The sequence below is a fragment of the Actinoallomurus bryophytorum genome (genome assembly GCF_006716425.1).
Lineage (GTDB): Bacteria > Actinomycetota > Actinomycetes > Streptosporangiales > Streptosporangiaceae > Actinoallomurus > Actinoallomurus bryophytorum.
Genome location: NZ_VFOZ01000001.1, coordinates 1,366,326 through 1,481,668, shown reverse-complemented (window position 1 = coordinate 1,481,668; position 115,343 = coordinate 1,366,326). Strand labels below are relative to the sequence as shown.

General features: G+C 69.6%; 104 protein-coding genes, 1 tRNA gene and 1 pseudogene. 62 read left to right on the top strand and 44 right to left on the bottom strand.

The window, feature by feature from the left end:
• Positions 1-123 precede the first annotated feature (123 nt).
• Both FB559_RS07000 and FB559_RS06995 read right to left on the bottom strand, forming a co-directional pair.
• On the bottom strand, positions 124-1,332 hold the full coding sequence (locus FB559_RS07000; protein WP_141954506.1) for a hypothetical protein: 1,209 nt from the start codon (positions 1,330-1,332) through the stop codon (positions 124-126).
• Positions 1,329-1,832, bottom strand: a complete 504-nt coding sequence (locus FB559_RS06995) for a SigE family RNA polymerase sigma factor (RefSeq protein WP_342780919.1) — start codon at positions 1,830-1,832, stop codon at positions 1,329-1,331. Before FB559_RS06995 ends, FB559_RS07000 begins: the two co-directional genes overlap by 4 nt.
• A 66-nt stretch (positions 1,833-1,898) precedes the next feature.
• On the opposite strand from FB559_RS06995, the gene rsmA reads away from it, so the two are divergent.
• The 3 genes from rsmA to FB559_RS06980 all read left to right on the top strand — a co-directional run bounded on the left by rsmA (position 1,899) and on the right by FB559_RS06980 (position 4,333).
• Complete coding sequence (gene rsmA, locus FB559_RS06990) at positions 1,899-2,759, top strand: 16S rRNA (adenine(1518)-N(6)/adenine(1519)-N(6))-dimethyltransferase RsmA (RefSeq protein ID WP_185792074.1); 861 nt, start codon at positions 1,899-1,901, stop codon at positions 2,757-2,759.
• 2 nt (positions 2,760-2,761) lie between these two features.
• The gene (locus FB559_RS06985) at positions 2,762-3,646 is read left to right on the top strand and encodes a 4-(cytidine 5'-diphospho)-2-C-methyl-D-erythritol kinase (protein ID WP_425455052.1); all 885 of its coding nucleotides are present in this window, start codon (positions 2,762-2,764) and stop codon (positions 3,644-3,646) included.
• 222 nt (positions 3,647-3,868) lie between these two features.
• Complete coding sequence (locus FB559_RS06980; protein ID WP_141954500.1) at positions 3,869-4,333, top strand: WXG100 family type VII secretion target; 465 nt, start codon at positions 3,869-3,871, stop codon at positions 4,331-4,333.
• A gap of 12 nt (positions 4,334-4,345) precedes the next feature.
• On the opposite strand, the gene FB559_RS43695 is transcribed toward FB559_RS06980, so the two are convergent.
• On the bottom strand, positions 4,346-4,522 hold the full coding sequence (locus tag FB559_RS43695; RefSeq protein ID WP_185792073.1) for a hypothetical protein: 177 nt from the start codon (positions 4,520-4,522) through the stop codon (positions 4,346-4,348).
• On the opposite strand from FB559_RS43695, the gene FB559_RS06975 reads away from it, so the two are divergent.
• The 9 genes from FB559_RS06975 (at position 4,521) to FB559_RS06935 (ending at position 12,450) form a co-directional block, all read left to right on the top strand.
• Complete coding sequence (locus tag FB559_RS06975; protein WP_141954498.1) at positions 4,521-5,642, top strand: hypothetical protein; 1,122 nt, start codon at positions 4,521-4,523, stop codon at positions 5,640-5,642. The genes FB559_RS43695 and FB559_RS06975 overlap by 2 nt on opposite strands.
• Positions 5,639-6,874: a S8 family serine peptidase gene (locus FB559_RS06970; RefSeq protein WP_141954495.1), complete on the top strand. Its 1,236-nt coding sequence runs from the start codon at positions 5,639-5,641 to the stop codon at positions 6,872-6,874. Before FB559_RS06975 ends, FB559_RS06970 begins: the two co-directional genes overlap by 4 nt.
• Before the next feature lie 18 nt (positions 6,875-6,892).
• On the top strand, positions 6,893-7,303 hold the full coding sequence (locus FB559_RS06965) for an SAV_915 family protein (RefSeq protein WP_141954493.1): 411 nt from the start codon (positions 6,893-6,895) through the stop codon (positions 7,301-7,303).
• On the top strand, positions 7,300-7,596 hold the full coding sequence (locus tag FB559_RS06960) for a DUF6317 family protein (protein WP_141954491.1): 297 nt from the start codon (positions 7,300-7,302) through the stop codon (positions 7,594-7,596). Before FB559_RS06965 ends, FB559_RS06960 begins: the two co-directional genes overlap by 4 nt.
• A gap of 12 nt (positions 7,597-7,608) precedes the next feature.
• A complete protein-coding gene (locus tag FB559_RS06955) occupies positions 7,609-8,460 on the top strand; it encodes a hypothetical protein (RefSeq protein WP_141954489.1) in 852 nt (283 codons plus the stop codon).
• 6 nt (positions 8,461-8,466) lie between these two features.
• Positions 8,467-8,736: a hypothetical protein gene (locus tag FB559_RS06950; protein ID WP_141954486.1), complete on the top strand. Its 270-nt coding sequence runs from the start codon at positions 8,467-8,469 to the stop codon at positions 8,734-8,736.
• A 229-nt stretch (positions 8,737-8,965) separates the two neighbouring features.
• Positions 8,966-10,705, top strand: coding sequence for an ABC-F family ATP-binding cassette domain-containing protein (locus tag FB559_RS06945; RefSeq protein WP_141954484.1), 1,740 nt, complete (start codon positions 8,966-8,968; stop codon positions 10,703-10,705).
• 96 nt (positions 10,706-10,801) lie between these two features.
• A complete protein-coding gene (locus FB559_RS06940; protein WP_141954481.1) occupies positions 10,802-11,917 on the top strand; it encodes an amidase in 1,116 nt (371 codons plus the stop codon).
• On the top strand, positions 11,917-12,450 hold the full coding sequence (locus tag FB559_RS06935; protein WP_141954479.1) for a DUF488 domain-containing protein: 534 nt from the start codon (positions 11,917-11,919) through the stop codon (positions 12,448-12,450). Before FB559_RS06940 ends, FB559_RS06935 begins: the two co-directional genes overlap by 1 nt.
• Positions 12,451-13,124: 674 nt before the next feature.
• On the opposite strand, the gene FB559_RS06930 is transcribed toward FB559_RS06935, so the two are convergent.
• A complete protein-coding gene (locus FB559_RS06930; RefSeq protein ID WP_141954477.1) occupies positions 13,125-13,625 on the bottom strand; it encodes a MarR family winged helix-turn-helix transcriptional regulator in 501 nt (166 codons plus the stop codon).
• A gap of 57 nt (positions 13,626-13,682) precedes the next feature.
• Between FB559_RS06930 and FB559_RS06925 the strand changes: the two genes are divergently transcribed.
• From FB559_RS06925 to FB559_RS45285, 3 genes and pseudogenes are all read left to right on the top strand, one after another.
• Complete coding sequence (locus FB559_RS06925; RefSeq protein ID WP_141954475.1) at positions 13,683-14,828, top strand: methyltransferase domain-containing protein; 1,146 nt, start codon at positions 13,683-13,685, stop codon at positions 14,826-14,828.
• A gap of 1,009 nt (positions 14,829-15,837) precedes the next feature.
• Positions 15,838-16,059 (top strand): annotated as a pseudogene (locus tag FB559_RS46610) (pentapeptide repeat-containing protein); the annotation flags it as partial.
• Between the two features lie 84 nt (positions 16,060-16,143).
• Entirely contained in the window at positions 16,144-16,512 is a 369-nt protein-coding gene (locus FB559_RS45285) for a VOC family protein (RefSeq protein WP_246121393.1), read from the top strand.
• Between the two features lie 142 nt (positions 16,513-16,654).
• Here FB559_RS45285 and FB559_RS06910 read toward each other — a convergent pair whose 3' ends face one another.
• The 3 genes from FB559_RS06910 to FB559_RS06900 all read right to left on the bottom strand — a co-directional run bounded on the left by FB559_RS06910 (position 16,655) and on the right by FB559_RS06900 (position 18,919).
• Positions 16,655-16,960 carry a hypothetical protein gene (locus tag FB559_RS06910; protein ID WP_141954473.1) on the bottom strand — a complete coding sequence of 102 codons (306 nt, stop codon included), beginning with the start codon at positions 16,958-16,960 and terminating at the stop codon, positions 16,655-16,657.
• A gap of 70 nt (positions 16,961-17,030) precedes the next feature.
• On the bottom strand, positions 17,031-17,774 hold the full coding sequence (locus FB559_RS06905; RefSeq protein WP_141961538.1) for a TetR/AcrR family transcriptional regulator: 744 nt from the start codon (positions 17,772-17,774) through the stop codon (positions 17,031-17,033).
• Between the two features lie 191 nt (positions 17,775-17,965).
• Positions 17,966-18,919, bottom strand: coding sequence for an acyl-CoA desaturase (locus tag FB559_RS06900; RefSeq protein WP_141954471.1), 954 nt, complete (start codon positions 18,917-18,919; stop codon positions 17,966-17,968).
• Between the two features lie 660 nt (positions 18,920-19,579).
• Between FB559_RS06900 and FB559_RS06895 the strand changes: the two genes are divergently transcribed.
• The 9 genes from FB559_RS06895 (at position 19,580) to cysN (ending at position 28,686) form a co-directional block, all read left to right on the top strand.
• Positions 19,580-19,762: a hypothetical protein gene (locus tag FB559_RS06895; RefSeq protein ID WP_141954469.1), complete on the top strand. Its 183-nt coding sequence runs from the start codon at positions 19,580-19,582 to the stop codon at positions 19,760-19,762.
• Between the two features lie 56 nt (positions 19,763-19,818).
• Positions 19,819-21,267: a bifunctional UDP-N-acetylglucosamine diphosphorylase/glucosamine-1-phosphate N-acetyltransferase GlmU gene (gene glmU, locus FB559_RS06890; RefSeq protein WP_141954467.1), complete on the top strand. Its 1,449-nt coding sequence runs from the start codon at positions 19,819-19,821 to the stop codon at positions 21,265-21,267.
• Positions 21,268-21,270: 3 nt separating this feature from the next.
• Positions 21,271-22,251 carry a ribose-phosphate diphosphokinase gene (locus FB559_RS06885; protein ID WP_141954465.1) on the top strand — a complete coding sequence of 327 codons (981 nt, stop codon included), beginning with the start codon at positions 21,271-21,273 and terminating at the stop codon, positions 22,249-22,251.
• 181 nt (positions 22,252-22,432) lie between these two features.
• Positions 22,433-23,083, top strand: a complete 651-nt coding sequence (locus tag FB559_RS06880) for a 50S ribosomal protein L25/general stress protein Ctc (protein WP_141954462.1) — start codon at positions 22,433-22,435, stop codon at positions 23,081-23,083.
• A 128-nt stretch (positions 23,084-23,211) separates the two neighbouring features.
• On the top strand, positions 23,212-23,793 hold the full coding sequence (pth, locus tag FB559_RS06875) for an aminoacyl-tRNA hydrolase (RefSeq protein ID WP_141954460.1): 582 nt from the start codon (positions 23,212-23,214) through the stop codon (positions 23,791-23,793).
• 242 nt (positions 23,794-24,035) lie between these two features.
• Entirely contained in the window at positions 24,036-25,514 is a 1,479-nt protein-coding gene (locus FB559_RS06870) for a sugar transferase (RefSeq protein ID WP_141954458.1), read from the top strand.
• 15 nt (positions 25,515-25,529) lie between these two features.
• Entirely contained in the window at positions 25,530-26,282 is a 753-nt protein-coding gene (locus FB559_RS06865) for a 3'(2'),5'-bisphosphate nucleotidase CysQ (protein WP_141954456.1), read from the top strand.
• Between the two features lie 24 nt (positions 26,283-26,306).
• The gene (cysD, locus tag FB559_RS06860; RefSeq protein ID WP_141954454.1) at positions 26,307-27,236 is read left to right on the top strand and encodes a sulfate adenylyltransferase subunit CysD; all 930 of its coding nucleotides are present in this window, start codon (positions 26,307-26,309) and stop codon (positions 27,234-27,236) included.
• 181 nt (positions 27,237-27,417) lie between these two features.
• Complete coding sequence (cysN, locus tag FB559_RS06855; protein WP_141954453.1) at positions 27,418-28,686, top strand: sulfate adenylyltransferase subunit CysN; 1,269 nt, start codon at positions 27,418-27,420, stop codon at positions 28,684-28,686.
• Between the two features lie 97 nt (positions 28,687-28,783).
• Here the strand turns inward: cysN and FB559_RS06850 are convergent, their stop codons facing one another.
• Entirely contained in the window at positions 28,784-29,248 is a 465-nt protein-coding gene (locus tag FB559_RS06850; protein WP_141954452.1) for a PPOX class F420-dependent oxidoreductase, read from the bottom strand.
• Between the two features lie 100 nt (positions 29,249-29,348).
• Positions 29,349-29,789 carry a nuclear transport factor 2 family protein gene (locus tag FB559_RS06845; protein ID WP_141954451.1) on the bottom strand — a complete coding sequence of 147 codons (441 nt, stop codon included), beginning with the start codon at positions 29,787-29,789 and terminating at the stop codon, positions 29,349-29,351.
• Positions 29,790-29,896: 107 nt separating this feature from the next.
• On the opposite strand from FB559_RS06845, the gene FB559_RS06840 reads away from it, so the two are divergent.
• The gene (locus FB559_RS06840; RefSeq protein ID WP_141954450.1) at positions 29,897-30,454 is read left to right on the top strand and encodes a TetR/AcrR family transcriptional regulator; all 558 of its coding nucleotides are present in this window, start codon (positions 29,897-29,899) and stop codon (positions 30,452-30,454) included.
• A gap of 51 nt (positions 30,455-30,505) precedes the next feature.
• Here FB559_RS06840 and FB559_RS06835 read toward each other — a convergent pair whose 3' ends face one another.
• The 6 genes from FB559_RS06835 to FB559_RS06810 form a co-directional block, all read right to left on the bottom strand.
• Positions 30,506-31,633 carry an epoxide hydrolase family protein gene (locus FB559_RS06835; protein ID WP_141954449.1) on the bottom strand — a complete coding sequence of 376 codons (1,128 nt, stop codon included), beginning with the start codon at positions 31,631-31,633 and terminating at the stop codon, positions 30,506-30,508.
• A gap of 220 nt (positions 31,634-31,853) precedes the next feature.
• Positions 31,854-32,657, bottom strand: a complete 804-nt coding sequence (locus tag FB559_RS06830; RefSeq protein WP_141954448.1) for a hypothetical protein — start codon at positions 32,655-32,657, stop codon at positions 31,854-31,856.
• A gap of 84 nt (positions 32,658-32,741) precedes the next feature.
• Complete coding sequence (locus FB559_RS06825; RefSeq protein ID WP_141954447.1) at positions 32,742-33,848, bottom strand: glycoside hydrolase family 26 protein; 1,107 nt, start codon at positions 33,846-33,848, stop codon at positions 32,742-32,744.
• Positions 33,845-35,155, bottom strand: coding sequence for a methyltransferase domain-containing protein (locus FB559_RS06820; protein ID WP_141954446.1), 1,311 nt, complete (start codon positions 35,153-35,155; stop codon positions 33,845-33,847). The genes FB559_RS06825 and FB559_RS06820 overlap by 4 nt, the downstream gene beginning before the upstream one ends.
• Complete coding sequence (locus FB559_RS06815) at positions 35,148-36,656, bottom strand: oligosaccharide flippase family protein (protein WP_141954445.1); 1,509 nt, start codon at positions 36,654-36,656, stop codon at positions 35,148-35,150. Before FB559_RS06815 ends, FB559_RS06820 begins: the two co-directional genes overlap by 8 nt.
• The gene (locus FB559_RS06810) at positions 36,653-38,398 is read right to left on the bottom strand and encodes a polysaccharide biosynthesis tyrosine autokinase (RefSeq protein ID WP_185792071.1); all 1,746 of its coding nucleotides are present in this window, start codon (positions 38,396-38,398) and stop codon (positions 36,653-36,655) included. The genes FB559_RS06815 and FB559_RS06810 overlap by 4 nt, the downstream gene beginning before the upstream one ends.
• Positions 38,399-38,511: 113 nt before the next feature.
• On the opposite strand from FB559_RS06810, the gene pssD reads away from it, so the two are divergent.
• From pssD to FB559_RS06795, 3 genes are all read left to right on the top strand, one after another.
• Complete coding sequence (gene pssD, locus FB559_RS06805) at positions 38,512-38,976, top strand: PssD/Cps14F family polysaccharide biosynthesis glycosyltransferase (protein ID WP_141954442.1); 465 nt, start codon at positions 38,512-38,514, stop codon at positions 38,974-38,976.
• Complete coding sequence (locus FB559_RS06800) at positions 38,973-39,476, top strand: glycosyltransferase (RefSeq protein WP_185792070.1); 504 nt, start codon at positions 38,973-38,975, stop codon at positions 39,474-39,476. Before pssD ends, FB559_RS06800 begins: the two co-directional genes overlap by 4 nt.
• Positions 39,477-39,546: 70 nt before the next feature.
• Positions 39,547-40,248, top strand: coding sequence for a hypothetical protein (locus FB559_RS06795; RefSeq protein ID WP_141954438.1), 702 nt, complete (start codon positions 39,547-39,549; stop codon positions 40,246-40,248).
• A gap of 80 nt (positions 40,249-40,328) precedes the next feature.
• Here the strand turns inward: FB559_RS06795 and FB559_RS06790 are convergent, their stop codons facing one another.
• From FB559_RS06790 to FB559_RS06765, 6 genes are all read right to left on the bottom strand, one after another.
• Positions 40,329-41,246 carry a glycosyltransferase family 2 protein gene (locus FB559_RS06790; RefSeq protein WP_221639902.1) on the bottom strand — a complete coding sequence of 306 codons (918 nt, stop codon included), beginning with the start codon at positions 41,244-41,246 and terminating at the stop codon, positions 40,329-40,331.
• Entirely contained in the window at positions 41,243-42,661 is a 1,419-nt protein-coding gene (locus tag FB559_RS06785; RefSeq protein ID WP_141954436.1) for a Wzz/FepE/Etk N-terminal domain-containing protein, read from the bottom strand. Before FB559_RS06785 ends, FB559_RS06790 begins: the two co-directional genes overlap by 4 nt.
• The gene (locus FB559_RS06780; RefSeq protein WP_141954431.1) at positions 42,649-43,491 is read right to left on the bottom strand and encodes a sulfotransferase domain-containing protein; all 843 of its coding nucleotides are present in this window, start codon (positions 43,489-43,491) and stop codon (positions 42,649-42,651) included. Before FB559_RS06780 ends, FB559_RS06785 begins: the two co-directional genes overlap by 13 nt.
• Complete coding sequence (locus FB559_RS06775) at positions 43,488-44,645, bottom strand: phosphotransferase (RefSeq protein WP_141954429.1); 1,158 nt, start codon at positions 44,643-44,645, stop codon at positions 43,488-43,490. Before FB559_RS06775 ends, FB559_RS06780 begins: the two co-directional genes overlap by 4 nt.
• Entirely contained in the window at positions 44,642-45,985 is a 1,344-nt protein-coding gene (locus FB559_RS06770; protein WP_246121392.1) for a DUF2852 domain-containing protein, read from the bottom strand. Before FB559_RS06770 ends, FB559_RS06775 begins: the two co-directional genes overlap by 4 nt.
• Before the next feature lie 61 nt (positions 45,986-46,046).
• Positions 46,047-47,123 (bottom strand): glycosyl hydrolase, encoded by a 1,077-nt coding sequence (locus tag FB559_RS06765; RefSeq protein ID WP_141954427.1) that lies wholly within the window; start codon positions 47,121-47,123, stop codon positions 46,047-46,049.
• A gap of 182 nt (positions 47,124-47,305) precedes the next feature.
• On the opposite strand from FB559_RS06765, the gene FB559_RS46090 reads away from it, so the two are divergent.
• On the top strand, positions 47,306-50,098 hold the full coding sequence (locus tag FB559_RS46090) for a PKD domain-containing protein (protein WP_141954425.1): 2,793 nt from the start codon (positions 47,306-47,308) through the stop codon (positions 50,096-50,098).
• 265 nt (positions 50,099-50,363) lie between these two features.
• On the opposite strand, the gene FB559_RS06755 is transcribed toward FB559_RS46090, so the two are convergent.
• The 4 genes from FB559_RS06755 to FB559_RS06740 all read right to left on the bottom strand — a co-directional run bounded on the left by FB559_RS06755 (position 50,364) and on the right by FB559_RS06740 (position 55,167).
• Positions 50,364-51,635 (bottom strand): hypothetical protein, encoded by a 1,272-nt coding sequence (locus FB559_RS06755; protein WP_141954422.1) that lies wholly within the window; start codon positions 51,633-51,635, stop codon positions 50,364-50,366.
• A gap of 162 nt (positions 51,636-51,797) precedes the next feature.
• On the bottom strand, positions 51,798-52,781 hold the full coding sequence (locus FB559_RS06750) for a sulfite exporter TauE/SafE family protein (RefSeq protein ID WP_141954420.1): 984 nt from the start codon (positions 52,779-52,781) through the stop codon (positions 51,798-51,800).
• Between the two features lie 90 nt (positions 52,782-52,871).
• Complete coding sequence (cysC, locus tag FB559_RS06745; protein ID WP_141954418.1) at positions 52,872-54,389, bottom strand: adenylyl-sulfate kinase; 1,518 nt, start codon at positions 54,387-54,389, stop codon at positions 52,872-52,874.
• Positions 54,390-54,450: 61 nt separating this feature from the next.
• Positions 54,451-55,167 carry a class I SAM-dependent methyltransferase gene (locus tag FB559_RS06740; RefSeq protein WP_141954416.1) on the bottom strand — a complete coding sequence of 239 codons (717 nt, stop codon included), beginning with the start codon at positions 55,165-55,167 and terminating at the stop codon, positions 54,451-54,453.
• 183 nt (positions 55,168-55,350) lie between these two features.
• Between FB559_RS06740 and mfd the strand changes: the two genes are divergently transcribed.
• The 18 genes from mfd to FB559_RS46605 all read left to right on the top strand — a co-directional run bounded on the left by mfd (position 55,351) and on the right by FB559_RS46605 (position 78,121).
• Complete coding sequence (mfd, locus tag FB559_RS06735; protein ID WP_141954413.1) at positions 55,351-58,932, top strand: transcription-repair coupling factor; 3,582 nt, start codon at positions 55,351-55,353, stop codon at positions 58,930-58,932.
• Positions 58,933-58,954: 22 nt separating this feature from the next.
• A complete protein-coding gene (locus tag FB559_RS06730) occupies positions 58,955-59,680 on the top strand; it encodes a hypothetical protein (RefSeq protein WP_141954410.1) in 726 nt (241 codons plus the stop codon).
• Positions 59,668-60,603: a nucleoside triphosphate pyrophosphohydrolase gene (locus FB559_RS06725; protein ID WP_141954408.1), complete on the top strand. Its 936-nt coding sequence runs from the start codon at positions 59,668-59,670 to the stop codon at positions 60,601-60,603. The genes FB559_RS06730 and FB559_RS06725 overlap by 13 nt, the downstream gene beginning before the upstream one ends.
• Before the next feature lie 90 nt (positions 60,604-60,693).
• The gene (locus FB559_RS06720; RefSeq protein WP_246121391.1) at positions 60,694-62,880 is read left to right on the top strand and encodes a transglycosylase domain-containing protein; all 2,187 of its coding nucleotides are present in this window, start codon (positions 60,694-60,696) and stop codon (positions 62,878-62,880) included.
• Between the two features lie 407 nt (positions 62,881-63,287).
• Complete coding sequence (locus FB559_RS06715) at positions 63,288-65,579, top strand: penicillin-binding protein (RefSeq protein WP_141954406.1); 2,292 nt, start codon at positions 63,288-63,290, stop codon at positions 65,577-65,579.
• 141 nt (positions 65,580-65,720) lie between these two features.
• Positions 65,721-66,743 carry a sulfate ABC transporter substrate-binding protein gene (locus FB559_RS06710; RefSeq protein WP_141954403.1) on the top strand — a complete coding sequence of 341 codons (1,023 nt, stop codon included), beginning with the start codon at positions 65,721-65,723 and terminating at the stop codon, positions 66,741-66,743.
• A 4-nt stretch (positions 66,744-66,747) separates the two neighbouring features.
• A complete protein-coding gene (gene cysT, locus FB559_RS06705) occupies positions 66,748-67,611 on the top strand; it encodes a sulfate ABC transporter permease subunit CysT (RefSeq protein WP_141954401.1) in 864 nt (287 codons plus the stop codon).
• Positions 67,604-68,428, top strand: a complete 825-nt coding sequence (locus FB559_RS06700; RefSeq protein WP_221639901.1) for a sulfate ABC transporter permease subunit — start codon at positions 67,604-67,606, stop codon at positions 68,426-68,428. The genes cysT and FB559_RS06700 overlap by 8 nt, the downstream gene beginning before the upstream one ends.
• On the top strand, positions 68,428-69,387 hold the full coding sequence (locus FB559_RS06695; protein WP_141954397.1) for a sulfate/molybdate ABC transporter ATP-binding protein: 960 nt from the start codon (positions 68,428-68,430) through the stop codon (positions 69,385-69,387). The genes FB559_RS06700 and FB559_RS06695 overlap by 1 nt, the downstream gene beginning before the upstream one ends.
• Positions 69,388-69,391: 4 nt before the next feature.
• Positions 69,392-69,823 carry an RrF2 family transcriptional regulator gene (locus FB559_RS06690; RefSeq protein ID WP_185792069.1) on the top strand — a complete coding sequence of 144 codons (432 nt, stop codon included), beginning with the start codon at positions 69,392-69,394 and terminating at the stop codon, positions 69,821-69,823.
• A gap of 173 nt (positions 69,824-69,996) precedes the next feature.
• Positions 69,997-71,277, top strand: a complete 1,281-nt coding sequence (gene eno, locus FB559_RS06685; protein ID WP_141954393.1) for a phosphopyruvate hydratase — start codon at positions 69,997-69,999, stop codon at positions 71,275-71,277.
• Positions 71,278-71,301: 24 nt separating this feature from the next.
• Positions 71,302-71,724 carry an FtsB family cell division protein gene (locus FB559_RS06680; RefSeq protein WP_141954391.1) on the top strand — a complete coding sequence of 141 codons (423 nt, stop codon included), beginning with the start codon at positions 71,302-71,304 and terminating at the stop codon, positions 71,722-71,724.
• Positions 71,725-71,812: 88 nt separating this feature from the next.
• Positions 71,813-72,463 carry a DUF501 domain-containing protein gene (locus FB559_RS06675; RefSeq protein WP_141954389.1) on the top strand — a complete coding sequence of 217 codons (651 nt, stop codon included), beginning with the start codon at positions 71,813-71,815 and terminating at the stop codon, positions 72,461-72,463.
• Positions 72,460-73,500, top strand: a complete 1,041-nt coding sequence (locus FB559_RS06670) for a Ppx/GppA phosphatase family protein (protein ID WP_141954388.1) — start codon at positions 72,460-72,462, stop codon at positions 73,498-73,500. The genes FB559_RS06675 and FB559_RS06670 overlap by 4 nt, the downstream gene beginning before the upstream one ends.
• Before the next feature lie 4 nt (positions 73,501-73,504).
• Complete coding sequence (locus tag FB559_RS06665) at positions 73,505-74,329, top strand: uracil-DNA glycosylase (RefSeq protein ID WP_141954385.1); 825 nt, start codon at positions 73,505-73,507, stop codon at positions 74,327-74,329.
• A gap of 271 nt (positions 74,330-74,600) precedes the next feature.
• Positions 74,601-75,947, top strand: a complete 1,347-nt coding sequence (locus FB559_RS06660) for an NAD(P)/FAD-dependent oxidoreductase (protein ID WP_246121389.1) — start codon at positions 74,601-74,603, stop codon at positions 75,945-75,947.
• A gap of 99 nt (positions 75,948-76,046) precedes the next feature.
• Positions 76,047-76,121, top strand: a tRNA-Leu gene (locus tag FB559_RS06655).
• Between the two features lie 1,223 nt (positions 76,122-77,344).
• Positions 77,345-78,121, top strand: coding sequence for a Bax inhibitor-1/YccA family membrane protein (locus tag FB559_RS46605; protein WP_425455107.1), 777 nt, complete (start codon positions 77,345-77,347; stop codon positions 78,119-78,121).
• A 113-nt stretch (positions 78,122-78,234) separates the two neighbouring features.
• Here the strand turns inward: FB559_RS46605 and FB559_RS06645 are convergent, their stop codons facing one another.
• From FB559_RS06645 to FB559_RS06630, 4 genes are all read right to left on the bottom strand, one after another.
• The gene (locus FB559_RS06645; protein WP_141954377.1) at positions 78,235-78,645 is read right to left on the bottom strand and encodes a PPOX class F420-dependent oxidoreductase; all 411 of its coding nucleotides are present in this window, start codon (positions 78,643-78,645) and stop codon (positions 78,235-78,237) included.
• A gap of 9 nt (positions 78,646-78,654) precedes the next feature.
• Complete coding sequence (locus FB559_RS06640) at positions 78,655-78,882, bottom strand: DUF4287 domain-containing protein (RefSeq protein ID WP_141954375.1); 228 nt, start codon at positions 78,880-78,882, stop codon at positions 78,655-78,657.
• A gap of 230 nt (positions 78,883-79,112) precedes the next feature.
• Positions 79,113-80,333 carry an acetyl-CoA C-acetyltransferase gene (locus FB559_RS06635; RefSeq protein ID WP_141954371.1) on the bottom strand — a complete coding sequence of 407 codons (1,221 nt, stop codon included), beginning with the start codon at positions 80,331-80,333 and terminating at the stop codon, positions 79,113-79,115.
• Positions 80,334-80,434: 101 nt separating this feature from the next.
• Positions 80,435-81,787, bottom strand: coding sequence for an outer membrane protein assembly factor BamB family protein (locus tag FB559_RS06630; RefSeq protein ID WP_141954369.1), 1,353 nt, complete (start codon positions 81,785-81,787; stop codon positions 80,435-80,437).
• A gap of 135 nt (positions 81,788-81,922) precedes the next feature.
• On the opposite strand from FB559_RS06630, the gene FB559_RS06625 reads away from it, so the two are divergent.
• Positions 81,923-83,293, top strand: a complete 1,371-nt coding sequence (locus FB559_RS06625; protein ID WP_141961534.1) for a cystathionine beta-synthase — start codon at positions 81,923-81,925, stop codon at positions 83,291-83,293.
• Positions 83,294-83,364: 71 nt separating this feature from the next.
• Here the strand turns inward: FB559_RS06625 and FB559_RS06620 are convergent, their stop codons facing one another.
• Positions 83,365-85,530, bottom strand: coding sequence for an MMPL family transporter (locus tag FB559_RS06620; RefSeq protein ID WP_141954367.1), 2,166 nt, complete (start codon positions 85,528-85,530; stop codon positions 83,365-83,367).
• Positions 85,531-85,707: 177 nt separating this feature from the next.
• Between FB559_RS06620 and FB559_RS06615 the strand changes: the two genes are divergently transcribed.
• Positions 85,708-86,862: a cystathionine gamma-synthase gene (locus tag FB559_RS06615; RefSeq protein WP_141954365.1), complete on the top strand. Its 1,155-nt coding sequence runs from the start codon at positions 85,708-85,710 to the stop codon at positions 86,860-86,862.
• A 13-nt stretch (positions 86,863-86,875) separates the two neighbouring features.
• On the opposite strand, the gene FB559_RS43680 is transcribed toward FB559_RS06615, so the two are convergent.
• The 3 genes from FB559_RS43680 to FB559_RS06595 all read right to left on the bottom strand — a co-directional run bounded on the left by FB559_RS43680 (position 86,876) and on the right by FB559_RS06595 (position 88,430).
• Positions 86,876-87,481, bottom strand: coding sequence for a hypothetical protein (locus tag FB559_RS43680; protein WP_185792067.1), 606 nt, complete (start codon positions 87,479-87,481; stop codon positions 86,876-86,878).
• A 140-nt stretch (positions 87,482-87,621) separates the two neighbouring features.
• Positions 87,622-87,705: a DUF397 domain-containing protein gene (locus FB559_RS46600; RefSeq protein ID WP_425455106.1), complete on the bottom strand. Its 84-nt coding sequence runs from the start codon at positions 87,703-87,705 to the stop codon at positions 87,622-87,624.
• Positions 87,696-88,430 (bottom strand): helix-turn-helix domain-containing protein, encoded by a 735-nt coding sequence (locus tag FB559_RS06595; protein ID WP_185792066.1) that lies wholly within the window; start codon positions 88,428-88,430, stop codon positions 87,696-87,698. The genes FB559_RS46600 and FB559_RS06595 overlap by 10 nt, the downstream gene beginning before the upstream one ends.
• A 256-nt stretch (positions 88,431-88,686) precedes the next feature.
• On the opposite strand from FB559_RS06595, the gene FB559_RS06590 reads away from it, so the two are divergent.
• Positions 88,687-90,096 carry a hypothetical protein gene (locus FB559_RS06590; RefSeq protein ID WP_246121388.1) on the top strand — a complete coding sequence of 470 codons (1,410 nt, stop codon included), beginning with the start codon at positions 88,687-88,689 and terminating at the stop codon, positions 90,094-90,096.
• Positions 90,097-90,130: 34 nt separating this feature from the next.
• Here the strand turns inward: FB559_RS06590 and FB559_RS06585 are convergent, their stop codons facing one another.
• Both FB559_RS06585 and FB559_RS06580 read right to left on the bottom strand, forming a co-directional pair.
• Positions 90,131-92,098 (bottom strand): vWA domain-containing protein, encoded by a 1,968-nt coding sequence (locus FB559_RS06585; RefSeq protein WP_141954359.1) that lies wholly within the window; start codon positions 92,096-92,098, stop codon positions 90,131-90,133.
• Between the two features lie 22 nt (positions 92,099-92,120).
• Positions 92,121-93,503: a sigma 54-interacting transcriptional regulator gene (locus FB559_RS06580; protein WP_185792065.1), complete on the bottom strand. Its 1,383-nt coding sequence runs from the start codon at positions 93,501-93,503 to the stop codon at positions 92,121-92,123.
• A 329-nt stretch (positions 93,504-93,832) separates the two neighbouring features.
• On the opposite strand from FB559_RS06580, the gene FB559_RS06575 reads away from it, so the two are divergent.
• The 5 genes from FB559_RS06575 to FB559_RS06555 all read left to right on the top strand — a co-directional run bounded on the left by FB559_RS06575 (position 93,833) and on the right by FB559_RS06555 (position 99,295).
• A complete protein-coding gene (locus FB559_RS06575) occupies positions 93,833-95,026 on the top strand; it encodes an FIST signal transduction protein (protein WP_141954357.1) in 1,194 nt (397 codons plus the stop codon).
• 87 nt (positions 95,027-95,113) lie between these two features.
• Positions 95,114-96,037: an ROK family protein gene (locus FB559_RS06570; RefSeq protein WP_246121387.1), complete on the top strand. Its 924-nt coding sequence runs from the start codon at positions 95,114-95,116 to the stop codon at positions 96,035-96,037.
• A gap of 164 nt (positions 96,038-96,201) precedes the next feature.
• Entirely contained in the window at positions 96,202-97,413 is a 1,212-nt protein-coding gene (gene ilvA, locus FB559_RS06565) for a threonine ammonia-lyase (protein WP_141954353.1), read from the top strand.
• Between the two features lie 161 nt (positions 97,414-97,574).
• Positions 97,575-98,525, top strand: coding sequence for an ATP-binding cassette domain-containing protein (locus FB559_RS06560; RefSeq protein WP_141954351.1), 951 nt, complete (start codon positions 97,575-97,577; stop codon positions 98,523-98,525).
• Entirely contained in the window at positions 98,522-99,295 is a 774-nt protein-coding gene (locus tag FB559_RS06555; RefSeq protein WP_141954349.1) for an ABC transporter permease, read from the top strand. The genes FB559_RS06560 and FB559_RS06555 overlap by 4 nt, the downstream gene beginning before the upstream one ends.
• 14 nt (positions 99,296-99,309) lie before the next feature.
• On the opposite strand, the gene FB559_RS06550 is transcribed toward FB559_RS06555, so the two are convergent.
• Positions 99,310-99,801, bottom strand: coding sequence for an Lrp/AsnC family transcriptional regulator (locus FB559_RS06550; RefSeq protein ID WP_141954347.1), 492 nt, complete (start codon positions 99,799-99,801; stop codon positions 99,310-99,312).
• A 104-nt stretch (positions 99,802-99,905) separates the two neighbouring features.
• Here FB559_RS06550 and FB559_RS06545 point away from each other — a divergent pair, with 104 nt between their 5' ends.
• The gene (locus FB559_RS06545; RefSeq protein WP_141954345.1) at positions 99,906-101,438 is read left to right on the top strand and encodes an MFS transporter; all 1,533 of its coding nucleotides are present in this window, start codon (positions 99,906-99,908) and stop codon (positions 101,436-101,438) included.
• Positions 101,439-101,747: 309 nt separating this feature from the next.
• Here FB559_RS06545 and FB559_RS06540 read toward each other — a convergent pair whose 3' ends face one another.
• The 5 genes from FB559_RS06540 to hppD form a co-directional block, all read right to left on the bottom strand.
• On the bottom strand, positions 101,748-101,981 hold the full coding sequence (locus FB559_RS06540; RefSeq protein WP_141961531.1) for a hypothetical protein: 234 nt from the start codon (positions 101,979-101,981) through the stop codon (positions 101,748-101,750).
• A gap of 144 nt (positions 101,982-102,125) precedes the next feature.
• Positions 102,126-103,550 carry a M1 family metallopeptidase gene (locus tag FB559_RS06535; RefSeq protein ID WP_141954342.1) on the bottom strand — a complete coding sequence of 475 codons (1,425 nt, stop codon included), beginning with the start codon at positions 103,548-103,550 and terminating at the stop codon, positions 102,126-102,128.
• Positions 103,551-103,657: 107 nt separating this feature from the next.
• Entirely contained in the window at positions 103,658-105,085 is a 1,428-nt protein-coding gene (locus FB559_RS06530) for a M1 family metallopeptidase (protein ID WP_141954340.1), read from the bottom strand.
• Positions 105,086-105,142: 57 nt separating this feature from the next.
• Positions 105,143-105,784 carry an RDD family protein gene (locus FB559_RS06525; protein WP_141954338.1) on the bottom strand — a complete coding sequence of 214 codons (642 nt, stop codon included), beginning with the start codon at positions 105,782-105,784 and terminating at the stop codon, positions 105,143-105,145.
• A 121-nt stretch (positions 105,785-105,905) separates the two neighbouring features.
• The gene (gene hppD / locus FB559_RS06520; RefSeq protein ID WP_141954336.1) at positions 105,906-107,051 is read right to left on the bottom strand and encodes a 4-hydroxyphenylpyruvate dioxygenase; all 1,146 of its coding nucleotides are present in this window, start codon (positions 107,049-107,051) and stop codon (positions 105,906-105,908) included.
• 156 nt (positions 107,052-107,207) lie between these two features.
• On the opposite strand from hppD, the gene FB559_RS06515 reads away from it, so the two are divergent.
• Positions 107,208-107,675 (top strand): Lrp/AsnC family transcriptional regulator, encoded by a 468-nt coding sequence (locus FB559_RS06515; protein ID WP_141954334.1) that lies wholly within the window; start codon positions 107,208-107,210, stop codon positions 107,673-107,675.
• A 9-nt stretch (positions 107,676-107,684) separates the two neighbouring features.
• Here FB559_RS06515 and greA read toward each other — a convergent pair whose 3' ends face one another.
• Both greA and FB559_RS06505 read right to left on the bottom strand, forming a co-directional pair.
• On the bottom strand, positions 107,685-108,185 hold the full coding sequence (gene greA / locus FB559_RS06510) for a transcription elongation factor GreA (protein WP_141954331.1): 501 nt from the start codon (positions 108,183-108,185) through the stop codon (positions 107,685-107,687).
• 133 nt (positions 108,186-108,318) lie between these two features.
• Positions 108,319-108,684 carry a DUF4307 domain-containing protein gene (locus FB559_RS06505; protein WP_141954329.1) on the bottom strand — a complete coding sequence of 122 codons (366 nt, stop codon included), beginning with the start codon at positions 108,682-108,684 and terminating at the stop codon, positions 108,319-108,321.
• Between the two features lie 157 nt (positions 108,685-108,841).
• On the opposite strand from FB559_RS06505, the gene mca reads away from it, so the two are divergent.
• Both mca and FB559_RS06495 read left to right on the top strand, forming a co-directional pair.
• Positions 108,842-109,708 carry a mycothiol conjugate amidase Mca gene (gene mca / locus FB559_RS06500; protein WP_141961530.1) on the top strand — a complete coding sequence of 289 codons (867 nt, stop codon included), beginning with the start codon at positions 108,842-108,844 and terminating at the stop codon, positions 109,706-109,708.
• Positions 109,696-109,968 (top strand): hypothetical protein, encoded by a 273-nt coding sequence (locus tag FB559_RS06495; protein ID WP_141954327.1) that lies wholly within the window; start codon positions 109,696-109,698, stop codon positions 109,966-109,968. Before mca ends, FB559_RS06495 begins: the two co-directional genes overlap by 13 nt.
• Here the strand turns inward: FB559_RS06495 and FB559_RS06490 are convergent.
• Positions 109,944-110,723, bottom strand: a complete 780-nt coding sequence (locus FB559_RS06490) for a phosphatase PAP2 family protein (RefSeq protein WP_141954324.1) — start codon at positions 110,721-110,723, stop codon at positions 109,944-109,946. The genes FB559_RS06495 and FB559_RS06490 overlap by 25 nt on opposite strands.
• 254 nt (positions 110,724-110,977) lie before the next feature.
• Here FB559_RS06490 and FB559_RS06485 point away from each other — a divergent pair, with 254 nt between their 5' ends.
• The 3 genes from FB559_RS06485 (at position 110,978) to FB559_RS06475 (ending at position 114,820) form a co-directional block, all read left to right on the top strand.
• Positions 110,978-111,673 carry a response regulator transcription factor gene (locus FB559_RS06485; protein WP_141954322.1) on the top strand — a complete coding sequence of 232 codons (696 nt, stop codon included), beginning with the start codon at positions 110,978-110,980 and terminating at the stop codon, positions 111,671-111,673.
• Positions 111,673-113,163: a sensor histidine kinase gene (locus tag FB559_RS06480; protein WP_141954320.1), complete on the top strand. Its 1,491-nt coding sequence runs from the start codon at positions 111,673-111,675 to the stop codon at positions 113,161-113,163. The genes FB559_RS06485 and FB559_RS06480 overlap by 1 nt, the downstream gene beginning before the upstream one ends.
• A 169-nt stretch (positions 113,164-113,332) precedes the next feature.
• Entirely contained in the window at positions 113,333-114,820 is a 1,488-nt protein-coding gene (locus FB559_RS06475) for a S1C family serine protease (protein WP_141954318.1), read from the top strand.
• The last annotated feature ends 523 nt before the right edge of the window (positions 114,821-115,343 follow it).

Here is a 115,343-nt window from a genome sequence, read left to right as displayed (position 1 = left end):
ACGCCGCACCGTTCCCCCCTGGTCCCCTGCCTGCACTGGTCGAGTTAACGCGTAATTACCCAGTTGAGGGCGCCGGTACTGATCGTGACGGCCCCGATTCACAGCGCCACGAGCGACGACCGGTCAGATCGCACCAAGATCGACGACCACGTATCCGCCGGCCGTAAACGCGGTGTAGAGCCGGTTCGCCGGGTCCTGCGGCACGAGGTACGCGTTGTTCTTGCGTGGACTGGTCCGCAGGTCGCCGATCCGCCCGGTCCGCAGGTCGTAGACCGCGATGGTCCCGCCGGACGGGAACGTGATGACGAACCTGTCCAGGATGGGGGGGATCGCCGAGGTCGAGTCCCCCGAGGGGATCGCCTGGCGTCCGCTGCCGTCACGTCGCTGCACCTCGGTGACGAAGTTCGGCCCCTCCCCGGTGCACCATGTCAGACCACACTTCCAGGACGCCTGGTCGGTGAGCGTGGCCGATCTGGTCTCGCCGGTCAGCACGTTCTTGATCTTCGCGAACACGACACCTTTCTTCGGCGAAGCCACCTGGCCGGGCGGGGAGCCGATCCACGGCCAGGCGAGGATGTACATCGAACGGCTGCCGGGCACCTCATGTGCCGCGCCACCACCGATGGGAGCCTGATAGACGCCGCCGGTGACGTGGGCCGACCAGATCGCCTTTCCGCCGGAGATCGTCAGCTGAGAGGGCGGACGGGTGTTCGTCCTGGTGACGAGATGCGCCTGTCCCCCGGTGAGGGGGGCGGCCCAGATCTCGGTGCCGTAGTCGCCGGCCAGAGCCCAGCCGGCGTACCCGTCACCGACGGTGATGTTCGAGGCGAACATCTTCGTCTTCGGCGGGGTGACGACCTGCGTGATCAGCCTGGTGTGGTGGGTTCGCAGGTCGTAGGCGTACAGGGCGTTGGACTTCTCGAAACTCGACTCGGTGGAGACGAGAAGCGTGTGGTCGTCGACGAAAGCCTCCGGGCGGAAGGCGTGGCCGTTCGGAAGGGTGTCCGGTATCTGGTGAGCCGCCTTCGGCCACACCTGCTGGATCGGCGGCACCTTGGCCTTCTTCGGGCGGTGCAGCGCGGGCGATGCCGCCGCCGACGGGTGCCTGGCGGTCGTACCGGACGAGTGTGCGCCGGACAGCAGCGTACGGCCGCCGAGGGTGGCGCCACCGACGGCCACGGCGACGGCGGCGGCGGTCAGTGCCATCCGGGAGTACCCCCGGGGCGCGCGCCGGGTGCGCGGCTCCAGCCCGATGCCCAGCGGTGCCTTCGGGGCGCGTTCGGCCGCGTTCTTGAACGTCCGGGCGAGGGCGGTCTCCAGTTCTTCGGTCATCGCACACTTCCATTCGTCACGGACGGGCGCCAGGTCGTGCGCAGCTTCTCGAGCGCGCGCGAGGCCTGACTGCGGACCGTGCCGCGTGAGATGCCGAGCACGTCGGCGATCTCCGCGTCGGTCAGCGATTCGTAGTAGCGAAGGACCAGTACGGCACGCTGCTTGCGGGGCAGCCCGACGAGGGCGAGCCACAGGCCGTCGTCCCCGTCCGCGCGTGCGAACGCCTCGTCCTGATAACCGCGTTCGGGTGGCTCGGGAACCAGGCGCTCGCGACGCCTGCTCCGCCAGACGCTGATGTGCAGCCGGGCCATGGTCGTCCGGACATAACCCTCCGGCTCGCGCTTGTTGATGACCCCGTGCCACGCGCCCCGCACCCGTACCAGCGACTCCTGCAGCAGGTCGGCCGCGTCATCCGGGTTGCCGGTCAGCACATAGGCATAGCGCATCAGCGCGTCGGCCCGTGCACCGACGAACTCTTCGAAGCTCATTACTTCACTCAAGGCACCCTCCTCGGTACGGGGACGGGCGCGGCTCCGGAACCGTTGCACGTACGGGACACTAAGTATGTGGCGATCAGACTTCTCGGACCGGCGGACATCCGCACGCTCGCCGCGGACCTGGGCCTGCGCCCGACCAAGACGCTCGGCCAGAACTTCGTCATCGACGCGAACACGGTCCGCCGCATCGTCCGCGACGCCGACGTCGAGGCCGGCGACGTGGTCCTGGAGGTCGGGCCGGGCCTCGGCTCGCTGACCCTTGGGCTGCTGCCCGCCGCGAGCCGGGTCGTCGCGGTGGAGGTGGACGAAGTGCTGGCGCGACGGCTGCCGGCGACCGTCGCCGAGCACGCCCCGGACCTCGCCGACCGGCTCGAGATCGTACGGGCCGACGCGCTGCGCGTGACCGAACTCCCCGGCCCGCCACCGACCGCGCTGGTCGCGAACCTGCCCTACAACGTCGCCGTACCCGTCGTACTCCACCTGCTCAGCACGTTCCCGTCGCTGCGGCACGGACTGGTCATGGTGCAGGCCGAGGTCGCCGACCGGCTCACCGCCGGCCCCGGCGGCAAGGTGTACGGCGTGCCGTCGGTGAAGATGGCCTGGTACGCGCAGACGCGACGCGTGGGCAACGTCGGCCGCGCCGTGTTCTGGCCGGCCCCGAACGTCGACTCCGGCCTGGTCTCCTTCACCCGGCGCGACTCACCGTCGGGCGTCCCGCGTACAGAGGTGTTCGCGGTGATCGACGCCGCCTTCGCACAGCGACGCAAGACCCTGCGCGCGGCGCTGTCGGGCTGGGCGGGATCGCCCGCGGCGGCCGAGGAGACACTCCGAGCCGCGGACGTCGACCCGAGCGCCCGCGGCGAGTCCCTGGACGTCGCGGCGTTCACCCGGATCGCGCGGCAACGGCACGGATCCCCTAGCATCCGGTGATCGTGACCACTGTTCGCGTACCCGCCAAGGTCAATCTCGAGCTGAGCGTCGGTCCCGTGCGAGATGACGGCTACCACGACCTCGTCAACGTCTTCCACGCCGTCTCACTGTTCGACGAGGTGACCGCGACGCCGGCCGACGCGCTGAGCGTCTCGGTCGACGGCCCGGCGACCGTACCGACCGGCCTGGACAACCTCGCGGCCCGCGCGGCGACCCTGCTGGCAGCGCACGTGGGGATCGAGCCGCGGGTGGCGTTGCACATCCGCAAGGACATCCCGGTGGCCGGCGGAATGGCCGGCGGCAGCGCGGACGCGGCGGCGGCGCTGGTCGCCTGTGACCTGCTGTGGGACACGCGACTCGACCGGGAGACGCTGCTGGAGCTCGCCGCCCGGCTGGGCAGCGACGTGCCGTTCGCGCTGCTCGGCGGCACGGCCGTGGGACTGGGCCGGGGCGAGCGGCTCACCGCGGTCGAGGCCGTGGGGGAGTTCCACTGGGTGTTCGGCTACGCCGACGGCGGCCTGTCGACCCCGGCCGTGTACGGCGAATGCGACCGGCTCCGGGCGGACTCACCGGTCCCTTGGCCGGTCGTCTCCGATGACCTGATGGCCTCCCTGAAGACCGGTAACCCTCCAGCGCTGGGGAAGGCTTTGCGGAACGACCTGCAGGCCGCGGCCATCAGTTTGCGGCCGTCCCTGGCGGAGGCCCTCACGGCGGGCCGGAAGCTGGGAGCCCTGGGTGCGCTCGTGTCGGGCTCCGGCCCGACGTGCGCGTTCCTCACCTCGTCGGCCTCGCACGCCGCTGAGCTTGCGGCCGGGCTCGCCCGTACGCCCCACTTCGCCGACGTCCGTCAGGCCTTGGGGCCCGTACCGGGCGCCAGCCCAGTGTGAAACGGCCGGGCCGATACTCGCTCTCCGCACATCGTTCGCCACCTGACGTCACGGCTGGGTAAAGTACATGACGATGACCTGGACGGGGTAAGTCAAGCTTTGTAAAGTTTTAACGGCTTTTACGGGGATCGGCGGGGACTGAGCCGAGCATGCGGGGGACCGGTTCCGGTCGGCGGCACCTCGTGTGTCCGAACGTCCGGGAAGGGGATGACGATGCCGCCTGTGGACCCAGGGCCCGTTCCACTGGTCGCGTACCGGGACTGGCCAGGACTTGATCCCTCCGGCCACATCAAGGTCGACCACGCCCAGGTGCGCGCCATCGCCGCCCGCCTGACGGCGCACCTGGAAGATCTGCTGTCGGCGGATGAGGACCTGAAACCGGCGAGCAGCACGGCGTACGGCGCATGGGACGCGGCACAGCGCTTCTATCCGAGCGTCCAGGACGGTCACGCGACCCTGGTCGACCAGCACAGCCGGTTCCTGCACGCCATGCTGGACATGATCAAAAAACTCCACCGCACGGCGCAGACATACGACGCGACCGAAGCCGAACTCGAACGCCGCATCGCCGCGGTCGACAAACGTCTCCAAGTCGTGCCGACCACCGACCTGCTCCAGCACGACTCCTCCTCGGCCCCGCCCGGTGCCGCGGTCCCGAACTCACTGAACCCGGAAGGCAGGGACTGACATGGCGGACTCCTACTCCGCACCCATGCGGTCCACCGCCCCCACAGGCTCACCGGCGCAGTACACCGACCCAAAGAGCATCGACGCCCTGCTCAAGTCCTCCGACCCGGAGGCGGTCACGGCGTCAGGCCGTTCGTACCAGAAGTTCGCGGCGGCGTACGAGAAGATCGCCGGCGAACTGCTGAGCATGCGCACGGACCTGCATGACGCGTGGACCGGCAAGGACGCGGCAGCCGCCCAGTCACAACTGCGCGAGGTCTGGTCGGCGGCGGCCACCGTCCACCAGACCGCCAACACCTTCGGCGTCACGATCGAGCGGCACGGCTCGGAGCACCTGGCCTGGTACAAGTACAACAAACCACCGTCCAAGGACCTGCCGGAAGCCCAGAGCTGGATGACCGGCGCGAACGAACGCGTCACCCAGGCCTGGAGTTCCCTTCCGCAAGACCTCTCGACGTCTTTGCCGCCTGGAGCGGGGACGCTGGAGCACGGTCCCGCGAGTAACGGCCCGGCGCACGCCGGTCAGGGGCCGGCGGGAGGCGGCTCCCACAGTCTCGGCAGTAAGGGTTCGGCGTACCACTCCTCGGCCACTGATGCGGTCGACCGGGGATCGTCCAGAGACGGTGGGGCGGGCACGGAGCTCGCGGGAATGTCACCGTCGGGCCTGGTCGGCGGCGGATTCGGTCCCGTTCCCCCTGTGGGCAACTACGGTGGCGGCAGCGGTTTCGGCGGGCCGGGCTTGCCGCCTCCGATCGCTGGTCCCAACATGTCGGCCCCTGGCCTGATCACGCCCGGGGGAATCCTCGGCGCACAGGCGGCGAGGCCAGGCGTTGCCGGAACAGGCCGCGGAGGCAAGCCTTCAGGTATGGCAGGCGAAGCCGAATCGGCCGGCGCAGGCGCGGAGACCCGGCCGGGGACCGCTGCCCCGATGACCGGAGCCGGCTCGACCGAGAAACGAGAGCGCACCAGGCAGACGTGGCTGACCGAAGACGAGGAAGTGTGGACGGGAGGCATCGAGGCCGCCCCGCAGCTGATCGAGAACGAGCAGCCCGCTGTCGAAGCGCCGGAACCGGTCGATCCCCCGATCGAGATCGACCTATCCGCCGATGGCGACGCTCTCTCGGCGATCCTCGCCGACCTTGACATCGAAAGTCCGCATGACGATGTTCCGGACGTTTCCGCCCGGATCGGCGAGCTTCAGGCGCAGTTGGCCGACCTCGAACGGCAACGTGATGCCAAGAGTGGCCTTCCCCGAGCGGACGAAGATGTCGACGCCGCTCGCGACTGGCTTACCGGAGAAGACGCTTGAAGCGCGGCGGCCACCTTCTCGCGGCCGCACTGACGCTGTTGTCAGTGGTCATGCCCGTGCGAGCGGAGGCTACGACGCCGCACCCAAGGTCAACCGAGTGGTGGTTTTCGGTCTGGGGCATCGAGAGTGACGTCTGGCCGGTGACCAAGGGCGCAGGCGTCACGGTCGCGGTTCTCGACACGGGTGTGAACGCGGCCCTGCCGGAGCTCTCTGGTGTCGTGTTGAAAGGTGAGGACAGCACTGGAGGAAAGACCGACGGCCGTAGGGACCTTGATGACCGGGAAGGGGGTCACGGCACCGCGATGGCGGCCATGATCGCCGGACAGGGTGGGGGGACCACGGACTTCGTCGGGATAGCACCAGAAGCAAAGATTCTGCCGATACATGATGCCGGGCGGCTGGGTGACAAGAACGGGTTGTTCGAGTCCTATGCCGAGGGCATTCATTTCGCCACCGACCATGGCGCCAAGGTCATCAACTTTTCTCAGGGCGTGACCTCGGCGACGATGGATGGGCATTGCGAGCCAGGTATCCAGAGCGCGATCGCCTATGCGGTCGATCACGACGTGGTCGTGGTCGCGAGCGCGGGCAACACCGGAAACACGACGAACTGGCCGGAACTGCCGGGGTCGTGCGCCGGAGTCCTGACCGTCGGGGCGATCGATCCGGCGTTGCGCCCGTGGAAAGGTACACAGCGGCAGCCCTACGTCGCCGTCGCCGCGCCAGGCGACAGGATTCCCTCGATCGGCAAGAAGGGCGAACTCTACCGAGACGGTCGGGGCACGAGTGCTTCGGCGGCGCTGACGTCCGGCGCTGTCGCGCTGATCCGATCGAGCAATCCCCATATGCCGGCTCGCACGGTGGTACAACGCCTCATCGCGACCGCAAGGCCGTCGGGGGGATCACGGTGGAACGACCAGACCGGATACGGCGCAATCCAGATCACCAGTGCGATGAACCCGAAGCGATACCCGGTGTCGGCGGACGCTCCGAACCCGGTCTACGCCGCATTGGACAAATGGCGGGCCGCCCAGCGTGGATCCGTGGTGCGGCCGCAGCCTTCGCCCCAGGCGCAAAAACGAGACACGTCGGGCTCGAGTTTTCCGCTCGCCCTTGGTGGAGCGGTGCTCATCGCTCTCACGGCACTGGTCGTGGTCTATCGCCGGCGGTCCCGCAGATCCCCTCCGGCGATGGCGGATGAGCCGATGAACGAATACCGCGGCGGTCACTAGACGAAAGGGGCGACAGCGATGTCCTCTCCGTATCAGTACCCATCGTCCGGCGCCGACCAGACCGGGCCGGGCCCGGATACAGACCGTTCGCTCGCCGAGGCGGTTGAGGCCCGGCGGAGACTGACCGAGGGGGTCGCCTATGTCTACGTTCCGACCCAGCCGGCCACGGAAACGACCGGACCGCGACAGGTGAATTTCGAGCTGCGACGGCTCGAGGACGGCACCGCAGGCCTTCCGGTCTTCACCGAGCTTGAGCTACTGGTCGCCCAGCTCGGAGAGTTCCAGCCTTGGGAGAGGATCGCGGTCCTGGAACTTCTCATTCAGATCTCGGCAGCAAGGATTCCTGTTGTCGTGAACCCCGTCGTACAGGATGGCGCGGACCGTTGGACGGCGGCCGGAATCGATGCCTGGAGTAGGAGCGATCGGTGAGTGGTTACGACGTCATCTTCGACGATCTGGTAAAAGCATCTGCTGAATTCTCGAAACAGGGTGAGGCATACGCGAACTTGATGCCGCACAAGCCGGCCTGCCCGGCGGGCGGTGATGATGCGATCGATAAGATGCTCAATGTGACGCTTCAAGCCCTGTATGAGATGCATACAGTGCTCGCTCAGTCGATAAGCGCGCATGCCTATAAGTTGGACTATGCTCATCGCCACTACTCGAAGGTCGAACGAGACGTGTTCGACCACATTGTAGAAGCGCCGCGGCCGGAATACTGAGATGGGGCGGTAATGTCGAAGGGTGCGTCTTCTCTGCCGGCCTTCTCCTTTAATTGGGTCGGAGGAGATATCCATGGCATATCGAATCTGGCTGGAGTTCTCTACGGGTTCGCGGGCAAGAGCGAAGAGCCGGCCTTGGCTCTCGGGCGTGTCGTCGACCGTCTGGTGGGGGAGAGCGGTGAAGTCGTTTACCGGGGATCGGCGGCCGACCGCTTCAAGAGCAGTGTCGAACCGAACATTGTGGACCTCGGCTGGTTGTCTTCGCGCACGACCTCAATGGGCGACATCGTCGACGAGCTCGCCTTGCGATTGGCCAAGATCGAATCATGGCTTGAGAGTCGGGCGGAGCAGGGCGTCAAGGCGAAGTACATCACGATTGACGGAGCTGGGAAGCTCGGCCTGCCTGCTGGCTCTTCGGATCCGCAAGTGCAGAAGTTCCTGCAACAGTTCAGCCAGGAACGAGCCGAGGCCCTGAAGGCGGCTAAATCGGCCAGAGCGGTAGCCGCACGTAAGCTTGGCTCCGAGTACAAGGCACTGTCGGCGGGACTCCGTAATTATCGAGACAATCACAAGAACCTGCTGTCGGACAATGAGTTGAAAGCCATCGACTCTTCGATGCGAGGGCTCAAGTCCAGCTTTGACGCTGCGGATAAAATCGTCACGGACAATGGTGTGAAGCTGCACTGGGGGGCCGCCGTCGGTGGTGCATGGAAGGGGGCGGCAGAAGTCGGCGGAACGATAGGGGTGTTTGGAATCGAGACAGGTCCGTTCGATATTCCTATGACGGCGGTGGGTGCTACCATCGGCGGAGTCGGGGGTTTCTTCAAAGGGTTGGTAACGGGACATGCGCTATTTGAGAAGTAGTTCATCATGTTGATATTCGGCCTCATTATTGGAATCGCCCTCTGTTTGCAAGGGGTCAGCGCCCTTGCGAGTTTCTTTCGCTGGCGCCGGCTGCCGATCAAATCGACCACTCGCCAGCTTGCGGGTGTGGCGTACCTCTGCTTGGGGGGTATGTTTATACTCAGCGCTTTTTGGCATCAGTTCTACATTGGTGTTTTCGTTGCGCTGGTCGCCTTGATCGTGATCCAGCGAAAGATCATCATTCAGCGCAGGGTTGCATCGAACTCGGATCGTTGACAGCTGCCGGCGTCGTCTCGTAAGAGCTGTCCGCGTTGATGAGTACTGGGAGTCCGACATGTAGATCGACATCGGACAGGCGGTGTCTCCGATGCTGCAGGCGGTCAGGATGTCGCCGCCGTCGACTGGTCCTCGGGCGTTACGTGAGCAGTTCGACCGGCGCCGTTTTCCACAAGCCCTGACGGCGTTGCCCGAGGTGTGCCCCAGGGCGGATAGCCTTGCTGACGTTGTGAATCTGATCAATGTTGAAGGTCTCAGCAAGACATACGGGCCGGTTCCGCTGCTCGAGGGCGTGTCCCTCGGGGTCGCGGCCGCGGACCGTGTCGGCATCGTGGGCCGTAACGGTGACGGTAAGTCCACCCTGGTGTCTCTGCTCGCCGGGCGGATCGAGCCCGACTCCGGGCGTGTCACCCGCACGCGGGAGACACGCATCGGTTATCTCACCCAGCGCGACGAGTTCCCCGCCGACGCGACGGTGCGCTCGCTGGTGTTCGGTGATCGTGCGGAGCACGACTGGGCGGGCGACGCTCGTGCCAGGGACATCCTCGCCGGGCTGTTGCCCAGTGTGTCCCTCGACGCCCCGGTGGCCGGCATGTCCGGTGGCGAGCGGCGGCGGGTGGCGCTGGCCCGGCAGTTGGTTCCCGAGACCGACCTGCTGATGCTGGACGAGCCGACCAACCACCTCGACATCGAGGCGATCGCCTGGCTCGCCGGGCATCTGAAGGACCGCACGCTCATCGTCGTCACGCACGACCGGTGGTTTCTCGACGAGGTGACCGACCGGACGTGGGAGGTGGCCGACGGGCAGGTCCATCGTTACGAGGGTGGCTACTCCGCGTACGTCCTGGCCAAGGCCGAGCGTGCGCGCATCGCCGCGTCCACCGAGGAAAAGCGGCAGAACCTCCTCCGTAAGGAGCTGGCGTGGTTGCGGCGCGGGCCGCAGGCGCGTTCGACCAAGCCCAAGTTCCGGGTCGACGCGGCCAACGCCCTGATCGCCGACGAGCCGCCGGTGCGCGACAGCGTGGAGCTCATCCGGTTCGCCACCGCACGGCTCGGTAAGACGGTGTACGACGTCGAGGACGTGACCGTCCAGCTCGGCGACCGCACTCTCTTCGAGCACCTGACCTGGCAGCTCGGCCCCGGTGACCGGGTCGGCCTCGTCGGCGTCAACGGCAGCGGGAAGACCACCCTGCTGCGGCTGCTCGAAGGCGCCGTACGGCCGCGGGCGGGCCGGGTGATCACGGGCAAGACCGTACGGCTCGCACATCTGTCCCAGGAGCTCGCCGAGCTCGATCCGGCCCGGCGTGTGCTGGAGACGGTCGAAGAGGTCAAGCAGCGCATCACCCTGGGCAAGAGGGAGTTCACCGCAGGCCAGATGCTGGAACGCTTCGGCTTCCGTGGCGACGCGCAGTGGACTCCGGTCGGTGACCTGTCGGGCGGCGAGCGGCGGCGACTGCAACTGCTGCGCCTGCTGATGGCCGAGCCCAACGTCCTGCTGCTCGACGAGCCGACCAACGACCTGGACATCGAGACCCTCACCGAGCTGGAGGACCTGCTCGACGGCTGGCCGGGCTCGCTGGTGCTGGTCAGCCACGACCGCTACTTCCTCGAACGCGTCAGCGACCACGTCGTCGCGCTGCTCGGCGACGGCGGCCTGCGGATGCTGCCCGGGGGAGTCGAGGAATACCTCCAGCGGCGTCGCCGTACTCCCGAGCCGGCGCCCGTATCCGCCGCCGCTGCCCAGCCGAAGGTCGCCAAGAACGCCTGGCAGGCCAAGAAGGACCTCGACCGCCTCGAACGCCGGATCGAACGCCTCGGCGAGCGTGAGGCGGAGCTGCACGACCTGATGACCTCGCATGCCACCGACCACGAAAAGCTGCTCGCTCTCGACGCCGAGCTGAGGACCGTACGCACCGAACGCGAGGAGATCGAGGAGCAGTGGCTCCTGCTCGCCGACGACGACGCGTGACCCGGCCGACCACGAGCCGACGCGTGGGCCCGGTGGCTCGCGTGGGGTGCCTGAGGACGCCTATCCGACCTGACGCCGGCACGCCATGATGGCGTCGTGACGATCTGGCTGGAGAGGTTCACCACGCACGGCGACGGGCCCCGGCTCGCCGTCAAGGACGCCATCGACGTCGCCGGGTCTCCGACGACGCTGGCCTGCCCGGTCATCAGTGACCAGGCCACGCCCGCCGAACACGACGCCCCCGTGGTCGCCGCCGCCCGCGCGGCCGGCGCCCGTATCGTCGGCAAGACCAACCTGACCGAGCTGTGCCGCGCCGCCGACGGCGTCAACCCCTGGACCGGCACGCCGGAGAACCCCCTCGACGCGGAGCGGGTGCCGGGAGGTTCGTCCAGCGGCTCCGCGGTGGCGGTCGCGCTGGACGAGGCGGATGTCGCACTCGGCACCGATACGGGCGGATCCGTACGCGTCCCGGCGGCGTGCTGCGGGATCGTGGGTCTCAAGACCACGCATGGACGTGTGCCCCTCCAGGGGGTCTTTCCGCTGGCGCCGTCACTGGACACGATCGGGCCGCTCGGTCGAGACATCGCCGCCGTGACGCTCGGCATGTCGCTGATCGAGGCCGGCTTCACCCTGGACCCGTACGACTCCGGCGTGATGATCGGCCGGCTGCGGCCGGTGGGAACGATCGTCGCGCCCGAACTGGACGCCGCCGTCGACGCCGCACTCGATGCCGCGGGCCTGATCTTCTCCGACGAACCGGCCGACTGCTGGCCGGCGGCGCTCGTGGCGGGCAACACCCTGATCCTCGGCGAGGGCTACCGGGAGCACCGGAGCCTGCTCGCGTACCCCGACCGCATGAGCGACCGGATCCGCCGCCGCATCGAGCGCGGTGAGCGGGTCACCGACGGGACACTCGACGAGGCGTACGCGACCCGCACGGCGCTGCGGGAGTACCTCGCCAAGCTCTTCGAGCGGTACCCGCTGCTGGCCCTGCCAACGATCTCGCAACCGCCGCCACGTCTCGGCGTCGAACGCGACGTGGACCTCACCGCGCTGACCTTGCCGTTCAACGTGTCGGGCGACCCGGCGCTGGCCCTGCCGATTCCGGTGGAGGGGTGGGACCTGCCGGGCTCACTGCAACTCGTCGCGCCGGCGAACGAAGAGGGCCGGTTGCTGGCCGCCGGAGCGCTGATCGAGGCGGCACTGCGCTGATGGGCCCGGTCCGGACGTTCGGCCACGGTACGGCGTCAGAGGAGGAGATCGTCGGCCTGCTGCGGGACGGCGGGGTGGAGCTGGTGGTCGACGTGCGTACGGCGCCGGGCAGCCGCCGCAACCCGCACGTGTCGCGGGCGTCGCTGGAAAACTGGCTGCCGTCGCGTGGGTTCGCCTATCGCTGGGACAAGCGCCTCGGCGGGTTCCGGCGACCGCAGCCGGACTCGCCGGACGTCTTCTGGCGGCAGGAGATGTTCCGTGGTTACGCCGCTCACATGCGTACCTCCTCGTTCGCCGAGGCGATCGACGAACTGCTCGCCTTCGCCGGTGAGCAGACGGTGATGTGCAGCGAGTCGGTCTGGTGGCGATGCCATCGCCGGATGATCGCGGACTTCCTCGTCCTCGTCCGCAAGCTCCCGGTCGAACATCTGATGCACGACGGGCGCCCGGTACGCCATGAGCCGACACCAGGCGCGCGGCTGCGCGATGACGGGTTGCTCGTGTACGACGCCGGCCAGGAGCCACTGCTGTGATCACGCAGCCGCTATGTCGGTCTGCGGTGCAGGTGCAGCGTTCCTGCGGTCGCGGCTCGGGCGTTTAGGTCGCATTCGTCCTCGACCAGGTCGTCGCGGGGTCTTGCGGCGATTGCCGTCTGGTCAGCCGAAGCGAAGTCGTCCACGTCTCGCCGTCGGGGGTGAGGGCGCCGTCCATCTCGACCGCTTGTACCCGGCCGGTGGTGGTGAAGCCAGTCGAACTCCACCTGGAGATTTCACGGCCTGCAGGCTTGACCAATGGATGGTCGCTTCCCGGTTGCCGCTTGGCCAGCCGGTGGAGTCGGCGTCTTGGGGAGCGGAGTGGCCCGAGGAGTGTCCGGCGGTGGGCGGGGGTTTGTGAACCGAACGGGGTGCGTTTCGTTTCCGGTCGAGGTCGTGTGGGTCGGGTCGATGGGGGGGTGCTTGTGCGGCGGGTTGTCGTGGAGCCCGATCGGCGATGGTCAGCCGATGAGGTCGGCGTCGAAGGGGACGAGCGGAGGAGTCCAGGGTTCCATGGTCGGCGGAGGTGAGCGCGCCGCCCGTGAGTGCTCGATCTCGACGGACTGTGCGCGAACGGTGGTGCTGGGATCACCTCAGCTGAACCCCGCCTGGAGATCCACGGCGAGTCGGTCCCATTCGGTGCCGGTTTGTCGCTTCGCCTGGTTGGCGTCTGGTCAGCCGGTGGGGTCGGCGTCGAAGGGGACGAGTAGGGAGCGGAGGAGTCCGGCGAGTGTTCGGCGGTCGTCGGGGGTGAGGGAGCCGAGCAGATCGCGTTCGCGTTCGACCAGGTCGTCGAAGGCGGCGTCGACGCGCGTACGCCCGGCGTCGGTCAGCCGTACGAGCACGCCGCGTTTGTCCAGCGGGTCGGGGCTGCGCCGGACCAGTCCGGCGGTCTCCAGACGGTCGATGCGGTTGGTCATGGTGCCGGAGGTGACCAGCGTGGCGCGGAGGAGTCTTCCGGGGCTGAGCTCGTAGGGTGGTCCGGCACGCCGTAGCGCGGTCAGGACGTCGAACTCCCAGGACTCCATGTCGTGCGCCGTGAACGCCGCGCGCCGCGCGCGGTCGAGGTGCCGGGCCAGCCGCGAGACGCGGCTGAGGACATGCAGGGGCTCAGTGTCGAGATCTGGCCGCTCCGTGCGCCAGGCCGCGACCAGGCGATCGACCTCGTCCTCCACAACGGATCACCCTACCTGTCTTGACATCGAGATATCTAGCCAGGATCATCTGTCTTGATGTCAAGAGATATTTGGAACCCGCAACAGTACCGCGCGTACGCCTCCCATCGCGCCCGCCCGTTCTTCGAACTGCTCAGCCGGGTCGACGTGAACGCCCCCACGTACGTGGTCGACCTGGGCTGCGGCCCGGGCGAACGAACCGCCGACCTGGCCGCCCGCTGGCCGGGAGCCGTCATCGAGGGAGTCGACAACTCCACCCAGATGATCACGGAGGCCCGGCGAATGCTCCTTGAGCGCTCTGAGTCTCGCCTGGGCACGGCGGATGCCGGTGTTGTCGAGTCGGACGCGGACAATGCCGGGGTGGAGCGGGCAGAAGAAGCGGAGAGCCCGGTCGGTGCGCGCGATGTCGGCCGGCGTCCTCGGGATGGTGGCTCTGGTCGAGGCGCGACGCCTGATCCGGCCGGGGCGGAAGCTGGGGTGTTGTCGGGTTCACCGGTGGGCGGGCTTGCAGATGCCGGAGTAGGTACGGGGCCCGATGTCGAGACGTCACCTGGGTCCGGTCACCAGGATGGTGGCCTCGGTGGCCTCGGTGGCCTCGGTGACCTCGGTGGCCTCGGGGATGCAGGGGGTGGACTGCGGTTCTCGGTTAGCGATCTTGCCGAGTGGCTGCCGGAGCGGCCGGTCGACGTGATCTTTTCCAATGCCGCCCTGCAGTGGGTACCCGGCCACCAGAAGCTACTGCCGCGGTGGGTGGAGGCTCTTTCCCCGGAAGGCCGGCTGGCGTTCAGCATGCCTGGGAATTTCGACGCCCCGAGCCACCGCATACTCCGGGAACTGTGCGATTCCGCGCGCTGGCGGGACCGGCTCGGCAAGGTGAACCGTCACAACATCGTCGGGGACCCCGCCGACTACTTCGAGCTGCTGAGCGACCTGGGGTGTGACGTCGACGCCTGGGAGACGACCTACCTTCAGGTGCTGCACGGCACCGACCCGGTACTCGAATGGATGAAGGGCACCGCGCTGCGCCCCGCCCTGGACGCCCTGCCCGAGGAGGGGGAACGCGAGGAGTTCCTCGCCGAACTGACACTCCTGCTCAGAGATGCCTATCCACCCGGCCCGCACGGCACGCTCTTCCCGTTCCGCCGCATCTTCGTCGTCGCGGGCCGGCCGGGCACCACGCCCACCGCCGCCCGATCCTCATAGCGGCCGGCCGGCATGCATCCCCAGTCACTGCGAGCGCCACGCCCCCGCCGACGCCCGTTACAGGAGTCGGGACCACACCGATCCACACCGCACGACTCGGCCCCGCTCGCAGTGGCAGGCAGCGCGCCACCGCCGACACGGGAGCGAGTGCCGCTGTGGCGCGGGTGGGGACGTGAATGTGGTGCGCGTGCCGGCGTGGCGGAGGCCGAGTACCAGTGTGATGGGGGAGGGGTGCGGATGGCCTGGCCGCACGGCATGTTCTGGTTTGGCAGGGCAGATCCGGCTCCGGCCATGCCGGTCAGCCGGCCGAACTGCGTGGGGGAGCTGCGGGCCGGAACGGCCGCAAGGCGTTCCGGCTTGGCCGGGATCGACCTGATTCATTCCCGTACGGGCCGACGGGTAGCGGGGTGCAGGTGTGGGTGGCGGTGTGGCATGGCGCGAGACATGTTCCTGCGTCGCAGGGCAGAACCCGGCTCAGCCCAGCGTGCCGCGGTGGACCCGGGGACCGATCTGCGGCGGGCGCTTCGGACGAGACGGCCGCAAGGTGTGGTCGACCTGGTCGAGCCAAGCCGGTTCGGCGGGGCGAGGGGCGGGACGCTCGCGAGTGGTCTGGTCTGGGAGATCTGGTCCCGGTACGACTCAGCCAGGGGTTGGGGCGGTCGGTGCGGAAGAGGAACTGGCGCGACGCGAGGTGTGGGCGAGTTCGGCTCGGCTTGGTCAGGTCGGCGCGACTCAGGTCGATACGACTCAGCAGGCCGGGCAGCAATGGTAGAGAGACGGTCGCGAGCCATGGCCGGATCAGGCTTCGGCCCGACTTCGCCGACCCCGACTTGCCCAGGTCCAACGTGGTCAAGCCCGACTTGCCCAGGCCCAACGTGGTCAGGCCCCGGTTTGGTCAGGCCCGGTTTGGTCAGGCCCCACGCGGTCAGGCCCCGCTTGCCCAGGCCAGGTTTGGCCGGGAGCTACCTGGTCAGGAGCGATCTGGTCAGGTCGGCACGACGAGCACGGTGTGCGCCGGTGTACGGACGGGCGGGTCTTGGTCAGGGCGGCCTCGTTCAGGCGGCAATGTTTATGGCTCCGTTCAAGGCAGGCCGTGTTCAGGCAGGCCTGGTTCACGTCTGCGCGGCTCAAACAGGCGCGGCTCAAGCGGACGCGGCTCGAGCGGACACGGCTCGAGCGGACACGGCTCGAGCGGACGCGGCTCAAACGGGCTCGGCTCGAGTGGCTGTGGCTCAGGTGGGTGCGACGCAGTTCAGGTCCTGGTACGGCCTGGGTGGTTTACCACCGATCCCTTTCCCCCGAAGGAGTGGATGCGATGACTCTGCTGGCCGGTATTCATCACGTGCAGCTTGCCGCGCCCCATGGCGCCGAGGCGCGGATGCGTGACTTCTACGTTGGGATCCTCGGGCTCGCCGAGGTGCCCAAGCCTCCCGTGCTCGCCGCGCGGGGAGGTATCTGGTTCGCGGCGCAGGGGATCCAGATCCACATCGGTGTCGAGGACGGCTTTCGGCCGGCGCGTAAGGCGCATCCCGGCATTCTTGTTCGCGATCTCGGGGCCATGGCGCAGCGGCTCCGGGCGGCAGGTCATGAGATACGGCCCGACGACCTGCTGCCCGGATTTCGGCGCTTCTACGTTGATGACCCCGTCGGCAACCGGCTGGAGCTACTCGAGCCGGTCGCCTGACCCCGCCCCTACGACGTGTCCGACAGATCGCGTTCGTAGCGGGCGGTGTCCAGGTGGCGCTTCGCACGGCCGAGGAGGGCGCCGACCGGCGACGCGTCGGTCTGGACACCGCGCAGCCGGACAGGGCCTTGTCAGACACGTCCTAGCCCGAGCGCGACCGCTCGGCGACCAGCTCCCAGTCGGCCAGGATGTCGAGAAGAATTCCGAGCACCCGGCGTAGCTCCTCGACGTGGTCGGCCTTGCGGGTGGCGCGTTCGAAGCCGTTTTCGCCGAGCTCCAGGTCCAGCACAGCCTCTTCGAGGCTTTCGGCGAACCTGCGAGCCGAGGAGTCCGCGTCGTTGTCGTCCGCCTGGCGGGCGTGCTGCTCGTCGACGAAGCGGTCCATCTCCGCCCGTAGCCGTGCCCAGTTGACGTGTCGTCGTCCGTGGCCGGGATCGCTGTGCCGCATGAGTCGTCCTTTCGCTGGAGTTCATGCCCTGAACGATAGGACGAGGGTGTGACAACGCGACCACGGTGAGTCAGACGGGTTCGGGTTCGATCCCCGATCGGCGGGCGGCGCGGGCCGTCTCCTTGGCCTCTTTCGCCGCCTCCTTGGCCTTGGCCTTGAGGTCCTTCTGGCGGGCCTTGTAATCGGTGGTGAGGTACGGCTTCGGCTCCAGCCCGGACAGGCCGTTCCACGCGAGGTTCACCAGATGTGCGGCGACCTCCTCGCGCTTGGGCTTGCGGACGTCCAGCCAGTACGTGCCGGTCAGGGCGACCATGCCGATGAGGGCCTGGGCGTACAGCGGGGCGCTCTTGGGGTCGAAACCCTTGTCGCGGAACTCATCGCCGAGAAGGTGCTCGACCTGGCCGGCGATGTCGCTCAGCAGGCTGGCGAACGTGCCGGTCGCCGAGGCGGCGTGGGAGTCACGTACGAGGATGCGGAATCCCTGGCTGCTGTCCTCGATGTACTCCAGCAGGGCCAGGGCCGCGCGTTCGATCTTCTGCCGGGGATGCCCGCCGACCAGCGACTTCGTCACGGTCTCCAGCAGGTGTTCCATCTCGCGGTCGACCACGACCGCGTACAGGCCCTCCTTGCCCCCGAAGTGTTCGTACACCACGGGCTTGGAGACCCCGGCCACGGTGGCGATCTCCTCGATGGAGGTGCCGTCGAAGCCACGTTCGGCGAACAGGGTCCGGCCGATGTCGAGTAGTTGCTCCCGTCGTTCTTTGCCGGTCATGCGCTTGCGACGGGACCGGGGGGGTTCACTCACATCATCAATTGTGACGGTCACACTTTCTCCTGGCTCGGCGGCTCTACGACGAGAGACCGCCGGCGGTGCCGTGCCGAGGTGGGCTGATTCGGGGGAGTCCAGCTCACGGAGGTGACAAGGACCTCCGTGAGCGTCAGGACCGCGCGCGCCGGGCGGCCGGTATCGGCCGCCGGCGGCGTCAGTGAACTGGTTAGTTCTGCTTACGATATCTGCTTCGAGGCCAGCCGGTCGGCGTTCGGCCACCGTACGTCCCACGCCCAGCCGAGCTTCTCGAAGGCCCAGATCGTACGGGCGCTGCTGTCGAGCTGGCCCTTGAGCACGCCGTGCCGGGCGCAGGTCGGGTCGGCGTGGTGCAGGTTGTGCCAGGACTCGCCGAAGGACGGGATCGCAAGCCACCACACGTTGCGGGACTTGTCCCGTGCCTCGAACTCCTCCTCGCCCATGACGTGGCAGATCGAGTTGATGGACCACGTGACGTGGTGGAGGAGGCTGATCCGTACGAGCGAGCCCCAGAAGAAGCCGGTGAGGACGCCCCACCACGACATGGTGATCAGGCCGTCGAGCGCGGCGGGGAGCAGCAGCGAGATGGCCACCAGGCCGGGGAAGAAGCGGCTGATCTTCTTCATGTCCTTGTCGGCGACCAGGTCGGGGCAGAACTTGTCCGGGGAGGTACGCGCGCTGTCGAACAGCCAGCCCATGTGGGCCCAGTAAAGGCCCTTGGTGAGCGCACGCCAGTCGGTGCCGAAGCGCCAGGGCGAGTGCGGGTCGTTCTCCTGGTCGGAGTACTTGTGGTGGCGCCGGTGTACGGCCACCCAGTCGATGACGCTCATCTCGATCGACAGGCCGCCGGCGATGGCCATCGCGATGCGCAGCGGGCGCTTTGCCTTGAACGAGCCGTGCGTGAAGTGCCGGTGGTATCCGACGGTGACCCCGAGGCCGGAGATGGCGTAGAAGACGAACATGATCGCCAGGTCGGTCCAGCCCAGGCCCCAGCCCCACGCGAAAGGTACGGCCGCCACCACGGCGAGGAGCGGAACCGCGATGAAGATGCCCATCAGGACCTTCTCGAAGTTGCCCTTGGGCGTGAGTTCGATCTCGGGCCTGGCTTGTGGCCTGGGAGGGGCGGACGATGTTCCTACCGGGGCTACGGTCATACGGTCCTCCTGTTGGGCGCGAAACTTACGGCTACGCAACCGTAACCTACGGAGGCGTAGGTTATGCAAGATGCCCCCCTGGATTAGGCTAAACCTGTCGCGTTAGTCACACAGGGGTTACCAAGTCGCAAGCCGGTCATTTGTGACGTAAGCCCCGCACGAGGCGGCATGGATCCGGCGTCCCGCCGGCCCCGGGAAACCGGGGCATCCAGCGATCAATCCGGGGCCTCCGTAGGCGGGGGCAGCCGCTATCGTTGGGTGGTGCCAGAGCGGCGATGATGTCCGCCTTGCAATCCGGCGTGGTGAAATAGGCATCACGGAGGGTTTTGGTCCCTCTATTTCTGGTTCGAGCCCAGACGCCGGAGCCCAGACGTCCGGAGTCCAGGCGCCGGGGGATGGGAAACCCGCGGATCGACCGCGCCGAACCAGTACTCCGCGCCGCGCGTACAGACGGCCCCCTGAACGGTATCCTTCGGGTGTCGGGCGGGTAACGATCCTGCGGCCCCGATGTCTCCGCAGGTCCGAGCCCAGCGGAGGGGTCTCTCCGCACCCGGCTGGCCCTATCAGCGACGCCGAGGAGTCTCCTCCAGTGACCGGAGTGAGCGACCAGGCGCACCCATGTCGTGACCACATCGCCGAGCCCTCGGGCAAGGTTGTCGCATGAGCGAGCACAGCGTGCCCGGCCATGCCTCCGGTGAGCGAGGGCTCGTGAGTGTGCGGGGCGAGCGGGTGGGTGAGGGCAGGGCTCCTGGCCGTACCTCCGGTGAGGGAGGGCTCGCGAGCGAGCGGCGCGTCGGTGAGCACAACGCCTCCGGCCACGCTCCGGCGAAAGAGGGCTTATGAGTGAGCGAATCGGTGAACACAGCGCCCCTGGCCACACCTCCGACGAAGGAGGGCTCATGAGCCCAAGCCGCCCTGCTGCCGTAATCGTCCTCGCCGCCGGCGAGGGCACCCGGATGAAGTCCCGCAAGGTCCCGAAGGTCCTGCACGAACTCTGCGGCCGCAGCATGGTGGGGCACGTCCTCGCCGCGGCGCGTGATCTCAAGCCCCAGCGGCTCATCGCGGTCGTCGGCCACGACCGCGACAAGGTGATCGCGCATCTCGCCGAGGTCGAGCCGGACGCGCTGCCGGTCACCCAGGCCGAGCAGAACGGCACCGGGCACGCCGTACGAATGGTCCTGGAGGCCGTCGGCGCGATCGAGGGCACCGTCCTGGTGCTCAACGGGGACGCACCCCTGCTGCGCGGCGACGTCCTCCACGAGCTGCTCGCGACGCACGAGCGTGAAGGCAACGCCGCGACGATCCTGACCGCCGACGTGCCCGACCCGACGGGCTACGGCCGCATGATCCGTGCGGGTGACGGCTCGGTGAGCGCGATCGTCGAGGAGAAGGACGCCTCCGCGGACGAGCGCGCGATCACCGAGATCAACATCGGGATGTACGCCTTCGACGGCGGCCTCCTGGGCGCCGCCCTCGGCAAGGTGACCACGGACAACGTGAAGGGTGAGGAATACCTCACCGACGTCGTCACCATCCTTCGCGACTCCGGCCACCGCGTGGGCGGAGCGCTGGACCGGCGGTGGACCGGCCCGCTGGGGGTCAACGACCGGGTACAGCTCGCCGAGGCCCGGCGCCTGATGAACGATCGCGTCCTCGAGACCCACATGCGCGCCGGGGTCACGATCGTGGACCCGGGATCCACCTGGATCGACGTCCAGGTGACGCTGGAGGCGGACGCCCTCATCAAGCCGGGCACCCAGCTGCACGGCACCACGCACATCGCCGCCGGTGCCGAGGTCGGCCCCGGCTGCACGCTCACCGACACCGCGGTCGGCGAGGACGCGGTCGTCGTGAACGCCGTCTGCGACGGGGCCGAGATCGGCCCCGAGGTCAGCGTCGGCCCCTACGCCTACCTGCGGCCGGGTACGAAACTGGGCCGCAAGGCCAAGGCCGGCACGTACGTCGAGATGAAGAACGCCGTGGTCGGCGCCGGCAGCAAGGTCCCGCACCTCAGCTACGTCGGCGACGCGGAGATCGGCGAGGGCTCCAACATCGGTGCCGCCTGCGTCTTCGTCAACTACGACGGCGTCGAGAAGCGCAAGAGCGTGGTCGGTGACCACGTGAAGGTCGGCAGCGACAACATGCTCGTCGCCCCGGTGAACATCGGCGACGGTGCCTACACGGCCGCCGGCTCGGTGATCACCAATGATGTGCCGCCGGGGGCGATGGCGGTGGCCCGTTCCCGTCAGCGTAACGTCGAGGGCTGGGTCGAGCGCAGGCGTGCTGGTACGCCCTCCGCCGAGGCGGCGCGCCGTGCCCAAGAACAGCAGAGCGAGCGGGGGGACTGACGCGTGACCGGGATCAAGACCACGGGTGAGAAGAAGCTGATGCTCTTCTCGGGCCGTGCCTACCCCGAACTGGCCGAAGAGGTGGCCGAGGCGCTCGGCGTCGAGCCGACGCCCACCTCGGCGTACGACTTCGCGAACGGTGAGACCTTCGTACGCTTCAACGAGTCGGTACGCGGCTCCGATGCGTTCGTACTACAGAGTCACACCGCGCCGATCAATCAGTGGATCATGGAACAGCTGATCATGGTGGACGCGCTCAAGCGCGCGTCGGCCAAGCGGATCACCGTGGTCGCACCGTTCTTCGGCTATGCGCGGCAGGACAAGAAGCACCGGGGCCGTGAGCCGATCTCGGCCCGGCTGATGGCCGACCTCTTCAAGACCGCGGGTGCCGACCGGCTGATGGTCGTCGACCTGCACACCGCGCAGATCCAGGGCTTCTTCGACGGCCCGGTGGACCATCTGTTCGCGCTGCCGATCCTTACCGACTACATCAAGGAAAAGCTCGACACCGACAGCGTCTCCGTGGTCGCGCCCGACGCGGGACGCGTACGCGTGGCGGAGCGCTGGAGCGACGAGCTCGGCGGCGCCCCGATGGCGATCATCCACAAGCGGCGCAGTCCCGACGTCGCCAACGAGGTCAAGGTCTTCGACGTCGTCGGTGAGGTCAAGGACCGCACGTGCGTCGTGGTCGACGACATGATCGACACCGGTGGCACGATCGTGAAGGCGGCCGAGGCGCTGTTCGAGGTGGGCGCGGCCAAGGTGGTCGTCGCCGCCACACACGGTGTGCTGTCGGGCCCCGCGGTCGACCGGCTGAAGAACTCCCGTATCTCCGAGGTGGTTCTCACCAACACCCTCCCGATACCGGACAACAAGCGTTTCGACAAGCTGACGGTGCAGTCCATCGCCCCGCTGCTCGCCCGAGCGATCAGTGAGGTGTTCAGCGACGGCTCCGTGACCAGCCTGTTCGGCGGTCACAGCTGAGATCGGCGCCCTCTCGGCACGAAACGGAATGGCGATCGGCTAGACTTCCTAGACCGTGTGCGTCCGACGCTGTGCCGAAGGACTTTGATGACCCGAGTCCGTGCGCCGCGAGGAGCACCGATATTTCGACTGATCCCGTCGACGTTGTACTGACAAGCATTATCCAGCGAGGAGTTTTGCCGTGTCCGAGGTAAGCATCGCCGCCGAGCCCCGCACCGAGTTCGGCAAGGGCCCTGCGCGGCGCACTCGCAGGGCCGGCAGGGTGCCCGCCGTTCTGTACGGCCATGGCACCGACCCCCGTCACATCTCGCTGCCGGGCCATGAGCTGATGCTCGCGCTGAAGTCCGCCAACGTGCTGCTGCGTCTGCAGGGGCTCGACGGCGGCGAGGAGCTGGCACTGCCCAAGGACGTCCAGCGTGACCCCCTCAAGGGCTTTCTCGAGCATGTCGACCTGATCGTCGTGACCAGCGGCGAGAAGGTCACCGTTGAGGTCCCGATCCAGCTGACCGGAGACATCGCGCCGGACGGCATGCTCGACCAGCAGCTCATCCAGGTCTCGCTCGAGGTCGAGGCGACCCACATCCCTCAGTCCGTCGAGGTGAGTGTCGAGGGCATGGTCGTGGGCGACGCCATCCACGCCAAGGACCTCAAGCTGCCCACCGGTGCGACGCTCGACGCGGAGGACGACACACTCGTCCTGCACGTCATCGCGGCACCGACGGCCGAGCAGATGGAGGCCGAGCTCGGTGAGGGCGAGGCAACCGAGGCCGGTGCCGAGACCGACGGTGAAGGCGCCGCCGGCGAGGCCAAGTCCGAGGGTGACGAGGAGTAAGGCTCGCGAGTGCGATGGGCGCCCCTTCGGGGGCGCCTTTCGTGTTGAGGGCGTGTCCGGCGGATCGCGTTCGTAGCGGGCGGTAGGACAGGATCTGGCGGACATGCCATCTACTGGAGGATCGATCGATGCCCTCGGATGACCCGTGGCTCGTGGTCGGCCTTGGCAATCCCGGCCCCGACTACGCCGGTAACCGGCACAACGCCGGGTTCATGGTGCTCGACGTCCTGGCCGCCACGGCCGGCGGCCGCTTCAAGTCCCACCGGGCACGGGCCGACGTCGTCGAGGGGCGCCTCGCCGGCCATCGGGTGGTGCTCGCCAAGCCGAAGTCGTACATGAACGAGTCCGGCGGGCCGGTCAGGGCCCTTTGTGACTTCTACAAGGTGCCGCTCGACCGGGTCATCGTCGTCCACGACGAGCTGGACATCCCGTACGGCACGCTGCGGCTGAAGCGCGGTGGCGGCGACAACGGGCACAACGGCCTGCGCTCGATTACCAAATCTCTGGGCGGGCGTGACTACCTCCGTGTACGGTTCGGCATCGGGCGGCCTCCTGGGCGGATGGACGCGGCGGCGTTCGTGCTCCGGGATTTCTCGGCCACCGAACGCAAGGAGCTGGACCTGAACACCGACCGCGCCGCCGACGCGGTCGAGGCGCTCCTCACCGAGGGGCTCGACCGGGCACAGAACACCTTTCACACCGAGCCGTAAGTACACCAGGCGTCACGGAGCGTCAGGTAACACGCGCAACCGGGTTATAGGCGCCGATGGGGACATATGGGCCCTGATGGGTTTGACCTGCGCCAATGGGACCGATGATGCTGATGCGTCCCCGTATGAGCGAAGTGAACTCTAGGATGTGTGTCACACGTAGTACGGACACGTGAACCTCAGATGGCTAATGGGCGTCATGGTCTTAGATGGACAAATGTGACGTCTCGGCAAGGGGTGAGATGGCGCTCGTCGATGAGGCGCGCCCGAGGGTTCGGACCGCCGCAGGCAGCAGAGAACAGGTCGAGGCCTGGACATCCCGCTATGCCCGGCAGGCGTTCACCCTCGACTTCGTGGCCGCGCTGCTCGGCGGTCTCATGGCGTTCGGCATCCGCTTCCGCTATCCCTCGATCAGCAACCCCTGGAGCACCCCGTACATCGTGCTCAGCCTCGGGCTGCCCTTTCTGTGGACCGGTGCACTCGGGCTGGGGCGCGGGTACGAACGACGGCTGTTCGGCGTGGGGCCCGAAGAGTTCCGCCGCGTCCTGCAGGCCGGCTTCGCACTGACGGCGCTGGTCGCGATCCTCGCGTACGCCACGAAGACCGAGGTCGCGCGTGGTTACGTCGTCGGCGCCCTGCCTCTCACGACCGCCTTCGGTCTGTACGGCCGCTACGCGCTGCGCCAGCGGCTGCATCGGCGGAGAAAGAACGGCGACTACATGCGGCGCGTCGTGGCCGTCGGGCACCGCGCCGCCGTGGCCGACCTGATCCGCCAGCTGCGCCGCGAGCACTATCACGGCATGCAGATCGTCGCGGCCTGCCTGCCGATGATGCTCGCCAGAGGCGAGGACGCGGTGCGCGAGATCGAGGGCGTACCGGTCGTCGGCGACTTCGACGGCGTCGGTGACGTCGTCGAGGAGACCGGTGCCGGCACGGTCGCCGTGCTGGCCTGCCCAGAGCTCGACGGCGTCGCACTCCGGCGCCTCGCGTGGCAGCTGGAGAAGGACAATGTGGACCTCGTGGTCGCGCCGGCGCTGATGGAGGTCGCCGGCCCCCGCATCTCGATCCGGCCGGTCGCGGGCCTGCCGCTTCTGCACGTCGAGCACCCGGAGCTGTCCGGCGGACGCCGGCTCGCCAAGACGATCTTCGACCGCACCGTCGCGAGCGCCGCCCTGATCTTCCTGTCGCCCCTGCTGGCGTCCATCGCGATCGCGATCCGCATGGGCAGCAACGGCCCGGCGCTGTTCCGGCAGGTTCGCGTCGGCCGCGACGGCCGCGAGTTCACCGTGCTCAAGTTCCGTACGATGATCGCCGACGCCGAGCGACGTAAGGCCGCGCTGGTGCAGTACAACGACCACGACGGCGTCCTGTTCAAGATCAGGAATGATCCGCGCGTCACTCGCGCGGGTGCCTGGCTACGCCGCTACTCCCTCGACGAGCTGCCGCAGCTGATCAACGTGCTGCGCGGCGACATGTCGCTGGTCGGGCCGCGCCCGCCGCTGCCCGACGAGGTCGCCAAGTACGGCGACGACGTACGCCGCCGCCTCGTCGTACGGCCGGGCATGACCGGTCTGTGGCAGGTCAGCGGCCGGGCCGACCTCTCCTGGGAGGAATCCGTCCGCCTCGATCTGCGTTATGTGGAAAATTGGTCTCTGACTCTGGATCTTCAGATCCTGTGGAAGACCTGGTCCGCGGTCTCCCGCGGCTCCGGCGCCTACTGACGTAGAGAGAAGTCCGTGACGCAAGACGACCATGCCCTCGCCCGGGATCTGGCCACCGAGGCGGGTGCGCTTCTGCTGCGGCTGCGCGCCGACCGCGGTTTCGCCGACACGAAGGCTCTGCGGGACGCGGGTGACCGCGAGTCCCACCTCTATCTGATGGACGCGTTCAAACGACTGCGCCCCGATGACTCCGTCCTCAGCGAGGAGGGCAGGGACGAGCTGTCCCGCCTCGACGCCGAGCGCGTGTGGATCGTCGACCCGCTCGACGGCACGCGGGAGTACGCCGAAGAGGGGCGGGGAGACTGGGCCGTCCACGTCGCCCTCTGGGAGCGGTCCGCCCTGACCGCGGGCGCGGTGGCACTGCCCGCCCAGGGCCGTACGCTCTCCACCGCCGAGCCCGTCGCCCTGCCGGACGTCGACACCGCGCATATCCGTGTGACGATGAGCCGGACCCGGCCGCCGGAGTTCATCGACCGGCTCGCCGAGCATCTCGACGCCGACGTGGAGTTCGTGCCGATCGGATCGGCCGGCGCCAAGGTGGCCGCGGTGCTGCTCGGCGAGGTCGACGCGTACGTCCACGCAGGCGGCCAGTACGAATGGGACTCCGCCGCACCGGTCGCCGTGGCCCACGCGGTCGGTGCCCATGCCTCTCGGATCGACGGGTCGCCACTGGCCTACAACCAAGAGGACACCAAACTGCCCGATATCCTGGTGTGCCACCCGGAACTGGCGCCGTCGCTGCTCGCCGGCATCCGGGCGGTCCTGTAAGAACCGACCCGGGAGCGTTTCTCGATGCAGCGCAGCACAGCGGACGCGCGTGACTACCGGACGTCCCAGCTCGACGTCCTCGAAGCAGAGTCGATCCACATCATCAGAGAGGTCGCGGCCGAGTTCGAACGGCCGGTCCTGCTCTTCTCCGGCGGCAAGGACAGCATCGTGATGCTGCGCCTGGCGGAAAAGGCCTTCTGGCCTGCGCGGATCCCCTTCCCGGTGATGCACGTCGACACCGGCCACAACTTCCCCGAGGTCATCGAGTACCGCGACCGGCGGGTCGCCGAGCTCGGCATCCGCCTGGTCATCGCCTCGGTCCAGGAGTCCATCGACAAGGGCCGGGTGGTCGAGGAGACCGGGCGGCGGGCCAGCCGCAACCGCCTGCAGACCACGACCCTGCTCGACGCCATCGAAGAACACCGCTACGACGCCGCGTTCGGCGGCGCGCGGCGTGACGAGGAGAAGGCGCGCGCCAAGGAGCGGGTCTTCTCCTTCCGGGACGACTTCGGCCAGTGGGACCCCAAGAGCCAGCGTCCCGAGCTGTGGAACCTCTTCAACACCCGGATCCGCCAGGGTGAGCACATCCGGGTGTTCCCGCTGTCCAACTGGACCGAGCTGGACATCTGGGCCTACCTCAAGCGGGAAAAGCTGGAGATCCCCTCCATCTACTTCGCCCACAGCCGCGTGGTCTTCGAGCGCGACGGCATGCTGCTCGCCGACAGTCCGTACTCCAACCGGGGCGACGACGAGCCGGCCTTCGAGACCATGGTCCGTTACCGCACGGTCGGCGACATGAGCTGCACCGGCGCCGTCGAGTCGAGCGCCACCGGCCTCGACGAGGTGATCGGCGAGATCGCCGCCACCCGGATCACCGAGCGCGGCCAGACCCGCGCCGACGACCGTACGAGCGAGGCCGCCATGGAAGACCGCAAGCGCGAGGGGTACTTCTAGTGAGCGGGGACCGACTCCGACGAGCGAGCGGAGTGTTCGGCGCCGCGGAGCAAGCCGGACGCGGAGTGAGTGAGGAGCGGTGAGGGACCAGTGAGCGGGGACCGACCCCGACGAGCGAGCGGAGTGTTCGGCGCCGCGGAGCAAGCCGGACGCGGAGTGAGTGAGGAGCGGTGAGGGACCAGTGAGCATGGACATCCTGAGGCTTGCCACCGCGGGATCGGTGGACGACGGGAAGTCGACGCTGATCGGGCGGTTGCTGTACGACTCCAAGTCGATCTTCGAGGACCAGATGGAGGCCGTCGAGCGCACCAGTCGCGACCGCGGCGAGGAGTACACCAACCTGGCCCTGCTGACCGACGGCCTGCGCGCCGAGCGCGAGCAGGGCATCACGATCGACGTCGCGTACCGCTACTTCGCCACGCCCAAGCGCAAGTTCATCATCGCCGACACCCCCGGGCACATCCAGTACACCCGCAACATGGTGACCGGGGCGTCAACGGCCGACCTGGCGATCATCCTGATCGACGCGCGCAAGGGGCTGCTGGAGCAGTCGCGGCGGCACGCGTTCCTGACCACGCTGCTGCGGGTGCCGCACCTCGTGCTCGCGGTGAACAAGATGGACCTGGTCGACTACGACCAGGAGAGGTTCGAGGCGATCAAGGACGAGTTCACCTCCTTCGCCGCCAAACTGGCGGTCGGTGACCTCACCTTCATCCCGCTCTCGGCGTTGCACGGCGACAACGTCGTGGACCGGTCGGCGAACATGCCCTGGTACGACGGGCCGTCGCTGCTCCACCACCTGGAAAACCTCCACATCGCCTCGGACCGCAACCTCATCGACGTGCGGTTCCCGGTGCAGTACGTCATCCGCCCCCAGGCGTCGACCGACCCCGAGCTCCACGACTACCGCGGCTACGCGGGGCAGGTCGCGGGCGGCGTGCTCAAGCCGGGCGACGAGGTCATGCACCTGCCGTCCGGGCTGACCACCCGGATCAAGCGGATCGACACCGCCGACGGGCCGATCGACGAGGCGTATCCGCCGATGTCGGTGACGCTCCTCCTCGAGGACGACATCGACATCTCCCGCGGCGACATGATCTGCCGCCCGAACAACCGGCCACAGGTCACCCAGGACATCGAAGCGATGATCTGCTGGATGTCCGACGAACGTGCCCTCACCCCGCGGACCAAGCTGGTGATCAAGCACACCACGCGTACCGCCCGCACGATGGTCCGTGACCTGCACTACCGGCTCGACGTCAACACTCTGCACCGTCACGAGGACGCCGAGCGGCTGGAGCTCAACGAGATCGGCCGGGTCAACCTGCGGGTCACCCAGCCGCTGTTCGCCGATGACTACGGCCGCAACCGCTACACCGGCGGCTTCATCCTCATCGACGAGTCGACGAACGCCACCGTCGCGGCCGGCATGATCATGGACAACCGCTGACCGTCCTCGGCGCCGGGCCCAGGGGAAATACTGTCGGCAAAGCCGGGCTGTGGCTTCGCCTGGGTGCCGATCTCGACGGCGCCCCTGCGGCGTGGCGTTACGGGGTGTGGCCCGGAGGGAAGCCGCCGGTGGCGATCGGGCCCCAGGTATCGATGGTGATGCGGATCAGCGACTTGTTCTGCCGGTGCATGGCCTGGCGGTATTCGTCCCAGTCGGGGTGCTCGCCGGCGATGCAGCGGTAGTACTCGACGAAGTCGTCCTCGGCCTCCGGCATGTCGAGCACCTCGGCGTGGCCGTCGACCTGGACGTACGGGCCGTCCCAGGCGTCGGAGACCACGCAGATCGAGACGCGCTCGTCGCGGCGGGCGTTGCGGGTCTTGGCGCGCTCGGGATAGGTGGCCACCAGGATCCGGCCCTCGCCGTCCACGCCGCAGCTGACCGGGGACAGCTGCGGGCGCCCGTTGGATCGGGTGGTCGACAGCAGGCCGTGGTGGCGCGGGCGGAGGAAGTCGAGCAGCGCGTCGCGGTCGACCTTGTCGGCGGTCGCGATCTTCGGAGACATTCGCATTCGCCTTCCGGTCCGGGGCCCCGTTGTCCGAAGAGCCGGGTCGATGGGTCAGCTTCGATCTTGTCATGTCGCGGAGACGGCCCCGCCGCAGACCCTAGGGCTGGAGAGTGGCGAGGAGCTCAGGGAGCCTGCCGAGGGCCTTCGCGCCCTGGATGGGGTCGGTGTAGTCGCGGCTGTGGACGATCTGGCCGTCCCGGACCGTGATGACCATGAGGAACGACAGGACGAACGGCTCACCCGTCTCCACGAGCCGGCCGTGCAGGTCGTACTCCGTGATGATCACCTCCGGGTCGGTGGTCTCGTGGATCACGACGTTGGCCAGTCGCTGGTACGTGCGGACCGCGGACCCGGCCTTGAAACGCGCCCGCAGCTCCTCGCGGGTCGTCTCGATCCGTGCCGGATAGAGGGCGGCGGCGGAGAACGGCATCTCGATGACGACGTCAGAGCCGTAGCAGTCGGCCATGTCCTCCGGACGCCCGCTCGCGGCGGCGCGCAGGAACCGGTCGACGGTCTGACGTGGGCTGATCGCGGGCATGGCGATGCTCCTTCCGTGAGGCCGGGCGCGGATACAATCGGAGAGCGCGCCCCGGTTAATACCGTACCGGAGACTGCGCCCCGTTTGCGAGACAGCAGAGGAGAAGCGTGGAAGAGGGCAGGACGCTCCGGGCCGACGCACGCCGCAACCGGGAACGGCTCCTCGAGACCGCCAAGACCGCGTTCGCCGAGGACGGGCTCTCCGTGCCCCTCGACGAGATCGCGCGCCGGGCCGGAGTCGGGCCGGGCACGCTCTACCGTCACTTCCCGACCAAGGAGGAGCTGTTCGAGGCCGTCGTCCACGAACGGCTGCGCGGGCTCGTGGACGACGCGCGCGCCCTCCCCGGCACCGGGACCGCTCTGTTCGGGTTCATCGAGCGGCTGGTCCTCGACGCCGCGGCGAAACGGGACCTCGTCGACGCCCTGGCCGGCGCGGGCGTCGACGTGAGGACGACGGTGGCGGCGACCGCCGCCGAGCTGCGCGGCGAGATCGGCCGGCTGTTCCGTGGTGCCCAGGAATCCGGTGAGGTCCGCGCGGACATCGAGATCGCGGATCTGATGGCCCTGCTGTCGGGCCTGTTCTTCGCCCTGCGCTCCCGTACGAACGCGCAGGCGGACCCCGGGCGCGCCCTCGCCGTACTGTGCGACGGACTGCGCACGCACTGAACGCCGGGCCAGGCCGGCCGCGGCCCGGCAGGGCCCCGGCCGGCCCCGCCGTCAGCTCAGCGAGCCGAAGAAGGTCCGCAGGTCCGTGGCGAGGAGCTTGGGCTCCTCCGTCGCCATGAAGTGGCCGCCCACGGTGGGGCCGCGCCACTGGCGGAGATCGGGAAAGGTGCGTTCCGCGAACGACCTGGGCAGGTCGCGCATGAGCGGTTCGGCGCTCAGCGTTACCCCGGCCGGGACGGTGATGGGCGGGCGCGGAGGGTTTTGTTCCCAGTCGTAGTACTGACGGAACGACGAGCCGATCGTGCCGGTCGCCCAGTACAACGTGATCACGGTGAGCAGCTGGTCGCGGTCGAAGCGGCTCTCCAGGTCACCGCCGCAGTCGCTCCACGCGCGGTACTTGTCCACGATCCAGGCCGCCAGCCCGACGGGGGAGTCCATCAGGGCCGCCGCGATCGTGTCCGGGCGGGTGGCCATGATCTCGCTGTACCCGCGGTCCTTCTCGTCGAAGGCGTCGACGGCGTCCATGAAAGCGCGTTCGGCCGTGGAGAGGTCCTCCAGGTCGGTCGGCGCGCTCGGATGGATGACGTGGACCCCGGCCACGCTCTCGGGATGCAGGGCGCCCAGCCAGCCCGACACCGCGGCGCCGATGTCACCGCCGAAGGCGCCGTACCGGGGATAGCCCAGCACCTCGGTCATCAGCGTGTGCCAGGTCCGCGCGATGGCCTCCCGGGTCATCGGCCCGTCCGGCGGCAGCTCGGAGAACAAGAAGCCGGGAAGCGACGGGATGACCAGGTCGAACGCGGCGCCGGATCGCGCCTGGCCGGTCAGCAGGGGGATGAGCGGCAGCATCTCCACGAAGCTGCTCGGCCAGCCATGGGTGAGGATGAGCGGCAGGGGACCGCGCCCCGCACCACGGGCCGCCCGGATGTGCAGGAAGTGGATGCGCTGCCCGGCCACGTCGGCCGTGCGGTGCGGCAGCAGGTTGAGCGCGTTCTCGGTCTTGCGCCAGTCGAACCCGTCGGCCCAGTAGGCCAGCAGGGACCGCAGGTAGCCGGGGTCGGTGCCCGCCTCCCACGGCTCGGCGGCGGAGGCCGGGGTGAAGCGCGTACGTGCGATGCGTTCGCGCAGATCGGCCAGTACGTCATCGGGAACGTCGATGCGAAAGTCTGAGACAGACATGAGTCCTCCGGTAGGAGGGCGAGTCCCCCGGCGGCGGTCAGCGCGTGCGGGCCGCGAGGAGATACGCCCGGATGTCACGTTCGGCGATCATCGGGGCCACCTCCTCTCACAACGGGTGCTGACGTCGAGCATCCTGGCACGCCATCACCGGGTCACGCGACCGAATTGTCGCGGACCGAGCCGGGCCGCGGGTACGAGGCGTACCTGCGGCCCGGAGCGGTCAGAACGCCGATGGAGCGTCCGGCCCGGGGCCGCCACCAAAGGCGGTGCCGCTGGAGCCAGGGCCACCGGATCCAGGGCCGCCGAAGCCGGGCCCGCCAGAGCCGGGGCCATCAGAGCCGGGGCCGTCAGAGGTGTCCTGCCGCCGGCGCCACAGGAAGAAGCCGCCGCCGGCCAGCACGAGCACGATCACCACGCCGACGATGGCGTAGAGCAGGCCGTTGCCGCCTGAGTCCTTCTTCGCCGAGGCCACCGGGGCGGCGCTCGCGCCTGCCGTCTCGTCGCCCCCGGCCGACGCCTCCACGCTGGGCACGCCACTGGCCTTGTGCGTCGGCCCGGTCGAGGCCGCGTGCTTGGGGCTCAGCAGGTTGAGGAAGGACAGCACCTCCGCCTCGGGGGTGCCCGCCCTCATCGCCTGGGTGACCAGCCCGTTGACGCGGGAGCCGGAGATGTTGTTGGAGACGGCCTGCATCCGGCTGCCGCTCAGGACGACGTAGGTGGCCTTGCGGTTCGGCTCGTGCAGCAGCCTGCTGATGACCGGTGCCGTCGCGGTGCCGGCCGGCAGGACGACGACGCCCGCGCGGCCCGCGTCCTCGATGGCCTCACGCAGCTTGTCGAGGTCGGCGTCGGACTTGAGGTACGACGCGCTCGAGTCGACGTAGTAGCCGTCCTCGGAGACGGACTCCGCGACGAGCTCGGGGTCGACGCTCGCTGCGCGGGCCGGTACGGCGTGCCAGCCGAGGACCAGCAGCAGCGCGGCCGCCAGAAGGGCCGGCAACAGGGCGCGGCGAACGCGGATGTCCATGGGGGGTCAGCTCCTCGTCAAGTCTCTTGAATAGGCGAGCCTATCGACTGCGCGACGGCCTCGCGGGAGGTATGTACGTGCCGGTCACCGCTGGACGGCTTTCCGTTTCCGGTGGAGCCCGACGGCGATCAGCCCGGCCAGGATCAGCGCGACGGGAGCGCCTCCGGCCAGGAGCGGCAGGCGCGAGCGCCGGCCCCGTGGCGCGGGTTCACCGGGCTGACGCGAGATCCTGGTGGCGAAGGCCGGCACCGTCGCCATCGAGCGCCAGGCCCCCAGCGCGCCGGCCGAGGTCCGGTAGTCGAAGTCGCAGGCCGAGCTGATCTTCTTGCCGGTGTGCTGGTCGTCCCAGTACAGCGCCGCGCGGAACTGCCCGTAGGCGGGGCTCGCGAGCACCCGGGCCGCGTCGCGCAGCCACTGCGCCTTGCGCCCCGGGTGGGCGGAGTCCTCGACCGTGCCCCACTCGAGCAGCATCAGGCCCTTGGTGGGATGCCGCAGGCCGAACCTGCGCTCCGGATCGAACAGCTGGGCGGGGTTCTGCCAGGTGCCGGACGCGGAGTGACAGGTGTTCCAGTTGTAGCTGTCGGCGGCGATGTCGTCGACGTAGGCGTCGCCCGGGTAGTACGAATCGGCGCGTGTACGCCCGCCGCCGGCCTTGGCCGTGAACGACCAGCCCGTCATCGTCCACACGTAGCGGGCGTTGCGCACGCCCGCGGCGCGGTAGGTGTCGATGAGGTGACGCCACGCGGCGATGAAGTCGGCCGGACTTCCCATCGGCCTCGAGGTCTGGGCGTCGGGCTCGTGGTTGAACACCACGTAGACCACCGCGCCGAACTGCTTGATCTGAGCCGCCTGCCGCTGCATGTCGGCCCACAGCGGGCTGCCCGGCCGCGCGGAGGCGATGTTCCGCCACGGGATCTTGTCGCCGTTCAGGCGCCGCGACTTGATGGACACGAACACGGTGTGGCCGGTCCTCTTCGCCCACTGCTGGCTGCCGTCGAAGACCGGTTCGTCCCACCGCTTGAAGACGCGTACGCCTTGGAGCGCGTGTCCGGTCTCGTGCTCACGCTCCTGGATCTCCTGCCGGGTCTGTCCCGTCGCGCCGAGAATGATCCGGTGAGCGGGCGGAGCTGAGGCCGGCGCGCCCGTGACGATGCTGCTCGCGAGCAGCAGGACCGCGCCGACGGCTCTCATGTGCGAATGCAGGCGAACAGATGGCGTCCGTAGTTGTCGGCGTACGGCGGGTGGGCGTCATCGTCCGGGCCGAGATCGGTGATCTCGGTGAACGTCGTGTGCTGCCGCAGGAAGCTCGCGATCGTCCCGGCGTTCCAGCCCGCGAGGGACGTGCGGAACCAGGCTTCGTTCTCCTGACCGGTGTCGATGAACAACACCTTGCCGGTCGCGCGGTCCAGCAGCTTCACGAGCGCCTCGGGGCCGACCGAGCCCCGGCCGAGCACGAAGTGGTGCAGCAGGCTGAAGCAGGACACGACGTCGTAGGTCTGGTCGCTGTAGGCGAGCAGCTCGACGGCGTCACCGGTGCCGATCTGGCCCTCGCGCAGGCCGTACGCCGCCCGGCCCAGGGGTACCGCGAGCGGGTCGCGTTCCAGGCCCTGCGCGTCGAAGCCCGCATGGCCCATCTCCGCGACGAACCAGCCGTAGCAACTGGCCACGTCCAGGTAGGAGCCGGTGACGCCGCGCTCGGCGAGGAGCTTGGTCATCTTCTCGAGCCGGTCGGTGCAACGGCGCACGGTCGTCCAGCTCTTCGCCAGCTCCGGCCCGTCGATCGGCTGGTACAGCTCCTTGGTGCCATCCAGCCAGCTCATCCGCAGCAGCAGGTCCTGCAGCGGCGTGGTGACCGGCATCCACTTGGTGACGACGCGCGCGGTGGTCTCGCCGCGCGCGAAGGCGCGGGCGAGCCGGTGGTGGCCGTCGAGCACCTGGTAGTGGTCGCTGCCACGGATAGGCGCGACGAGGATCGGGTCGGAACGCCCGCTCTGCGCCGGCCGCCGCTCGTCGTCGCGGTCACCGGACAGGAACCGGCGGGCCACGGCGACGATCTCGCTGTTGGTCCTGGCGCCGAAGTAGTGGCCGCCCGCGTCGACGCAGCGGCGCGCCATCCGGCCGTACGGGCTCGCGAGGATCTCCTCGTCGGTGGAGCCGGCGAGGCGCAGCAGGTCGACGTGCGGGCCGTCGATGACACGGGTCGAGGGCCACAGCAGGTCATCGGTCCGCTCGGCGAACTCGCGCGCGGTCCAGCCGCCCTGCGCGCCGAGGAGCATCCGGTCGATGGGCACCGAGATCCGTCCCGGCCGGCGGAGCAGGGCCGTGGACAGCACCACGCGGGCCCGTGGAGGAATCGGCACCGCGCGGCCCACGTCGGCCAGCCGGCCGTACACCGGGCCCTTGGGGGCCAGACCGGCCTTGCGCAGCGCCTGCTTGGCGCGCTTGCCGCTGTTTCGCAACCTCCGCGGGTGCAGGCGGCGGCGTACCTCATCAAGCATTGTTGACTATTCCTCCGGTGGCTCTGCGTCCGGGCAGCAGCGCGGCGAACGCGGTAAGTGCGAGGCGGGCGCGACCGGCCCACATTAGCCCGGCATAGCAGCCGGCGCCGAGGATCAGGCCCGCCAGCGTGGCGGTCGTGCCGAACGCCAGCCTGGTCGCCAGCGGAAGCACGCCGAAACAGGCCAGCGCCGAGGCCGCCGCCAGGCCGAGCCCGGCTCCCGCCGGGGTCATGCCGAAGATCTGGCGGACCTGCAGGAGCGGAAGGATGTTGCGGGTGGCCAGCGCGGCCGCCCAGGCGATGGCGGCACCCGTGATGCCCAGCCAGGGGATGAGCACGGCGTTCAGCGCCAGGTCCACCACGAGCGCGGCGGCGTTGTTGGCCAGGCTCAGCCCGCTGCGGCCGCCCATCAGCAGCATCACGTCGACCGGACCTGTGCCGGTGGCCAGCAGCATGGCCAGGCCGAGGATGACCGTGGCGTACTGCCCGGCGCCGTAGCCGGGCCCGAACGCGGACAGGTAGATGGGTGCCGCGACGGCGACCGACAGGTGCACCGGCCAGGTGAGCGCGACCGTCCACGTCGTACAGCCGGCGAAGACCCGTGCGGTGCCCTCCTTGTCGCCCAGCGCGAGCAGCCGGCTGACCGCGGGCTGCATGGCCTGCTGTACGGCCTGCGTGCCGAGCTGCCCGATCACCATGAACCGGGTGGCCGCGGTGTAGATGGCGGCCTCGCGCGGTGAGGCCAGGGCGGCGATGAGCACGATGTCGGCGCGCTGCAGGGCGGTCTGGCAGATCTGCGCGACCGACCGGGGCGCGGTGTAGCGCCAGAACTCGCCGGCGAGCACGCGGGTGTCGGCCGGGCCGTCGTCGAGCCGTCGCGCGATGCGCAGGTACCAGGCGACCGCGGCGACGAGCCCGACGGCGTACGGGAGCGCCCACGCGAGCGCCAGCGCGACCGGGTCGGTGGTGAAGAGGGACACGGCCAGGACTCCGGCGACCTGTGCCACCTGGCGGAAGATCTTCTCGATGGCCACGGTGGGCCGCATGGTGGAGTGCCCGCGCGTCGCCGCGAGGATGGCGTCGTGGGCGGCGGCGACCGGGAGGAAGACGGCCAGCACCCGCAGCATCGGCGCGACCTGGCCGCCGCCGATGACGCCTGCCAGCGCGGGCGCCGCGAGGACCAGCGCGAGCGCCCCCGCGCATGCCACCCCGATCACCGGGACGAGGGCCACCGGCACCGTACGCCGCGCGGCGCCGTGGTCGCCGAGGGCGAGATGGCGCGGCAGCCAGCGCAGCAGGCCCGCGTCGCTGCCGAGCCCGGCGACGGCGTTCAGGATGACGAAGAGCGAGGTGGCCGCGAAGAAGGCACCGGCGACCTTCTGCGGATAGGCGTGCGCGACCGCGAACACCAGGGCGAAGCCCATGAGACCGGCCGAGGCCGCACCGGCCAGGTTGAGAGCGCCGCCCCGGGCCAGACGGGACAGATGCGGCTCAGAGGTCATGCCTCGATCGCTTTGTGTACCGCGGTCTCGGTGGAGTCGGAGGTGTTCTCGGGCTGTTGCTGCTGTGCCCCGTCCTCGCCGGAGAACCTCGACCAGTCCGGCGACGTGGCGGTCGTGCTGGTGTTGCCCGAGGCGGGCGGCGTCGGCGCACCCGGCGGAACGGGGCGCGACCGGCGGGGCGCCACCGCGGTGCCGGGGGAGTAGTCGGGCTCACGCTGCGGGCCGCTCGCGCCCGACGCGTGGTCGCCGCGGCGGGACGCCGGGGGCCGGGCCGAGCCGTCCCTGGAGCCCGCACGGCGCGAGCGGGGCTCTTCCACGACGGTGCCGATCACGATCGCGCCCGCGCGCTCGGCCTCGGTGTAGGCCTGCTCGATGTCCGCGCGCGTCGTCTGGCCGAGGGTGACGACGATCAGGACGGCGTCGGCCAGCGTGCAGAGGGCCTGCGCGTTGGCGTCGTGCACGCTCGGGGCGTTGATGAGGATGTACTCGGCCTTGTCGCGCAGGAGGCGTACGGTCTCGCGCATGCGCGGCCCGCTGAAGCGCTCGGCGGCGGCGCCGGCACCCGGACCACGCGGCAGCAGCCGCAGCTGGGAGTCGGCGTTCACGAGCAGCTGCGTCGGGTCGGTGCCGCGCATCAGCACGTCGGACAGGCCCTTGGACTGGCCCAGCCCGAACAGCGCGGAGGGGCTGGTCTCCGAGAAGCTCGCGTCCACCATGATCGTGGCGGAGCCGGCGTGCGCGAGCGCGACCGCCAGGTTGGAGCTGGTCAGCGTCGCCGAGGCGGCCGGGGTCGCGCTGGTCACGAGCAGCGTGACCGGACGTTCCTGTACCGACGCGACGACGGCGGCGCGCAGCCGGCGGTACGCCTCGCCGGCGCGGCTCTTCGGCGCGGTCACCAGGACCAGGCCGCCGGAGGAGGAGACCGTGCTGAGCACCGGGACGCCGAGGCGCTGGACGGTGCGTGCGTCGCGCAGGCGCCGGTCGGAGCGTTCGAGGGCGAGCGCGATGAGGAGACCGGCGAACAGGCCGACGGCGAGCCCGACGCCGCCGAACACCGCGGCACGGGTGGTGAGCGAGCCGGTGGGCGGCTGCGCCGGGGTGATCACCGTGCCGGCGTTGACCGGCGTGGCGGCGATGTCGTTGTTCTGCTCGTCGATCACGCCGAGCTGGTTGTTGTACGCGGTGATCCGCTGACGGAGGAAGCTCTTCTGAGTGACGGACGACGTGGCCAGCCGCTTGGTGGTCGTGCTGAGCTCCTGCTGGACCTTCTTCTCCTGCTCGCGGAGCTTGGCGGAGCGGTCGTTCAGTACGCTCTGCGCCCGCTGCTGGCGGTAGGTGAGGTAGCCGTTCGCGAACGCCTGCGCGCCGTCACGGGCCGAGGTGGCGCTGGACCCCGTGTAGGTGATCAGGAGGACCTGGGTGTTGGGCGGAACGGTCACCGCGACCTTCGAGCGGTCGGCGGCGCGGAACTTCTGCCGCACCACCTGCTCGACCGCGTCCGCCTGGACCAGCGCCGCCTCCGACTGGAGGTTGGTCAGGTCGTCACCCCGGCCGTTGGTGGAGTAGGGGTTGCCGTCGAGCGGGCTGATGAGGACGGTCGCGGTCGCCTTGGCGCTGGCCGGCAACAGCAGGCCGCCCGCGACCCCGGCCACCGTGGCCACGGCGGCCAGCGAGCACACGAGTTTGAGGTGACGTCTCGCCACCCCCGTCAATCGGCCTTGCGCGTCCTGATCAGCCGCCATGCGCTGGTCTCCCTCGAAGTACATCCCTGCCCAGGGTCATGCGCCCGCAACGACACTATCCTCAGTTCCCAAATCGGTCGTCAGCTCTTGGGGTTCCGTTTACATTGATCGTCATGTCCGAAGACCGGGAGCACGTCCTGCTCGTCGCCTCCAGCGGCGGACACCTCGCCCAGTTGCTCGCGCTGCGTCTGTGGTGGCGGGAGCGTGATCGTACCTGGGTGACGTTCGGTACCGAGGACGCACGCTCCCAGCTCGACGGCGAGCAGGCCGTATGGGCGTACCACCCTACGACGCGCAACCTGCTGAACCTCGTGCGCAACTTCTCCCTGGCCGTCCGTGTCATGCGCCGCGAACGGCCGGACGTCGTGGTGTCGACCGGCGCCGCCGTCGCGTTCCCGTTCTTCCTCGTGGCCAAGGTGATGCGCGTGCCGACGGTCTATATCGAGGTCTACGACCGGCTGGACTCTCCGACGCTCACCGGTAGGCTCTGCCGTCCCATCACCGACCTGTTCTGCGTGCAGTGGGAGGAACAGACCCGGTTCTACCCCCGCGCGCAGGTCATCGGGAGCCTGCTTTGAGTTCGCTGGTCTTCGTCTCCGTCGGTACCGACCACCACCCCTTCGACCGGCTCGTCCAGTGGGTCGACGCGTGGCTGCCCGAGGGCGTCAAGTGCGTCGTGCAGCACGGCACCTCAGCACCGCCCCGGCGCGCCGAGGGCGTCGCCTACCTCGACCACGGCGCGCTCAACTCCCTGCTCGACGAGGCCGCCGTCGTCATCTGCCACGGCGGCCCGACCACCATCACCGAGAGCCGGCGGCACGGCCGCCGCCCGATCGTCGTGCCGCGCTCCCCGGCCCTGGGCGAGCACGTGGACGACCACCAGCAGCGTTTCTGCGCGCGCATGGAGGCCAAGGGCCTGATCTCCGTGGCCGCCGACTCGGACGCCTTCCGATCGCTCGCGGGCCGCGCGCTGGAGGCACCCGACGACTTCGCGGTGCCCGCGTACGGCGGCGACGTCGCGGAGTCGGTCGCGAGGTTCGGCGACCTCGTCGCGGACCTGCTCGCCCGCCGAGGCTGAACGCGCACCAAGGCGTCGGGCAGGCGTAATTACGCCATGTATTTAGTCCAAGGACTTCCAGCCTGACACGGTGATCACGGTGGGCCCTCCTCGGGAGCCGCTGCACGGGATCATCATCGAGGTCCAGCAGAAAAGATCGACCTCCAAGCGTGGTCAGCTACCCCGGTACGCGGCCGCGCTCTGGTTATCACTGCGCTGTCCGGTAACCGTCCTGTGCGTTTGTCCCGATTCCGACGCGGCGGCCTGGTATACCGCGCCGATATCGACCGATCTTCCCGGCTATGTCTTCCGTGCCGAGGTGCTCGGACCTGGGGAGATTCCCGCCATCACCGACCCGGAAGACGCGGCCGCCCGTCCCGAGATGGCCGTGCTGTCGGTGATGGCACATGGGGGACGAAGGCCGGTGATCGAGGGATTCGTAGGCGGGTTAGGACTCATGAAGCCCGAACACGCTCCGCAGTACTATGAATACGCTTACAACATGGCCGCGCCTGCGGTTCGATGCGTTCTAGGAGAGATCATGACTTCATCGACGTGGCCGGTCTACAGCCCTTTCGCCCGTGAACACTTCGGGCGCGGCAAGGACGAAGGCCTGGCGGAGGGTCGGGCGAAAGGCGAGGCCGAGGCGGTGTTGCGCGTGCTGGCCGCCCGGGGGATCGAGGTGCCGGAAGAGGCTCGTGCGCGGATCAGTGCGTGTGCTGATCTGCGGCAGCTCAATGCCTGGCTCGATCGTGCCGTCGTCGCTACGTCCGTCGCGGAGCTGTTCGACTGACGCCCGCCCCCTCACGTCCGTCGCGCCTGAGCGTGACGGCGTTCGAAGCCTGAGGGCGTCCCCTGGACCGCTGAGGATCCCTAGACTCCCCTGCCGGTGGCGTGCGCGAGGCGGAGCACCCGGTCCGCGCTCAGCACGCGTAGTGACACGAGCAGGGCGAGGTACGCGCGGCGTTCGCGCCAGGAGTTGCGCAGAGTCCGCAGGGCCCACGTGCGAGCCGCAGAGCGTTCGCCGAGGGCCGCGTGGGCGAAGGCGATCTGGCCCTGGACGCGTGCGAGGCCGCGTGGGTCGTCGGCGAACGCCGGGTGCTTGTGCAGCAGGTACTGCAGCGCGTCGCTGATCGTGCGCCACTTGCGGTTGAAGTGCGAGGTCTGGCCCCACAGCACGGTGACGAGCGGTTCGGGCACGACCGCGATCGGCCCGGCGGCGGCGGCCCGCAGCATCCAGTCGTAGTCCTCCCCGTAGCTCCCGGGGATCTCCTCGTCCACCTGGCCGATCTTGCCGAGGAACGCCGTGCGGCGTACGACGACCGTGGACGGGTGCGCCTCCATCACCCGGCGGCGCAGCAGTTCGGCGTGGGTGACGTCCTCCGGCCGCGGCACGCGGGTGATGGTCTTGTCGCCGTAGCTGACGTGGATGCCCGACACCGCCACGTCGGCGCCGGTCTCGGCCAGGCGCCCGGCCTGGAGCCGCAGCTTGGCCGGCAGCCACTCGTCATCGTCGTCGCAGAAGGCCAGCAGCTCGCCCGAGGCGGCGGCGGCTCCCGCGTTGCGCGCTCCGGCCAGGCCCGGCGTCCGGTCGTTGGTGACGACGACCACCGGGCGCGACGCATCCGTGCGTACGAGCGTGGCGTCCGGCTCGTTCCGGTCGAAGACGACGACGCACTGGACCTGCCCCGCGTAGTCCTGCGCGCGTACCGCCTCGATCGCCTTGGCCAGCAACTGCGGCCGGTCGTGCGTGGCGATGATGACCGAGACGGACGGGAACTCCTGGTTCACGACGCTCCTTTTCGATGAGTGATCACAAGTCCGCGCGGGGGAGCGCCGGCGCTGATCAGGTGGGAGATGGCCGCGATGAGCGGTCGGTCCGTGATCTCCTTGAGCGCGATGGTCACCAGCGTGATGTCGGACAGGGCGGCCAGGGTGACCGCCTCTGCGGTGTCGAGCGTGGGCCCCGAGATGACGACGACACCCCCGCCGTGGTGAGCGTTGTCGACGGCGGCGGCCAGCCCGCGGTCGCCGTCGTGGGCGGCCAGCGCGACCACACGGAACGCGCCCAGATCATCGTCGAGCCCGTCCGGCGGCTCGACGGGGACGTAGGCCGGCAACTGCTCGTGCGCCATCCGCAGGAGCGTGGTGGGCGCGCCGCCGTGCGCGAAGGCCGCGGCCACGCTGATCGCGACGGCATCGGCGGTGTCGCCGGGCATCCCGGTGACCAGGACGGTACGCGCGTCGTCGCCGAACGCCAGGTTGCGCAGCCGCCTCCCGGAGTCGGCGAGACCCTCCCGCCCGGTGTCCGTCAGGATCGGCACCGGGATCCGCCGCCGTACGTCGCGGGCGTACCGGAGACGGCGTGGCCGCCGGTCGCGTACCAGGCCGACGACGAGCCCGGCGAGGAGCCCGACTCCCATTCCGGAGGTGCGGTTGACGGCCGAGCCCGGGTCGTCGGGATGGGTGGGCTTGGCGGGCGCGCGGATGACCTGGGCGAACTGGTCGGTGTACCGCAGCTGTTTCTGCGCGTCCATCATCTGCCGCTGGATCGCCTGACGGCGTGTGCGCGCCGTGATGCGCGCCAGCTCGTTCGGGGCGGACGGCATCGCCTTCAGCTCGGCCTGCAGGACGACGAGCCGCCGGTTGATCGCCTGGCGCCCGTGCGTCTGGTAGTCCCCGATCACCCGGTCGCGCAGCTTGATGAAGGTGTGCGCGATCACGTGGGCGCCCTGACGGGCGTTGCTGGGCCGGCCGGCGCGGACGCCGATGACCAGGACGCGGGAGTACGCCGAGGCGGTCACCGTGACGCGCGAGGCGAGCTGGTCGGCCGGTACGTGAAAGCCGGGCACCTTCTTCAGCTGCTCCAGCACCGAACCCGACTGCACCAGCTGCGCCTCGGTGTCCATGGTGTCCAGGACGGGCTGCTGGTCGACCGGCGCGAACGGGCCGTCCGTCAGTGGCGGCAGGCCGGACTCCACCGCGACCGGTGGGGTGAGCACGGTGACGGTCGCGGTGTAGGTGGGATGGATGGCCGCGGACCGCAGCGTGCCGCCCAGGCCGCCGAGGAGGACGGCGACGATCAGGACCGGCCACTGGCGGCGTACGAAGCCCGAGTAGCGGCCCAGCCGTACGGCGTCGACCGGCACCTCGTCATCCGGCGCGGTGACGAGGGGTGTCTCGCGTGCGGAGGTCAGCGACGCCACGGCGGGACCTCGCCCAGCAGGGCGGTGAGGCGATCGTCGTGCGGCGCGAAGTGTTCGGTCAGGCGCTCGTGCAGCCCGGGGGGCAGCGGCGAGCCGGGCCGCGCGTTGTGCCGCTCGAACGCGGACGGGCGCCAGCGGGGCAGGCCCAGGAAGTCGACGATCGCGTCGTAGCAGGGCTCGGGCTCGGAGAAGAAGTCCTCGGCGAACGCCACGTGCACCCGGTCACGGCCGAAGAGCTTGAACAGCACTTCGAGCTGCTCGGCGTAGTGCCCGCGGTCGAGGTAGGAATGGTGCCGGTGGCTGTGGCTGAGGTAGCCGGGTTCGTTCCTGATCCGGCTCGCCTCACCGGCGAGGCGCTCGGGCTCCAGCTCGATGGCACGCTCGAACGACGTCTCGGTCTCGAAGCCGCGTGCCACCTCGTGCTTGTGCGCGGAGTAGGCGCGTTCGACGGGCTCGCGCAGCAGCACCAGCAGCTTGACGCCGGGCAGGTCGGCGGCGATGCGCTCCGGGGCCAGCGGATGATGCATGTAGTAGCCGGCCGACTCGAACGCGAGGCGCGAGCCGCGGCGCAGCGGGAAGTGCCCGCGATACCAGTCCTGGCCGCGTGCGTAGTTGACGTCGAAGTAGTGCACGCCCTTGTGGAGGTTGGGCGGGGCCACCTCCGGGTGCGGCGCGAGCGCGCGGAAAAGTGAGGTCGTGCCGCCCCGCTGCGTGCCCACCAGCAGGAAGTCCGGCAGCATCCGCAGGCCGGAGCTGAGCCGCCCGGCCGTACGGCTGACCGTCCTGCCGCCCTCCTTCACCCACTGGGGAGCGTCGCGTCGCGAGATCATGCCGTCCTCCCGGCGTTGGTGTAGAGCAGGTCGAGCAGGGCGGCCGCCTGCGGGCGCAGCGGCTCGCCCAGCTCGCCCTGTGCGGCGCACAGGTAACGGCGGGTCAGCTCCAGGACGTACAGCTCGGTGCTGATCGCGGCGGTACGCCCGTGCTGGTCGAGCGGGGCGAGGATCGCGGGGTCCGGCCAGGTGCCGTAGCCGCCCCCGGTCTGCGACCGGTAGTGCAGCAGGTCCAGCCCGGCGGGGACCTCCGGGTCGAACCTCTCCCAGTCCCACAGCTGGACGCGGCCACCGTGCCAGGCCATGTTCCAGGGGGTCCAGTCACCGTGCCAGACGCCGAACGCGACCTCGTCGCCGCCGTACGTCTCGCCGATGCGCCCGACCGCGTCCGACAGCCGCTTCCCCTGGTCGGGATCGTCGATCGGCACGTCCGCGAAGCGGGACCAGAAGGCACTCTCGGCCAGCGGGATCCGATGCGTCGCACCGGTCAGCTCCCGCATCGCGGCGACCGGGGCGCCGCGCCGCGACCGGGCCGACAGCGCGCCGGTCGGCAGGGGAGTGAGCACCAGCAGGTGCAGCCCGCGCCACTCACCGTGGTGCAGGACCCGCGGTATCGCGAGCTGGTGGAAGGAGCGTGTGGCGAGGTGGGCCAGCGCGGCGGCCTCGCCCTCGATCAGGTCGCGGGCCATCGCGGTGTCGCCGACCTTCACGAACGCCAGCGGCTCGCCGCGCGGGGTCAGGACGTGCAGGATCGGCTTGCGGTTGGCGCGCTCGGAGCCGAGCCCGACGCTGACCACGACCTGCCGTCCCAGCAGCTCGCCCAGCCGGTCCTCGATCGACTCGCCCGCACCGGTCACGAGCAGCCGGTCGCGCAGCACCCGGTCGGCCAGCCCCGCGCGTACCGCCGTCGCGGTCAGCGCGCGCGTGACGCGCTGCCGTACGCCCAGGTCATGGCTGTAGCGGCGCAGTGCGGCCGCCGCGGCGGCCGGCCGGCCGGCGGGCAGCAGCAGCCGCGGGTGTTCGGCGTTGGGCAGGAACACGAACTCGCGCACGGCTCCCGGGTCGCGTCCGGTGCCGACGTCGGCGTCGGGCCAGAGCCGGGCGACCGCGTCCGCCCACGCCGTCGACCGCTGTCCGTCCGGGTGGGGGTTCACGCGTCCGCCTCTCGCCGGGCACGCCACATCAGCGCGACCGCGATCATGACCGTGTACAGGGGGACCTCCACGAGGTCATAGATGAAGAGGAACAGCCCGAACGCCAGCAGCACGCAACAGCCGGCGACACCGTACGCCGACCGCTCACGCCAGTGCCGGGCGAACCGGGTGAGGAAGAAGGCGCCGAACGCCACGGTGCCGACGACGCCGTTGGCGAACAGGAGCAGCCAGAAATGGCCCTGGGTGCCGAGCGGCGGCGCGCCACAGGCCTTGCAGCCCGGCCGGTCGCCGCCGGTCAGGGAGCTGAGGTTGCCCTGCACCGCACGCGTCGTGCCGAAGCCGACGATCGGCGAGCCGGTCAGCGCGCTGCGCACGCTCTGCTCGGCGAGGAGCGTACGGCGGTTGTTGCTGTGCGGGTTCTGGATCCTCGCCTGGATCATGTCGGGCAGTGGCGAGACGAGGAAGACGAGCGCACCGACGGCGAGGCCGGCCACCACGAGCCGCAGTGCGCGCCGGCCGCCACGGGCGACCATCTTGAGTCCGGCGAAGCCGACGATGACGCCGAGGGCGATCCACAGGCCGCGGTCGAGGGAGTAGACCACCGGCCACAGGGAGGCGAGAAGAATGAGGATGCCGGCGATGCGCCGACGGCGCTCGGCCCGCCAGATCCAGGTGATGACGAAGAAGGGCAGGAAGAAGGCGTACGCGGCGCCCCAGGTGTTGGCGTAGGCGAACGGCGCCATCGGCCGCGCCTGTTCGTACCCCAGGATCGTCGCGACGTCGGCGGTCTTCGGGTGGATCGCGTCGAGCAGGAAGGTGTTGTGGGTGTGCAGCAGCAGCTCGAGCGGCGAGGTCAGGTGCAGGTGCGGGGCGAACGTGCCGAGCAGGCCGCCCGCGGTCGTGACGACGAACATGTAGCCCAGCAGCCGCCCCACCCGGTCGGCGGGCAACTCCTCGTCGCTGAGGTTCGCGATATAGAGCAGGACGATCGTCGAGGCGGCGTACCAGGCGATGCGCCAGGCGAACGGGAGCAGCCGTCCCATGCTCCCGCCGGGTACGGCGCCGGGCGCGTTCGCCCACAGCACTCCGGCGCCGAGGACCACCCAGCCGACGAACAGCAGCCAGGCGCCGAAGCCGCGGGGGACGAGCAGGCGGGAGCGTCGCTTGTAGAGGTAGACCGCCATCGGCACGCTCATGATCAGGAAGATCAGCATGCCCAGGCCGAGCAGCCACCAGACGGGGAAGCCGAGGAAGATCACGGCCAGTGGCCAGCCGGGCCGGGGCCGCCACACGGCCGGCCTCGCCATCACCCGTGCCGGGACGACCCTCGTTGTGCCCACCCTGAAGCCCTGTCCTCGTGTCGCCTGCGGAAATCAGAGACTAACCCGCAGCCGCCGGTGCTCAGCGCTTTACCTTGAACTCCGGCGACTTGCCCAGCGCCTTGAAGGCGCGCAGTGCGTCCGGCGTCGCGTCGACGCTCGTGTCGCCGCCGTCCGGCATGTTCACCGCGTGGGTCGTGTTGTAGTACGCCAGCGCCTTGATCCGCGGGTAGTTCGCGAACTCCTTCGCGACGTCGCGGAAGAAGGCCGGCTTGCGGCCCGGGTCGCCCGGGGTCTCCAGGACGGCCCATTCGGAGAGCATGAGCGGCTTGTCCGGGAAGTACTTCGCCGAGTAGTCGTAGAAGCCGGGGAAGCCCAGGCTCTGCTGCGCGGCGGCCACCTTGTTCACCAGGGCCGGGTAGTCCTTGATGTTGGACTTGGCGAACGGGTCGAAGCCGATCCAGTCGACGTACTTGTCGCCGGGGTACAGGTCCTTGAACCACGGCTTGACCATGTAGCCGCTGTAGCCCATGTACACCATCGTGAAGAGGATGTTGCGCGCTCCGTCGGCACGGAACTCCGACACGACGTGGCGGAACATCGCGCGGTAGTCGGCGGCGGTCTTACCCGAGGCCGGCGCCGTCTTGACCTCTTCCTCCGGCTCGTGGTGGATGACCAGCCAGAACTTTTTGGTGAAGTGGGTCTTGAGGTACGCGGCCTCGCGTGCGATCTGCGCGTCGGCGGCGCCCTGGGCGACCTGCTTCCACGTCTTTCCGTCGTCGGGCTTCCAGTTGAGGACGAGCATGCGGTGCTTGCCGGACTCGCGCGTCAGCCCGATCTCGCTGGCGGTCGGGAAGAGCTCAGGGCCCGTGTGGTAGCCGTGGTAGATGTCCACGGTCCGGCCGGTCTTCCGCTCGAAGTCGCGTACGGCCGCGGCCGGGTCCTGACGCGCCCCGATCACCGGGGTGACGCCCCACCACGCGCCGCAGGAGGGGACGAGCTTCGCCGAGACCGTGCACTTCCCCGGTCCGGCACTGCCCGACGGATCGTCACCGGCCGCGTCGTCTCCGCCCGCGCCGGAGGCGCACGCCACGAGCGACGCCGCCGTCACCACGGCCAGCACGGTGCGTGCGGCGGTCCCGGGCATACGTCTGTCCATGGCAGCGCACTATAACGACCCCTGCCTGGGAGAGTGGCGGAAGCCGTGTAACGGATATATGAGACCAGAAGGTGATCTATCGACCGACCGGAACCGTTAGATTGCTTGCGCACGCTAATCAAGCTCCCTCGGCGGCCTCCCCCGCCCGGCCGGGTGAGGGCGCGCGGAAACAGGAGAGCCACGTGCGCCTTCGCAGTTTCATCGCAGGTGGGGCCGGGTTGCTGCTGGCAGCCGGTCTCGTCACCACGACGGCAGGGTCGCCCGCACACGCGGCCGGCCAGCCCAACAAGATCGTCAGCGCGAACCCGGTCGACTTCACGCCCAACCTCGTCGACGGTGACGTCCAGTCGGTCGTGCAGATCGGCGACCGCATCTTCATCGGCGGCAACTTCACCCAGGTGAAGGCGGCCGGCTCGTCGACGGTCGTCGACCGTGACCGGATTCTCGCCTTCAACGCGACCACCGGCGCGATCGACGACTCCTTCAAGCCGTCCGTCGACGGTGAGGTGACCGCGCTGCTGCCCGCGGCCGACGGCAAGTCGATCTATCTCGGCGGTCTCTTCACCCACATCGACGGCGTCGCGCACAAGGTCCTGGCGCGGCTCGACGCCGACACCGGCCAGCCCGTCGCCGGATTCACGCCCAACGTCGACGCCCGGGTCAAGGACCTGCGCCTGGCGGGCGGACGGCTGTGGATCGGCGGCAACTTCGACCTCGTGGACGGGGTGGCCCAGAACGCGCTGGCCACGCTGAACCCCGACACCGGACGGCGTGACGCCTTCCAGAGCCTGCCGTTCGCCGGGACGCAGAACGACGGCACCACACTCGTCTACAAGATGGACGTCACGCCGGACGGCTCCAAGCTGATGGCGGTCGGCAACTTCACCACGGTCGGCGGCCAGTCACGGCCCCAGATCGTCATGCTGAACCTCACCGGCTCGACGGCGCAGCTCGCCGACTGGCAGACGAGCCGGTACGCCGCCGACTGCTCGGTGTCCTTCGACTCCTACATGCGCGACGTCGACGTCTCACCGGACGGGAGGTTCTTCGTCGTCTCCACCACCGGAGCGGCCGGCGGCACCTCCAAGCCGTGCGACACGCAGTCCCGCTGGGAGACGGCGGCCACCGGAACGAACCTCCAGCCCACCTGGACGACCTACACGGGCGGCGACACGACGTACGCGGTCGAGGTCACCGAGTCCGCGGTGTACATCGGCGGCCACTTCCGCTGGTCCAACAACCCGTTCGGCTCGGACTCGCCGGGCCAGGGCGCCGTCGAGCGCTCCGGCATCGCCGCGCTCGACCCGGCCAGCGGCATGCCGTTCCAGTGGAATCCGGGGCGGACCCGCGGCGTCGGCGTCTTCGACCTGCTGGCCACCTCGCAGGGGCTGTGGATGGCCAGTGACACCGACGAGACCGGCGGGGAGACCCACCAGAAGATCGCGATGTTCCCGACGGCCGGAGGTGAGGCACTGCCCACGCAGTACACGGGCACACTGCCCGGCAACGTCTACTCGGGCGGCACGGCCACGGTGAACTCCTTGGGGCACCGCTCCTTCGACGGCACCACCGCGGGCACCGTCACCACGGACGACACCGGTGGGATCGACTGGCGCACCATCCGCGGCGCCTTCATGATCAACAACGACCTCTACACCGGAACCTCGACCGGTGCGCTGTCGCGGCGCTCCTTCGACGGCCACACGTTCGGGACGGCGACGGCGGTCGACGGGGCCGACGCGCTGGTCAGCGAGACCGACTGGCACAACCAGGTCAAGTCGGTCAAGGGCATGTTCTACGCGGACGGCCGCCTGTACTACACGCGGGGCACCTCGTCCCTCTACTACCGCGGCTTCAACCCCGAGAGCGGCGTCGTCGCGGCGCTGGAGGTCGCCGCGAGCGGCAACCTGCCGGGCGTCGACTGGAGCACGGTAGGCGGCATGTTCACCGCCGGCGGCAAGCTGTACTACGTCAGCACCTCCGACGGGAAGCTGCGAAGCCTGGACTTCGCCGGCGGCGTGCCGTCGGGCACACCCGCGGTCGTGGACGACGGTGACTGGCGCGGCCAGGGCGTGTTCCTGTACGCGGGCGTCCCCAACACCCCGCCCACCGCCGCGTTCACCGCCGACTGCACGCACCTCGCCTGTGGCTTCGACGGCACCGGCTCGACGGACGCGGACGGGTCCGTCACGTCCTACGCCTGGGACTTCGGCGACGGCTCGACGGGCACGGGCGCCACACCGCAGCACACGTACGCGGCGGCGGGCACCTACACCGTCAAGCTCACGGTCACCGATGACCGTGGCGGCACCGGCACCGCCTCCCAGCAGGTGCACACGAACGCGGCGAGCATCGACTACGTGGGCACGGACGTGTACAACGCCAACACCACGAACGCGACCGTGACGGTTCCCGCGGCGGTCCAGGCCGGGGACGGGCTGTTGCTTACGCTCACGTCCAACGACTCGACCAGGACCATCACGCCGCCCGCCGGCTGGCAGCAGGTCGGCACCCAGACGGTCGGCACGGCCGTGTCCACGGTCTGGCAGCGCGTCGCGGTGGCGGCGGACGCCGGGCACACCGTGTCGGTGGGCCTCAGCGACTTCGCCAAGGTCAACCTGCGGGTCCTCGCCTATCGGGGCACCAGCCTCACGGCGCCGGTGGCGACCGCCACCAAGGCGGGCGACGCGGCCACCACCACGTCGCACACCTCGCCGACGGCGACGGTCTCGGTGGCCGGCAGCTGGGTGGTGTCGTACTGGTCGGACAAGTCGTCCACGACCGGCGCGTGGAACGCCCCGAGCGGCGTGACCGCACGAGGCACCTCGATCGGCAGCGGCAGCGGGCGGGTCACCTCACTGGTCGCCGACACCGGCGGGACGGTCTCCACCGGGACGTACGGCGGCCTGAACGCCACTACGGACGCGGCGAGCCGCGCCCTGACGTGGACGATCGTGCTGGCACCGAACCAGTGACGAGATAGCGGCAGAGGCCGGGCGGCGGAGAGATCCACCGCCCGGCCTCCGTCTTTTGAGCCGTACCCCGCCGCAAGGTGCGACGGCTGCGGGGGCTCACCGTGAACGCGGCGGTGAGCCCGGAACGGCTCGGCCGGACGTGCGGCGAGACCTCCTCGGAGCACGGATCGGCGCCGAGTACTCCTAACAGAACGACGCCGCCGGACCGAGGTCCGGCGGCGTCGTCGTGTTCAGGTCCTCCGCCCAGGGGCGGTGGAGGCGCGGGCTACGAGAGCGGGAACATCCCCACGCGGCCGTGGTACTCGTGGCCGAGCTCGTCCGTGTCGCTGCCCACGAACAGGCCGCTGGAGGTGGCGACGAGGGTCTCGACGCCGTGACCGCGGGTGCGGGTCGGGTTCCAGGACAGGGCCTTGCCGCCGGTCGGGTTCAGCGCGGCGATGCCCGGACGGGAGACGGCACCGGCACCGGCGCTGTCGTGGCCCTGCGGGTTGTCCTGCCAGCGCTGGTGGCCGCCGACGTAGACGGCCTTGCCGGTCACCGAGACGGACAGCAGGGTGTCACCGCCGGTCCAGTTCACCCACGTGGGGTTCTGGCCGGCGCCGGTCTTGCTGCTCTCCCAGCGGGCCGCCGAGTCGCACAGCTGGCTCGTGCCGTGCGGCGCGCCGGTCGTGACGACCACGAAGTACGAGCCGTCCGGTGCGAAGTCGATGCCGCGCATGTAGGTGTCGAAGGAGGAGCTGCACGGGGTGGAGTACCGCTCGGTCGCCCAGGTGCTCAGCTTCGGCGTGCCCGTGGTGTTGATCATCGCGATCTGGTAGCGGCGCGAACCCGCCACCTTGGTGAAGGTGCCGTCGATGACCAGCTTCGTGTCGTCCGGGTCGACCGCCAGCTTGTAGATCTTGAGCGCGCCCTGGCGCGGAGTGGTCACCGAGAGGTTCAGCTTGGCGTCGGCCTTGCCGGTCGTGGCGTCCACCCGGGCGAGAGGAGCGTGCGTCGCGCCGGCGACCGTGGTGAACTCACCACCGATGTAGACGTGGCTGCCGCGCCGGATCATCGCGAAGACGAGGCCGTGGCCGATGCGGGCGTTGAAGCCCTTGACGGCCTTGCCGTCCGCGACGTTGAGCTTCGTCAGGCTGCCGAGACCCGCGCCGTTGGTGTTGGTGAACGAACCGGCGACGTACACGCTGCCCGAGGTGCCCGGCTGCAGCGCGTAGATGGTGCCGTCGACCTTCGGGACGAACTTGGTGTCGACCTTCCCGGTCTTGGAGTCGAAGGAGAAGATGTTGTGCCGCGCGATGTTCGTGGTCGACCCGGCGTTCTGCACGTGGTCGAAGTTACCCGCGACAACGACCTTGGTCCCGACGACCGCGATGGCGCGCACCGTACCGTCGGTGACGTTCGGCGTCGTGTTGACCGGGTTCGCCGAGACGACCGCGCTCTGCGCGATGTCGGCATCGGCCGCAGGCGCGGTGGCCCCCGCGGTGACGGCTGCGGCGGCTATGACGGCTGAGGCCGCACTGAGCACGCGTCGGCGCATGGCTTTGCTCCCAATTTTCTTCACCCGTGAACCGAGCTTGTCTATCACAGCCCGTGGACGAGATTTTGCGTGAGGGGATCGATCGAGACCTCATTGTTGCCCGTGATCGACGTTCTTGCTGTGAAAGATGTGAAATGGGAGCGACCGGGTCCGGCCGACCGGCTAAGGGCGGGCGACCGGGTCGTGACGAGTCTCCTCGCCGGCCGCTTCGGCGGCCGGGCGAAGCGAGGGCAGCGGGCGCAGGCCGTGCGCGGTGCGGATCAGCATCCATGCCGCCCCGGCCCCGGCGGCCACTGCGGCCAGCGTCCAGAGCAGCGTGAGGTTGCCGATGCCGAACATCTTCAGCGCGGACGCCAGCAGCACGAACGCCAGGATCCGCCGGATCAGCCCGCCGGGCGCGCGCGCCGAGATCAGGGAGCCGATGATCACACCGGGGATGGACCCGGCCAGCAGTGCGGTCGTGACCTCCAGCTGGAAGTCGCCGAACAGGATGTGGCCGAGCGCGGCGGCCCACACCAGCGGCACGGCCTGAAACAGATCGGTGCCCACGAGCTGGTTCGCCTTGAGCGCGGGATACAGCGCCAGGAGCGTCACGATGATGAGCGATCCCGATCCGACCGAGGTCATGCCGACGCTCAGGCCGCCGATGATCCCGACCAGGACCGTGGGCACGGGCCGTACGGTGATGACCGGTGGCGCCGTCGAGGCGGGCGATCCCGGCTCGGCCGTGCGCCGGTCGGTACGCCGCGAGGCCCGGTCCTTCATGGCCATGTAGCCGCGGATGGCGAGCCCCGCGGCGGCCAGCAGGAGGGCCACCCCCATGGCCTTGGAGATGACGTTCTGGACCTCGTTGCCGTCGCCCAGCGCGCGGGCGATGAGGACGCCGCAGAACGCGGACGGCACCGATCCGACGCAGAGCCAGCCGACGAGGCGGAGGTTGACGGTGCCGTGGCGCAGGTGCACGAGGCTGCCGACCGGCTTCATGATCGCGGCGGCGACGAGGTCGCTCGAGACCGCGGCCAGTGGTGGCACACCGAAGAACACGGTGAGCATCGGGGTCATGAGGGCGCCGCCGCCCATACCGGTCAGGCCGACGATGACCGAGACCAGCAGCGCACCCGCCGCCATCGTGTAATCGAAGTGCATCTGTATGTCCTACCGGCAAACTGGGCAAACTGCACCAATCATACCCTCCGGCGAACATGCGGCCCCGGACTCCTGGCAGGTCGGAGCCGCTCAGCCGAGGCGGATCCAGCCGCCCTCGGCGAGGTAGTCGAACACCCGCGCGACGGCGTCCTCGGGGGACATCCGCGACGTGTCGAGGGTCAGCTCCGCGTCCGCGGGCGCCTCGTACGGGTCGGAGACGCCGGTGAACTCCGGGATGAGGCCCGCTCGCGCCTTGGCGTACAGGCCCTTGCGGTCACGTCGCTCGCATTCCTCCAGTGGCGTGGACACGTGCACCAGCACGAAGTCGCCACCCGCCCGCACCATGCGGCGGACCTGCGCGCGCGTACGGGCGTAGGGGGCGATGGGCGCGCAGATGGCCACCCCGCCGTGCCGGGTGATCTCCGCGGCGACATAGCCGATGCGCCGGATGTTGAGGTCGCGGTCGTCGCGGGAGAACGTCAGGCCGGCCGAGAGCAGGCGGCGTACGACGTCGCCGTCCAGCAGCGTGACCGTGCGGCCGCCACGCTCGACCAGAGCGTCCGCCAGGCCGCGCGCGACCGTGGACTTGCCCGATCCGGACAGTCCGGTGAAGAAGACGGTGATGCCGCGTCCGTGCCGCGGCGGGTGGGCGCGCCGCAACTCCCGCGCCACCGCGGGAGTGGTGAACCACTCCGGGATCTCCTCGTCCCGGTCGAGGAGGCCGGCCAGCTCGGTGTCGGTCGGATCCTCGCGTACGTGGTCGGGGTCGATCTTGGACGTGGGCCGCCACACCTCGAGGCTCTCGTCGTAGGCCCACGGCTCCGGCGCGGCCAGCACCAGCGGCGCGGCCTCCTCGTCGGCCGCGGTGAACTCCGGCGCGAACAGGTGCGTCGCGCCGTACGCGGCGGCGACGTGTGCTCCGAGCAGCAGGTCGCGACCCGGGCGCTCGGCCAGCGGCACCGGCACGACCAGGGTGTCCGCCGGCAGCTCACGGCGGACGCTCAGCACCGCGCGTACGAGGGAGTCGTGGTGGCCCTCGCCGAGCAGCGGCAGCACGAGGACGCGTGCCCCGAGCTTTTCGGCGAGCTGGCGGAGCTGTCCCAGCTGGCGGCGGTGCAGCGGCGTGCGGGTCGCGATGGCGAGCGTCACGGCGCCGGCGAGCTCGGCGCGTACGTCGTCCGGCGGCAGGCGAAGGCCGCGGAACGGACCGTGCTCGGGAGCGCGCAGCGGCGTGACCGGACCGGCCACCCGCCACCCCGGAGCGGTGGAGGTGCGCAGCGGGTCGGCCTCGGGGAACCCCTCGGCCGGCGCCGGCTCCTCCCACGCCTCGGTCGCGGTGAGAACGGCCAGCGGCACGCCCTCCGGGTCGGTCAGGACGAGGCGGTCCTCCTTGACGAGGTCCTCAGGGACGGTGAGCGTCACCTGGGCCGGCCAAGGGGTGCCGTCCGCGAGCCGTCCGGCCGCCGCGACGGTCGCCGAGTCGACCGCGCCGAGGAACCCGGTGAGAGGGTGGAAGGCGCCGTTGAGCAGCAGCTCCAGGTCGGCCAGCTCGGCCGGGCCCGGCGTGAGAGAGGGTAGATCGCGCAGCTCGCCGGTTTCGGTGGTCAACGCGGACTCCGTTCGTGTTCGACCGCCTGTCCATTGCACTGTACGCGCTGCACAGGACGCCTCAGATGATGCGCGCGAAGCGATTTTCGGGCTTGCGGATCACCATCGTGACCTCGCTGTACGCCGAAGTCAGCCGGTTTCGGCTGAGAAGCGACAAAGTGCGGAACGCGGCCCCCATGAGACGGCCGAAGCCGGTCATGGTGTCCCGCGAGGTGTACTCCTCGGCGATGACCAGCCCGCGCATCATGCAGTACCAGCGCATTCCCTCCAGGGACGCGACCCGGTCATAGGCCACCGGCGGCGGCTGCTCCGAATGCCACAGCAGAGGCCGCAGCCAGTGCGGCAGCCGGCGGTCGAGGAAGCCGAACACGGTGTCGCGGTCGCGGAAGCGCACGACCATCAGGCCGCCCGGCTTCAGCGCGGCGACGAACCGGTCGAGCACCAGCTCCGCGTGGGAGATCCTCTCGATCAGGTGCGACGCGCGCACCGCGTCGAACACCCGTGGCGGCATGGGTACGGTGCGCAGGTCGCCCAGCTGCCAGCTGTCGAGGTCGCGGCGGGTCCGCGTGTGCGCGCGCAGCGCCGGGAGGTCGTCGTCGATCCCGGTGATGGCACGCTCGACCGATTCCCCGGCCGGGCCGAGGTCGATCTCGTCGGCCCATCCGCAGCCGGCGTCGAGGATGGCCAGCCGCTGCAGGGGTCTCTCGTAGGCGTACTCCCGGACTCGTGCTGGGAACAGGCCACCGTCGTGGATCGGCGGTGTTCGCAGGTCGGTCACAACTCCGGAGAGTAGTCGCCCGCCTATGGATCGTGTTCGCAATCGGCTTTGTCCGTGTGGTGCGTTTCGTCTTACCCGTTCGCCCGGGAGCCGCGCGTTGTGGTAACGACGTGCGCGTAAGCTGGGAACCCCGGGGTGCCACGGCTCTCGGGGGTTTCGCGCTGCCTCACCTTTGATGGGCTCATGACCCTTTCCGGACTGCTCGACGTTGCCTCTTCCGATCCTGCGCTCACCGCGGCGGCCGCCGCGGGCGGCGGGCGTCTCGATCTGATCGCGCCACCCGCGCTGCGGCCGCTCATCGGCGCCGCGTTCGCCCGAGGGCGCGGGCGCCCCGTGCTGATGGTCACCGCGACCGAGCGGGAGGCCGAGGACCTGACGGCCGCCCTGACGAGCCTGCTCGACCCGGCGGGTGTGGCCGCCTTCCCGGCGTGGGAGACCCTCCCGCACGAGCGCCTGTCGCCGCGCTCGGACACGGTCGGCCAGCGCCTCGCCGTGCTGCGCCGGCTCGCCCACGGCGACCCCGACGACCCGGCCGCGGGGCCGGTGCAGGTCGTCGTCGCCCCCGTACGCGCCGTGCTGCAGCCGATCGTGTCCGGCCTCGGCGACCTGGAGCCGGTACGCCTGCGGCCGCAGGACGAGGCCGATCTCGACGTCGTCGTACGCCGGCTGGTCGAGGCCGGCTACGACCGTGTGGACCTCGTGGAGAAGCGCGGCGAGATCGCGGTGCGCGGTGGCATCCTCGACGTCTTCCCGCCCACCGAGGAGCATCCCCTGCGGGTGGAGTTCTGGGGCGACCAGGTCGAGGAGATCCGCTACTTCAAGGCGGCCGACCAGCGTTCACTGGAGGTGGCGGCCGAGGGCCTGTGGGCGCCGCCGTGCCGTGAGCTGCCGCTCACCGAGGCCGTACGCGAGCGCGCCAAGGACCTGGCCGACGAGCACCCGGCGCTCGCCGACGTGCTGGAGCAGATCGCCTCCGGTGCCGCGGTCGAGGGCATGGAGGCGTTCGCGCCGGTGCTCGCCGAGCGCATGGAACTGCTGCTCGACGTGCTGCCCGGCGAGTCTCTGGTGATCGTCTGCGACCCCGAGCGCATCCGCACCCGCGCCGCCGAGCTGGTCAGCACCGGCCAGGAGTTCCTCGAGGCGTCCTGGGTGAACGCCGCCGTGGGCGGCGAGGCGCCGATCGACCTCGGCGGTGCCGCCTACCGCTCCCTGGAGGAGGTCCGCGACCACGCGACCGAGCTCGGCCTTCCCTGGCGGACGATCACCCCGTTCGTCAGCGTCGAGTCGCAGACCCGCACTGAATACTCTGCGGCGACCGGTGAGATGACCGAGGTCACCGAGGTTACCGGCGAGCCCGACGGCGACGCCCTGCGCATCGGGGCGCGCGCCGCGGACGCCTACCGCGGCGACACCCAGCGCGTGATGGCCGACGTCAAGGGCTGGATCCACGAGGGCTGGCGCGTCGTGCTCGTCACCGAGGGCCACGGCCCGGCCGAGCGGCTCGCCGAGGTCGTCCGCGAGGAGGGACTCGGCGCGAAGGTCGCCGACCTGGACGGGCCGCCCGATCCGTCGCTCGTGCACGTCTCGTGCGGACGCCTCGACCACGGCTTCATCTGGGACGCGGTCAAACTGGCGGTCCTCACCGAGACCGATCTTTCGGGGCAGAAGTCCTCGACCAAGGACATGCGGCGCATGCCGTCGCGGCGGCGCGGCGGCATCGACCCGCTGCGGCTGACCGTCGGCGACTACATCGTGCACGAACAGCACGGTGTGGGCCGCTATGTCGAGATGGCCAGCCGTACGGTGCAGGGCGCCACCCGCGAATACCTGATCATCGAGTACGCCAAGGGCGACCGGCTGTTCGTGCCCACCGACCAGCTCGAGGAGGTCACCCGCTACGTCGGCGGCGAGGCACCGAGCCTGCACCGGCTCGGCGGTGCCGAGTGGCAGAAACAGAAGGGCCGCGCGCGCAAGGCCGTACGCCAGATCGCGGGGGAGCTGATCCGGCTCTACTCGGCACGGCAGGCGTCCCCCGGGCACGCGTTCGCCGCGGACACGCCCTGGCAGCGCGAGCTGGAGGACGCCTTCCCCTATGTCGAGACGCCCGACCAGCTCGGCGCCATCGACGAGGTCAAGTCCGACATGGAAAAGCCGGTGCCGATGGACCGGCTGATCTGCGGCGACGTCGGCTACGGCAAGACCGAGATCGCGGTACGCGCGGCGTTCAAGGCGGTGCAGGACGGCCGGCAGGTCGGCGTTCTGGTGCCGACCACTCTGCTCGTGCAGCAGCACCTGTCGACGTTCTCCGAGCGATTCGCGGCGTTCCCGGTCGTCATCAAGCCGATCAGCCGGTTCCAGAGCGCGGGAGAGGTCGCCGAGACCCTGCGCGGCCTCGCCGACGGCACGGTCGACCTCGTCATCGGCACGCACCGGCTGCTGTCGCCCGAGACCAGGTTCAAGGAGCTCGGCCTGGTCATCATCGACGAGGAGCAGCGGTTCGGCGTCGAGCACAAGGAGCGCCTCAAGGAGATGCGCACCCAGGTCGACGTGCTGGCCATGTCGGCCACCCCGATCCCGCGCAGCCTGGAGATGGGGCTGTCCGGCATCCGCGAGATGTCCACGATCCTCACCCCGCCCGAGGAGCGGCACCCGGTCCTGACCTTCGTCGGTCCCTACGACGACAAGCAGATCGCCGCGGCCATCCGCCGCGAGATGCTCCGCGAGGGCCAGGTCTTCTTCGTGCACAACCGGGTGCGATCGATCGACAAGGTGGCCAAGCACCTGGCCGAGCTGGTGCCCGAGGCGCGTGTCGCCGTCGCCCACGGCCAGATGAACGAACACCAGCTCGAGAAGATCATGGTCGACTTCTGGGAGAAGGAGTACGACGTCCTGGTCGCCACCACGATCGTGGAGAGCGGGCTGGACATCCCGAACGCCAACACCCTGATCGTGGACCGGGCCGACATGTACGGCCTGTCGCAGCTCCACCAGCTCCGTGGCCGGGTCGGGCGCGGGCGCGAACGCGCCTACTCCTACTTCCTGTATCCGCCCGAGGCGCCGCTGACCGAGACCGCGCACGAGCGGCTGGCCACGATCGCCCAGCACACCGAGATGGGTGCGGGCATGTTCGTGGCCATGAAGGACCTGGAGATCCGCGGGTCGGGCAACGTCCTGGGCGCCGAGCAGTCCGGGCACATCGCCGGCGTCGGGTTCGACCTGTACGTCCGCATGGTCGGCGAGGCCGTACGCGAGCTGCGCGAGGACGGTCCGGCCGAGACCCCGGAGGTCAAGGTCGAGCTGCCGGTCGACGCGCACATCCCGCACGAGTACGTCCCGGGGGAGCGCCTGCGGCTGGAGGCGTACCGCCGCATCGCCGGCATCCAGGACAGCGGGGAGATCGAGGGCGTACGCGAGGAACTGGCCGACCGCTTCGGGCCGCTGCCCGTGGCGGTGCTCAACCTCCTGGAGGTGGCGCGCTTCCGCGCCCTGGCGCGGAAGGGCGGGCTGACGGACGTTACCCTGCAGGGCGGTCACATCCGGTTCTCGCCGGTACGCCTGCCGGACTCGCGCCGGGTACGCCTGCAGCGGCTGTACCCCAAGAGCATCGTCAAGGACGCGACCAATACGCTGCTGGTGCCGGTGCCCAAGACCGCTCCGCTGGGCGGGCGTCCGCTGCGCGACCAGGAGCTGCTGAAATGGTCCACCGATCTCGTGGAGGCCCTGCTCCTCCCCGAGCCGGTGGGCAGCAAGATGGGCAATGAATGAGCCATGAACGAGAAGGACACTCGTGTTCCGTAAGTCGCTGAAGGCCGCCGTCTGTGTACTGGCCGCCGGTACCGCCCTGGCCGCCTGCGGCCCCCTCAAGCCCGGCGCCGCCGCCATCGTCGGCCATGACCGCATCACCGACGCGAAGCTCGACTCCGCCGTGACGCAGTGGTCGAAGGAGCTCCCGAAGTACCCGGAGGCGCAGCAGCTCGTGCAGAAGGCCCAGGCCGACGCGCGAGCCGCGGCCGAGGGTCAGCCGGCTTCGCCTTCGGACCCGAACGAGGTCAAGCCGTTCGACCCGTCCTCGCCCCAGCGCAGCGCGCTCTTCCTGATGATCGCCATCCGGTCGTGGGACGAGGTGGGCCGCGAGAAGGGCCTCATCCCGAACCCCGGCCAGGTGGACGCCTTCCTGGCGAAGGCCGGTGGGCCGGCGGGGCTCAACACCTCCATGGTGGCCCAGGGCCTGCCGACGAGCTACAGCGATGACTTCGCACGCACCGTCATGATCCAGCAGGCACTGCTGGCGCGCTATGGCGGCGGCACCGCCGACCAGCAGGCGGAGCAAATGGCCGAGCAGCGGATGGTGGGCGATCTCGTCGGCGTCCAGCGCAAGCTCAGGATCTCGGTGAACCCGCGCTACGGCAGTTTCGACAAGGACATGCGTTTCGGCTCGATCTGCCCGCGCCTGTCGACGCCGGACAGCGGCACGCCCGACCACACCGCCGGTGAGGTCAAGTGCCAGGTCTGATCTTCCTCGCCTCCTCGCCGCGCGTCGCGCCGGGGCAGCTCACCTGGCCCGCGTGGGACACGCTCCGGTCCGCCGGCCGCGTCCTGACCGGGTCGGAGGACCATCCGCAGCTGCCGTACGTCCGCGCGGCCGGGATCGAGGTGTCGGTGGCGGCACCCGACGCACGTGCGCTCGTACACGCCGCGGTGAGCGGCGGCGTGGTCTGGATCGCCGCCGAGGACGGCGACGAGACCCTGATGCGTGAGGTCGGCGCGGTCCTGGTCGGCATGGAGGATCCGGTGGAGGTCGAGGTCCAGCACGGGGCCTACGACCTGCCGGGCGCGCGCATGCTCGACCTCGTCACGGTGATGGAGATCCTGCGCCGCGAATGCCCCTGGGACCGCGAGCAGACGCACGCCTCGCTCGGCCCGTACCTGCTCGAAGAGGCCTACGAGGTCATCGACACGATCGAGAACGGAGACCTCGAGGCCCTGCGCGAGGAGCTCGGTGACGTCCTGATGCAGGTCGTCTTCCACGCCGAGGTGGCCGAGGACTTCACCTTCGACGACGTGGCCGAGGGCATCGTGGACAAGCTCCTACGCCGGCACCCCCACGTGTTCGGCGAGGTCACGGTGGCCGACGCGGACGAGGTCAACGCCAACTGGGACAAGATCAAGTCGGCCGAGCGCGGCGACGACGCGTCGATCTTCCACGGGGTGCCGATGGGACAGCCGGCCCTCTCCCTGGCCGCCAAGCTGCAGCGGCGTGCCGCCAAGGCGGGCGCCCCCGAGGGCCTGTTCGCCGATGAGGGCGTGGGCGCCGAACTCTTCGCCCTGGTCGCCCGGCTGCGTGACGAGGGCCGCGATCCCGAGGCCGACCTGCGCGCCGCCGCCAGACGCTTTCACGACCGCGTACGCGCCTGGGAGGACACGGCCGGCGAATAGCCATCAAGCCGTGAGAGCGCCCATAACCGACGAAACGCCGTCCAAGGTTTCCGGTTACCACCCGTGTGGGGATGACCGCGGATTGTGGGGGTGAAAACGGGAGATACGCTCGTCAGGCTGCGTGATCTGGCGACCGTCGCTTTCATCGCGGGCCTCCTGACGGCGTTTCTCGTGCTCCCGTACGCCCTCATGGGCGGGTTGAGCGTCCGTGCGGCCAACCGCGGGTTCCAGTCGCTGCCCGCCGACCTGATCACGCCCGCGCTGCCCCAGGGCTCGGTGATCCTCGCCGCCGACGGCACCAAGCTCGCCACGTTCTACTACGAGAACCGCGTCGAGGTGTCCATCGGCCAGGTCGCGCCGATCATGCGGCGGGCGATCGTGGCGATCGAGGACAGCCGCTTCTACGAGCACGGCGCGCTCGACGTCAAAGGCACCATCCGGGCCGTGATCGCCAACGTGCGGGCCGGCGGCGTCATCCAGGGCGGGTCGACGCTCAGCCAGCAGTACGTCAAGAACGCCCTCGCCGAGATGGCCGACTCCCCCGCGGAACGCCGCAGCGCGCTCGAACCGACCGCCGGCCGTAAGCTGCGCGAACTGCGCTACGCCGTGGGCCTGGAGAAGAAGCTCACCAAGGACCAGATCCTGGAGCGTTATCTCAACATCGCCTACTTCGGCGACGGCGCGTACGGCATCGAGGCCGCCGCACGGCACTACTTCGGCGTGCACGCCGCGGCACTCACGCTCGCGCAGGCCGCGACGCTGGCCGGGATCGTACGCTCGCCGCAGACCTACAACCCGCACCTGCACCCCAAACGCGGACGTGAGCGCCGTGACCTCGTGCTGAACCGCATGCTCGAGCTCAAGGTGATCACGCCACCGGAGTCGGCGGCGGCCCGCTCCCAGCCGGTCCACCTGCGGATCACCAAGACGCCGAACGGCTGCGTGAACAGCTCCGCGCCTTTCTTCTGCGACTACGTGCAGCGCGACATTCTGGGCAACCCGGTGTTCGGCAAGACCCTCCGGCAGCGCCGCGCGCTGCTGCAACGCGGTGGGCTGCAGATCCACACCACGCTCGAGCCCAAGATGCAGAAGGCGGCGCAGCACGCCGTGGACCGCCACGTCCCGCCGAAGAACAGCTCGGGCAAGGCGGCGGCGGAGGTCCTCATCCGGCCGGGAACGGGCGAGATCACCGCGATGGGCATCGACCGGAAGCTGGGCGACAGCAGCAAGCGCGGCATGATGTGGGTCAACCTCGCCGCGGACTCCGACCACGGCTCCAGCCTCGGGATGCAGGCGGGCTCGACGTTCAAGGTGTTCACGCTGGCCGAGGCCCTGCGCCAGGACATGCCGTTCGGGCAGAAGCTCTTCGCGCCCAAGGAGTTCCTCCCCACCGGCTTCCGCGACTGCGCCGGTCACCGCGTCGGCGACACGACCGCGCTCGGCAACGCGGGCGACGGCGAGGGGGGCAAGGACTTCAGCCTCATGACGGGTACCTGGCATTCGGTGAACACGTTCTTCCTCGAGCTCGAGCGCAAGGTCGGCCTCTGCGAGACGTACAAGATGGCCACCCGGCTCGGCATGCGGAAGGCCACCGGCGGAAAGCTCCAGCAGTACCCGTCCTTCACCCTCGGCTTCAACACGGTCTCACCGGTGCGCTTGGCGGCGGCGTACGCGGCGTTCGGTGCCCGCGGCAAGTACTGCTCGCCGATCGCGATCACGGGCATCGGCTCCCCACGTGGGCCGGTCAAGGTGCCGAGTGCCGGATGCCACCAGGCCATCGACACCGATGTCGCCGACGCCGTCAACCACGTTCTCGGCGGCGTACTGACCAAGGGCACCGCCAAGGGAAACGAGATCGGCCGCCCGGCGGCGGGCAAGACGGGCACGGTGGACAACTTCTCCTCGGCCTGGTTCGCGGGCTACACCCCGGACATGGCCAGTGCCGTCTGGGTCGGCGACCCGCGCGGGGGCTACAAGCACCCGCTGCGCGACGTGTGCCTCGGCGAGGGGTGTTTCGGGCAGGTGTACGGCGCGGACGTCCCCGCGCCGATCTGGCGCGACACGATGACGGAGGCGTTGCAGGGCGTGCCGGAGCACGGGTTCACCGCGCCCGGTGGGGGCTTCTTCCGTAAGGGGAGCGGTGAGGAGGAGGACGACAAGGACAAAGACAAGGACAAGGACAAGGACAAAAAGCACGACGCCGAGAAGGGCGACGGCAAGACCGATCGCGATGACGACGGCCTGGGACCGGAGTTCGACTGGCTGTTCCCGCCGTAGGAGCAGCCGTAGTGGTGCGGACGGCCGTTGTGGGATTACTCCTGGAGGGGTATCTGGAGCGTTGCGTCCACATGTGGACAGGTGGGGCTCGTGTTACGGCTGGGCGGCCCGGTCCGTTCGGGCCGTCGCGGTGCTCGGCGAGGTCGGAAGGGGGCGGCCCGGTCGCGGCGGGCGCGCATCGGTCGCCAGAAAAATGTGCACTTTGTAACTTATGGAGCCGTCTAGCGGGATAAGTATCTGTTTTGTTAGGCGGGTGAGATCAAAGCAGGCACTGGAGGACGTACCCTGAGCGCGTGTCGTCTGGGGTGGCCCCGCAACATCGAGTCCTCCGAATCCTCTGGCGCCTCGCAGGTACGGGGGTGGTCGCCGGTGTGCTGGCGGCCCTTATCGCGTTTTCCACAATCGGGATGCTCGGGGTGAGTGCCCGGGACGGTGCCAACTGGTTTCAGGCCGTCCCCGCCGACATCAGCACACCCCCGGTGGCCCAGCGCTCGGTCATCCTCGCCGCGGACGGGTCGAAGATCGCGACCTTCTACTACGAGAACCGCGTGGACGTCCCGCTGAACAAGGTCGCCCCGGTCATGCGCAAGGCGATCCTCGCGATCGAGGACAACCGCTTCTACGAGCACGGCGGCCTTGACCTCAAGGCCACCTTCCGCGCCCTGGCCAGCAACCTCGTGGCCGGTCAGGTGACGCAGGGCGGCTCGGGCATCACCCAGCAGTACGTCAAGAACCTCCTGGTCGAGACCGCGAGCAATGACGAGCAGCGTGACCTGGCCCGCGCCACCACGCCCGCTCGCAAGCTGAAGGAGCTGCGCCTCGCGGTCGCGATGGAGAAGCGCTACACCAAGGACCAGATCCTGGAGCGCTACCTCAACATCGCCTACTTCGGCGACGGCGCGTACGGGGTCGAGGCCGCGGCCCGGCACTACTTCGACAAGTCGGCGGCGACGCTCACCCTGCCGGAGGCGGCGCTGCTGGCCGGCATCGTCCGCTATCCGTACGCCTACGACCCGACCGTGAACCCCAAGACGGCCACCGACCGCCGCAACACCGTGCTGGCGCGGATGGCCCAGATCCACTGGGCGAACGCCTCCGACGCGGAGGACGCCGAGCACACGCCGCTGGACCTGCACGTCAAGTCGACGCCGAACGGCTGCGTCGAGAGCAAGGCCCCGTTCTTCTGCGACTACGTGCAGCGCGAGATCCTCACCAACCCGATCTTCGGCCCGACCGACAGCGCGCGGAAACTGCTCCTACAGAGCGGTGGCCTGACCATCCGTACGACGGTCGACCCGAAGATGCAGAAGGCCGCGCAGCAGGCGGTCGACCACTACGTGCCGCAGAAGAACTCCAGCCACAAGGCGTCCGCCGAGGTCCTCGTCCAGCCGGGGACGGGCAACGTCAAGGCGATGGCCGTCGACCGTGCCCTCGGCCCGTCGGAGAAGATCGGCAAGACCTGGGTCAACTTCGCCGCCGACGGCGACCACGGCACCAGCCTCGGCATGCAGGCCGGCTCGACGTTCAAGATCTTCACTCTTGCCGCCGCGCTGGACCAGGACATGGCCTTCGGCCACCGGCTGTACGCACCCGACCACCTCGCACCCACCGGTCTGCACGCCTGCGACGGCAAGTACGCGGGGTCGACGACCTCACTGAGCAACGCCGCCGACGGAGAGGGCGGGCGGACGTTCAGCCTGGTCACGGGCACGTGGAACTCCGTCAACACCTTCTTCCTCAACCTGGAGAAGCAGGTCGGGCTCTGCGACACGGTGAAGATGGCCGAGAAGCTCGGCATGCGCCGCGCCGACGGCAAGCCGCTGGAGCAGGTCGCCTCCTTCACCCTCGGCCCCAACACGATCTCGCCGGTACGCCTCGCGGCGGCGTACGCGGCCTTCGCCGCCCGCGGCAAGTACTGCGACCCGGTGGTCCTCACCAAGATCACCGACTCCGCCGGCCATCAGATGAAGGTCCCGGACGCCAAGTGCCACCAGGCCATCCGCAAGGGCGTCGCGGACGGCGTCAACCACGTACTGCGCGGCGTGCTCACCCAGGGCACCGCGGCCGGCATGGGCATCGGCCGCCCGGCGGCGGGCAAGACCGGCACGGTCGATGACTACTCCTCGGCCTGGTTCGCCGGGTACACGCCCGACTTGGCGAGCGCCGTCTGGGTCGGCGACCCGCGCGGCGGCTACGCCCACCCCCTGCGCAACGTCTGCCTGGCCGGCCGCTGCTACGGCGAGGTGTTCGGGTCGGACGTCCCGGCACCGATCTGGCGCGAGACCATGCTGGGCGCGCTACGTGGCGTCCCCGCACACGGCTTCCACAGTCCGCCGAGTGAGTACTACCGCGAGGGCTCGGGCGAGGACCGCGTACAGGTGCCGAACGTCGTCGGCCTCAGCGCGTCGGCGGCGAGGTCACGGCTGGCCGCGGCGGGCTTCGGCGTGAACACCGGCGGGAGCGTGTCCTCCGACACCTACCCGCGGGGCACGGTGGCCCGTACGAGTCCGGGCGGGGGTTCCCGCGTCGAGCCCGGGACGACGGTGACCATCTACGTGAGCAAGGGCCGTCCGAACCGTCCCGGCCCGCCCGGCAACCCGCCTCCCGGCGGCCCGCCGACCAAGGGTCCGCCGACGTTCCCACCCCCGACCATCCCGCCGATCGGCGACACGACGGGCGCTCGCCCGACCAACGACTGACCCCGCGGGGACCGGCGAAGTCCCATGTCCGGTGGTGTTACCCAATCGTGGCAGACATTCCCGATCGATTCAGTTGACTAAGGGCATCGCCCGTTGGTCTACTTTTCGTACCAAATTGATCGGAAATATGGAGCAAGGACGATGGGTCACAGCACAAGAACCATCGCCGCGGTGGCGGCACTGGGCATCAGCATGTCCCTCGCGGCCTGCGGAGGCTCGTCCTCGGACGACTCCGGGAGCGGCGGCGGTAAGAAGGTGCAGTTGGCCTTGGTGGCCTACTCCACCCCTCAGGCCGCGTTCCAGGACCTCATCAAGGCGTTCCAGAAGACGCCGGCGGGCAAGAACATCACCTTCACCCAGTCCTACGGCGCCTCCGGCGACCAGAGCCGGGCGGTCGCGTCCGGGCTCAAGGCCGACGTCGTCGACTTCTCACTGGAGACGGACGTCACCCGGCTGGTGAAGGCCGGGCTCGTCGCCTCCGACTGGAACAGCAACCCCCAGCACGGGTTCATCACCGACTCGGTGGTCACCATCACCACCCGCAAGGGCAACCCGAAGAACCTCAAGGACTGGCCGGACCTCATCAAGCCGGGCATCCAGGTGATCACGCCCAACCCGTCCACCTCGGGCGGGGCGCGCTGGAACATCCTGGCCGGCTACGGCGCCGCGTCCAGCAAGGGCACCAACCAGCCCGCCGGAGTGGCCTACCTCAAGAGCCTGCTGAAGAACGTCCCGGTGCAGGACGACAGCGGCCGCAAGGCGCTGCAGACCTTCGTCGGCGGCAAGGGCGACGCGGTCATCACCTACGAGAACGAGGCGATCTTCGCCCAGCAGAAGGGCCAGCCGGTCGACTACACGATCCCGGCCTCCACGATCCTCATCGAGAACCCGATCGCGGTGACGAAGAACAGCGCCCACCCGGCCGAGGCCAAGGCGTTCGTGGACTTCCTCTACAGCAAGGCGGGCCAGACGATCTGGGTCAAGAACGGCTACCGGCCGACGGTCGCGGGAGTGCCGGGAGCCGACAAGTTCCCCAAGCCGGCCGGCCTGTTCACCATCAAGGACCTGGGCGGCTGGGACAAGGTCACCACGGACTTCTTCGACCCGCAGAAGGGCATCGTGACCGGCATCGAGAAGAGCCTCGGCGTCTCGACCGGGAAGTGACCTTTTGACCTCCGAGACGCTCGAAACGGACTCCGCCGGGTCCGGCACTCCGCCGGACCCGGTGCGGCCCGTCGCGCGGCGCAGGCCGCCCAGCGCGCCGACGGCGCTGGGCCTCGGCTCGGCGATGATCTTCCTCAGCCTGATCGTGCTGATCCCGCTGGCCGCCGTCCTCTGGAAGTCGGCGGGGGAGGGACCGGGCTTCTTCTGGAAGTCGGTCACCACCCCGGACGCCTGGGCGGCGTTGAAGCTGACCATCGTCGCCTCGGTCATCGTGGCCCTGATCAACCTGGTGATGGGCACGCTGATCGCCTGGGTGCTGGTACGCGACTCCTTCCCCGGCAAGGCCGTGCTGGACACCCTCATCGACCTGCCGTTCGCGCTGCCGACGATCGTCGCCGGGCTGGTGCTGCTGGAGCTGTACGGAGCGGACAGCCCGCTCGGCATCAACCTGGCGTACACGAGGGTCGGCGTCGCGGTGGCGCTGCTGTTCGTGACGCTGCCGTTCGTCGTGCGTACCGTCCAGCCGGTCCTCCTCGAACTCGACCGGGACATGGAGCAGGCGGCCGCGTCCCTTGGGGCAGGCAACTGGACCATCTTCCGGCGGATCATCCTGCCCAACCTGCTGCCCGCGATGATCTCCGGGACCGCGCTGGCCTTCACCCGGTCGATCGCCGAGTTCGGCTCCACCGTGCTGATCTCCGGCAACCTGCCGTTCAAGACGCAGGTGGCCGCGGTGCAGATCTTCGGGCAGATCGAGAACGACAACACCGCCTCGGCGGCCGCCGTGTCGACCGCCCTGCTGGTGGTCGCGTTCGTGTTGCTGGTGGCCCTGGACCTGGTGCAGAGGTGGGGGTCGCGTCGTGGCTGAGCGCTCGAGTGCCCAAAAGCCGAGACGATCGGTGAGCAGGTACGCGTTGCGGGCCGTGGCGCTGGTCTACCTGCTGTTCCTGTTGATCCTGCCGGTGGCGCTGATCTGCTGGAAGACCTTCCAGCACGGGCTCGGCCCCTTCTTCGACGCGCTCACGACACACGAGGCGCTCCACGCCTTCCAGGTGACGTTCATCGTCGCGCTGTGCGCGGTCGCGCTGAACACCGTCTTCGGGATCGGCACCGCGGTCCTGCTGGTCCGCCATCACTTCCCCGGCAAGCGGATCCTCAACGCGGTGATCGACCTGCCGCTGGCGGTCTCCCCGGTCGTGGTCGGCCTGGCGCTGATCCTGGTGTACGGGAAGTTCTCCTCGTTCGGTGGCTGGCTGGAGGACCACGGCATTCAGATCATCTTCTCGACGCCCGGCATGGTCCTGGCCACCGTGTTCGTGTCGCTGCCGCTGGTCGTACGCGCCGTCGTCCCGGTTCTGGAGGAGCTGGGCGAAGAGCAGGAACAGGCCGCCCAGACGCTGGGCGCGGGCCGGTGGCAGACCTTCCGGCGCATCACCATCCCCGGCATCCGCTCGGCCCTGGCCTACGGCATCGTGCTCTGCCTGGCACGGGCACTCGGCGAGTACGGCGCGGTCGCGGTCGTGTCGGGGCGCCTGGTCGGCCAGACCCAGACCCTCACGCTGTACGTCGAGGAACGCTTCCAGAACTTCGAGCAGCCCGCCGCGTTCGCCGCCGCCACCGCGCTCGCGCTGATCGCCATCGTCAGCCTGCTCGTCATCAAACTGCTCCAGCGAAAGGCTGACTGATGGCCATCGAAGCCCGCCACATCAACAAGGCGTTCGGCACCACCCCGGTGCTGCATGACGTGTCGGTGGAGGTCGCCTCCGGCTCACTCACCGCGCTGCTCGGGCCCTCCGGCGGCGGCAAGTCGACGCTGCTGCGGGTGATCGCCGGGCTGGAGCAGCCGGACTCGGGCACCGTGCTGATCTCCAGTAACGACGTCACCCGGCTGGCTCCGCAGCGGCGCAATGTCGGCTTCGTGTTCCAGCACTACGCGGCGTTCAAGCACATGACCGTCTTCGACAACATCGCGTTCGGCCTGCAGATCCGCAAACGCCCCAAGAGCGAGATCCACAAGCGGGTGCACGAACTGCTGGAGCTCGTCCATCTCGACCAGTTCGCCAAGCGCTACCCGGCGCAGCTGTCCGGCGGCCAGCGGCAGCGGATGGCGCTGGCCAGGGCGCTGGCGGTCGAGCCCGAGGTGCTGCTGCTGGACGAGCCGTTCGGCGCGCTGGACGCCCAGGTCCGCAAGGAGCTGCGCGCCTGGCTGCGCCGGCTGCACGACGAGGTGCACGTGACGACCGTGTTCGTCACCCATGACCAAGAGGAGGCGATCGAGGTCGCCGACACCATCGTGGTGCTGGCCGGTGGCCGGGTGGAGCAGTCCGGCAGCCCGCATGAGGTGTACGACAACCCGGCCAACCAGTTCGTGATGCGCTTCCTCGGCCCGGTGACCGAGCTGGACGGCCGCCTGGTCCGCCCGCACGACATCGAGCTGACCACCGAACCCGAGCCGGGCAGCACCGAGGCTACGGTCGAACGCGTGGTCCGGCTGGGCTTCGAGGTCCGGGTGGAGATGAGACTCGGGGAACAGGACGCGTGGGCCCAGGTCACCCGGGGGCTGGCCGAACGACTTGGGCTGGCGCCGGGTGAGACCGTGCATGTCCGGCCCAGCTCCGACGCTCGGACCCTCGCCATCGCCTGAGCCTGTGCACATCACCGCACGTACCGACTACGCCCTACGGGCCGTACTCGCCCTGGCCGCGGCGGACCCCGCCACCGTCACCGCCGGCGCGCTGGCGGCCGGGGAGGGCATGCCGCTGGCCTTCCTGAAGACCATTCTCAGTGAACTACGCGGCGCCGACCTCATCGCCACCCAGCGCGGCCCGGAGCGCGGCTACCGGCTGACCCGGCCCGCCACCGAGATCTCGGTCGGCGAGGTCATCCGGGTGGTCGACGGCTCGCTCACCGACATCCGCGGCGAGCCGGCCGCCGACGCCTGCTACGAAGGCACGGCGACGCACCTGCGCCACGTCTGGCTGGCCGCCGACACGGCGGTGCAGAACATCGTCGACCAGGTGACCCTTGCCGACGTCGTCACCGGCAACCTGCCCCCGCACGTCCGTGACCTCACCGGCTGAGCCGGGCCGTACACGGTCGTGCCGGAAGAGGACGTGCTGGGAACGTCAAGGTGTCTCCTGGCCGAACTTGCTCCCCGGTGAACCCGAAACAGGGGTGGCGTTGCGCCGGGGCCCTCTCCGGGGCGGCTAGGCTCGTGGGGCGAAACGTCCCGTAGTGATTACAAGGAGATCAAGTGTCGTCGATCGACGCCGTACACGCTCGGGAGATCCTCGACTCCCGTGGTAATCCCACCGTCGAGGTCGAGGTGCTGCTCGACGACGGCAGCGAGGCGCGCGCCGCGGTGCCGAGTGGAGCCTCGACCGGTCAGTTCGAAGCGGTCGAACTCCGCGATGGCGGCGAGCGCTACAACGGAAAGGGCGTCGAGAAGGCCGTCCTCGGAGTGCTCGACGAGATCGCGCCCGAGCTGCTCGGCTACGACGCCGACGACCAGCGCCTCATCGACCAGGCGCTCATCGACCTGGACGGCACGCCGGACAAGTCCCGCCTCGGCGCGAACGCCCTCCTCGGCGTGAGCCTGGCGGTGGCCAAGGCGGCCGCCAAGACGGCGAACCTCCCGCTGTTCCGTTACGTCGGTGGCCCCAACGCGCACCTGCTGCCGGTGCCGATGATGAACATCCTCAACGGTGGTGCGCACGCCGACACCAGCGTCGACATCCAGGAGTTCATGGTCGCGCCGATCGGCGCGCCGACGTTCAGTGACGCGGTCCGCTGGGGTGCGGAGACCTACCACGCGCTGAAGTCGGTGCTCAAGGGCCGCGGCCTGGCGACCGGGCTGGGCGACGAGGGCGGCTTCGCCCCCGAGCTGCCGAGCAACCGCGACGCCCTCGACCTCATCCTCGAGGCGATCAAGAGCGCCGGCTTCCGGCCGGGCACCGACATCGCGCTCGCCCTCGACGTGGCCGCGACGGAGTTCCACACCGATGGCACCTACGACTTCGAGGGTGCCAAGCGCTCGTCGGAGGAGATGGCCGCCTACTACGGTGAGCTGCTCGACGCGTACCCGCTGGTCTCCATCGAGGACCCGCTGTCCGAGGAGGACTGGGCGGGCTGGAAGGCCCTCACGGACGCCGTCGGCGGCAAGGTGCAGATCGTGGGCGACGACCTGTTCGTCACCAACCCCGAGCGCCTGCAGCGCGGCATCGACGCGGGCTCGGCCAACGCCCTGCTGGTCAAGGTCAACCAGATCGGCACCCTCACCGAGACGCTCGACGCGGTCTCGCTCGCCCAGAGCAACGGCTTCCGCTGCATGATGAGCCATCGTTCCGGCGAGACCGAGGACACCACGATCGCCGACCTGGCGGTGGCCACCAACTGCGGTCAGATCAAGACCGGCGCCCCGGCGCGTAGCGACCGGGTGGCCAAGTACAACCAGCTGCTCCGCATCGAGGAACTCCTCGACGACGCCGCGCGCTACGCCGGTGCCGCCGCGTTCCCCCGATTCCGCTGGCAGTAGAGCCGATGGCTCGCATGATGCACCGTGACTGAGGAGAAGAAGCGCCCGGCCGAGGTGGACGCCAAGGAGTTGCGGCGCGCCCACCTCACCGGGCGTGCCGCGATCCTGGCCGTGGTCGCCTGCGCCATCGCGCTGAGCCTGGCCTACCCGGTGCGCGAGTACATCGCGCAGCGGCGCGAGATCGCCCAGCTCCGTGTCCAGCAGCGGCAGGCACAGCAGCAGGTCGAACAGCTCGCCGCGCAGAAACAACGCCTCGGCGACGAGTCCTACATACGCGGCCAGGCGCGGAGCCGCCTGCACATGTGCGACCCAGGGGCGAAGTGCTACGTCGTGCTCGGTGGCGACCAGGGGGAGACCGGGGACGCAGGCCACAAGGCCGCACCGCCCGCGCCCCCGTGGTACGTCACCCTCTGGCAGTCGGTGGACGCGGCCGACCGGCGCCGCTGACCGCATAACCTTGCAGCGGACGCTCGGCTCGTATTCAGGGCCCGGCGGCATACTCGATGGGCTCGACGAGACACTCGAGGGGACAAGGGTGATCGACCAACGCGACGCCGCCGCGGTGGCGGCCCAGCTCGGCCGTGAGCCGCGCGGGCTCCAGGCGGTGGCCCATCGCTGCCCGTGCGGACTGCCGGACGTGGTGGAGACCGCGCCGCGGCTCTCCGACGGCTCCCCGTTCCCCACGCTCTTCTATCTGACCTGTCCGAAAGCGGCCTCGGCCATCGGCACCCTCGAGGCGAGCGGGCTGATGCGGGAGATGACCGCGCGGCTGGCCACCGACCCTGAGCTTGCGGAGGCGTACGCGGCGGCGCACGATGACTACGTCGCCCGCCGGGACGCCGCCGCGCGAGCGCAGGGCGTCGAGCCGCTTCCCGCGGGTACGCAGAGCTCAGGTGGCATGCCGGCACGGGTCAAGTGCCTGCACGCCCTCGTCGCGCACGAACTCGCGGTACCGGGTGCGAACCCCATCGGCCGCGAGGCCCTCGATGCCCTTCCGGACTGGTGGCGGTCCGGAAAATGTGTAACTGTCGAAACGACTTCACACACTGCCTGTCAAGCGAGTCAGGAAGCTGTCATGATCGCGGGCGCGACGGATACCCAACGGGAGACCCGGGGTACGGGACCCGGGCCGGGAGCACGCGCCGGCCGTGATGGCGGAACGAGCCGGGAGGCGAGCAGATCTTGAGCGCATCGACACGCGTGGCCGCGATCGACTGCGGCACCAACTCGGTCCGCCTGCTCATCGCCGATATCCGCGGCGGGGAGCTGGTCGAGCTCGAACGCCGGATGGAGGTCGTTCGGCTCGGCCAGGGTGTGGACAGGTCCGGGCGGCTCGCGCCGGAGGCCCTCGAACGCACCTTCACCGCGATGCGCGGCTACGCCAAGCTCGTCGCCGGCCACGGGGCCGAGCGCGTACGCGTCGTGGCCACCAGCGCCACCCGTGACGCCGCCAACCGGGACGAGTTCGTACGTGGTGTCGTCGAGATCTTCGGAGTGGAGCCGGAGGTCATCTCGGGAGACGAGGAGGCACGGCTCTCCTTCGCGGGAGCGACGAAGGACCTCGCGGCGCTCCGCCCGATGCGGCCCTACCTCGTCGTGGACATCGGTGGCGGGTCGACTGAGTTCGTCCTCGGCACCGGCGACGTCGAGGCGGCGCGGTCCGTCGACATCGGCTGCGTGCGGATGACCGAGCGCCATCTTCGCGGCGACCCGCCCTCACCGGAACAGGTCGCGGCGGCCGTCGCCGACATCGACGCCGCTCTCGCGGCCGTACGCACCGGAGCGGCCACCCCTGGTGAGGCCGCCGCGTCCCGCAGCGCCGAGGCGGCGCTCGTGAGCGAGAACGGCGACGGGGCGCTCGCGCCGCCGGCGCCGGCCGCGCCCGACGTGCCGGGCGTGCCGATCGAGCGGGCCCGTACGCTCGTGGGGCTGGCCGGCTCGGTGACGACCGTCGCGGGCATCGCCCTGGACCTGCCCGAGTACGACCCCCGGCGCATCCACATGTCACGGCTCAAGGCCCGGCAGGTGCACGACGTGACCCGGATGCTCCTGCACTCCACGCACGACGAGCGTGCCGCGATCGGCGTCATGCATCCCGGCCGGGTCGACGTCATCGGTGCCGGCGCGCTCATCCTCGACCGCATCATGCGCGAGTACGGCTTCGCGGACGTGGTCGTGAGCGAGCACGACATCCTCGACGGCATCGCATGGTCTCTGGTCTGAGGGCATGAACGCCCCGTACGTTCCGCCGGGCTCGGGCTGGCCCGGCGACCCGGCCACGCCGCGGACCCCGGTCGCGGAGTCGCCGCAGGACGTCCAGCGGCTCGCGGCCGAGGCTCGGTCCCTGGACGAGCTGGTGGCGCGCCAGTCGGTGTGCCGGGCCTGCCCGCGCCTCGTCGAGTGGCGCGAGCAGGTCGCGGTCGAGCGGCGCCGCGCCTACGCGAGCGAGGACTACTGGGGACGCCCGGTGCCCGGCTGGGGCGACCCGGAGCCTCGCGTGCTCATCGTCGGCCTCGCCCCGGCCGCCCACGGCGGCAACCGTACGGGGCGGATCTTCACGGGCGACCGCAGCGGCGACTGGCTGTTCGCGTCCCTGTACCGCGTCGGTCTGGCTGCCATCCCCACCAGCACGTACGCGGGGGACGGCCAGCGGCTCCTGGGCGTTCGTGTCGTCGCGCCGGTGCGCTGCGCGCCCCCGGCCAACAAGCCGACCCCGCCCGAACGCGCCACCTGTGCGCCGTGGCTGCGGCGGGAGCTGGAGCTCGTCGCGGGGAGCGTCCAGTCGATCGTCGTCCTCGGCGGCTACGGCTGGCAGGCGCTGTGGCCGGTCCTCAAGGAGGCGGGCTACGGCATGCCGGTACGGCGTGCGGCGTTCGGTCATGGCGCCGAGGTGGAGCTGAAGGCCCCCGACGGGGGGTCGGCGTTGCTGATCGGCTGCTACCACCCGAGTCAGCAGAACACCTTCACGGGCCGCGTCACCGAAGAGATGCTCGACACCGTCCTCACGCGGGCCCGTACGCACGCGGGCCTGCCGGCGCCCGCGGAGTCCTGAGCCGGCGGCGGGCGTACCAGGGCGCCGCGCAGGTGCGCGATGCGGGCAGGGAGGGGGCCCAGTGGAGCCCCCGCTTCCTCTGGACGTTCCCGCCCTGCCCTATCGCTGCGCATCCCTCTTTCGCCCTCTTTGACGCGCTTACACGGCTTGCGGTTCGAACGTGAGCCGATTCACAGAGCCGGGCCTACGACGCTCAGGTTCCGCGGAGTACGGTGAGGGCGTACTTCGTGAAAACTTTCACAAGCGCCACGATCAATTTTCGGAGAGTGTCATGGGTACCGCATCGAACATGTCCGAACACGTGCTCATCGTTGGTGGCGGCTATGTCGGGATGTACACCGCTCTTCAGCTGCGGCGGAAGATGCGCCGGCGGCTACGGGACGGCCAGCTCAAGATCACGCTCGTCGACCCCCAGTCGTACATGACCTATCAGCCGTTCCTGCCCGAGGCGGCGGCGGGCAACCTGGAGCCGCGGCATGTGGTGGTCTCGCTGCGGCGCGTCCTGCCCGGAGTGACGATCCTGAACGGCCGCGTCACGGGGATCGACCACGCTCTCCGTGAGGCCACGGTCCGGGTCGTGGAGCGCGGCGAGGACGAGCCCGAGGAGATCCGGACGGTCTCCTATGACCTGCTGGTGTTCTGCCCTGGGTCGATCTCGCGGACGCTGCCGATTCCGGGCCTGGCCGAACACGGCATCGGATTCAAGACGGTGGCCGAAGCGATCTTTCTGCGCAACCACGTCCTTCGTCAGCTCGATATCGCCGCCTCCACCACGGACGCCGAGACGCGCAGGCGTGCGCTCACTTTCGTGTTCGTCGGCGGCGGGTACGCGGGTGTCGAGGCGCTCGCCGAACTCGAGGACATGGCGCGCGATGCCTGTGAGTACTACCCCGATCTCGATGCCAAGGAAATGCGCTGGGTGCTGGTCGAGGCCAGTGATCGCATTCTTCCCGAAGTCGGTGTCGACATGGGCAAATGGACCGTGGACGCGCTGCGCCGGCGCGGAATCGACGTTCGGCTCCAGACCCTGCTCAAGAGCGCGGAGAATCTCGACCTCGTGCTCAGTGATGGTGAGGAGTTCGGCACCGGGACGCTCGTGTGGACGGCGGGAGTCCGGCCTAATCCTCTTGTCAAGGAGACGGATCTTCCACTGGATGACAAGGACAGGGTGAAGGCCACCGCCGAACTGACCGTTGAAGGGGTCGACAACGCCTTTACCGCAGGTGATATCGCTGCTGTTCCCGATCTCACCAAACCCGGCGAGTTCTGCGCGCCGAACGCCCAGCATGCGGTACGTCAGGCCAAGGTTCTGGGTGACAACGTTGTCGCCGCGTTGCGGGGGGGTCAACTAAAGGCTTACAAACACGCCTATGCCGGATCGGTGGCCAGTCTCGGACTCCACAAGGGGGTTGCCCAGGTCTATGGGATCAAGCTAAGAGGGCTTCCTGCGTGGTTCATGCACCGTACGTATCACCTGTCCCGACTGCCGACTTTGAACCGCAAGGCACGGGTCACCGCAGACTGGACGCTCGCCCTGTTCTTCAAGCGTGAGGTCGTTTCGCTGGGGACTCTGGAGCGTCCGCGGGAAGAGTTCAAGCTGGCCACTAAAAAATACTGAGCGGTATTCGGCCCGAATTTCGTTGCGGCAGTAATAGGAATTCTTGACCTCATTTAGTCTGTGGTCCACTATTGGCGCTATCCCGGTATGATTGCGGGCGCCCCCGTAGCCCAACAGGCAGAGGCAGACTCCCTAAAAGAGTTGTTCGTGTCGGTTCGACTCCGACCGGGGGCACCGGTCCTTGACAGGAGTTGAGTGCTCGTTCGACCCCTTTGGTCTAGATCGTCCTGACACGTGTCGCTCCGTCGCGCGCCAGCCTCCACGCGCGGCGGGGACTGGCAACTGCGGTGGGGGAGCGCCCCTACCTGCGATAGGGGCCACCCGCAGTCGTCGGCCGCCGGGCGGAAATACTCAGGAGAGCCTTTCACGGAGTGGGTGGATCGTCTTCTCCCGAGGCGTTGCCTCGGGGTCGGGTGCGGTATCCCCAGGCGCTGTACGACGCTCTGGAGCGCTCCATGGCTCTCGACGTCGCCGCGTGGGCATTCTCGGCGCTGGGCATGCTCGCCGCCGCCGCGCTCGCGTGTTCGCGCCTGGCAGGTCGATCCGGCCGCCTACAGACCTGCACCCTCTATGCCGCGGGTGTAGGTGCCCGGCCGGTCACCTACCACCACGATCCGCGTCGTTCGCGGACCAGCGACTGCCCGGAACCAGCCACTGCCCGGGCAGTGGCTGCCGGGTCCGGCCACTGAGCAGGACCGGCCACAGTCGGGGACCGGCGACTGCCGGGTCCGGCCACTGCCCGGGTCCGGCCACTGCCCGGGGCCGGCCACTACCCGGGGCCGGCCACTGCCCGGGACCGGTGACTGCCCGGGAGTCCTGTTTGACGGTGCGCGGGAGCTGTCCCAGCGCTACCTCGACGGGCTGGTCGCGCCCGCCAGTGTGCGCTGGGTCGGCAACCAGCACAGCGCGCGGCCCGGCCGGGACAAGACGCGCCGCGCCCGGCGAGTGCCGTCCCATGGACCGCCCTTGGCCCGTTGAACGCGGGTCACCAAGGGCTCTCGCCCAACCGGCTCAGAGGTTGCCGCGCCGGTGGCTGCCGTGGACTGGTGGCTGTCGGGGATCGGTGGCTGCCGTGGACTGGTGGCTGTCGGGGATCGGTGGCTGCCGTGGACTGGTGGCTGTCGGGGATCGGTGGCTGCCGTGGACTGGTGGCTGTCGGGGATCGGTGGCTGCCGTGGACTGGTGGCTGTCGGGGATCGGTGGCTGCCGTGGACTGGTGGCTGTCGGGGATCGGTGGCTGCCGTGGACTGGTGGCTGTCGGGGATCGGTGGCTGCCGTGGACTGGTGGCTGTCGGGGATCGGTGGCTGCCGTGGACTGGTGGCTGTCCGGGACGGGCGTCTGCCATGGACCGGCCACCGCCCCGGACCGGCCCGCCGGGCCCGGCCGGAGCTCCGTGATGCATTGGACGCGCCGAACGTCCGGTGGTGCTGGTGGCCGCGACCAAGGACGGTCGCTCACGCTCCTCACTCGCTGTGCGGCCGACCTCGTCCCTCGGCCGTCCACTCCGCTCGCTACGGCCGGGGACCGCATCGCCAACGCGCGTCGCGCCGGCCGTCGGCCTGGTCCTCGGAGCGATCGTGACCTTCGGCCGGAAGGTCAGCGCGGGCGCTCGCATGCGCTTTGCCGCTTCGTACGGCGTTGCCGTCGGCGAGGTCGGCCCACACCCGTGTCTCCCGCAGGCGGTGGTCGGTACCGCGCCGGGCGGTGGTCGGTACCGCGCCGGGCGGTGGTCGGTACCGCGCCGGTCGCCGGCGCGATGCCCACCGTGTACTCCCTGCGGATCGTGACGCGGAAGGTCGCCAGGTCCACCATCGCGGCCGGGTCGTCGCTGCGACATCGACGACTTCATCGACGACGTGCAGAAGGACCGCAAGCGTCGGTATCCCGATCCTCAAAGCTGCTGGCGCCGATCTTTCGCGCCGGCGGCGTCAGAGGCGGCGGTGCGCTCGGCATCTTCTTCAGCGTGGCGGTGACCATGGTCGGCCGCCGCTACCTACTGCTCGACCTCGGCCCAGCCGGAGACGGCGTGCGCTCTCGCGCCCCTCGGACGACGCCGTGGCTCGCGGCGTCCAGGCCTGGTGTGGTCTGCCTCGAGACCCTGCGTGTTCAGTCCCGCTCCCGTGGTCGGGCCCGAGCCCCGCCTGTGCGCGCGGCAACGCCCCTGCGGTGGTGACCGCGGAGCCCCGTCTGTGCGCGCGGCAACGCCCCTGCGGTGGTGACCGCGGAGCCCCGCCTGTGCGCACGGCAACGCCCCCGCGGTGGTGACCGCGGGGGCGTTGGTGGCTGTCAGCCGTGGACGTCGGGGCCGGCGTGTGTGATCGTCACGCGGACCAGCACCCGGCGATCGTTTTCCATGGACTCGCGGTATTCGTCCCAGTCCGGATGTTCACCAGAGATCATCCGGTAGTAGTCGACCAGCGGCTCCATGGCGTCCGGCAGGCGCACGATCTCGGCTTCGCCGTCGACCTGCGCCCACTCGCCGAAGAAGGCATCGGTGAAAAGACAGAGCGTCACTCGGGGATCGCGGAGCAGATTGCGGGTCTTGGCCGCGGTCTCACGCGTGCTGACGATGATCCTTCCCTTGTCGTCGACCGCGCAGATCACGGGTGACGTCTGGGGTCGGCCGTCGGCATGACGCGTGACCAAGACCGCCCGGTGGTGTTCACGGGCGAAGTCGCGGGCTCGGCTCGGATCCACCGAACGCCGCTAGAAGCGAACGGCCCGCCGGTGCAGCTCGTGCTCGTGCACCAGTGCGACCGCGTAGCCGTGAGAGAGTCCGTGCTCGTCTGCCAGCCAGTTGACCCGCTCGTCACATCGGAGGAAGGAGGGGCCGTTGTCTATGGCTTGGAACCACTCGGGGAGGTCACGTCCTGTGACTTTCGGGATGCGTGCGATGAGATTTTTGTGCGTCTCCGGTGAGTGGTTCAGGGACATAGGCACCTCCTGGCTAGGTGTGCATCTTTCCTGACGACTCTGCAACAGCGATGCCCATCGCACAACCCCCCGGGGGCGACCTTTCTGTCACGGCAAGTAGATCATCGGTCACCTAGCGTCGTGACTTCATTACGAGCCGCTAACGTCCTGGTTGCGAGATGCTTAAGGGCGCGGGCCCACCAGGTAGGACCGGGCAAAGGGAGGGCCCGCGCGAGGCCGTGCGTACGCGGTCAGCTGAGGCGTTCGAAGACCATCGCCATGCCCTGGCCGCCACCGACGCACATGGTCTCCAGGCCGAGCGTCTTGTCGCGGGTCCGCAGGCCGTTGAGCAGGGTGCCGGTGATGCGCGCCCCGGTCATCCCGAACGGGTGGCCGACGGCGATCGCGCCGCCGTGGACGTTGAGCTTGTCGAGGTCGATACCGAGCTGCCGGTACGAGGGGATCACCTGGGCGGCGAACGCCTCATTGATCTCGACGAGGTCGATGTCGTCGATCGTGAGCCCGGCGAGCTTCAGGGCCCGCTGGGACGCCTCCACCGGGCCGAGGCCCATGATCTCCGGCGAGAGCGCCGAGACGCCCGAGGAGACGATGCGGGCGAGCGGGGTCAGGCCCAGCTCGGCGGCCTTGGTATCGCTCATCACGACGACCGCGGCGGCGCCGTCGTTGAGCGGGCAGCAGTTACCCGCGGTGACCGTGCCGTCGGGGCGGAACACCGGAGCGAGCTGTGAGACCTTCTCCAGGCTCGTGCCCGCCCGAGGCCCGTCGTCCTTGGAGACGACGGTGCCGTCCGGCAGTTCGACCGGGGTGATCTCGCGCTCGAAGAAGCCGTTGTTGATCGCCTCTTCGGCGAGGTTCTGGGACCGGACGCCGAACTCGTCCTGGTCGGCCCGGCTGATGCCCCGCATCTCGGCGACGTTCTCCGCGGTCTGCCCCATCGCGATGTACACGTCGGGGATCTCGCTGTCCTCGCGCGGGTCGTGCCATGCCTCCGTGCCACCCTCGCCGCGCTTGGCCGTACGGGCCTGCGCGCCTGCGAACTGGGGGTTCATGGTGTCCGGGAGTCCGTCACTGCTGCCCTTGGCGAAGCGGCTCACCATCTCGACACCCGCCGAGACGATCACGTCGGCCTCGCCCGCCTTGATCGCGTGGAAGGCCATGCGGGTGGTCTGGAGCGAGGAGGAGCAATAGCGGGTGACGGTCGCGCCCGGCACGTTGTCGTAGCCGAGCAGCACGGCCACCACGCGGGCCATGTTGTACCCCTGCTCGCCGCCCGGAAGGCCGCAGCCGAGCAGCAGGTCGTCGATGTCGGCCGGGTCGAGCTGCGGCACCTTGTCGAGCGCCGCGCGCACGATGCGAGCGGTGAGGTCGTCGGGACGTAGTTCCTTCAGCGATCCCTTGAACGCCCGTCCGATCGGGGAACGAGCGGTCGCGACGATGACTGCCTCAGGCATTACGGGTCTCCCTCATCTCGGCCCGGCAGGGTGTTCGTGCCGGATGCCCGATTCGCAGGCTACTGCGTGGGAGGGCCGATGCCTACTGGAGGGTAGCAAAGCTATTGGTACATTCCCGGGCTCGTTCCGTCGCCGTCGTGGACGCCGTGCAGGCCACCGTGTTCGTCGCGCCACACGCGCCAGCCGTCGACGGCCCCGGTGTACCACCCCGGCGGCACCGCCTGCGCGGCGTCGAGCCGCTTACCGGTCTTGAGGTCGTACGGGCAGAGTGCGGCGATGGGGTAGAAGCCCTGCTGTCCAGTGATCTTCAGAGGGGCCGGCGTCGTCGTGCAGAAGGACCACGCGCGTGCGTGGCCGCCGACCGCCCGGCCGGTGCGCAGGTCGTACATCTTGCTCGGCCGGTCGTGGGCCAGGAAGCCGACCGCCGACAGGTCCTGCGGGAAGGCCAGCCACCAGTTGGCCCCGGGCGCCCCGGTGGTGGTCAGGCGCGACATCGAGCGGCCGGTGTGCGGGTCCAGCTCGGTGAAGCCGCCGTACCGGTCGGCGCCGTCGACCTCTCGGGTGATCAGTGCGACGGCGGGGTTCGCGCTGGGATAGACGCGCAGGAGCCGCTTGTGCGCCCACTGCTGCTTTCCGTCGGTGAGCCGCAGCGAGAAGAACCCGAACGGGGACAACGGGCCGTTCTTGCGGGTCTGGTAGGGGGCCACATAGCCGATGAGCGCCTCGCCGGCCGAGCCGAACGCCCAGCCGCCCGAGAGGTCCGCCCCGCGCCCGAGGGCGTTCTCGACGGGGAAGGTCCAGGCCGTCTTGCCGGTGGCGAGGTCGTGTGCCTCGACCGTGGGGTGGGCGGACATGCGGAACAGCACCACGCGCTTGGGGCCGGCCCACTCGACCTCGGCGACTCCTGGCATGTGCCAGGCCGGCTTGCCGGTCGCGGGGTTGACCACGGCGAAGTCGGCCGACTTGCGCGCGGTGGACTCGGACACGCAGAGCATGTCGCCGCACGCGGCCGGGCCGAAGGTCGTGCCGACGTTTCGCGTCCAGCGCTGCGCCCCGGTGCGCGTGTCGCGGCCCACCAGCGCCGCGCCCCGCCCATGTGTCTCCACGCTCGCCACGACGGCGTGCCCGGCCGGTCCGGCGACGGCCGGCGGCGCGACTCCCATGGCGGCCGGGCGGCCGGAGATCACGGCCGGGTGCGCCCACAGCCGCTTGCCGTCGTGGACGTCACTGACGACGGTCTGGAGCCGCCCGCCTGGCAGGAGGCCGGTCACCGCGGTGACGCCGGATCCGATCACGGGCCTGCTCACCGCGTTGACCGCCGTGTCGTTCCAGGCCGGCTTGGCCGCCTCGTGGGAGGCCCCGTGCGAATCGCCGCCGCACGCGGCCGCGCCGATGAGCAGGGTGGCAATCTGTGCCGGTATGAACGCGAAACGTAGTCGCCGATGGGTCGTCACGGCCGGGCCTCCTCCGGGTTGAGCGCCGATCGGAGGCTAGCAGCGAAGAGTGACGTTCCGCAGACGGAACGTGACGGTGAAATGGTGAGGTACCTTCTGAGCAGAACTGTTACGGACCGACAAGGACGTCGCGTGGTGCGTGTTCACAATTCACTGACAGAGCTCATGGGGAACACCCCTCTCCTGCGCCTCCACAAGGTCACGGCCGGGGCGCGGGCACAGGTGCTCGCCAAGATCGAATACTTCAATCCGGGCGGCTCGGTGAAGGACCGCATCGCGGTACGGATGATCGAGGCCGCCGAGGCCTCGGGCGCGCTGCGGCCGGGCGGGACGATCGTGGAGCCCACGTCGGGCAACACCGGTGTCGGCCTGGCCATCGTCGCCCAGGAAAAGGGGTACCGCTGCGTCTTCGTCTGCCCCGACAAGGTGGCGGGCGACAAGATCGCGGTACTGCGGGCGTACGGCGCCGAGGTCGTCGTCTGCCCCTCGGCCGTCGCGCCCGAACACCCCGAGTCCTACTACTCCGTCTCCGACCGGCTCGCCGAGGAGATCAACGGCGGATGGAAGCCGGACCAGTACGCCAACCCGAACAACCCGCGCTCTCACTACGAGACGACCGGCCCGGAGATCTGGGAGCAGACCGAGGGACGGATCACCCACTTCGTCGCGGGCATCGGCACCGGCGGCACGATCACCGGGACCGGGCGCTACCTCAAGGAGATCTCGAACGGCCGGGTGCGGGTCATCGGCGCCGACCCCGAGGGCTCGGTCTACTCCGGCGGCAGCGGACGGCCCTATCTCGTCGAGGGCGTCGGCGAGGACATCTGGCCGCAGACCTACGACCGGACCATCTGCGACCAGGTCATCGCGGTGAGCGACAAGGACTCCTTCACCATGACGCGGCGGCTCGCACGCGAGGAGGCGCTGCTCGTCGGCGGCTCGTGCGGACTGGCGGCCGTGGCCGCGATCCGGGTCGCGGCCGAGGCGGACCCCGATGACGTCATCGTCGTGCTGCTGCCCGACGGCGGGCGCGGCTACCTGTCCAAGATCTTCAACGATGACTGGATGGCCGACTACGGCTTCCTCAGCTCCGAGACCGAGGAGCCGCGGATCAGCGACGTACTGTCCCGCAAGGGGTCCGTGCTCCCGGAGTTCGTGCACGTCCATCCGCACGAGTCGGTCGGCACGGCCGTGTCCATCCTGCGGGAGTACGACGTGTCGCAGCTGCCGGTAATGAAGGAGGAGCCCCCGGTCATGGCGGCCGAGGTCGTCGGATCGGTGGGAGAACGGGATCTGCTCGAGGCCCTGGTCAGCGGCCGGGCGACCGCCGACGACCCGCTCGAGGACCACATGGCGCCGCCGCTGCCCATGGTGGGCTCCGGCGAACCGGTGAGCGAGGCCGTGGGCGTGCTGGAAAAGGCGGGTGCCGCGGTCGTGCTGGTCGACGGCAAGCCGGCCGGGCTGATCACCCGTCAGGACCTGCTCGGCTTCCTCGCGGGCACCTGAGCACCAGAACGAAAGAAACGCCCGGCGACGCGAATCGCGTCGCCGGGCGTTCTTCTGGTCGGGCCGCCCGGTCAGTTAGGCTGCCCTGCCAGCTCAGAGGGCTCTTCGGCCGGTGGGCCTGAGCCGTTGTTCTTCGCCCGGTCGGCGTGGCCGGGCCACCATGCCGCGTGCCCGATCAGCGCGGTGAGCGCGGGCACGAAGAAGGTGGAGACCACGAACGCCGAGAGCAGGATGCCGATCGCCACGCCGAACCCGATCTGGGCCAGGAAGGACAGCGGCGAAATCAGCAGCACGGCGAAGGTGCCCGCCAGGATGATCCCGGCGGCCGCCACGGTCGGGCCGGCGTGCTGGATGCCGACCGCCGCCGCACGACGCGGCTCGTGGCCCTCCCGAGCCTCCTCACGTAGTCGCGCGATCATCAGGATGTTGTAGTCGGTCCCGATGGCCAGCACGAACAGGTAGAGGATGATCGGCAGCTGGAACGTCAGGCCGGGTTTGCCCTCCGCTCCCTGGAACAGCAGGACGCTCGACCCGAGCGTTGCCGTGAAGCCGAGCAGCACCGCGATCACCAGGTACACCGGGGCGACCAGCGAGCGCAGCAGCAGAGCCAGGATGATCGCGATCAGTGCCACCGCCACGGGCAGGATCACCGAGAGGTCGCGACTGTTGACCTTGTTGATGTCCCCGAAGACGGCCGTGGTGCCACCGACCAGCACCGTCGTGCCGGGAGGCGCGTTCTGGTGCGCGGTGGTCCGAAGCGGTCCCTTGACGAGGTTGATGGCCTCGTTCGAACTCGGGTTGAGCTTGAGTACGACACCGATCTTGGCGACCGTGCCAGCGGGGTTGATCTCGGCCGGCTGGACCTGCCCGACGCCGTTCGCGTGCATCAACGTCTGCCGGAACTGCTCGATCGCCGGCTTGTCGAGGGGGCCGTTGCCCTTGACGTAGACCTGGGTGGGGTCCGTGAGGCCGGGCGGCAGGCTCGCCTGCAGGTCCTTCAGCGCCTTGGCCGACTCTGTGCTCTGCGGCTGTCCGGCGCTGAAGTCGTAGTCGGCCTTGAAGCCCAGTGTCGCGGCGGCGAGGGCGAGCAGGACGATGCCGGAGGCGACCGCCGTGACCAGCGGGCGGCGTCCCACGGCGTTGCCCAGCCGCGTGTAGAAGCTCCCCGTCGGCTCCTTCTGCCACGACTTGGACGGCCAGAACACGGCGCGGCCGAGGAGCGACAGGAGGGCCGGGACGAGCGTGAGCGCCGTGATGAGCATGACGCCGACCGCGATCGCCAGCTGCGGGCCGAGCGCTCCGAAGGACTTGAACTTGGCGAGCAGGAGCACCAGGAACGCCACGATCACCGCACCCGCGGCCGACGTGATCGCCTCGCCCACCCGCTCGACCGTGACCATCATCGCGGTCTTCTTGTCCTCGCCGAGGCGTAGACGCTCACGGAAACGGAAGAGCAGGAACAGGATGTAGTCGGTGCCGATGCCGAACAGCACGATGACGATCAGCGTTTCGAGGCTGGGGTCGAACTTCAGGCCGAACGCCTTACCGATGATCGCGGAGACCGAGTTCGACACGAAGAGGACCAAAGCGATCACAACGATCGGTAGCGCCGCCGCGAGGGGAGCGCGGAAGATCGCCAGGATCAGGATGATGATCAGCGCGATCGTGGCGACACCGATCAACGCCAGGGTCTTGTTGTCCGAGTCGGCGTTGTCGACGGTGCTGGAGACCTGGCCGGTCACGCCGTACTGCAGGCCACTGCCCTTGAAGACGTCGGCGGCACCCAGGCGGAACTGTTTGATGCCGTCTTCGTTCTTCTTTTCCAGCTTCTGGTCGGTCCAGCCGATGGGCAGCGGGATGGCGACGACCTGAACGCGGTGGTTCTTGGAGAGAGCCTGCGGCCCGGTCTGGACCGCGGTCACGTTGGGGTAGTGCTTGGCCTGCAGCGTCTGCGCCGCCTGGCCGATCTTCGTCTGGTCGGCGGCCGTGAGCGGCTGTCCGTCACTCCGCTTGACGACCATGAGCTCGTTGCTGGTCTTCTGGCTGCCGCTGGGGAAGGCACTGTCGGCCAGTTTCCCCGCCTGGACCGACTCGTACTTCGTGGGCAGGAAGTCCTGCTGGTCGGTATGCGTGTCGAGCTTAGGTGCGAGCGCAACGGCGACGGCGGCTGCCACCAGCCAGGTCACGATCGTCCACCATGGGTGCCGTACGACCGTACGACCCAGCCATCCGAACACGGGTGGCTCCCCCTCCATCTAGTTCCAATTGTCGCTATGAAGGTAAGGGATGGAGGCGACTGTTACCTCCACACATAAGGCGAGATGGGTGCTCGTACCTTTGGGGGAGAAGTCTCATCCCTGGGGATGGCTCACTGTTGGTACGGCTGTGTCGGTGGACGTACTAGCCTCGCGTCCATGGACGGTTTCAACGACGTGACCGGCTTCGACACACTTGCCATTCACGCTGGCCAGGACCCCGACCCCACCACGGGGGCGGTCGTCCCGCCGATATATCAGGTCTCCACCTACAAGCAGGACGGCATCGGAGGGCTGCGCGGCGGCTATGAGTACAGCCGTACGGCCAACCCCACGCGTGCCGCGCTCGAAGAGTGCCTCGCGGCGCTCGAGGGCGGCGTGCGCGGGCTCGCGTTCGCGTCCGGAATGGCGGCCGAGGACACGCTGCTCCGGGCGATCTGTAAGCCGGGCGATCATGTGGTCATCCCCGATGACGCCTACGGGGGCACGTACCGCCTCATCTCCAAGGTCCTGTCCCGATGGGGCCTGGAGTACGACCCGGTGTCGGTGGCCAGCGTCGAGGCCGTACGCGCCGCCATCCGGCCCGACACCAGGGTGGTCTGGGTGGAGACGCCCACCAACCCGCTCCTGGGCATCGCCGACATCGCCGCGCTCGCACAGGTCGCCCATGACGCCGGCGCGCTGCTCGTCGTGGACAACACGTTCGCGTCGCCGTACCTGCAGCGGCCCCTGGCGCTCGGCGCCGACGTGGTCGTGCATTCGACCACCAAGTACCTCGGCGGCCATTCCGACGTCCTGGGCGGCGCGCTGGTCGTCTCCGACGTCGGCCTCGGCGGCGAACTGGCCTTCTACCAGAACTCCATGGGTGCGGTCGGCGGTCCGTTCGACGCCTGGCTGACCCTGCGCGGCATCAAGACCCTCGGCGTGCGGATGGACCGGCACTGCGCCAACGCCGCGCGCATCGCGGAGTTCCTGGTGCGGCATCCGAAGGTCGGCTCGGTGCGCTATCCCGGGCTGCCGGACCACCCGGGCCACGAGGTGGCGGCCAAGCAGATGAAGGCGTTCGGCGGGATGGTGTCCTTCCAGCTCACCGGCGGCGAGGAGGAGGCCGTACGCGTGTGCGAGGAGACCCGGCTGTTCATCCTCGGGGAGTCCCTCGGCGGTGTGGAGTCGCTGATCGAGCACCCGGCCCGCATGACGCACGCCTCGGTCACCGGCTCACCGCTGGAGGTGCCGGCCGACCTCGTACGCCTGTCGGTGGGCATCGAGGACGCCGACGACCTCCTGGCGGACCTGGAGCGGGCGCTGGGCTGAGGTCTGCCCGGGGTCAGCCGTTCCAGACCATCAGCACGAGGATGACGATCCAGATCAGCGCGACGACGCCCGAGATCATGGCGATCCGGCCGGTCTCGACCTTGGCGAGCTCTTCGTCGGCGGGCGCCGGGGCCTTTTTCGGCTCCGGCGCCGGGGTCTCGGCCTTCGCGGCGTCGCCGGTGTCGACCTTGGTCTCCGTACCGGCGACCGGCTTGTCGGCCGGCGCGGTCTGGGCGGGGGGCGGCGTCTGCACCGGGGGCGGCGTCTCGGCGGGCGCCGCGGCACCCCGCTCGGCGTCGGACAGCTCGATCTTGTGCAGAGCCTTGCGCTGGTCGCGCTCGATCAGCAGCAGCAGCACGAACGCGACGATGAACAGCGTCATCGACGCCGTCAGCCACACCTGGTTGAACTTCCCGTGGGCCAGCAGCAGGCCGAACAGGAAGATACCCAGCGTCAGCAGCCCGTAGATCCGGGTCGCACGGTTGAGATAGCGCACGACCGACGCGTCGGCACGACGGATATAGCGAGGCGTCGCCATGGTCGCGGCCGTTATCGGCCCGAGTGCGAAGATCGCGAAGCCGACATGAAGGATCAGGAGCAAGCGATCACCACTGGACATGCCACGACCCTAGCGCTCACTGGGGGTCGCAGCCAGCGCACCCTCTGGTCATGGTGCGCGTCGGCCACGACTCCGGCCTGAGGCCACCCAGGCGGGGCTTCCCCAGGGGAGTGGCAAGGGACGTCGTTCAGCGGAAATGCTCAGTCGACGACGGCGATCTCGACGCAGTTGCCCTGGTCGGCGCTGCGGGTTGACTTGCGCCAAACGAGCCTTTTCAGGTCCATTTTTCGTCTATCACTTTTCCAATCAGGTTGAGAGACTCCTGTTGCGAGAGAGCGAACGTTCTGATGGTCTCCCATGAAGCAGTCAAATCGGCGAGATCCTCGCGACTGCTGGTGATGACACCTCGGATGGCCGTCTCGACGTACGCTACGTCGCCGCCCTCAACGGTAGCGATGGTGAAGGCCCCTCTAGGGCGAGGGTTCATCTCAGATCGTACGATCTGGACCGTCAGGCGTGGACTGACGGATGCGATGAGGTGCTCCAGCTGATGCCGCATCACCTCTGTGCCGCCGCGCCCGTGATACAGCACCGCCTCGTCCAGCACGACGTAGAACATCGGGGGCTGCTCCTCCACCAGAATGTCCTGACGTTTCATGCGCTTGGCGAGACCGGCTTCGTCTCCGGGTAGGAGCGCACGCGCGTAACCCTCGGTCTGAAGCAAGCCGGGAATGACCGAGAGTTCGAACGCCCGTAGTACGTCAGCCTGGCTCTCCTCGTCCACCCACTCGCGGAACCAGCCGGGCAGGACCTCGCCGTCGAGCTGCTCGTAGATGTTCATCAACGCGCCCGGCGGCACACCGAGCGCCCTCTCCATGGCCGTGACCTGCTCGGAGCGGGGCCTTAACTGGGCGGTCTCCACATTGCTGACCCAGCCATTGGTGTAGCCGAGTTTCTTGGCGAACTCCTTCTGCGTGAGCCCGGCGGCGTCGCGGAAGGTGTGCACCATGCGCCCAAGGGTGACGAGCGTCGGACTCCGAAGTTGGGCCATTTCGCATCTTTCGCTTCGCGTGGTGAATGGGCGGAAGAGCCGTCAAACGTTCCGATCCTAGTTTGGAACAGCTCATTCTATTAGCGCGAATACCGACAACGAGAGTTTTTCGAACGAACACCACGACCGCGGTGCATGATCAGCCGTCGCCCCGGCAAGGGGGAACTAAAACGGCGCTTCCGGACAACTAGTGGTAACGCCTGATCAGTCAACGATGTCTGGGAGTCCCGTGCACCTGTCCACGGTCCAGGAAGTCATCCCGTCACAACCATCGGCGGCAACGCCCCCGAAAGCGAACCGGCACATCCTGTTCGCCGCCGTGCTCCCCATCGCGGCCTGCCTGCGCATCATCACGATGCTGGGGTACCGGCCAGGGAGCATCTACTACGACGACTCCTACTCCTATCTCGACCTCGCGCTGCACCCGCGCCCGGCAGAGGGGTTCCGCAACACCGGCTACCCGCTCCTGCTGTGGCTGCTGCGCCCGTTCCACAGCATCCTCGTCGTGCTGACGGTCCAGCATGTCCTCGGGTTGGCGATGGGCGTCATGGTGTACGCGCTGCTGCGGCGCAGGTCCGTACCCGCCTGGGGTGCGGTGCTCGCGACGGTGCCGGTGCTGTTCGACGCGCAGATGCTGCAGCTGGAGAACGCCGTGCTCTCCGACACCTGGTTCATCTTCCTCGTGGTGTCCGCGGTCGTGACGTTGATGTGGCGACCCGGCCGACCGTCGGCCCGCGCCGCCGGTGGGGCATGCCTTCTGCTCGCGCTGGCGGCGCTCACCCGCAGTGTCGGAGTGCCGTTGCTGCTGGCCGCGCTCGGCTACCTGGCGGTGACGCGCGTCGGCCTGCTCCGGTTCGCCGTGGCGGCCATCGCCGGCCTGCTGCCTCTCGCCCTGTACGCGACCTGGGTCAGGGTCGAGGACGGCACGTTCGCGCTGTCCCAGGTCGACGGTGTCTCACTATGGGCGCGGACCATGACGTTCGCCGACTGCGACAAGATCAGACCCCCGGCCGCCGAAGCTCCGCTGTGCCCCAACGGGACGCACGTGGACGCGGCGTCGGAGTACGTCTGGGCACCGGGTTCCTCACTCAACCGCATGCCCGGCGGTGCCATTCGAAACAACGACCTCGCCCGTTCCTTCGCGCTGCACGCGATCGTGGCCCAGCCGCGGGCCTACGTCAGGGCGGTGGCCGGCGACGTCTCACTGGCCTTCCACTGGACGCCGGCTCGCCATCCCCTGAGGGTGACGCCGGCCTACGGCTTCAAGAAGGGTTCCTGGCCCGCGCCGGGGCTCCCCTCATGGACCCGGCGGACCCTCATCGCCTATGACTCCAGTGCCGCCGGTCCCTACCATTCGGTCGAGCCGTACGCCGGATTCCTGCGCGGCTATCAGTACCCCGCCTACCTGCACGGCCCCTTCCTCGCCGCCATCCTTCTCGCGGGCGCCCTCGGGCTGCGCCGCGGAACCCTGCTGCCGTGGGGAACCGCGGTCGGTCTGCTGGTCCTGCCGGTCGCCGTCCTCGACTTCGACCATCGGTACGTGCTGCCGGTCGTGCCGGTCGCCTGTCTGGCAGCGGCGCTCTCCCTCACGCGGACCCGACGGGCTCAGAGCCCGCGCGGATAGGGCTGCGCTACTGCGCGGGCTCTTAGCGAGTAGGTCAGCGGGCGCCTCGGCGTACGCGCAGGTAGTCGCGGACCACGTACTCGCCCAGGCGTTCGGGGGTCGGGGCGAAGACGCGGCCGCCGTTGCGGCGGGCCACCTCCTCCACGAAGGAGACCAGGCGTTCGTCGTCGGCGAGCATGAAGATGTTCATCGTCGCGCGCCGGCGGGTCATCTTGTCCACCTCGGCGAGGGTCAGCTCCAGCGTCTCGCGGGACGGTGGCCAGTCGAACGACGACCGGCCGTCGCGCAGGAGGTGCGCGGTCGGCTCGCCGTCCGTCACCACCAGGATGATCGGGTCGTGTTCGGGGTGGCGGTCCAGATGACGGCCGGCGATCATCAGCGCGTGGTGGAGGTTCGTGCCCTGGACCATGTCCCAGTCCAGCGCGGCCAGCTCCGTCGGGCGCAGCTCGCGCGCGTAGTTGGAGAAGCCGATGATCTGGATCGCGTCCTGCGGGTACTTGCTGGCCACCAGCGTGTGCAGGGCCAGTGCGGTCTGCTTGGCCGACCCCCAGGTGCCGCGCAGCGCCATGGAGTAGGACAGGTCGACCAGTAGGCACACCGCCGCGGCCGTACGCCGCTCGGTCTCGAGCACCTCGAAGTCGTCGGCCTCCAGGCGTACCTTCGGCCGTGCGGCCCCGGTCAGCGTCTCGCCGCGGCGCAGTGCGTTGGACAGCGTACGGATCACGTCGAGGGGCTGCTCGTCGCCGGGACGCCAGGGACGGCTGGAGCCGGTCAGCTCACCCGCCTGGCCGGCGTCGACCTGGTCGTGGTCGCCCTGCCGCGAGGAGTCGAGCTGGGCGAACACCCGGCGCAGCGCGGTCTCGCCCAGGCGGCGTACGGCCTTGGGCGTCAGGTCCAGCGCGCCGCCGCGGCGCTTGAGGTAGCCCTGGCGTTCGAGCTCGGCCTCGATGCGGCGCAGCTCGGCCAGGTCGTCCACGGCCTGCCTGCCGAGCGCGCGGCGTACCGCCTCCTCGTCGATGTCGTCCATCCGTGCGCCGGGGTAGTCCTGGCGCAGCGCGCCTTCGAGCTCGGCGAGGTCGGCGAGCTCCTGCAGCGCGCTGGTGGCGTCGCCGAGGGACATCGGATCATCGCCGCTCATGCGCTCCGAGCCGGACCAGTCGAGGTCGGGCCGCCGCTGCCGCAGAGACGAGCCGAGGCGCTGCATCTCCGAGGCCAGCCCGGCGTCCTCCAGCGTCTGCGCCATGAGCGAGGCCAGCTCGGCGCGCTGTTCGGGCGTGAGCGAGGCGAGCAGCCGCTCGGTCGCCGCCGCGCGCCGGGCGAGGGAGTCGACGAGCTCTTCCAGGTTGGACGGGTTGTCCGGGAAGAACTCCCCGTACTCCGTCATGAAGGCGTCGAAGTCCTCGGGCGTGTGCTCGCCGCGCGCGTCCTTCTCGAGCATCTCGTTGAGGGCGGACATCATGTTCTTGACCCGCTCCATGGCGGCCGGGTCGGGGTTGGTCATGGCCTGCTTCATGCCGCGGAACTGCGCGTCCAGCACGTCGCGCCGCAGCAGGTCCTTGAGCTCCTCGTACGTCTGCCGCGCCTCCGGCGAACGCCACTCGTAGTCGGACAGCCGGCGTACGGCCTGCGCGGTGTCGTCCGGCAGCGTGTCGAGCTCGGTCTCGCGCAGCCGTGCGTCGTCGCTGGGGTCGGGGAAGAGCGTGGCGCGCTCCTGGCCGATCGCCTTGTCGAGCAGGGCTCGCGCCTCTTCTAGCGTGCCGTCGAGCCGCCCGCTCCCGCGCAGCTGCTGCCGCCGGGCGCGTACCTGCCGGAGCAGGTCGTCCAGACCGCGCTGCCGCTGCGCGCCCGGCAGTCCGCGGCGCAGCAGGTCGCGCAGCGCCTCGGCCGGGCCGGTGCCCTCGAGCATGGACTCGCCCATGGCGTCGAGGGCGGCCCGGATGTCGTACGGCGGGGCGAGCGGATCCGGTCCGTCGTTGTAGGGCCCGTACCGGTATCCGGCCACGGTGACCTCTTTTCTCGCTGAACTACGTACGGTAGGTCGACGTCCCGTCGGAGACGTCCTTGGACAGCCGCCGCATGAGGTACAGCCCCTCCAGGGCGAACTCCAGGGCGGCCGCCGCGTGTCCGGGCGACTCGCCCTCCATGCCGAGGCTCTCCAGGATCTTCGACAGGCCGGTGACCGGCCCGATGCGGTGCAGCAGCTCCGCGGCCGGCACCATCTCGCCGGAGTCGACGGTGGCGCCGCGGTCGAAGCGGTCCAGCAGGCCGTTCAGGTCGGCCGCCCCGAGCATGCGCCGCCAGGTGTCGGACGTGGCGCGGCGCAGCAGGTGCGCGAGCACCTCCTCCTCGCGACCCTCCTCGCTGACCTCGAACTCCACCTTGCCCAGCAGAGTAGGCACGATGGTCGGCAGGTCGCACACGCGCGCCACCGGCTGGTCCTCGCCGGCGACGGCGCCGCGGCGCAGCGCGGAGGCGGCGACGGTCTCGGTGCCGGCGATGGAGAACCGCGCGGACACCCCGGAGCGGGCGTCGACCGCCGGCGACTCGCGTACGAGCCGGGTGAACCTGGCGATGACCTCCATCAGGTGCGTGGGTACGGCCGCGGTGACCTGCGCCTCCTGGCCGATCAGCACCAGCTCGTCGTCGAGGTCGAGCGGGTAGTGAGTACGGATCTCGGCGCCGAAACGGTCCTTCAGCGGCGTGATGATGCGGCCGCGGTTGGTGTAGTCCTCGGGGTTGGCGCTGGCCACCAGCAGGACGTCGAGCGGCAGCCGCAGGGCGTACCCGCGGATCTGCACGTCGCGCTCCTCCAGCACGTTGAGCAGCGACACCTGGATCCGCTCGGCCAGGTCGGGCAGCTCGTTGACGCAGAAGATGCCGCGGTTGGTGCGCGGCACCAGGCCGTAGTGCACGGTCTCCGGGTCGCCGAGTGTGCGGCCCTCCGCGACCTTGATCGGGTCGATGTCCCCGATGAGGTCGCCCACGCTGGTGTCGGGGGTGGCGAGCTTCTCGCCGTACCGGTCGTCGCGGTGCTTCCACGCGATCGGCAGGTCCTCGCCCTGCTCGGCGAGCAGCCGCCGGCAGCGTACGCAGACCGGGGCGTACGGGTGGTCGTTGATCTCACAGCCCTCGACCACCGGCGTCCACTCGTCGAGCAGCCCGCCGAGGGTGCGGATCAGCCGGGACTTGCCCTGGCCGCGTTCGCCGAGGAGCACGAGGTCGTGCCCGGCGATGAGGGCGCGCTCCAGGTGGGGGAGCACCGTCTCCTCGAACCCGACGATGCCGGGGAAGCGCGGCTCGCCGCTTCTGAGGCGGGCGAGCAGGTTGTCGCGGATCTCGTCCTTCACCGGCCGGTGGACATGACCAGTGGCGCGGAGTTCGCGAAGTGTCGTAGGTCGCGTGTTCACTGTCCTCTATCGCTTCTTGTTCGTGGCCGGCCGAAGGAGTGATCGCATCTCGCCGCCCACCCCGCTCGCCGCGTCAGCTGGCTCGTAGGTCTCTCGGCTCGCTCGTGTTCCGTTCGACACTATGCCCGGATTTTCATATCCGCATCCAAGGGGGCCCCGCGCCGCGCCCGGCGGTGTGGTGGGTTCGTCGGCGCGGGTGGACCGGGTACACCGGCTGTGAACACCTCTCTGGCCTACACCGGACGGCGCGAAGGGGCGCCGTGGCCGGGCCGGGAATCCTCAATACGCTGTGGTAGACCGTAAGGAATCGGTTCAAGGGAGGCGAGGCAGTGTCACGGTTCGGCGATGGTCTGGCCGTCGGCCCGGATCTGGTCGCGGCCGCGGACTCCGCTGTGGCGCAGGCTCGCCTGCCACTCGACGGCCCGCCCGACCTCGTCTTCGTCTTCGTGTGCGCGCAGGCCCCGGACGCGGTCGAAAGAGCGGCACGGCGGGCGATGGAGGTCGCGGGCACGCCCAACGTGATCGGCTGCGGCGCACCCGGCGTCATCGGCGGCAACCACGGCGTCGAGGACTCCAGCGCGGTCAGCGCGTGGGCCGCCCGGCTGCCCGAGGCGCGCATCGAGCCGTTCCGGCTGGAGACGCTGAAGTTCCCCGGTGAGGACCCGGAGGCGGCGCAGCGGCTGGCCGTGGTCGGCATGCCCCAGACCAGCGACGACGACGTGGTCGCGGTCCTGCTGGCCGATCCCTACAGCTTCCCGGTCGACGCCTTCGTGGAGCGGTCCGGCGAAGTACTTCCAGGACTTCCTCTCGTCGGCGGGCTGGCCACCGGGCAGGGCGGGCGCGGCACCGCGCGGCTCTTCGCGGACGGCGAGATCGTCGACTCCGGCGCGGTCGGCGTGCTGCTCGGCGGCTCGGTGATGACCACGACGCTGGTCAGCCAGGGTGCACGCCCCGTCGGGCCGGCCATGGCGGTCACCAGGGCCGAGGACAACGTGCTGTACGAGCTCGCCGGTTCGCCCGCGCTGACCAAGCTCGAAGAGGTCGTCGCCGAGCTGCCGGACAAGGAGCGCGAGCTGATCGAGACCGGCCTGCTGATCGGCGTCGCGATGGACGAGTACGCCGACGAGCACGAGCGCGGCGACTTCCTCGTCCGCGGTGTCATCGGCGCCGACCCCGAGGCGGGCGCGCTCGCCACCGGCGACGTGATCGAGGTCGGCCGTACGGTGCGTTTCCAGGTCCGTGACGCCGGAGCGGCCGACGAGGACCTCACGCTCCTGCTCGGTGACCTGGGTCTCGAGCCGGTCGAGGGCGCGCTGCTGTTCTCGTGCACCGGCCGTGGCCGCGCGATGTTCCCCAACTCCGACCACGACGTCCGCCTGATGCGCAGCATGCTCGGCACGTCGGGGATCGGCGGGTGCTTCGCCGCCGGTGAGATCGGACCGGTCGCGGGCCGCAACCACGTGCACGGCTTCACCGCGTCGATCCTGGCGTTCGGGCCGGGCGCCGAAAGGGGGGCCTCCTGACCTCGGCCACCGGACCTCATGACCTGGAGGAGCGATAACGGCTCGGCAAGGGGAGCGGCGGACAATGAAAGACAGGGCGGTGCACCGGTGAACGCTTCCGTCCTCGCGATCGACGTCGGCGGCACCAAGATGGCCGCCGCGCTGGTGGAGCCCGGTGGGCGCGTCGGCGCGTACGAGCGCATCATCACGCCGCAGGCGCCGCACGTCGACTCCGAGGGCCTGTGGCGCACCCTCCTGGCGCTGATCGAAAAGCTGCCCGTCGAGCGTCTCGCCGGAGTGGGTGTGGGATGCGGCGGGCCGATGGCGTGGCCCTCGGGTGAGGTCTCGCCGCTCAACATGCCGGCGTGGCATGCGTTCCCGCTGCGTGAGCGCCTCAGCGAGCTCTTCCCCGGCCTGCCGGTACGCGTGCACAACGACGCCGTCGCCGTCGCCGTCGGCGAACACTGGCGCGGTGCCGGGCGCGGCCGGCCCAACGTCCTCGGCATGGTCGTCTCCACCGGCGTCGGAGGCGGGCTCATCCTGGGCGACCGGATCATCGACGGCAAGAGCGGCAACGCTGGGCACATCGGGCATGTGATTGTCGACCCGGACGGACCGGCCTGCGAATGCGGCGGCCGCGGCTGCCTGGAGGCGATCGCGCGCGGACCCGGGCTCTCGGCCTGGGCCAGAGAGCAGGGCTGGACCGGCGAGACCGGCAAGGAGCTCGCGCACGACGCGGCCCGCGGACATCCGGTCGCGGTGCGCGCGATGAACCGCGCCGGCTGGGCGCTGGGCGTGGCGATCGCTTCGGCGACCCATCTGTGCGACCTCGACGTCGTCGCGGTCGGGGGTGGGCTCTCCCAGGCGGGGCCGCTGCTGTTCCGCCCGCTGGAGGACACCTTCCGCGCGCATGCCCAGATGGACTTCGCCCGCGAGGTGCGCGTCGTACCGGCCGCGCTCGGGCAGATGGCGGGCCTGGTCGGCGCGGCCGCGTTCATCTTCGGCGCCGACCGATACTGGACCGGCGACTGACTCACGCCCCCCGGCGAACCTGGCGCGTCTGGTGCCGCCGGAGCCGTTTCATCCCGCGGAGCGCCTGGCGCCCGTAGGCGGCCGCCGGCGGCACGCCCGCGGGCCCGGTGGGGCGGGCGAACGGGCCGTACCCCGGCCTGGGCGGCCGTGGGAGACTCTCAACCATGAGTGGCACCGTCAGCATCGATGACATCCGCGCGGCCCGTGAGCTGCTGCGGGACGTCACCGTGACAACGCCGATCCTCGAGTCCCGGTCACTGTCGTCCAAGATCGGCGGACCGGTCCACCTCAAGTGCGAGAACCTCCAGCGCGCCGGTTCGTTCAAGTCCCGCGGGGCGTACGTCCGCATCGCGCGGCTCACCGACGAGGAGAGGGCGCGCGGCGTCGTCGCCGCGAGTGCGGGCAACCACGCTCAGGGCGTCGCGCTCGCCGCCCGGCTGCTCGGCAGCAAGGCGGTCGTCTTCATGCCCGCCGGTGCCCCCCTGCCCAAGGTCGTGGCCACCCGCGCGTACGGCGCCGAGGTCGTCTTCGAGTCCGCCGGTGTGGACGCGTGCCTCGACGCCGCGAACGCCTATGCCGAGAAGACCGGCGCGGTCTTCATCCATCCGTTCGACCATCCCGACGTGGTGGCCGGGCAGGGCACCGTCGGCCTGGAGATCATCGAGCAGTGCCCCGACGTCCGTACGATCCTGGTCGGCGTCGGCGGAGGCGGGCTGATCTCCGGGATCGCCGCCGCCGTCAAGGCCGTACGCCCGGACGTGCGGGTGGTCGGCGTACAGGCGGAGCGGGCCGCGGCCTTTCCCCCCTCGCTCGCGGCGGGCCGGCCGATCATGGTCGAGCCGTCCGCCACGATGGCCGACGGGATCTCCGTCGGCCGTCCGGGCGACCTCACCTTCGAGATGGTCTCCAAGCTCGTCGACTCCGTGGTGACCGTGTCGGAAGAATCCCTGTCCGAGGCGATGGTCAACTGCCTGGAGCGATCCAAGCAGGTCGTCGAGCCGGCCGGAGCGGTCGGCGTCGCCGCGCTGCTCGACCGGCCGCAGGAGTTCGAGGCGCCGGTCGTCACCGTGCTCTCCGGCGGCAACATCGACCCGCTGCTCTTGGCCAAGGTGCTGCGGCACGGCCTGGCCGTCGCCGGCCGCTACCTGGTGTTCCGCGCACGGCTGCGGGACCACCCGGGTGCCCTGGTCGACCTGCTCAGCGAGCTCGCCGAGATGGAGGTCAACGTGCTGGACGTCGTACACGAGCGCGTCGCCGCCCGGCTCAACGTCGACGAGGCCGAGGTGCTGCTGCACCTGGAGACCCGTGGTCCGGAGCACTGCGACGAGGTGCTCGGCCGGCTGCGCCGAGAGGGTTACACCCTCAGCTTCAGCTGATCCGCGCCCGCCTTGAGGAAAGGCGGCGGGATTGATGTGAAGTATTCCCTTGAGCGATGACATCGACCCCAGTAGCGTCCGAAAGACTTATGTGACCCCGAAGTTGTCGTAGCCCATTGATAGACAGCGGGGATGCATCTTTCTGTCCCGTGGGGGACGTCATGTCAGACATGATCATCGCCGAAGGCCTGGTCAAGCATTACGGCAAGGTCACCGCGCTCGACGGTGTCGACCTTTCCGTTCCGGCCGGCACGGTTCTGGGTCTTCTGGGCCCCAATGGCGCCGGCAAGACCACCGTCGTGCGCATTCTCACCACGCTTCTGCGCCCGGACACGGGCCATGCGACCGTCGCCGGGCACGATGTGCTCCGCGATCCGGGCGCCGTCCGCAAGGTCATCGGGCTCTCGGGGCAGTACGCGGCGGTGGACGAATACCTCACCGGCCGGGAAAACCTGGACATGGTCGGGCGGCTCTACCACCTCGGCGCCAAGGCGTCCCAGGCGCGCGCCGCCGAGCTGCTGGACGAGTTCGACCTGACCGACGCCGCGGACCGGGTGGCCAAGACCTACTCCGGCGGCATGCGCCGGAGGCTCGACCTCGCCGCGAGCCTCGTGGCCAGGCCGCAGGTCATCTTCCTGGACGAGCCGACCACCGGCCTGGACCCGCGCGGCCGCCTCGGCATGTGGGACGTCATCCGCAAGCTGGTCCGCGAGGGCGCGACCCTCCTGCTGACCACCCAATATCTCGAGGAGGCCGACGCGCTCGCGGACGACATCGCCATCATCGACAGCGGCAGGCTGATCGCCCAGGGCTCGGCCGACGAGCTGAAGGCCCAGGTCGGCGGTGAGCGCGTGGAGCTGGTCGTCGCCGACCGGTCCGAGGTGCCCAAGGCGGTCGCCGCGCTGGCCCCCCTGGCGACCGCCGAGCCGGTCGTCGACGAGGACACCCACGTGGTGACCGTCCAGGTCAGCGGCGGCACCCGCGCGCTGGCCGACGTCGTACGCGAGCTCGACTCGGCCGGTGTCGTGGCGCAGGACCTCGCGCTCCGCCGCCCGACCCTCGACGAGGTCTTCCTGTCCCTGACCGGCCACGCCGCCGAGGAGGAATCATGAGCCTCACCTACGCCCTCAGCGACTCGGTGGTGATCACGAGACGCCATCTGAAGCACACCACGCGCATCCCGGAGCTGCTGTTCTTCTCGATCATGCAGCCCATCATGTTCATCCTGCTGTTCACGGTGGTCTTCGCGAACGCGATCAAGATCCCGGGCATGGACTACAAAAACTTCATGATGCCCGCGATCTTCGTGCAGACCATGGCGTTCGCCACGGCAGGCACGGCCGCCGGCTTCGCCGACGACCTGCACAAAGGGCTGATCGACCGGTTCAGGTCGCTGCCGATGGCGCGCTCGGCGGTCCTCATCGGCCGGCTGGTGGCCGAGGCCGCACGCAACACACTGACCCTGTTCATCATGGTCGGCGCGGGATACGCGGTCGGCTTCCGCTTCCAGAACGGCTTCCTGCCGGCGCTCGGCGGCATCGTGCTGCTGATCGCGTTCGCCTTCGCGTTCTCCTCGATCGGCACGGTGATCGGGCTGGGCGTCAAGACGGTCGAGGCGGCCCAGATGGCCGGCATGATCTGGATCTTTCCGCTGACGTTCCTGAGCAACGGCTTCGTCCCCATGACGAGCCTGCCCGGCTGGTTGCAGGGGATCGTCCGCTACAGCCCGGTGACGGCGATGAACAACGCGCTGCGCGCGATGTTCTACGGGCACGGGCAGGCGCTCGCCGCGCCGGCGCTGCGGTCCGTCCTCTGGATCGCCGGCATCTCCCTGGTCTTCCTCGTCCTGGGCGTCCGCCAGTACAAAAAGGCCGCCGGCTGATCGCACCTGTACGTTCACCGGCTCCATCCGCTGGAGCCGGTGACCGGCCTCGTCTCGTCGGCGGGCCGTTCGACGGCGCGGCCCTCGTACTGGGTCGACAGGACGATGTGGGAGTTCATCTCACCGTGCCGGCCGAGGCGTTCGAGCAGTCCCTCCAGGTGCGGCATGGACGCCACCCGTACCCTCAGCATCGAGCACGAGTCGCCGCTCAGCTTGTGCACCTCGGTGACCTCGGGAAATTCCTCGGCGGTCGTGTTCTTGAGCAGGCAGCTCCCGAGCGCACACCGCAGCTGCACGAACGCCGTCAGCGGCAGACCGGCCTTGGTCGCGTCGACGCGTGCGCCGTAGCCGGTGATGACGCCGGACTCCTCCAGCCGGCGCACGCGTTCGGCGACTGCGGGCGCGGACAGGTTCACCCGGCGGGCGAGCCTGTTGTACGAGAGCCGCCCGTCGCGCTGCAACTCGGCGAGGATGTGCCAGTCGATCGAATCCAGCGATCTGTCCATGGGCGAACTCTCGCGCGGTATCGCCTTTCGAACAATAACTTTCGCGGCCGATGACCCGAGATCCACCCATTCAATGCGAGAAGCGGCGTTCTTAGTGTCGACGCATGCATATCTCACAGGTAAATCGCCTGGCGGCCACGGCACGTCCACCGGGCATGACGGCACTCTTCTCGGGCGCCGCGCTCATGAACGCTGCCATGGCCGTGGCGAGTTCCGTGAGCACCATCGTCGCCGGCGACCGGTTCGGCGCACGCTGGGCCGCGATCCCGAACACCGCGGGCATCGTCGGCACCGGCATCGGCGCACTGGCGCTGACCTGGCTGATGAACCATCACGGCCGCCGGACCGGCCTGCTGTCCGGCTACCTGGCCTCAGCGTGCGGGGCCGTACTGGCGACCACCGCGGTGGCGGCACGTGACGTCGCCGCGCTGAGCGCCGGAATGCTGCTGCTGGGGCTCGGCAACGCCGGGGCCCAGCTCTCGCGCTACGTGGCGGCCGACCTGTACCCGGCTGAACGACGAGGCTTCGCGATCAGCACGGTCGTGTGGGCGGGCGCCGTAGGAGCCGTCGGCGGCCCGCTGCTGCTCGGCCCGTCGAGCGAGATCGCGACAAGCCTGGGCTGGACCGGGCCGGCCGGCCCGTACCTGTTCGTCTCCCTGGCCACCCTGGGAGCCGCACTCGCAGCCGCCGTCGGTGGCACCTCAGCACGCACCACCGCCACACCGGCAGCCGTGGCGACCTGCGGGACCGGCGACGCGGAGGGCACGGGCGGTGGGGTGTCCGGGGCCGACGCTGGTGTTTCGGCGGGTCGTCCGGCCCAGGAGATGGCGGGCAGGGTCGTGGGTGGTGAGCGCGTGGCGGGCCATGCCGTCCTGGCCGGTGGTGTGCCGGGCTTGGCGGGCGATAGTCCTGTGGGCGCGGAGTCTCGTGGTGCGTCGATGGGTGCGGGAGGTTCCGTTCAGGGCCCGGCGGGTGGGGCCGTGGGTGGTGAGGGTGTGGCCGGCCATGCCGTCCTGGCCGATGGTGTGCCAGGCTTGGCGGACGGTGCTCCCGCCGGTGTCGCCGCGTCTCGTGTGCGGTTTCGGGAGGTGGCGCGTGCCTCTGGGGCGGCGTTGGCCGTCATGGTCACCGCGCAGGTGGTCATGGTGGCCGTCATGACCGCGGCGCCGCTGGACATGCATATGCATGGTCAGGGACTGGGTGCGGTGGGCATGACGCTGTCCGCGCACACGCTCGGCATGTTCGCGTTCTCTCCGCTGACCGGGCGGCTGCTCGACAGGGTCGGCTCCCGTCCCGTCATGGCCGCGGGGCTTGTCGTGCTGGCGGTCGCGACGGTCCTTGCCGCGACCACGCCCGAGAGCAACGCCCCGCTACGTACGGGCGCGCTGTTCCTGCTCGGTTTCGGCTGGAACCTCTGCTTCGTCGGCGGAAGCGGGCGACTGGCCGCCGGTCTGCCGGACTCGGCTCGGGCGAATGTCGAGGGTGCGGTCGACGCGGCGGTCTGGAGCATCGCGGCGGCGGCCAGCCTGGCCTCCACGGCCGTCCTGTCGGCCGGCGGATACGCGGTACTCGCGTGGGCCGCCTGCGCGCTCACCGCCCTGCCCGCCGCGCTGCTTCTCCGGACCGAAGCGTCGTAGCCCGATGCGTCTGGGGCGGCACCGCACGCATCCCATGGCCGGCGGACATCTGAACACCCGGGCGGTCGGCCGCGGCGAAGGCCGCCCGCCCTGTCGGCCGCAGGGATGGTGGTGCTCCAGGGCCGTCTCCAAGTCCCGCCCGTGGTGCCCGGGCGGTGCCTCGCAAGGCGGAAGAGGGAACCTGCCCCGTGTCGGCCGGCGGCCGTCGGCCGCGACAATGCGGACCGGCGCCACCCATGGACCAGCGGCGTCGACGCCCGACAGCCCGCGGCGTCGGCAGGCAGCGCGCGGTAGGACGGCGAGACAGGTCTAGGCGTGGTCGACGAGTTCGCGGACGCCTGATTCGCGGGCGCAGTGGGCGCAGCAGAAAAAGCGGTCGCCGGCTTCGACGCCGTGGCCGACGATGCGGCACTGGCAGTGCTCGCAGATCGGCGCCATGCACTGGATCGCGCACTCGAACGAATCGAACACATGCACGGCGCCCTGGGCGTGCACCTCGAATGACATGCCGTAGTCGTTACCGCAGACCTCACACGTGGCCACAATTCCCCCCAAAAACGTCCCAACGATGGTCACCAACAAGCCTTCCCCCGACCGCGCCCGCTGATGTCGCAGGTGAGGGACTCGACCTGCGAAAACGAAACGTCCCCGGCCGCTCGGCCGGGGACGTCTCGTGAACGCGGGTGATCAGAGCTTCGGCTTGCCCTCGGTGTACAGCCACGTCTGGAACAGCGGCCGCAGGTCCTTGTGCGTGTAACGCTGCGCGAAGGACGTGAACTGCGCGGTCGTGTCGTTGCCATAGCGGTGCTGTGCCGGCCACGCCTTGACCAGGGCGAAGAACGCCTTGTCCCCGATCGCCTTACGCAGCTGGTGCAGCGTCATCGCGGCCCGGGTGTAGACCAGGTCGTCGAAGATGTGGTCACGGCCTGGGTCGGCGACCTTGCCGGTCCAGTCCGTGCCGCTCGAGGCGTAGGCGGCGTCGAAGTGCTGCTGCGCCGTCTGGCCGCCGTGCTGCTCGCTGTAGAGCCACTCGGTGTAGGTCGCGAAGCCCTCGTTCAGCCAGATGTGCTGCCATACGTACGGCGTGGCGTCGTCGCCGAACCACTGGTGGCCGAGCTCGTGGGACAGGAGAGTGGCCGATGGCAGGGCGCCGGCCGAACGACGCGCGTACACCGGGCGCGTCTGGGTCTCCAGGGAGTAGCCGACGGTCGGGGCGAGCACGCTGATGCCGCCGGTCGAGGAGAACGGGAAGCGCCCGTAGATCCCCTGCTCCCAGTCGATCACGTCGGCCGTGGCTTTGTTGAAGTCGTCGGCGGCCGTGGGCGAGGTGACCGACGCGGGGTCGACGGCGGTGATGTTGCGCAGGCCGGTGGAGGTCCGTGTGTCGCGGACGTCGTAGTTGCCGATCGCCATCAGCACGAGCTCGCTCGCCGTCGGCTGCCGGTCGATCCAGCGGAAGGTGGTGTTCGCCCCCTGGGTCCGCTGGCCGGCCGGGTCGCCGTTGGCCAGGACCTTCAGGCCGTTCGGCACGGTGACGGTGAAGTCGTACGTCGCCTTGTCGTGGGTGGTGTCATTGACCGGGTACCAGGTCGCCGACCCGAACGGCTGTGACAGCGCGACCGCGCCGTCGTGCGTCGCGATCCAGCCCGAGATGCCCAGCGCCGGGTCGTTGATCAGCTGCGGCACGCCGGAGTAGGCGACGTCGACGGTGAACTGCCGTCCCTGTGCGATGCCGTGGTCCGGCGTGATGACCAGCTCCTGGGCACCGGTCCGCGTGTACGCGGCCTTGCGGCCGTCGACGGTGAGCTTGCTGATCTTCAGCGGCCCGAGGAAGTCGAAGTCGAACCGGGACAGGTTCTGAGTGGCCCGAGCGGTGATCTTCGCCGTGGCGTCGATGGCCTTGGTGCCCGGGTCGTACTTCACCGAAAGGGAGTAGTGCTGGGCGTCGTAGCCGCCGTTCCCCATGTCGGGGAAGTACGGGTCGCCGGCACCGGGCGCGCCGGGGGTGAAGGCGCGGTGGGTACTGGCGCCCGCGGGCGCCAAGGGGGCGAGCAGGCCGATGGCGACCGCGGTAGCGGCGATCGGCAGGACTCGCGAGGTGATCCTCGCCATACAGACTCTCCCGTCGTTCAAAACGCATGCACACCTGTCACGCAGGGGAAAGCATGCTCGGCTGAATGGCCGTTTACAAGATCTGATGCGGTGCGGCGCCCACGGGTCTACCAGTTCACGGGCCGCCCCCGGTCGTACAGCCACACCTGGAACAGCCTGCGCAGATCCATCCCGGAGACCCGCTGCGCGAGCGCGATGAACTGCGCTGTCGTCGCGTTGCCGTGCCGGTGCTCGGTCGTCCAGGCCCGCAGGATCGCGAAGAACCGCTGGTCACCGACCTTTTTGCGTAGCGCGTGCAGGGTCATCGCCCCGCGGTCGTACACGGAGCGGCCGAACAGCCCCGCGCGGCCCGGATCGGCCGGGGGGACGTTCCACAGGTCGGTGCTCTGCCGCTGGGAGTAGCGGCCGTCGAACTGTTGCTGCACGGTCTGGCCCGAACCGTCCCGTTCACCCCACATCCACTCGGCGTACGTGGCGAACCCCTCATTGAGCCAGATGTCGCTCCACCGCGTCACGGTCACGCTGTCGCCGAACCACTGGTGAGACAGCTCGTGCGCGACCACCGTCGGGATCGCGGCCATGCCGGGGACGTACTCCGGCCTCGTCTGGGTCTCCAGCGCGAACTGCACCGGGGCGTCCTGGACCACCGCGCCGGTCGAGCTGAAGGGATAGGGGCCGAACAGCTTGGCCCACGCGTCGGTGACCTTCACCGTGTCGTCGTACAGGGAGTCCAGGCCGGTCGGGTCGGCCTCCCTGTCGACGGCGACGAAGACGGGCACGCCACCCGGCGTGCGGCCGGTGCGGGTCTTGAACCGGCCCACGTCGACCGTTGCCAGGTAGGTCGCCATCGGATCACGGGCCTGCCAGGTGTAGGTCGCCGACTTTCCGGACCTGGTTGTGCCGGTCAGCTCGCCGTTGGCGACCGCGGTCAGGCCGCTCGGCACCGTGACGCGGAAGCCGAACGTGGCCTTGTCCTGCGGATGATCGTTGCCGGGGAACCAGGTGTGCGCGCCGTCCGGCTCGTCACCGACGAAGATCCCGTCATCGGTGGGGATCCAGCCGTACTTTCCGAGCGCCCGGTCGGTGACCGCGACGGGGGTGCCGGAGTAGGTGACGCCCACCGTGAACCGGCCTTTGGAGATCGGCTTCGGGGGCGTGACCACCAGCTTGCCGGGCGCGCGGGTGTAGGTCGCCGGCGCGCCGCCGACCGTGACCTTGGAGACGTCGAGCCCGGTCAGGTCGAGGTCGAAGCGGCTCAGCGCCTGGGTGGCCGTGGCGGTGATCGTCGTGGTCCCGGCGAGCGAGGGCCGGCCACGCGGGGTGATCCGCAGGTCGAGGTCGTAGTGCTGGACGTCATAGCCGCCGTTGCCGCCGCCGGGCACGATCGGGTCGCCGGCGCTCGTGGCCCCGGGGGCCGCGGGGGCCGCGCGCGGGACCGCCGCGGCGGGCGCGTGGGCCTTGTCCGCGCAGGCCGTCAGGGCCGCGGAGAGGAGGGCACCGAGGAGGACGCTCGCGGTAATCGGGCGGGCACTCACCGGTCAAGAGTGGCTGGTCAGCGGCCCAAACGCCAAATCGGGGCGCCAAGGCGGCGGCTATTCCAGGTACGGATCGGGCATATCGGCGTCCGCCCGTACGACGACCGTACGTGCCACCTTGTCGTGCAGGGCCTGCCTTCGCCGGTCCCAGAGGATCCACGCGACGTCGACGAGCCCGCCGACGCCGCAGGTGGCCAAGGAGACCAGGTACGCGAACAGGAGCCGCCAGGCCGCCTGGCCGTAGCTGATCGGGCCGCCGTCGTCGGCGCGTACGACGCGGAGGCTCATCGCCCGCTTGCCGAGCGTCCGGCCCCACCTTCCGTGCTGCAGGACGTAGTAGAGGAACGCCACGACGCCGGCGATGAGGTTGGCCACCGCCTGGCGGCCCACGCTTCCCTCGTACATCGTGCGGAAGCCGAGGACCGGCGCGGTGACGATCCAGGTCCCGGCGTACACGATGAGGCCGTCGATGATCGCGGCGATCAGACGCCGCCAGCGGCCGCCGTACTCCAGGTCGGAGCCGTACCCGCCCGGACCGTAGGCGGAGGCGTACGGTCCCGCGGCCGGTCCGCCGTACGGATGCTCGGGCCAGGGGCCGGGCCCGTACGGGGACCCTTCAGGCGGAGGGGCGGGAACGGGATCGCGGCGTGTCTTCTCCGGATCCGGCCTGGGAGGTTCCGGCCGGGGCGGTTCGGTCATGCCGCAACGGTGCGCGCGGCCAGGCCGGGACAAGACGCGCCGCGCCCGGCCAGTGCCGTCCCATGGACCGCCCTTGGCGGCCCGTTGAACACGGGTCACCAAGGGCTCTCGCCCAACCGGCTCAGAGGTTGCCGCGCAGCTCCTGCTCGCGCTCGATCGCCTCGAACAGGGCCTTGAAGTTGCCCTTGCCGAAGCCGAGCGAGCCATGCCGTTCGATCAGCTCGAAGAAGACCGTCGGGCGGTCCTGCACCGGCTTGGTGAAGATCTGCAGAAGGTAGCCGTCCTCGTCGCGGTCGACCAGGATCCCGCGCCGCTGCAGCTCGTCGATGGACACCCGCACCTCGCCGATGCGCTCGCGCAGCTCGGTGTCCTCGTAGTAGGAGGCCGGGGTGTTCAGGAACTCCACACCGGCGGCGCGCATCGCGTCGACGGAGTAGAGGATGTCGTTCGTGGCCAGGGCGATGTGCTGCATGCCGGGCCCGCCGTAGAACTCCAGGTACTCATCGATCTGGGACTTCTTCTTGGCGATCGCCGGCTCGTTGAGCGGGAACTTCACCTTGCCGCGGCCGTCGGCGACGACCTTCGACATGAGCGCGGAGTACTCGGTGGCGATGTCGTCGCCGATGAACTCCTTCATGTTCGTGAAGCCCATGACGCGCTTGTAGAACTCCACCCACTCATCCATGCGGCCGAGCTCGACGTTTCCGACGCAGTGGTCGATCGCCTGGAAGTAGCGCTTCTCGCCGGGGGCGACGATCGGGTCCGCCGCGACATAACCGGGCAGGTACGGGCCGGAGTAGCCGCTCCGTTCGACCAGCGAGTGCCGGGTCTCGCCGTACGTGGCGATGGCCGCGATCACGACCTTGCCGTGCTCGTCCTCGGTGACCTGAGGGGCCTCCAGGCCGATCGCGCCGTGGGCGACCGCGTGCTCGTACGCCGCCGTCGCGTCCGGCACCTCGATGGCCAGGTCGATCGCGCCGTCACCGTGCTCGGTCACGTGTTTTCCGAGGTCGGTCCCGGCGTGCACCGCGCCCTTCAGGACGAACCGTGCGCCGCCCGACTCGAGCACGTACGCGACCTCGTCCCGGCTGCCCGTCTCCGGACCCTTGTACGCGACGCAGCGCATGCCGAAGGCGGTCGAGTAGTAGTGCGCCGCCTGCTTGGCGTTGCCCACGGCGAAGACGACGGCGTCCATGCCCTTGACCGGGAAGTCGTCTGCGCCACGCGTGTCCGCGGCGACGGCGTGCTCGTTGGCTGCGGTCGTCATGCTGCTCCTTGCGCGACAAAGTTCATTGACTCCCACAATGTCGATCCTGGCCTCAGATTGCGCAAGGGAGCTGTGAATGGGTGGACAATCTGTACAGCGAACCTTGGAGGTTACGGTGAGATCTGTACACTCTGCCCACGACTCCAGGGGGCATGAATGATCGACGACATCGACGCACGGCTGATCGAGCTACTGACCGAGGAACCGCGTATCGGCGTGCTGGAGTGCTCGCGTCGGCTCAGCGTCGCCCGCGGCACGGTGCAGGCCAGGCTCGACCGGCTGCAGGAGCGTGGTGTGATCCGGGGCTTCGGGCCCGAGGTCGACCCGGCCGCCCTCGGCTACCAGGTCACCGCGTTCGTGACGCTGGAGATCCGGCAGGCGGGCGGCCACGACGCGGTCGCCAAGCGCCTGGCCGCCATCCCCGAGGTAATCGAGGTGCACACGATCACCGGCGGGGGCGACATGCTCTGCCGCATCGTCGGACGCGGCAACCAGGACCTGCAGCGGGTCATCGACCTGATCGTCGATGTGGAGGGGGTGCGGCGGGCCTCCACCGTGATAGCGCTGGCGACCCCGGTGCACCAGCGGACCCTGCCGCTGGTGCGCGCGGCGGCACGTACGTGAGAAAGCCGGTCAGCTGCCGGCGTACGGCGTGGCGTCGATGACCTCAACGGCCATGCTGCGTCCGTTGGGCAGCGTGTACTTGGCCTTCTCACCGACCTTCTTGCCGTTGATCGCCGAACCGAGCGGCGACTTGGGGGAGTAGACGTCGATCGGGGCGCCACTCTCCTCGCGGGAGGCCAGGAGGAAGGTGACCTCCTCGTCATCACCCGCGAACTGCACGGTGACGGTCATCCCGGGCCCGACCACTCCTTCGGTGCGCGGGGCCTCGCCGACGCGGGCGTTGAGCAGGATCTGCTGAAGCTGGAGGACTCGGCCCTCCTGCTTGCCCTGCTCTTCCTTTGCCGCGTGATAACCGCCGTTCTCTTTCAGGTCACCTTCGTCGCGGGCGGCCTCGATCTTGGCGGCGATCTCGATTCGGCCATCGCCCGTGAGGTAATCCAGCTCCTGCTTGAGCCGGTCGTACGCCTCCTGGGTCAGCCAGGTGACGTTGGCGTCGCGGGTCTCGGTCACGGGTACTCCTCATCCACGTGAAGTGCGGCCGTAGAACTCTCAAGGCTACCGGCATTCAAACGTGAAGTAGCCAGCGCAAGAGAGCTTTGTGTCGTTATGACGTTCTTGTTTGTTCCCCCTAGGAGAGCCGGTATTAACCTGTCCGGCACTCTTGAACATCCACCGCGGTCGCCCGCGACGTGGTGGGCACCTCCTGGCGCCGATCCACGTTTCCCGTTCCGGGGGGCACGGACACCTCGACCCGCCCCACCTCCGCGTGCTCGGTGTCGTACGCGATCAGCGCGCAGTGAACGTCGTCGCCCTTCGCTTTGCCGATCTCATAGCGCACGTTGACCGAACGGTCGGTGAGCTGCCAGGACACGATCTCTGGGCTGATGGTCGGGTCGCCGTCGGTGTGCGTGTTGATGATCGCCCAGCCGACTGCACAGATCGCCACGAACACCCCGATGACGGTGTAAGCCACCCAGTCTCGCTTCTTGCCGGTAGTGGTCGTGGTCAAGGGGAATCTCCGTGCGGGGCGTGGTTGTTCTCAGGGAGAATCATGCTTCGCGGGGTGGCCACGGTTGATCCGAGGCCGCACCGGATGGATACGACCTTACGCTCACGGGGAGCCCGAGTTGTCCGAGACCACGACGTGCCGCGAACCACTACGTCTGATGGCCGTGCACGCCCACCCGGACGACGAGTCCAGCAAGGGTGCCGCCACCATGGCGCGTTACGCCGCCGAGGGAGTGGAGGTGCTCGTGGTCACGTGCACCGGCGGTGAGCGCGGCGACATCCTCAACCCGGCCATGGACCGGCCGGAGATCAAGGCCGATCTTCCGGCGGTGCGCATGGAGGAGATGGCCGAGGCGCGCCGGATTCTCGGCGTCGAGCAGCAGTGGCTGGGCTTCGTCGACTCGGGGCTGCCCGAGGGCGACCCGCTCCCGCCGCTCCCGGAGGGCTGCTTCGGCCTGCAGCCGCTCGAGGTCGCCAGCGAGCCCCTCGTACGCGCGGTGCGGGAGTTCCGTCCGCATGTCGTGCTCACCTACGACGACAACGGCGGTTACCCTCACCCCGACCACATCATGACCCACAGGGTGTCGGTGGAGGCGTTCGAGGCGGCCGGCGATCCCGATCGGTACCCGGGCACCGGAGCCCCCTGGCAGCCGCTGAAGCTCTACTACCACATGACCTTCCACCACGACCGGTTCATCGCCGAGCACAAGGCGATGATCGACGCCGGGCTCGAGTCGCCGTACGCGGAGATGCTCCAGCGCTGGGAGGACCGCCCGATGAAGTGGGAGATCACGACCAAGGTGCCGTGCGCCGACTACTTCGAGGTACGCGACCGGGCGCTCATCGCGCACGCGACGCAGATCGACCCGAACGGCCCCTTCTTCGCCTGCCCGACCGACCTCAAGCGCAAGGCATGGCCCACCGAGGACTACCATTTGGCACGTTCGCTGGTGGATACCGAACTGCCGGAGGACGATCTGTTCGCCGGCGTCCACGAGGTCCAGGAAAAGGTATGCCTGCCATAACGGTTCTCGCGGTCAACGAAGACCAGGTCACTCCCGGGGTCACCGCGTTCCTCATCGTCGCCGCCCTGGGCGTCACGCTCTTCTTCTTGGTCCGCTCGATGAACAAGCAGATCAGCCGCATCGAGGCGCCCAGCGAGGAAGACCTTCGCCAGGCCGACTGGGAGCGGCGGCGAGCCGAGACCGGCGAACAGCCGGAGCAGGCCGAGCGCGCCGCCCAGCCCACGCAGCCCGAAGGTCAGGCCGACCAGAGCGAGACGTGACCGCGGAGTCTCTCGCGGAAGCGGGCGATCACCGCTCCGGCGAGGATCACGGCGAGTCCCGCGACGGCGTCCGCGATGTAGTGGTTGGCCGTGCCGACCACGACGGTGAACATGAAGACGGGGTACACGGCGCCGAGCACCTGTAGCCAGCGCCAGGTCGCGGTGCGCGCGACCTGCCAGCCGCACCACGCCGCCCAGCCGACATGCAGTGAGGGCATGGCGGCGAACTCGTTCGTCAGGCCGGCCATGCCTTTGGGCGCGCTGGCCGCGCCGGCCCACCATCCCCAGCCGTCGTACTTCGCGAGCGTGTCGACGAAGCCGGGCATCATGCGCGGTGGTGCGGTGGGGAACAGCCAGAACCCGACCAGGCCGATCAGCGTCGCGGTGATCAGGGCCGTACGCGCTCCGCGATAGCGCTCCGGATGGCGTCGCCACAGCCAGACCAGCACGATCGGCGTCACCAGGTAGTGCAGCGTCGCGTACGCGAATGACATCGGCACGCCCAGGAACGGGGTGGCCGAAACCGCGTGGTTGATCGGCACCTCCTCCGCGACGTGGAGGGCGCGTTCGAGGTCGAGCACGCGGTGGGCGTTCGCGAACGCCTCGCCGTGCCCGGCGGCGACCAGCAGCCGCACACCGTCGTACATGAGATACATGACCCAGAGCAGGAAGACCTCACGCCACCACCGCGGCCTGACCTTGGCTTCGGGCGCGGAGATGGTCGGAGCCGGTGCCAGCCGGCTCATACCGGACATGCCCTCGTCACCACTGCGGCCCCCTCCGCCGGGCCCCCCTGGCGGAGGAGCCTTACTTCCATCAAATTATATATGTGTAATCTGCATCTAAAACGGCCGGAACAGGACGCTGTATCCCCGAGGAACACGGCGTGTCACCCCTGGTGCCCCTGTCGCACTTCGGGGCATAACGCCCAGGACGCGGGTGGTGTTCCTCCAGACCTTCATCAGGGCACGTTCAGGTAGTCCTCAACTCCGCAGGCCAGGATGGAACAGTGAGCGAAGCGCGACTACTCGTGGTCGAGGACGAACCCAACATTCTGGAACTCCTGTCGGGCAGCCTCCGCTATGCGGGGTTCGAGGTCGTCACCGCGACCGGCGGCGGCGATGCCGTACAGGTGGCTCTGCAACGCCGCCCTGACCTCATCGTGCTCGACGTGATGCTGCCCGACATGGACGGTTTCGACGTCATCCGGCGGCTGCGCGGAGGCGGGGCGCACATCCCGGTGCTGTTCCTGACCGCGAGAGACGCCACCCAGGACAAGATCCGCGGGCTGACCCTCGGCGGCGACGACTATGTGACCAAGCCCTTCAGCCTCGAAGAGGTCATCGCCCGCATCCGCGCCGTACTCCGCCGTGCCTCAGGCGGGCCGGCCGAGGCGCCGCCGCGGCTGAGCTTCGCCGACCTGGAGCTGGACGAGGAGAGCCACGAGGTGTGGCGCTCCGGCAAGCCCATCCAGCTGTCGCCGACGGAGTTCAAGCTGCTGCGTTACTTCATGACCAACGCCAACCGCGTGCTGTCCAAGGCGCAGATCCTCGACCACGTCTGGGACTACGACTTCCGCGGCGACACGGGAATCGTGGAGTCCTACGTCTCGGTGCTGCGCCGCAAGCTCGACAAGCTCGGCCCCCGCCTGATCCACACCCTGCGCGGGGTCGGCTACGTACTGCGCCTGCCACCGGAGCAGTAATGCCGTCCTGGGTGACCCGCCTGTCCTCGCGGACCCCGCTGCGGATCAAGCTCATCGCCGCCTCACTGGCGCTGGTGGCGCTGGCGCTGGTCGCGGTGAGCGTGGCGAGCGTCTCGGCGATGCGCGGGTACCTGCTGGACAAGACCGACCGGCAGCTCACGGGCGTGGCGCGCATCATGGCCCGCGCGATCACCCAGCCCGGAGCGTTCCAGACCAAGGTGCCGGTGACCGGGCAGTTCGTCTACCAGGTACGCGACTCGACGGGAAAGACCGTCGCGAGCTCGCCGCAGTCGATCTGGCGTGACCCCGAGCCCGAGCCCATCATCCCGCAGGACCCGAACTGGCTGGCCGCGCATGCGGAGAAGGCCGTCACGGTGAACGCGCGGTCCGGCGACATGCGATGGCGCATCCACGTCGAGCCCGTGGACGGCGGATACGTGGTCGTGGGCACGGACCTGGGCGACGTCGCGCGTACGGCGGGGAGGCTCGTCGGGGTCGAGATCGTCGTCGGCAGCATCGTCCTGGTGCTCGTCGCGGGACTCGGCGTCGCGATCGTGCGCGCCAGCCTGCGCCCGCTGGTCAACATCGAGAACACGGCCGAGGCCATCGCCGCAGGCGACCTGTCCCGCCGGGTGCCGGACGCCGACCCGCGTACGGAGGTCGGACGGCTGGGCAACGCGCTGAACGGCATGCTCACCCAGATCGAGACGGCGTTCCACGCCCAGTCGCGGTCGGAGGCGACCGCACGCGAGTCGGAGGGGCGGATGCGCCGCTTCGTCGCCGACGCCAGCCACGAGCTGCGCACCCCGCTGAGCGTGATCCGGGGTTTCGCCGAGTACTACCGCCAGCGTGAGGACGTCCCTCCGGACGAGCTGGACCGGCTGATCGGCCGGGTCGAGGACGAGGCGGCACGGATGGGCATCCTCGTCGACGACCTGCTGCTGCTCGCCCGGCTCGACCAGCAGCGGCCGCTGGCGCAGCTTCCCGTCGACCTGCTCGCGCTGGCCGCCGACTCCGTACAGGACGCTCGTGTCGTGGACGGCGAGCGGGAGATCACGCTGTCGGTGCGCAGCGGCTCGGCCTTCATCGTGACCGGCGACGAGGTACGCCTCCGTCAGGTCATCGGCAACCTGGTCAACAACGCGCTACGGCACACGCCGGCGGGGACTCCTGTCGAGGTCGTCGTGCGGTCCGGGATGCTCGGCGACTCGCCGGCGGCCGTACTCGAGGTCGTCGACAGCGGACCGGGCATGCCGGCCGAACAGGCCGAGCGGGTGTTCGAGCGGTTCTACCGCGCCGACCCGGCGCGCAGCCGGGGCGGCACCGGGCTCGGGCTGGCGATCGTGGCCGGGCTGGTGGAGGCGCACGGCGGCTCGGTGAGCGTGGACACCGCCCCGGGCGAGGGCGCGACGTTCCGCGTCCTCCTGCCGCTGGACCCGGACGCCATCGAGGCCGACCCGATCGACCCGATCGAGTCCGCGCATTCCTAGCGCTCGCGCGTCCCTGGCGCCCGCGCGGCGTGGGGGCGGCGGTCCTTAACACTTGTCCGTCTTTAACACAGGCCTTATTGCGGCAACCTTCAGGCGGGTCTCAGGCTGGTCCCAGCCCCGTTGGCGATTCTCTGAGTATCACCAGATGAAGGATCTTGGGGAGTGAGCGATGGAGACCCATGACCAGCCCATCGGCGGGCACGCGGAAGAGCCGGAAAGCGGAGCGTCAGTGGAGTCCGAGGCCACCCCGGCCGAGTCGCAGCAGCCGGGATCGCAGCAGCCGGGATACGTGCAGGCATGGCCACCGCCGCCGCGCCGTCCTGGAGACGAGACCGTGCCCCAGCCGCAGCTGCACTCCGGCCAGCCCGGTCAGCCCGGTCAGCCCGGTCAGCCTGGGCAGCAGGTGCCCGGTCAGCACGCCTATGGCCAGCCGGCGTACGGGGACCACCTTTACGGCGAGCCGCCGGCGTACGGCACACCCGGATACGGCGCGCCGCAGTCCGGCAACGGCTGGTGGACCTCACGCCGGAAGGCCGGGGCGGGCGGCCTGGCCCTCGCCCTGATCCTCGGCGGCGGTCTGGCCGGCGGTGCCGTCGCGGCGGTGATCGGCAACGACTCGACCACCTACGCGAGCCCCACCGCCGTACGCCCCGCGTCCAGCAAGTCCGCCACCGGCGTCGCGGCGATCGCCCAGGCGGTGCAGCCGAGCACCGTGTCGATCACCGTGACGACCCAGCAGGGCCAGGACGAGGGCACCGGCGTCATCATCCGCTCGGACGGCATGATCCTGACCAACAACCACGTGGTGGCGGACGCCGCCGGCGGCGGCCAGGTCTCGGTGAAGTTCAACGACGGCAAGAAGGTCTCGGCCGAGATCGTCGGCACCGACCAGGCGACCGACCTCGCGGTGATCAAGGCGTCGGGCGTTTCTGGGCTGAAGCCGGTGACGTTCGGCAACAGCGACCAGTTGCAGGTCGGCGACCCGGTGGTCGCGATCGGCAGCCCGCTCGGCCTCGATGGCTCGGTGACCTCCGGCATCATCAGCGCCCTGCACCGCACTCTCAGCGAGAGCGGGGACGATCAGCAACAGCAGCAGCCCCAGCAGCCGGGCCTGCCGCCGGGCTTCGGCGGCGGTCAGGGGCAGGGTCAGCAGGGCGGCGGGTCCGCCGGCACGGCCATCGGTGACGCGATCCAGACCGACGCGGCCATCAACCCGGGCAACTCGGGTGGCCCGCTGGTGAACGGCTCCGGCCAGGTCATCGGCATCAACACCGCGATCGCCACGTCGGGTGGCGGCAACGGCAACATCGGGGTCGGCTTCGCCATCCCGATCGACACCGCCAAGCAGGTGTCCCAGCAGCTCATCAAGACCGGCAAGGCCACGCACGCCTACCTCGGCGTGACGCTCTCCGACGCGATGGGCGACCAGCAGGGCGCATTGGTGGCGACGGTGCAGAGCGGCACTCCGGCCGCCTCGGCCGGGTTGAAGGAGGGCGACATCGTCACCCAGGTGGACGGCAAGGCCATCGACGGCGCCGACGCGCTCTCCGCCGCGATCCGCGGCCACAGCCCCGGCGACAAGATCGCAATGACCTACCTCCGCAACGGCCAGAAGCACACCGTGAACATCGCGCTGGCCTCCAGCTCGGGCACCTGACCCGAACGCGAGGCGTGCGGCGCCCTCGCGCCCGCGGGGCACCGCTCCGACGGCCCGGCATGGGAATCTCCCGGCCGGGCCGTTCGTATGCGCCATGACCGGCATGGGACTCTCCCGGCCGGGCCGTTCGTATGCGCCATGACCGGCATGGGACTCTCCCGGCCGGGCCGTTCGTATGCGCCATGACCGGCATGGGACTCTCCCGGCCGGGCCGTTCGTATGCGCCATGACCGGCACGGGAATCTCCCGGCCGGACCGGCCGTATGCGCCATGACCGGCACGGGAATCTCCCGGCCGGACCGGCCGTATGCACCATGAGCGAGGCCGCGTGAGGTAGGCCATGCCCGCACGCGCCCTCGTGGGCGCTCGTGCCGGACGGGACGGGTACTCCGGCGAGCGACTGTCACGGCAGGCGCCGATCAGACCGCCGCTCTCGTCTCAATGGGCAGAGTCGCTGTGGGGGTGCGGTCGCCAGAACTGGCGGGTTCGGGGGATGGGCATCGGCGAAGTCCTGCCGTTGCGG

Bases quoted from the DNA above. Each gene is read 5' to 3' on its own strand.
- FB559_RS07000 (WP_141954506.1), bottom strand. From the start codon at position 1,332: ATGACCGAAGAACTGGAGACCGCCCTCGCCCGGACGTTCAAGAACGCG.
- FB559_RS06975 (WP_141954498.1), top strand. From the start codon at position 4,521: ATGCGCACGGACCTGCATGACGCGTGGACCGGCAAGGACGCGGCAGCC.
- FB559_RS43695 (WP_185792073.1), bottom strand. From the start codon at position 4,522: ATGCTCAGCAGTTCGCCGGCGATCTTCTCGTACGCCGCCGCGAACTTC.
- FB559_RS06965 (WP_141954493.1), top strand. From the start codon at position 6,893: ATGTCCTCTCCGTATCAGTACCCATCGTCCGGCGCCGACCAGACCGGG.
- FB559_RS06955 (WP_141954489.1), top strand. From the start codon at position 7,609: ATGTCGAAGGGTGCGTCTTCTCTGCCGGCCTTCTCCTTTAATTGGGTC.
- FB559_RS06950 (WP_141954486.1), top strand. From the start codon at position 8,467: ATGTTGATATTCGGCCTCATTATTGGAATCGCCCTCTGTTTGCAAGGG.
- FB559_RS06935 (WP_141954479.1), top strand. From the start codon at position 11,917: ATGGGCCCGGTCCGGACGTTCGGCCACGGTACGGCGTCAGAGGAGGAG.
- FB559_RS06925 (WP_141954475.1), top strand. From the start codon at position 13,683: ATGTCAAGAGATATTTGGAACCCGCAACAGTACCGCGCGTACGCCTCC.
- FB559_RS45285 (WP_246121393.1), top strand. From the start codon at position 16,144: ATGACTCTGCTGGCCGGTATTCATCACGTGCAGCTTGCCGCGCCCCAT.
- FB559_RS06910 (WP_141954473.1), bottom strand. From the start codon at position 16,960: ATGCGGCACAGCGATCCCGGCCACGGACGACGACACGTCAACTGGGCA.
- FB559_RS06900 (WP_141954471.1), bottom strand. From the start codon at position 18,919: ATGACCGTAGCCCCGGTAGGAACATCGTCCGCCCCTCCCAGGCCACAA.
- FB559_RS06895 (WP_141954469.1), top strand. From the start codon at position 19,580: ATGAGCGAGCACAGCGTGCCCGGCCATGCCTCCGGTGAGCGAGGGCTC.
- glmU (WP_141954467.1), top strand. From the start codon at position 19,819: ATGAGCCCAAGCCGCCCTGCTGCCGTAATCGTCCTCGCCGCCGGCGAG.
- pth (WP_141954460.1), top strand. From the start codon at position 23,212: ATGCCCTCGGATGACCCGTGGCTCGTGGTCGGCCTTGGCAATCCCGGC.
- FB559_RS06870 (WP_141954458.1), top strand. From the start codon at position 24,036: ATGGCGCTCGTCGATGAGGCGCGCCCGAGGGTTCGGACCGCCGCAGGC.
- cysD (WP_141954454.1), top strand. From the start codon at position 26,307: ATGCAGCGCAGCACAGCGGACGCGCGTGACTACCGGACGTCCCAGCTC.
- FB559_RS06850 (WP_141954452.1), bottom strand. From the start codon at position 29,248: ATGTCTCCGAAGATCGCGACCGCCGACAAGGTCGACCGCGACGCGCTG.
- FB559_RS06845 (WP_141954451.1), bottom strand. From the start codon at position 29,789: ATGCCCGCGATCAGCCCACGTCAGACCGTCGACCGGTTCCTGCGCGCC.
- FB559_RS06835 (WP_141954449.1), bottom strand. From the start codon at position 31,633: ATGTCTGTCTCAGACTTTCGCATCGACGTTCCCGATGACGTACTGGCC.
- FB559_RS06830 (WP_141954448.1), bottom strand. From the start codon at position 32,657: ATGGACATCCGCGTTCGCCGCGCCCTGTTGCCGGCCCTTCTGGCGGCC.
- FB559_RS06825 (WP_141954447.1), bottom strand. From the start codon at position 33,848: ATGAGAGCCGTCGGCGCGGTCCTGCTGCTCGCGAGCAGCATCGTCACG.
- FB559_RS06820 (WP_141954446.1), bottom strand. From the start codon at position 35,155: ATGCTTGATGAGGTACGCCGCCGCCTGCACCCGCGGAGGTTGCGAAAC.
- FB559_RS06815 (WP_141954445.1), bottom strand. From the start codon at position 36,656: ATGACCTCTGAGCCGCATCTGTCCCGTCTGGCCCGGGGCGGCGCTCTC.
- FB559_RS06810 (WP_185792071.1), bottom strand. From the start codon at position 38,398: ATGGCGGCTGATCAGGACGCGCAAGGCCGATTGACGGGGGTGGCGAGA.
- pssD (WP_141954442.1), top strand. From the start codon at position 38,512: ATGTCCGAAGACCGGGAGCACGTCCTGCTCGTCGCCTCCAGCGGCGGA.
- FB559_RS06780 (WP_141954431.1), bottom strand. From the start codon at position 43,491: ATGATCTCGCGACGCGACGCTCCCCAGTGGGTGAAGGAGGGCGGCAGG.
- FB559_RS06765 (WP_141954427.1), bottom strand. From the start codon at position 47,123: ATGGACAGACGTATGCCCGGGACCGCCGCACGCACCGTGCTGGCCGTG.
- FB559_RS06755 (WP_141954422.1), bottom strand. From the start codon at position 51,635: ATGCGCCGACGCGTGCTCAGTGCGGCCTCAGCCGTCATAGCCGCCGCA.
- FB559_RS06750 (WP_141954420.1), bottom strand. From the start codon at position 52,781: ATGCACTTCGATTACACGATGGCGGCGGGTGCGCTGCTGGTCTCGGTC.
- mfd (WP_141954413.1), top strand. From the start codon at position 55,351: ATGACCCTTTCCGGACTGCTCGACGTTGCCTCTTCCGATCCTGCGCTC.
- FB559_RS06715 (WP_141954406.1), top strand. From the start codon at position 63,288: ATGCTCGGGGTGAGTGCCCGGGACGGTGCCAACTGGTTTCAGGCCGTC.
- FB559_RS06710 (WP_141954403.1), top strand. From the start codon at position 65,721: ATGGGTCACAGCACAAGAACCATCGCCGCGGTGGCGGCACTGGGCATC.
- FB559_RS06695 (WP_141954397.1), top strand. From the start codon at position 68,428: ATGGCCATCGAAGCCCGCCACATCAACAAGGCGTTCGGCACCACCCCG.
- FB559_RS06665 (WP_141954385.1), top strand. From the start codon at position 73,505: ATGAACGCCCCGTACGTTCCGCCGGGCTCGGGCTGGCCCGGCGACCCG.
- FB559_RS06660 (WP_246121389.1), top strand. From the start codon at position 74,601: ATGGGTACCGCATCGAACATGTCCGAACACGTGCTCATCGTTGGTGGC.
- FB559_RS46605 (WP_425455107.1), top strand. From the start codon at position 77,345: ATGCATTGGACGCGCCGAACGTCCGGTGGTGCTGGTGGCCGCGACCAA.
- FB559_RS06640 (WP_141954375.1), bottom strand. From the start codon at position 78,882: ATGTCCCTGAACCACTCACCGGAGACGCACAAAAATCTCATCGCACGC.
- FB559_RS06635 (WP_141954371.1), bottom strand. From the start codon at position 80,333: ATGCCTGAGGCAGTCATCGTCGCGACCGCTCGTTCCCCGATCGGACGG.
- FB559_RS06615 (WP_141954365.1), top strand. From the start codon at position 85,708: ATGGACGGTTTCAACGACGTGACCGGCTTCGACACACTTGCCATTCAC.
- FB559_RS43680 (WP_185792067.1), bottom strand. From the start codon at position 87,481: ATGTCCAGTGGTGATCGCTTGCTCCTGATCCTTCATGTCGGCTTCGCG.
- FB559_RS46600 (WP_425455106.1), bottom strand. From the start codon at position 87,705: ATGGACCTGAAAAGGCTCGTTTGGCGCAAGTCAACCCGCAGCGCCGAC.
- FB559_RS06595 (WP_185792066.1), bottom strand. From the start codon at position 88,430: ATGGTGCACACCTTCCGCGACGCCGCCGGGCTCACGCAGAAGGAGTTC.
- FB559_RS06590 (WP_246121388.1), top strand. From the start codon at position 88,687: ATGTCTGGGAGTCCCGTGCACCTGTCCACGGTCCAGGAAGTCATCCCG.
- ilvA (WP_141954353.1), top strand. From the start codon at position 96,202: ATGAGTGGCACCGTCAGCATCGATGACATCCGCGCGGCCCGTGAGCTG.
- FB559_RS06560 (WP_141954351.1), top strand. From the start codon at position 97,575: ATGTCAGACATGATCATCGCCGAAGGCCTGGTCAAGCATTACGGCAAG.
- FB559_RS06555 (WP_141954349.1), top strand. From the start codon at position 98,522: ATGAGCCTCACCTACGCCCTCAGCGACTCGGTGGTGATCACGAGACGC.
- FB559_RS06550 (WP_141954347.1), bottom strand. From the start codon at position 99,801: ATGGACAGATCGCTGGATTCGATCGACTGGCACATCCTCGCCGAGTTG.
- FB559_RS06545 (WP_141954345.1), top strand. From the start codon at position 99,906: ATGCATATCTCACAGGTAAATCGCCTGGCGGCCACGGCACGTCCACCG.
- FB559_RS06535 (WP_141954342.1), bottom strand. From the start codon at position 103,550: ATGGCGAGGATCACCTCGCGAGTCCTGCCGATCGCCGCTACCGCGGTC.
- FB559_RS06525 (WP_141954338.1), bottom strand. From the start codon at position 105,784: ATGACCGAACCGCCCCGGCCGGAACCTCCCAGGCCGGATCCGGAGAAG.
- hppD (WP_141954336.1), bottom strand. From the start codon at position 107,051: ATGACGACCGCAGCCAACGAGCACGCCGTCGCCGCGGACACGCGTGGC.
- FB559_RS06515 (WP_141954334.1), top strand. From the start codon at position 107,208: ATGATCGACGACATCGACGCACGGCTGATCGAGCTACTGACCGAGGAA.
- mca (WP_141961530.1), top strand. From the start codon at position 108,842: ATGGCCGTGCACGCCCACCCGGACGACGAGTCCAGCAAGGGTGCCGCC.
- FB559_RS06495 (WP_141954327.1), top strand. From the start codon at position 109,696: ATGCCTGCCATAACGGTTCTCGCGGTCAACGAAGACCAGGTCACTCCC.
- FB559_RS06490 (WP_141954324.1), bottom strand. From the start codon at position 110,723: ATGTCCGGTATGAGCCGGCTGGCACCGGCTCCGACCATCTCCGCGCCC.
- FB559_RS06480 (WP_141954320.1), top strand. From the start codon at position 111,673: ATGCCGTCCTGGGTGACCCGCCTGTCCTCGCGGACCCCGCTGCGGATC.
- FB559_RS06475 (WP_141954318.1), top strand. From the start codon at position 113,333: ATGGAGACCCATGACCAGCCCATCGGCGGGCACGCGGAAGAGCCGGAA.